The sequence below is a fragment of the Calothrix sp. PCC 6303 genome, from assembly GCF_000317435.1.
GTDB lineage: Bacteria > Cyanobacteriota > Cyanobacteriia > Cyanobacteriales > Nostocaceae > PCC-6303.
In genome coordinates this window covers 4,325,361-4,440,703 of record NC_019751.1, presented here as the reverse complement: position 1 = coordinate 4,440,703, position 115,343 = coordinate 4,325,361, and the positions used below count along the sequence as shown (strand labels likewise).

Sequence of the window (115,343 nt, the reverse complement as noted above, 5' to 3'; positions counted from 1 at the left end):
ACTAACGTAATTTTCCCACAATTATGAGCAATAATCATGAAAAAGCCGTCCTACAAGGACGGGGCTTTAGACCCAATTTTTTGGTAACTCTAAGCTGATAATTCAGAGCGGTTCACACCATTAAATTCCTACACATTTAATTGATGAGTAACGAAATTCAAACAATTTTTAATCGCATCGCCCCAGTCTACGACCAATTGAACGATAAGCTCAGTTTGGGACAGCATCGGGTTTGGAAAGAAATGACCGTGAAATGGAGCCAAGCCAAACCAGGTGACACTTGTATTGATTTATGCTGCGGTAGCGGTGATTTATCATTACGTTTAGCCAGATATGCGGGACAAACTGGAAAGGTATATGGTGTTGATTTTTCCTGCCAACTCCTAGAAGTTGCCAAACAACGTGCCCAAAGTCAATATCCACAACCAAATATTATTTGGGAAGAAGCAGATGTATTAAATTTACCCTTCCCTGACAACCAATTTGATGCAGCAACTATGGGATATGGATTACGGAATGTGACTGATATCCCCAAAGCGTTGCAAGAATTACACCGCGTCCTCAAAAGTGGGGCAAAAGCGGCAATTTTAGATTTTCATCGTCCAACTAATCCTTACCTGCGTCGCTTCCAACAGTGGTATTTAGGGAATTTAGTTGTTCCAGCGGCTACACAAATGGGTTTGAAAGACGAGTATGCTTATATCAGTCCCAGCTTAGATCGCTTTCCCAACGGTGCAGAACAAATAGCGATCGCATTACAAGTTGGTTTCGCTTCTGCCACACACTACCCGATTGCGAACGATATGATGGGAGTGCTGGTTGTCAGCAAATTTTAGACTGTACAAAAGGAAATAGGTAAAATAAAGAACTAACCTATTCCCAATTCTCAATTCTTCTATAATCCAAAATTCACTAGTGGATTGGTCTCACCTTTGGCTTTACCTATCTCCCCCCGCAGTAGGCGGAATTATCGGCTATTTCACCAACGATATAGCCATCAAAATGTTATTCCGTCCTTACCGTGCCCTGTATATTGGTAGCAGACGCATACCTTTTACTCCCGGTTTAATTCCCCGCAACCAAGAACGACTTGCCAAAAACATCTCCGACACCATCATGGGGTCGCTGTTAACTCCAGACGAACTTCAGCATTTAGCACGAAGACTCCTTCAACCTGAACGTGTTGAAGCGGCTATTCAGTGGTTGCTGAAAATGGCTTTGGAGCAAATTCAAGTCGATAAAGAACAAAAAAGTGCCAAAATTCTGGCGGAAGTTCTCCGAGATTTACTCGGGGAGTCTTTACCACGACTACTGCAAGTTTTGGCAAGACGGGAAGATTTTTTAGAATCTCAAATTAACCAAATTTTTGATCAAGTCTTGCTAGAGTTCCAACTGAGTGAGGAACAAGCCACAAGATTAGCAGATTGGTTACTCCAAGTTGTTTTACCCCCAGATTTAATTCGTTCTGCCCTAGTTGATTTTCTCACCGACAGAACAATTCAAACCGTTGATGAAAGTTTCCGCGAGAAAACCAGCGGTACTTACTGGGTGGTGGCAAATTTATTTGGCTTACGCAATACCTTAACTCGCTTACGGACATACTGCCTAGACGAAAAGGAGGCAACCAACCAAAGAATTGGCGAATTGATTCAAGATCTTAATGTACGCGATCGCATTAAAAAATTCTTACTCAATCTTTCGTTGCAAAACCTCCCCATTGCCACAGTTCGTCAACTCCGTAAAACTACCCGCGAAAGTGTTCGTCACTACATGCAAAACCGGGGAGGCGATTTACTTCAAGGTTTAAGCGATTCCCTCGATTGGGACAAAACCGCTACACTACTAATAAATCGCCTCAGTAGTTCTACTGTTGTTAGCACCTCCGTAGAAGTTATCAGTAAAGAACTAGCTCAAATTTTAGAACGATATTTTGAACGCGATTTAGAAAAAATTGTTGCTCAAGCTATTCCTATTCTATCTATCGACCAAGTTATTATTGATCGTGTTAAATCAACTTCACCTGCCGATTTAGAAGCTGCAATCGAGGGAATCGTGAAAAATGAATTACAAGCAATTGTAAATTTAGGTGGCTTTTTAGGATTCTTCGTCGGAATTGTTCAAGCTTGTTTACTATTTTTTAGTCAGTAGGAAATCAAGCACAATACATAACCCCACAGAGACTTTTCACCGAAACGTCTCTGTATTTCATTAATTTACCCTGTAACCTCCCTTTATATTTAAATTAAGAACGCAAATTTAATTAAACTTGAATTGGCTCCTTATGCTCCCCTTAGACATCTTACGATCACACTTTATTTAATCGGTATTCCTGAATTTATCTCTGTAAAAACCTTAATTCTTTTAATGCCTAAAACGAGAAAAATTCGGCAAAATCTTATTAATACTTCACCTTTTTTAAAAAAAATAAACATATCAAATATAGACAGAAAACTAATCAGTGAGATAGAAATTAGTTAACTTCATAGGCGAAAATCATAGCGTATAATAAGAAATTGAATAGATAGACATAAATATCTTTGCACTAGTAATTAATCATTATTACTAACTGTGATTATTCCTTGTCTATATATTTTTAACATTGGCAAAATAAACAGTATTTGTGGATTAGTATTTAAACATCATACAAGTTTGCTAGTTAAAAACCCCTTGACTAACAAATAATAATTACTCACACAAATTGACTGAGCCAAGTTATCAAACAAAGCAGTCGAAATCACACTGTCCTAAACAATAAAAGCGCATACATCCAAGCCATTGGAAGATATACAATGATAAAGAAAATTTTGCTCGCTGTCTCTGGATTGGGTCATGCTGAGGAGATGCTCAAGACTTTCGCAGAACTACCAGCCATCAAGCAAGCTAAAGTCACAGTTTTGCACGTTGTTCCTTCCCAAAGCAGTGCCGGAGGGATGACATCCAAGTGGGAAGAAGGTGGCAAAATATTAGCAAATGCCATCCAATACTTGAATTTAGACCCCAGCCAAGTCTCTTCAATTTTACGCCAAGGCGAACCCAAAGACGTTGTTTGTCAAGTTGCTGATGAGGTGGATGCTGACTTGATTATTATGGGTTCCCGTGGACTCAAACGCTTACAATCAATTTTAGGAAACTCTGTCAGTCAGTACGTTTTCCAACTGTCTTCACGTCCCATGTTACTGGTTAAAGACGACATCTATGTCAAAAGAATTAACCGAGTCATGGTAGCAATGGATGATTCAGCAACTGCTAAACATTGCTTAAAGTTGGCTATATTCATGTTAATGGATGTAAAAGGCGCAGAATTAGTTCTTGCTAATGTCAACACAAATTGGCAAAATAAATCAGACAAAACAGAAACTAACCAACCAGAAAACCCGATTCTCAGTTCAGCAGTCTCCGAAGCGAAGAGATACGGCATCCAAACCCGTTGCATCACAAGTGCAGGTCAATCAGGACAAGAAAGCAACATTACTAGTAGCGGACGTGCAGGGCAAGAAATCTGCCGTCTGGCAGAGGAAAACCAAGTAGATTTGCTGCTGATAGGTTCACCAGATAGACGACCTAGTGTTGCTAAAAGCTTTGTCGATTTAGATAGACTTCTGGGTGCTTCTTTATCTGATTATGTTCGTGTTAACGCTTATTGCCCTGTGTTGTTAGCACGCACAAATGAGCAAAGCTGATGCCAACATCTTCAATAAACCCTAAAACTAAGCCCCAAACCTAAACCCCAAAACTAAATAAACTAAAAACCCTGCACAATTCGTGCGGGGTTCCTTATTTCACACAAAAACTATTAAAAGTTAACCTTCTCCCCGGCTAGCAGTAATAGTGTAAAGAATTATTAAAAAAACGGCGGGAACTAGCACGAACAATATGCTCGCTATGAACCCCAATTCGTTGACTTGCATAGCAAGAAAGCCCCTTGTTGTTACTTTGTGAACATTTTTAGGATATCACTTTATCACCACATCTGCTTGAAAATCCTGAAGCAAGGTGTGCTGACATCAAACAGCGACTAACAGAGATATAAGCTAAAAGTCTTGGTTTCTCAACATAATTGCCTAAGTCTGAATAACTTGCAATACACCAGGTAAGATTACGGCAGGAGAATCACATCAGCGCGTTTACCTGCACTAATCAATAACTTGAATCACGATGAACTCTCATAGACACAAACTAGTTTCTTTATCTCCTTGGACATTCATTCCCACCCTATACTTTGCCCAAGGTGTACCCAATACCATCATCAACACAGTCTCTGTGATCCTTTACAAACGTCTTGGTATTAGTAATCAAGAAATCACATTTTGGACAAGTCTTCTCAACTTACCTTGGGTTCTCAAAATGCTTTGGGCACCTTTTGTGGATACGAATTCAACAAAGCGAACTTGGATGCTAACGATGCAGTTAGGAATGTTTGCATGTTTAGGACTAATTGCCCTGTCGTTGCAACTTCCAAATTTCTTTGTCATATCTCTGGTGATATTTGCAGTTGCAGCTTTTATTTCTGCTACCTACGATATTGCCACTGATGGCTTTTATATGCTTGCCCTTTCTAGCGAACAGCAAGCTTTTTTTGTCGGATTTCGTTCTTTGTTTTTTAGATTAGCCATGTTATTTGGTTCAGGTTTTTTAGTATTTCTTACTGGGAAACTAGAAATATACCTTAATAATATTCGCTTGGCTTGGATGGCTACTTTTGGTTTAGTATCTATTTTATTTGTTTTACTATTTATCTATCATCGCTTAGTTCTCCCAGAACCAGATTTGGATCAACCTCGGCAGAAGAACATAAATCAAGAAATATCTTTTGGAATAATAGTCAAATCATATTTTAAACAAGCTAAAATTATTGCTATCTTAGCCTTTATCTTGCTTTATCGTTTAGGCGAAGCAATGCTTGTAAAACTTGCTTCTTTATTTTTATTAGATCCAATAGAGGAAGGTGGTTTAGGACTTTCTACTGATACAGTTGGTTTAGTATATGGCACATTTGGAGTAATTTCTTTAATTTCTGGGGGGATTCTTGGTGGTTTATTAATTTCTCGCTATGGTTTAAGAAAGTGTCTCTTACCAATGGCTTTAGCGTTGAACATTCCAGATATTTTTTATGTGTATATGGCTGCTGTTAAACCATATTTGTTATTAGTTTATCCATTGGTTGCTTTAGAACAATTTGGTTACGGCTTAGGATTTACTGGTTTTACTGTATATCTTCTATACCTCTGTAAAGGAGAATATAAAACCTCTCATTATGCTATTTCTACAGGATTAATGGCTTTAGGATTGATGTTACCTGGAGCAATTAGCGGTGCAATTCAAAAATCAATTGGATATACTTCATTTTTTATCTTAGTTTGCTTTTTTACTATTCCCGGAATGATTTCTATCTTTTTCATTCCTTTGGAAGAGTAAGATAGTTGTTAATATTTTATTGATAAATATCATGGTGTAGGGTGTGTGACACTTTGAGAAATCATGCACTGTAAGTAAAGGTTTATAGTGTCACGCAGCGACGATAAATTATGGCGATATCATCAGTTATAAATCTTTTATTTCAGATATCAAATTATCAATAATATTCATGGAATATATCTTAGGAATAGATGGTGGTGGAAGCAAAACAGTATGTGTCTTGATGGATATTCAAGGAAAAATATGGGGACGTGGTGAAGCTGGTGCATCAAATTATCAAACTATTGGAGTTAGTGCTACTTTTCAGTCTATTGAAGCGGCAATTTTTAGTGCAACTGCTGAAGCATTAGGGAAAATAGAGCATCGAATAAATAATCTTAGTGATAAAATTAAAGTCACGGCAATTTGCTTAGGTTTAGCTGGTGTTGCTCGGATTCAGGATAGAGAAGTAGTAGAAAGTATTGTTGCTGATTTACAAATTAGTCTAAATTTCTGTGTCGAGTGGGAATTGGATTTACGACGAAAAATAATCATCTGTCATGATGCTTTAATTGCTTTGGTTGGTGGAATTGGAAATGATATCGGGATTGTTGTTGCTGCTGGAACTGGTTCCATAATTTTTGGAATTAATCAACAGGGAATTACTAAACGTGTTGGCGGTTGGGGTTATCTTTTGGGTGATGAAGGTAGTGCTTATAAAATTGCTGTGACTGGGTTACAAATGGCGATGCAATTTTATGATGGACGAGGAAAAGCAACTAGTTTGTTGAAGGGTTTTCAAAGCTATTTGAAGTTGCAAAATATGGAAGATTCAGTGGAAGTTGTATATCGAAGTGGATGGGGTGTGAAAGAGATTGCGGGTTTGGCGATTATTGTTGATAATGCAGCTGTAGAAGGAGATGAAATCGCTAATCAGATTATTGATGAGGCTGTAAGAGAGTTAGTTAAAGCAACTTCGGTAGTCATTGATGCATTAGGGTTTTCCCTACATTCACAAGTTAATAAGCAGGAAAGTAATGATATTTTTGAAATTGTGACAGTTGGTAGTGTTTGGCAGTCTAAATCAAGAATGAGAGAGAGATTTATTCAGTCTGTAACTACAATCTATCCAAATGCCAAAATTATTCTTCCTAGATTTGAACCTGCTTATGGTGCTGCTTTGTTGGGATTGAAGCGGTTAAATGAGTTAGGCTGAAAAGCTTGAGGAGAGTATATTTTTCATAAGATAAAATGCTCAGAATTTTCTGTTATATACTACAGTGTATCTTTGTAAGTTGAACGCAAAGTATCAATATATAACTATTTAACTATGCTCCAACAACTAACTCTTAAACTACTTGCATTCACAAGCGCGATCGCATATTTTTATTTTCCTATATTTTCCGTACAAGCTGCACCTCTTCCTCAAAAAAATGTGACTCCTGCTTCTACTTCTAATCAAATAAAGCTGAAGCTATATGGAGGTGTGAAAACAAGGACTCCCATGGTGCAATGGTATTTGGAAGAATTGGGTATTCCTTATGAATATATTTCCCTAAATATCAGTGCTGGAGAAAACCGTAAACCTGAATATTTGGCTATCAATTCGCTGGGGAAAGTACCAGCAATTGTAGATGGAAATTTGAAGTTATGGGAATCTGGAGCAATTTTATTATATTTAGCCGAAAAATATGACAAAAAATCTACTTCGTTAGAGGAATCTGCTCAAGTTATGCAGTGGGTGTTTTTTGCTAATACCACTTTATCCCCGGCTTTGTTTACCGAAGATAAACGTAAAAGGGAAATGCCTAATTTGTTAGTAGCACTCAATCAGATTTTGCAAGACAAATCGTTTTTAGTAGGAAATAAACTTAGTGCCGCAGATATTGCCGTTGTTTCGTATTTATATTATGCCAAAATTCTTGTTCCTGTAGATTACACTCAATATCCAGCGATTAATTCTTATTTGGATAAAATGACAGTAAGGGAAGCTTTTAAAAATACTGTTGGAAAACGTTAGGGATTTAGAGGCTAGTCAAAAGCATGAAAATTCGTGTTGAAAATTATCAAGACTATTTGAGAATATCTGAAGTCAATACCTTAGCATTTGCAAGGGAAAATGAAGCTAATTTGATTACAGAAGTTCGTAATTCTAACTTTTATATCCCTGAACTTTCCTTAGTAGCGGAAATTGATGATATTGTAGTTGCTCATATTATGTTCAGCTATATTGAGTTAATTGGGGAAGAAAGATTGCGGGTACTTAGTTTAGCACCTGTAGCTGTGATTCCTGAGTTTCAAAAGCAGGGTATTGGTAGTAATCTAATTAAAGCTGGTTTGGAAAAAGCTGATGCGATGGGTGAAGCTTTAGCGATTGTACTTGGTTCTCCTTCGTTTTATAATCGCTTCGGATTCATGTCGTCAGCAATTTATGATATTAAATGTCCTTTTGATGTTCCAGAGGATGTTTTTATGGTGAAGATTTTCAAAAACTTTCAAGTAAAGTATCAAGGTGAGGTTGTTTATCCTCCTGCTTTTTCGCGGGTTTAGTTGGTAAAAAGTTTTATTTTCCCTTTCACAACCGAACTGTGGTGAGGGACACCGTATCAATGTTGATTTTTGATACCAGGATATTCCGTAGTGTCACACACCATATTTTACAGAACTTACGCAAGGAATACGCAATTACGTTATTGCGACGCAAGGTAGACGCAAAGCGGCTTGTCGCAGACTCGCATAAGCCTTTTAGGCTGGCTTCGCCTACTCAAAGTCTGGTTTTCTCGTTACGATTGCGTAAGTCCTATTTTAGATTCCTAAGCTGTTAAGCGCCTAATTTGTATATCTAAAGCGGGCAGGATGCCCGCACCACAAAGGTTATAGTTTTTGAATTTATATAATTTAGCTGCGTAGCAGCTTATAAGCCATTTGTAGTGCTTCATCGACTACTGATGATTCTAAGGCTTGGTAGCTATAGTTACTGCCCCATTGACAATACTTTGACAAGCAAGACGGAAATTATCGGGTTTTTTCTTTAATAATTTGTTTTCGGCATCGGTACGTGGGGAAAGATTTTCCATCCCATCTATGACTTGTACAGCACAGTGTCCACACTGCCCATAACCGCCGCAATTCATCATTTTTCCCCAGGTTTTGTAAATGTCAATGCCGTTTTCCATGGCTTTGAGGCGAAGATTTGCCCCATCAGCGGCGATGACTTCTTTGTTTTCGTTGGCGAAGTTAATGTTTCCCATGTTTGAATGCCTCCTTTTTTATTTGAATGAGGGAAAGTTAAGCTTTTTGGTTAGCGTCTTGAAAGATTAGTTCTAATACCAAGTTGCGTCGTAGTGGTTTCAAGATGATTAGATTCCTTTCCTCTGGTCGCAATGACAGATATTATTCTTGATAGGAACTTGGTCTATTTTTGTAAATCTTTATTAAGTATAATCTTGTAAGTTGCAGAATATTAAGTTTGATTAAGAATTTAAAATAATTTTGAGAAAAAAATAAGACAGGTGAGTTACCTGTCTATTGCCTACGGTAAATGGGGATAGATAAACCTATCTAAAACCCACGGCTGCTTGCCATACAAAGGCTAGCAGCAGAAAGAATACGGGAATTACGGGAAGAACGTCTACCAAAGGATTAAAGATTTGGTAAGCTTCTGGCAATTTTGCTAACAGTAGTGCTGCTTCCATGTTTGTTTAAATCTACCTATCCAACACAGCTTTAATATTTGAAATGTATTTTAACATGCATTCAGTTTCGAGTTGAAAGTTATAAGGGAACAATTATGATTCGGGATGAGATTCTGGTTGTAACCAATGGGCAAATTCGGTGGTGAAGGTGTCGTTGAGGATGGATTGGCGAATTTTTTGGGTGAAGCGAATGAGTTCTGTGATGTTGTGGATGCTCAGTAGGGTGTACGCGAGGAGTTCTTGCGATCGCACTAGGTGTGAAATGTATGCTCTACTGAAGTTTTGGCAGGTGTAACAAGGACAGGTTTCATCTAGGGGACGGAAATCTTCGCGGAATTTGGCATTTTTGAGGTTCCAACGTTCACCTTGTACCATTGCTGTGGCATGTCTTGCCCAACGGGTGGGAATTACGCAATCAAACAAGTCTATCCCGGATGCGATCGCTTGAGCCATTTCTCGGTATGTTCCCACTCCCATGAGGTAGCGGGGTTTGTTGACAGGCAACATGGGTGTAGTGGCTTGAACTATTTTGGCTATGAGTTCAGGGGGTTCACCAACGCTGACTCCACCAATGGCGTAACCTGGTAAATCGAAACCGACTAAATTAGTGGCTGCTTGGGCGCGTAAATCTAAATATACACCGCCTTGAACGATGCCAAATAGGGCTTGATCATCCCGTTCATGGGCTTGGATACAGCGTTCTAACCAGCGATATGTTCGCCCTGTGGCGGCTTCTACTTCCTCACGGGTGGCTGGGTAGGGTGGACATTCATCAAATGCCATAATCACGTCTGCACCCAGGGTATTTTGAATTTGGATGGAACGTTCTGGGGTCAAATTAATAATTTTGCCATCGCGGGGTGAGCGGAAAGTTACACCTTCTTCGGTAATTTTTCGCATCTCACTCAAGCTAAATACTTGGAATCCTCCGGAATCGGTGAGAATCGGACCATCCCAAGCCATAAATTTGTGTAAACCTCCACCACCTGCAACAATGTCTTCACCAGGTTGGAGATGGAGGTGGTAGGTGTTGGATAAGATCATTTGCGCTCCAGTCTCTTTTAGTTGAGATGGAGTCATAGTTTTGACGTTGGCTAATGTGCCAACTGGCATAAATCGAGGAGTTTCAACAATACCATGGGGGGTGTTGAAGACTCCGGCTCTCGCTTTGCTTTGGCTGGATGTAGCAAGAACCTGGTAGGAAAATTGGGCACTCAATTTGAAAATAACCTATTAAATCAGTGAGCAGTTAACAGTAAACAGTTATCAGGGCAACTTTAAATCAGATGATAACTGATTCAAGGAAGAGGCAGTCACGATGAATTTTTTTTCACCGTCAAGTGCCAGCTGCGTAATTCCTACTGATAACTATTCACTGAATAACTGATTTAAAACATTTCTGAGGAGTCATCATCAATTTCGGCATCCCAACGAGCGGAGAGAACTTGATCCATCATCGCTTCCATAGCACTTACATTCATACTGCGATCGCGTCTTTCCTGGAGAGGGGTAGAAAGGGGAATTAACCGCAGACACCATCCTTCTTGGGTTAAATCAAAATAGGTTTCGTTCTCTGGAGATTGATTCAGTGCTAAGTAGTCGAAGCTAGTAACATTCAAGTAAAGGGCTTGATTTGCTACTAAGGTAGATCTGCGATGGCTGGAAAATACCTCCATCACATCACCTTCACCTTCACTGTATACCTCGCCATCAAGGCTGTAAACATAGCGAACACGACCCAAATCACTTAGCAATCGTCGTATATCCAATTTATTTACAACAATACCTGTGTTGATGATACATGGAGCGGGTATATTAATATCTGGTAGATGGTGGCTCATAAGTTAGATTGCAAATCAATTAAGGATGGATTACAACACAGCGATTGGATGGTTTGCTTGATGGCTTTGTTGGTACCTTGCAATTAATTATCAACTTTTTGGGGCAACGCTTTCAATCTAGATGCTAAAATATTTTCTATTTCAAAAGTGTGCTACAAACTGTTGATGAGTGAATTATAAATTCACGGCAAAAGTATGTTTTTATACTAAATATTTGCTTTTTGTGCTGCAATAAGCATAACAAAGTTTTTGTGTGAATCTCTAGTATTAATTAATCTTTTTGAAAGCTTTAATTTAGTGTGGGTATTTCAACTGAGTATTTTTTATTAGAAGTTATTTATTTGAGGGTATGTGACTATTATGGCAAGTATTCGGCAATGGTGCAAAGAACTATTGTTAAGCTTCATAGCCAGTATCCTTTTCTATACTTCTATACCTTTGCCTTGGGTGGAGGGCTTGGATTTCCGTCGAATAGCTAGGTTTGTCGTGGTTGTGGGGCTAATTATCGGTGGAATTTTGGCACTGTTAGATCTGGGAATATCTTGGCTAGGAGTCCCAGTGTTTACACGTACTGTAATAATAATATGTTTTTGGGTTGCCTTAACTGGGGGTTTACACTTAGATGGGGCGATGGATACTGCTGATGGTTTAGCTGTAGTGAACCCAGAGCGACGCTTAGAGGTGATGATGGATAGTGCAACGGGTGCATTCGGAGCAATGACTGCTGTTGCCTTACTTTTAATTAAAACAGCTGCACTCAGCGATATGACAGAATCATTACGGTGGTTGGGAATTATGTCAGCTTGTGGTTGGGGACGTTGGGGTCAAATGCTGGCGATTTTTCGTTATCCCTACCTCAAGGCTACCGGAAAAGGGGCAATTCACAAAGAAGCGATCGCATCATGGTGGAATCTATTGCCAAGCTTCATATTACTGCTGGGGATGAGTGGATTGTATGTATTTTTCCACCCTCAAAAAATTATTGTGGGTGTAGTTGTGGTTTTCAGTGGTAGCGCGATCGCGTTTCTAGTTGGTTCCTGGTTTAATCATAAATTAGGTGGACACACAGGTGATACTTATGGCGCTGTTGTGGAATGGACAGAAGCTTTGTTGTTGTGTGTCATGACAACATTTTAATGCAGGTAAAGCAGTTAAAAAATAAGTAATAGGAATCCGGTTTGAATTTTGTTGGCGTAGCCTGTGCTTTGCACTTACAAAATTAGGTATTGTAGGGTTCGTTAGAACGGAGTTCGTAACGCACCAAATCCTTATAAATGGTGCGTTACGCTGTCGCTTTTCTTGGATGCCGCAAGGCTATACACACCCTACGTATCTTTTCAAAAATCAAATAGTAATCCTAAATAAGTAATGAGTATGTTTTATAATGGGGATTTAAACCCGACAGAAAACAGCGCAAACTTAACAGGGGCTGTGCCTACGTTAAAGTTTGTCACAAAGCTGCCGTCGTTGGGCAGGGGAATTAAACCCTGAATATTTGCTAGAAATTGACTTTCTAGCAGCAATATTGTGGTGAGGTAGATGTGATGAATTTATGACATTCCTCGATTCTGACTCCTAACTCAATAGTAACTCAAAAATGATGATAGTTGCTGTATCAAGAGACTTAGCAATCTATTTACATTGACATTATCTGTTTTTCTATAGTTGTTAGTTAGCTCTGAACGATGAAACCATTGCTAAACATGGGTTATGGCTTGATGTGATATTTCCAAATAATGAATTAAATCCAGTCAATAAATAAGCAACATTCCTACAAACTTCAGTATTTTAGTTGCACATTTCCGGAAAGATATTACTCTGAGTGGAAGATAATAACTATATGAAGAATACATATTTTTCATGAATTGTTCGTTAGGACGACTAAAAAACTGGAACATTATTACTAAAATTATAAAAATCAATATGTTATTAAACTATTATTCACATATAAATCTCTATGAATTATTTGATCGAAAAGGTAAGTAATCATTTGCTAAAGCAAATATATCGTATTCCTTTAATCGAAAAAAAATCAGAAAAGGCTTATCAAGAAGTATTACAAAAATATATAAACAATACACCTTTACTTTCTCTAGAAGATACAAATTTAATTACAACAATTAAACGTGAGGGTCTTGCAATCACTTCCCTAGAAGCATTAGGGATTGATTCCACAGCAGAAATGCTGAAAACAGCCGATAATTTAAGTTCTCTGCTCAAAAATTGTTCAGATTACGAAAAAAATGAATATACGCTCCATGCAACTATCAGTCAGATGATGCAACAACCTGAAATATTGCTTTGGGGATTAGAAGAGCATATTCTCAGAATAGCAGAGAGCTATTTTGGTCTGCCTGTTGCTTACCAAGGAGCCTATATACGTCGGGATCTTGTGAATAAAATTGAAAATAAATCAAGACTGTGGCATATAGATACTGAAGATAGACAAGTTTTTAAAGTTATTATCTATTTACATGAAATGGATAATGATAGTGGACCATTTCAATATATTCCTAAGGATATAACTTCCCAATTAGCTCAGGAATTAAATTATAAATCTGGTTATATTCAAGAGCAAAGGATGCAGGAGGCTATTCCCTCTACAAATTATCAATCTTGTCTAGGGAGTCCAGGGACAGTAATTTTTGCGGCAACTAGCAGTATTTTTCATCGAGGAAAAATACCAATTTCTTCAGAAAGATTTGCAATATTTTTTGACTACACTTCTCGCTTTCCAAAATACCCTTTCAATTATCAATCTTTATTCTCTCCAGAGGATTTATTGGTGCTATCTGAAAACTTATCCGAATATCAAAAACAGTCCCTAATGTGGCGTGAACATACCTGGCATTAGGGATATATTATTCCCTTGGAATATAAATAAAGAGAGACGCGACATGTCTCGTCTCTACAGGATTTCACGTTTAGCAAACGATTCACTATTTTACTGGTTGTAATCTTGTCACCTTGAGCTTAAAGCCACCAATTCCAGTTTCCCCAAAGGAACGTACTCTGACAACGTATGTTCCTTGTTCGTTAATCCGGGTAAACAGTAGTGAATTGCTGCTACCATCAGGACCATCATCATTTTCAGCGACTGTAGCACCATCAGGTCCTAGTAAAGTAATAATGCTATCAAAACTATCTGAGGAGAGGTCAATGGCAAGGTTATCACCTTTACTCAGTTTAACCAAATAGTCTCTGGCAAATCCACCTTGACCTGTGGGAATATCTTTATCAGACAGAGAATCAGTTACTTCGTATGTATTAGGCATCGGAATCGGATTATACAGCTTGTTCACCTGAGCTAAAGTTGCTGTAGCGTTGATACCTACTGCAACGAAAGCGACAGGGATAATTGTCACGATTTTCAAACCAGCCGCAAGTGCTTTAGTGAACATTCCAGAGACTCTTCCCACGAAAATTTGCGTAATTTGGTCAATTATAGTTTTTCCCTGTCAAGGTTGCCCATGTACTTTATATATTTTTGATATTTTAGGCTACTGAGTGCCAACAAGAGGCAGGGGGAAAAGGAGCAGGGGGAAATGACCCCTGACTCCTGCGGTGGAGCGGAGCATGAGTCTGATTCCCCTTGCTCCCTGACCCTTTTCCTAATTTTTCAATTAGTACGAACTACTGCTACAGCAGCTAAACCTAATACTTGAATTTGATTTTCCTGAAGTATGATTGAGGTGGATTTGGCTGTTGCTCCTGTTGTATAGATGTCATCTATTAAAAGTACGGGAAGCTGGGGAAGTTTGCGAAAATCTCGTCCTAATTGGAAAGCAGCTTGGAGGTTTTTTTCCCGCTGTGTAGCTGAGAGGGAAAATTGGGCTTCTGTTTCTCGAATTCGCTGTAAACCATTGGGTTGGAATTTTAAACCTGTAGTTTCACAAAAGCTTTTAGCAATCAATGCAGCTTGATTAAAGCCCCGTTGTTTGAGTTTATTTGGGTGGAGGGGAATGGGGACAACGACAGGTTTGGGATGGGGTGGTGAATTTTGTAACCATGCTTCACCCAACCACCTTCCCAGGGGAATAGCAATCTCAGGATTATTATCATATTTTAAAGACGCGATCGCACTCTTTAAAGAACCGCTATATTCTCCCCAACCAAAAATCGGTAGGGGTGGTTTCCAGAGATATTTGGGTTGATGTAGTTGACATTTTTGTAGTTGTTTGCTGCAACTAGGGCAAAATTCGCTGGATGTGGGACGTTGACACAGGGGACAGGAGGATTGGAGGAATAATTTGAGGAAATTTTTGAGGATGGGAGAGTTCATGATCTAGCTTTTTAGAGCTTTTTGAGGTAAACGCGATCGCACCTAGCAGTTTCCACCCCTGTAGCGGGGATATAACCATTGCTTTCATAGAGTTTGAGAGCTTCGGTGAGGATGCTGGCAGTTTCGATCCAAATTTCTCGGTAGTTGCAGGAAGTAATTACTTCTTCCAATTGTTGTAACAAATATTTTCCCAATCCCAATCCGCGAACATGCGGTAAAAGGTACATTTTCCGGATTTCTACAGCGTTTTCACCCCGTGAAATTGGATAATATGCTGCTGTACCCACGATTTGGTTTTGCTGTTCCACCACCCAAAATTCACCCCCATTATTGAAGTAGTACTCTTCAACTTGCATCACATCTCTGTCAGCACCATCAGCTTCCCAACCCAAACCATACTCAGCTAACGTCGAACGAATCACCTCTGATGCGGGAATGCGATCTGTTTTTTCCCAAGAACGAATCAAAAAGTCTTTGTAGTAATCTTTATATTGTTTATCCATATAAATCAACTATGAATTCTCGGTTCATGATGCAAAGTTGATAATAACTCACTTTCAACTATTGCTAATTCATCAAGTCGCTGCATCACAACTTCCCGCTCAAAATAAGTATCTGCTAATACCCAATAAACACCAAAATGCCGTGCTTCTGAAGCCATTAAACCTTGGTAAAATTTAGCTAATTCTGGTTCTGGACAATGTTTAGCCAGTAACCCTAAACGCTCATGACTACGAGCTTCAATTAAACCTGTCACTAATAAAGAATCTAAAAATCTATAGGGTTCCTGGTTTCTCACTTGTGCTTTTAAACCTGCACCATAAGGGGGAGGTCCCAAATTAGCGAGGGGAATTTGACGACGTTCTAACCACTGATTTACCAATTCAAAATGTTCTAATTCTTCTTGAGCAATTTTCGTTAGTTCCCGCACCATTTTGGTGTTTGATGGATAGCGAAACATAAAATTTAAAGCAACTCCCGCAGCTTTACGTTCGCAGTGAGAATGATCTAGGAGAATTATATCTAAATTTGATATTGCTTGTTCAATCCAAGCTGAACTTGTTGGCTTTTTGAGAGCATTGATAGTTGCAACATTAGTCGAAATCATAATTAAATATATAATTAGCCTGAGTTACTATATTTCAGTCAATATCAGACAAAATTATAACTAATATTTTTAACTAATATTAAGTCTAATTTTGCAGATACTTAATCGCAGTTTATACCCACAAAGTTTTTTGCATTTCACATACCAGTTTACTTACTTAATTCTGTCCCCTACCGATAATTTCAATGAGTCTGAGGTTTATAGCTTCCAGACTGTTTAATGCTGCATTTGTAGTTCGTTGATTTTCGTTAAAATTAGCTTGCATTGTTTGATGACTATCGCGTAACTCTAAAAGTACATCATCTAAAACTGCACTTCTGGCAAGTACACGGGTAACATCATTGGTGAGTTCTCTTAATTGTTCCTGAGTGTCTCGTATTTGTTCTTGTGTTTGTAACTGACTACGAGCTAATTATGTTACTAAAATACGGATATCGTCGTTACTATTTGAGTTAGTCATTGTATTAAATTTATTTAATTACAAACATTTCACCCATCTGAGCATCAAAATAAGTACAAAGCTTAATTGCAACCTGACAGTCAATTCTATCAAAGCTATTTTTGGCATAACCTCTAATAGCATTTTCTGTAATTCCTACTTCTCTTGATAACTGGGCAATATTCAACCCCTTCATATCCATATATTGCCTAAGTTTACACTGCATAGTTTTTTTATCTATCTCTTCATTTGTCAGCATATCATACTACTTGAATAGTTGAGTATCAGAGCTTGTTATGCCATTATACTGTAATCACCTGGCATTCTGAGACATGAGTAGTAGTCAATAATTACATTTGAAATTCTGTTTAATCTAACGTATAGGGGGTTTACACGGAATTATTCTTTTGAATAACCCTACAGGGGGGTTTATACGCAGTTCTTTCAATGCGAACTAGTGTACTAGCTTTTCTGTCCAAAATACACGTCCAATTAACCCCCTAAAAACAAGGCTTGTGATAAATCTTCGACAAAACGAATAATTTAATCAGCGGTATATTGATCGTTTTTGATCTGCGGAGATCGTAAATTTGTATCGATAACTAAAAAACTTAATTTTACGGTAAGGCAAGAATGAGGATTTCAGTCGGAAAAATGGTAGTACGTATGAACGCGTTGAAAGGACTGGGGTTTATACGGAATGTTCTTTATAATCCACCTAAAAAGGGTATTTATAAGGAAAGTTTCGGTATAATACTCTGATTTGGGGAATTAAACAGAATAGTTCGGTATAAATACCTTGTGGGAGAGGATTACATGGAAACATTCGGTATAATAAATAGTTATGTGTCAAGATTTAGGTACAGGATCAATTGTATCCAAAAGGAAATATGAGGGATTATAATCTTGGCTTTATAAGTAATGAAAACATCTATAATCACGTTCAAGAAACTATAAAAAAATACAGATTTAGCATTGACTTAATTGAATTCAATAAAAATTTAATCGATCCAATAAAGTTAACATTCGATGCAAAAGTTTATCGCAAGAGCATCGAATTTGTAATAGAGAGTGAAGTTCTAAGGCAAATAGATAAATCCAACACAAATCACATCGGCTATTTTCACCAAAATATATTTCGATACCTGAGTAATGGATGGACAGTGCCAGTACAAGGATATGACATAGTCAATACCGTTCTTATGTATTACGTTGAGATGAAAAATAAACATAACACCATGAATTCATCGTCTGCTCAAAAGACTTACATGAGAATGCAAAATACCTTGCTATCAAATCCACAGGCAACATGTATGCTGGTAGAAGTAATTGCGAAAAGAAGTCAAAATATCGTCTGGAGGGTGAGCTTAGACGGTCAAGCAGTATCAAATGAAAGAATACGCCGCGTTTCGATTGATAAGTTTTATGAATTAGTCACTGGTAGTAGGGTCGCATTCAAGAAATTATGTGAAAAATTGCCTTTAATAATCCAAGATATTGTAGACAGTAGTGATGTTGAAGCAGAGTCAAACTCTGTATTTAGAGAACTAAAGGATATTGATCCTAATTTATTGAAAAGTATTTACCTGCTTTCTTTCAAGAAATATGAAGGATTTGATGATTTCAATGTTTGACGCAATAACAATTCCGACAGAATTACTCGCAGATATAGTTTCTGTCTCAAAATCTACATTATTGAAGTGGGAAAAAAGTGGGAAGCTAATTCCCATTCAAAATCCAATTACAAATAAAAAAGAATATAAAATTTCTCAACTAATTCAGTTTGAAGAAGTGAGAGATATGATTAAGAACGATTGGAATCAAGAATTAAATATAAAAGCTGTAAGAGAATTTTCATCCGTCGAACTTTTTGCAGGTGCAGGTGGGCTTGCTCTAGGTCTGGAAAAAGCTGGATTTAGTGCAGTTGCGCTGAGTGAACTTGATAAAGATGCCTGTAAGACTTTGCGAACTAATCGACCTGAATGGAATGTCATTCAAGGTGATATTAAAAATGTGGACTTTACTGACTTTACTGATATCGACCTTATTTCTGGTGGATTTCCTTGTCAGGCATTTTCTTATGCAGGCGAGAAATTAGGATTTGAAGATACTAGAGGTACATTATTTTTTGAATTTTCTAGAGCAATAAAAGCAGTTAGACCAAAAGTCTTTCTAGGTGAAAATGTACGTGGTTTACTAAATCACGATGATGGTAAAACTTTGTCCGTGATAAAGTCTATTATTTCAGATTTGGGATATACGCTTATTGAACCACAAGTTTTAAAAGCATTGTTTTACTGTGTCCCTCAAAAAAGAGAACGTTTGTTCTTTGTTGGTATTAGAAACGATTTGGTTAAGTTTGCAACATTTAAATGGCCATCAAAATATCACAGAATACTAACTTTAAAAGATGCTTTGAAATCTGGTGAATTATACGATACTGATGTGCCACAATCAGAGGGACAGACTTACCCAAAAAGAAAAAAGGAAATATTATCTTTTGTTCCTCCGGGTGGTTACTGGAGAAATTTACCTGACGATCTTCAAAGAGAATACATGCAAGGTAGTTATTTCTTGGGTGGTGGTAAAACTGGCATGGCACGTCGGCTTTCATGGGATGAGCCAAGTTTAACTCTCACCTGTTCTCCTGCTCAGAAACAAACAGAAAGATGCCATCCAGAAGAGACAAGACCCTTAACAATTAGAGAATATGCTAGGGTACAGACATTTCCAGACGAATGGCTGTTTTCAGGTTCTGTGAGTAGTCAATACAAGCAAATTGGTAATGCTGTCCCTGTAAATTTGGCTTTCGCAGTTGGTAGGAGTATGGTTGCTTTATTAAATAGTATTGATGCAGAAGTTGATCTAAGCGTTGATTCTTTAGCACCTGATGAGCTAGTTCAGCCAAAACAATTGACTTTACTAAACACATAACAAGTAGTTGGAGCGGCGATTTGAAGGTTTTTCGCTTCGTTTCGGTCGTATTTGTCGCCGCTCAACTTGATCGTTACCTAGCTTTTGTGAAAGGTTGTAGCAGAAAATTGAATGGTATCTGTTGTTCAACGATTGATGATTAATTCTTGAATTTTTGTGAAAGTAGGGCAATTTATTTTTTGCTGTTATCCTACTAACTTTTAGCAAAAATTGTATTTAATTGCTGACAAGCTTGTTCAATAGAATTTATACTACCTGCATTAATCAACCCATAATAATCAAAAACATACACTTTGTCATTTTTGATTGCTTGAAGCTGATTCCAAAATGGTTCTTTTTTAAATTCATCTAATATTGATGTTCCTGAACCACCTTGAGGTGGATTAACGACAATTAATATTTCGGGATTAGCTTCTAAAATCTTTTCCGCAGAAAGGGTAATATAACCCTTAATGGGACTCTTACCTTGAATCTCATCGGTGATATTTTTAACTGAAAACTTACTCAATAAATTACCTGCCCAACTGGAAGCATTTGGTGATAATATTGGTTGCCGACTAACTAAAACTAAAGTCGAAATATTCGGATTAGTTTGAGAATTAATCAAAGATTGATAGCGATTAATTAAGGGTGTGGGGTCAGCTTTAATTGTTTGAGCTATATTTTTAGTTAATGCACCCAGAGATTCCCAACGATCAACTTTAGTTAAGAATATGGGAATGCCTAATTCTTTAATTTTATCTGTAGTCTGATTAGAAAAACCCTCTGCACCAATAACCAAATCTGGTTTCAAAGCAACAATTTTTTCTAAATTGGGTGGAACTTGTCCTTCACTCACACGAGGGATGTCTTTAAATCTAGTATCTTTATTTAATAAGCTGCTACCTGTAATTCCCACTAACTTGGATTTATCGAGTTGATAAATAATATCGGCAGATAAAGAAGTTAGTGCAACAATTCTCTCTGCTGATTTGGTAGGTATAGGATTATTTGTACTATTAATAGTCGAACTTTGATTATCTGGAGTTTTTTCAACCTTAGAACTATTTGGAACTGCACAAGCAACTATTGTGAGACTTAAAAAAATAGTGAGGGTATAAGCTATAATTTTTTTGAACATAGAATTTTACTTACATGGTGAAATTGGACAAATCTGTAACCCAACTGGTGTTTGCATAATTGCCACGTCCACACCCAAAACATCAGCTATATTTGTCGGTGTTATGACATTTTCTGGTGTTCCTAAAGCAAAAATTATTCCTTGGGATAACAGGGCAATTCTTGAACTATACCGTGCTGCTAAATTCACGTCGTGTAAAACTGTGATGATGCTTAAGTTTTCCTCTTGATTTAATTTTCGCAGTAGTTCTAATAGTTCCAATTGATAACGAATATCTAAATAAGTAGTTGGTTCATCTAATAGTAAAATCTGTGGATTTTGTGCCAAAGCTAATGCTAAAAATGCCCTTTGTCGCTCTCCTCCTGATAGATTTTCCACGGGACGATTGCTAAAATCTTGTATATTGGTAAGTTGTAAAGCTTTATCTACCTGATTTCTATCTTCTGTATTTAATTGCCATTGCCACCAATCTTGATGGGGGGTTCTTCCTAAAGCTACTAATTGCCAAACTGTTAAACCCGATGGAATGGTTTGCTGCTGAGGTAATAATGCTAATTTTTGAGCAACTAATGATGCAGATTGATTGTGAATTTCTTTGCCATCTAAAAGTACCACACCTGCTTGTGGTAGTAGTAGACGACTCATAAGTTTTAATAGGGTAGATTTACCAGAACCATTCGCACCTACAAAACTCAACCATTCTCCCTTTTGCAGAGTAATATTAATTTCTTTGACAACTTGCTTCCCTAAATAACCACCAGCAAGATTATTAGTCTCAATTGGCATAATTGTTTTTAAAAACCTTTTTTATATTCTCAAATATCATCTATATTTTCTAAGTCATCGATTGACGTTGGTACAATAACCAAATAAATAGGGGGGAACCAAATAACGCAGTCACCGCACCAACTGGCAATTCTACTGCACCCAAACGTGACAGAAAATCAGCAAATGTCAGCACTAAAGCACCACCAACTGCACTTAAGGGTAACAATGCACGGTAATCTGTTCCTACCAACAAGCGGATACCATGGGGAACTATCAAACCGACAAAGCCAATCAAACCCGCTATACTTACCGCACTAGCTGATAATAACGCTGCAACTCCACCGATCATCATACGCGATCGCGTTATGTCTACACCCAGCCCCACTGCTAAATCATCACCCAAACTTAGCAAGTTAAGATTACGAGCAAGTAAACAACCCAGTAACAATGCAATGCCAATATACCATCCTGTGGCGTTCACTTCCACCCATCCCCTACCATTCAAACTACCTATCAACCAAGATAGTGCAGTTTGGATTCTGCCATCTTCAGTTAGTAATAATAATACCGATTGAATTGACCCAAATAAGGAACTTACTGCCACCCCACCCAAAATTAATCTTTCTACGGAAATCCCATCTGCTCGTTTTGCCAAGAGGTAAACGAATATTGTTGTTAATAAACTACCTATCCAAGCAAACAAAGGAACCCAACTCAGGAGTAATCCTAAGCTGATTACGGTAATGGCAACTAATCCTGCACCCGCAGAAATATTTAGCAGAAAGGGATCAGCTAGTCCGTTTCGTAACATTCCTTGGAGCATTGATCCTGCCATTCCTAAGGATGAACCAACCAAGATAGCAGCAATAATTCGTGGTAAGCGTAAATCCCAAACGATTGTTTGATATAGGGAGTCTCCCTGATGAGTCAGTGCTTGCCACAGTTGGTTTGCTGTCATTGGTACTGCCCCAGATACTAAGGAAAGACAGGTAACTAGAAGTAATGCCAAGCAAAGAACTATAGTTGCTGCCAATACTCGATATTTTTGGGCTGAATTAGGTGTTTCTGGGAATTTTTTTTTAAGCTTGGGGAATAAGGGCAACTTCAAACCTGCCATTCGATTGAGGTAAAATAATTGAATAATTAATGATATTTAATATCAATTATTTTTCTATTCTATCTGCTGGTAGCACTCGTGTAGTAGTTTTTCACTCTCCCCCATTAAAAAGCGATTAAGAAGCAATCGGAATAGGAGGATGTTTTATACCTCTACGAGCCTGGGTAAGAATCATCGCAATATAAGCCCAAGGGTCAACTTTCCTTAGACGACAAGTTTCAATAACACTCAAAATAGAGCAGTAAGCCAAACTACCCTCTGCTGTTCGAGTTCCATAGCTAATACGTCGGGCAATTACAGCATGTCGTAAAGCCCGTTCTGCCTCATTATTAGTAGGCGGTAATTGCGGATTATAAAAACAAGCAACTACAGCATCCCAATCATTCAAAATCTCATTTGCGAGAGCTTTTAACTTGGTATGCTCGCCAACCGTAGCCAATCGGCAGACTCGATAAAGGCGAGCGGGGTTTGAGTCAGTTTCATCCTTATCCCCGTCGCCAGTGGCAAGCTCATGTATCAGTTCCCTTAGTTCTTCTAATAGCCACTGTCCCAAATCTGCGACTTCTTTATCTACTGCCTCTGTTAAAGCGATCGCTTTGCGGATGAGATGAGCTAAACAATGCTGACGTTTAGGGTAATTAATATAAGCACCATAGCCATCAGTTACTAACCATCCTACAAATGCCTGACTTATCAACCGCAGTAATTCTTCTTTACGACGACTACCAATGTGGTAAACGGCAATTGTGCTTGTAATGGCTACCCATAACCACCGATATTGACCTTTCTCGTACCAAGGAGTTTCGTCAAGGTGGATTATTTCCGCCGATTGCAATTCTTCAATTAATTCCTCAACTACTGGGGAACAAGCTATCCCGACTTCTCTAATACAACGGTCGATTGTACCAACACAAAGGGATACTCCCACCCAATCATTCAACAACTCTCTAATTTTGGGTCGAGACATTCGATATCGTACCGCCAGAGAAGCAATAAATGTTGCTAACATTGGACCGACAAGTCCATATTCCTGCAAGCATAAATCTTTACTTCTTCCTTCTACTACCGAAACGTACCCAAATAAAGGCTTTTCTTTTGTGTGGTGTCCACAAGCGCAAGTTGCCTGATAGTAGTGATGAAGCCTACACTTTACCTCGATTCCAGAATCTAAGTTCTCTAGCTCTAATACGTAATAACCCATGTGGGGTTTAGCATCCGAGTCGATTTCTAACGGACTGTTACATGATGCACAAGTTTCTGGATGATGGGAAACTATTTCACTGGCAACTAAGGGTGTTGTCCGCCATATTCCTTTAGCTCCCTTTTGCTTTCCCGGCAATTTTTTCCCAAATCCCTTACTTTTTAGCTTCTCACTTATTGGTGAAACTTGCTTCTCTTCCTGCTTTGATTTTGTTTCAGATTCTGAGTGCTCTGTTTGTTGTTCTGACTGTACCGCTAATTTTTCTTTGCTTTTGAATTGGTCTGATGATGGCGGTAAGGAACTATTGCTTGAATTTTGTTCTAATTTTTCTAGTTGCTCGACCGCTAGTTTATGAAGATTTCCCGCAACTTCCACCAACTTCTGTTTGTCCAGAGATTGGAAGTAGTCCCGGTTCATTTGCGTAAGGTCTTCTTTACTCAGTCGCTTCATTCGCCCTTGGCGTAAATTGAACAATATTTTTTACATTACCATATCGTAGTCACCCCAAATTTTACCTACACAGCAAACTCTTGTTTTACGGGGAGAGTGAAAAACTACCTCGTGTAGTTATAGATTGCCGATTTCTTTGATCTGAAGGCGCTGAAACACCTACCGTAAAAGCAGTCTATTAAAGGCTTACTTCTTTAGCAGTTAAACTTTATCAAAAGCGGGTAACGCGATTCGAACGCGCGACATCAACCTTGGCAAGGTTGCGCTCTACCACTGAGCTATACCCGCATAACCATCAACAATAATTATGTTCTCATGTAATTTTAATTTTGTCAAGCAGCATTTCCAAATAACTTCTCTCCTCATCAAATAATACTTATGAGGCAAGTTGTGGATGCCTCATAAGTAATCTGTACAACTAATCCAAAACTAAGTTCGAGGATGGTAAATCACCGATGCTGGCACTTTTCATGGTTGAAGGCAAAGATTGAGAATTGTGGGTTTGGGGGGGATTAGAGCGGATCTGCCGCATCAAGCTACCCATTTCTAAAGCGCTCATTGCGTATTCCCAACCCAGGTTACTCTTAATCCCAGCCCTTTCTAAAGCTTGCTGCATGGTGTCTGTTGTCAAAACACCAAAAATCACGGGTACACCTGTTTGAAAACTAGCTGCTGCGATACCTTTGGCAACTTCGGATGATACCAAATCAAAGTGAGGTGTTTGTCCCCGAATTACAGCACCCAAGCAAATTATCGCATCATAGCGTTGAGAAAGTGCCAATTGACGTGCAACAACAGGAACTTCAAAGCTTCCTGGTACCCAAGCATAATCTACCTGTGAACCTTGGGGATTGACATCAATTCCGTGTCGCTTTAGGCAATCTTGACATGCTTCCAGCAGTTTAGTTGTAACTAAATCGTTGAATCTCCCAATTACCAATGCAAAGCGCAAAGGTTCGGTTTGGGTAAAAGTTCCTTCAAAAACTGCCATGGTTGCCTCTGAATCAAATATCTTGCTATATATATTTCTATAGCTAACGCGGAAACCAGATTTTTTCACCAAAGTTTATGATCTTTCTGAATTCTGGTTTGTTACTTTTCGACAAAGATCAGGTTTTCTGGTGGATATTTCATTTTCAGGCTTTGTCCCTCACATGCGATCGCGTAATGGAATCCGGTAACATGTCCTTCAGGGAGAATAATAATTTTGTCGTTTAAGGATTTCAAGTAGCTGGGGAATCCATCTAAAGAAGCACTACCATCATTTAAGGCTAAGTAAGCCAACAATCTACGGAACAACTTTGGTAAAATCACCACATCATCTGTAATTGTCTCCAAGCTTTCCAAAACAAAACCCTCGTTAGTTTTATCCAAACTCCACACACCCTTACTTGCTTTGCGGGCTTTTTCCACAGCTTTAACCATTTCTTGCCGCAGGTCTGGATACAACTTCGAGTAAAATGTTGGATATGCTAACCCTTTACTCAACATGTGGTAGTTAGCACTTTTTTTCAAAAAAGCTGGATCAAAAAAGACATCAGCACCATCTGCTTGAGTTGCGTCACCTTTAAAAATAAAAGAGACACTTCTACCATAGACATCGGCGAATTTAGCCACAATAAAACCCTGAACTTCTTCAGGTGTACTGTCGGTGACAACCTGCCTTTTGCCACGGGTAATATCTGTAAAACCCAAAAACTTCAAAAGTTCCTCAGAAGCAGCATCCGCAAACTTCAGGGGTTGGTTCTGGGTACCCAAACCACCCTTTGCTTGGAAGTGGGTTTCTAAAGCATCAATTGAATCTAAGCGTAATTGTGCCCCACCAGTAGCATTGGTGCGAATTGAAGGAGATATTTTCTGCCACAACAAGGGATTATTGGGATAAAAACGGATAGAATCTCCATCTGGAGCAGCTTTGATGACTCGGAACTTACCCTGAATAAGAGTCATGGACATAGTAGAATCCTCGGAGTTTGTTAAATCACAAACTCTAGTTTTACCTGATTTTAGCTAGAAATGCTTTGGGAAGACGGTATTTACCCACTTTTTTACGCTGAATATGGTGTATTGGTTACTCTACTAAAGCCTGGAATCCCCCCATCAACTGGGTTTCTCCAGAACGAATCGCACTTGCCCGTATCCCGGCTGAATCCCTATATTTCCCGGCATTTCAGAACTCATAACAAGAAAAAACCCGCCACTGAGAACGGGTTGAGTTCATATTAGAATCTACCAGCTAGTTTAAATTACTTACTTTTTTAGCCGCTTCCTTTAATTCTTCAAAGGTAATACTACCATCTTGGTCTGAATCATACCGTGCTATTAGTTCTTGGGAGCTACTCATACCTGTTTCTGCCGAGATAACCGCACTTAAGCCAGGACTTAAAAAAAGCTCATTAAGAGAGACTTTGCCATCTTGATCGACATCTAACTTATTAAAAAGAGTTTGAAGCTCTTGCTCGGTTGCCATAAATTTTTATCTGAATTTAGCTATTCAGTTTAATATCTCAAAATCTTGACAAAGATACATTCCCCCATAGAGAGACAATACACTATGTCTATTAGACTTGTCTGAGTTTGTACAAGGGTTTTAAAGATTGCTTATATGTCTTCACTCAAGGTAGCAATAAGGGTTTGAGATAGTTGATGATAGTTTAGAGACAAAAAATAGGATTTTCTAATTTTCAGCTTGGCTTTTTACTTTATTGTTCTATCTCTTCAGCGTGAGAGCAAAGAGTCAACAAGGTCAACAGGTTCTAGCGGAGGGTTGATTTAACTTCACTAACAACTCGTTATTGTTTAGAGATGTACTGACAGACTCAAGTTTAATTGACTTTTCAAGCGAATGCTGTCGGTCAACACTCTACAAAACTGCTCGGAACCAACACCCAAAAGAGGAAACAGACCATGAAATTTTCTAATATCATTAAGTTAGTTGGTGCTGGCGCACTGTCCTTGAGCCTTAGTGCGCTGCCTATGGTTCGTAGTGCTTCTGCTCAAGATGGAACGGGTACGACAGGTACAACACGCAACACAACTACTACAACAGACGTTAATTCTAATGACGGGTTAGACTGGGGCTGGCTGGGTCTGCTCGGTCTAGCTGGGTTAGCTGGTTTGCGTGGTAAAAAGCGCGATGATAACGCGGCACGCTACGGTGATCCTCAAACAACGCGTACTGGTAAGTAGTTCAACAAAATTAATTACACAAGATTAAGGCATAAAACCCTTATCCAAACTAGATACTTGTGTGTAAATAATTCTGCACGATTACCTACTGGCGGCTATCGTGAGTAATTACAATTACCCTTGTTTGCTGTATTGCAGTGGTTGAATCCACTTTAGGGGTAGATAGCCCCTTTTCTGTTGGAAACTTTAAACTTTTTCCGTATATTGACCTTCTTCAGAGAAAAATATAGAAAATTTCCGAATATCATCCTGTATTCAGACAATATACAGATTCTTTCAGATATCGAAATATGACAAAACCCCAAAGAAGATGATTTTGAATATTTCTTTGTGTTTTTAAGAGACGCGATATAGCCTCCTGCGGAGGAGCTACACTTTTCTTGCATACCCGCAGGATTATACGCGCCTCTAAGTAGTTGACAATTAAACTAAAATATGATTCTAAACAAATACCCGGTGTTGTAAACTAGGCATTTGCCGCCGCACCTGTTCCAGACGGGTGGGGTTGATTTCTGCGATCGCTATTCCCGGTTTTTCCCCAGCATCCGCTAAAATGGTTCCCCAAGGGTCAATAATCATTGCATGTCCATGGGTTTGCCGACGGGCATAATTGAGTCCAGTTTGTGCAGGGGCAATAATATAACAGGTATTTTCAATGGCACGGGCTTGGAGTAAAATTTGCCAGTGATCCTTACCTGTAAATGCCGTAAAAGCTGCCGGGACAAACATCACATCAGCACCGTTTTGAGATAAAGCGCGATAAAGTTCTGGAAAACGCACATCATAGCAAACCGAAAGCCCAATATTGCCCAGCTTTTCTGAACAATACACATGGGGGAGTTCATTCCCTGCCATGACTGTACTGGATTCCCGGTAAGTATTGCCATCAGGGACATTCACATCAAAAAGATGAACTTTTAGGTAACGGCTAAGTTCCTTACCGCTGGAGTCGATTAGCAAAGCGGTATTATAGACTTTACGGTCATCACTAGGAACAGGAAAGCCGCCGCCAAGGATGGTAATTTGATAGCGTTGCGCCATCGTTTTCAGAAATTTTTCGGACTCTTTAGCGATATTATCTGCTTGTGCGAGTTTTTCATTCTCATCTCCCATAAATGGAAAATTTTCTGGTAAACCCACCAACTCAGCCCCTTGACGGACGGCTAAGTCAATAAATTCTTCAGCTTGCGCCAAATTTTTTTGTAAATCTGGCACACTCGTCATTTGAACAGCGGCGGCTAAATAGGACTTCATAGATTCCAAAACAAACAGTCGAATAATGCGGATTAGATTATCAAAACTATATCTTTATCTTTGACATTTATTTGTCGCAAGTTGAGAAAAGTCGAGAAAATGGGTAGTTTAATCTTGATTGACGGTAACTCCTAACTTGCAACTTCTCGCTTTTTACACCCCTTATTCTTTACATCTGTTTCTTTGTGGACATCTCAATTTTGATTAAAACCTTTGTCGCTGTCTTCGTGCTAGCGGATGCAGTTGGCAATATTCCCATCCTGTTGGTGTTGACTAAGGGGATGGAACCCCAACAAAGGAATCGAGTTATCGATAAGGCGATTGGAGTAGCGATCGCTGTTTTGCTTCTATTCGCTTTTGGCGGTAAGTTTATTTTAAGCTATTTGGATATCAGCTTTGCATCTTTGCGAGTGGCAGGTGGTTTACTGCTGTTATTAATTGCACTACAGATGCTTAAGGGTGATTTAGATACCTATGTGACTGATTCAGAACGAGATGTGGCAATCACTCCCCTAGCCTTACCTTTACTCGCTGGTCCTGGTACACTGACAACGGTTATGTTGCTAATGTCCGATTCTCCTAGCCCCCATATGAGTGTCATCGCGGGGATAATTACCGCTATGGTTGTGACTTGGCTAATTTTGCGATTGGCTAATTATATAGATCAATGGATTGGTGTGGAAGGCGAAGTTATAATTACTCAGCTTTTTGGCTTCTTACTGGCAGCTTTGGCAGTGGAAACTGGTAGTCAGGGGATTCGGGAGTTATTTTTCTAAAATTCAGGAAGTATAAATGCTGAGAACAATACAAGTAAGTGCATCAGGGATTTTGCTGAATTTTGCTAAATAGTCCCAAGCCTCACGCGCTAAGATTAATAAGGTCAAAATCTGTAGAAAAAACTAACGTGATTAAACTCGATCAGTTCCTCAAGTTGATGGGTGTAACAGCAACCGGAGGACAAGCTAAATGGATGATTCAGGGGGGTGATGTGCAGGTGAATGGGGTGCTGGAAACCCGGCGAGGACGGCAATTGGCACCGGGAGACAAGGTAACGGTGGGAGATAAAACTTTTGAAGTGGACGAATCCATTAAATAGCGACTAATAGTTGGATTTTGGTGATAAAAGTCAAGATTTTTGAGTATTTTTTGATGAAAATTATCCCCAACCGACTTTCAGTCTTCATAAATCTTAATTTCGCAATTGTACAGGCATTGCTAAGTAAGTCATTTTCACGCCACCAAGGGGTGTAAAAATCACTGGAGTCAAATTAGAGTTTAACTGAATAAGAATTTCGGATGATGGGAGGGCTTTTAAGCCTTCCATCAAGTATTTGACATTAAAGGCAATATCTATATCTTCCCCGCTGATTTGGGCTGACATGGATTCGACAGCGCTACCAATATCTTGGGCTTCCACAGAGAGGGTAATTTCACTAGCTGCGCTGTCAATACTAAGTTTAACCAGATTATTTTTTTGATCTGCCAAAACAGCGATTCGTTCCAGGGTACCTAAAAATTGTTTTCTATCTATGGTAATTTCCCGTTGAAATTGGCGGGGAATCAGTTGACGGTAGGCAGGGTATTGTCCATCCAGAGTTCGGCTAGTGAGGCGTTGATTTTGCCATTCAAACACTACTTGACCCTGATCAAAGAATAACGCGATCGCTTCTTCAGATTCAGCGCTATGTGCCAACATTCTTTCCAATTCTCGCAATGCACGGGCAGGCACTGTCACCTCAAACTGATTCTCACCAGGTTCAGAGTTTTCATTATCAGTTTCCACCACTGCCAAACGGTGTCCATCGGTTGCCGCAAATTCCAGCATGTCGGGTAATAGCTTCATGTGTACCCCCGTCAACACCTGTTTTGTTTCATCCCCACTGGTTGCAAATAAGGTTCCCCGTAAACCTTCAATCAGTGTTGAAGCTTTCAAGCTGATACTTAGATCATTCCCCACCACAGGCAATTCGGGGAACTCTCCACCATCCATTGCCCTGACTTGGTACTTACCATTTTGAGGCGTGAGTGTCATAATTAACCCTTCTCCCCCCGATGCATTGGCTCCAGCGGTTTCATCTTCCAGGGTAATTTCGCCATCTGGTAAGCGAGAGGTAATATCATTTAAAAGTTTAGCAGGAAGCGCAATTGTACCCCCTTGCAGGACTTCAGCGCTAAAACTAGTCCGAATACCCAAGCTTAAATCAAAGGCTGTTAAACTAACTTGGTTGGTATCAGCATCAGCTTGTAACAATACATTTGCCAGTACCGGATGAGTTGGGCGTGAAGGTACTGCACGACTGGTAAGGGAAAGATTGGTACTAAGGTCGTTTTGGGTACAGACTAATTTCATGTTCGCTCAGAATGAACAGTGCAGGTTGGTTCATGTTACCAAGCCGGAGGGAGAAAAGAAAGGGAGCATCTCACTTTTTTGAATCATACCAAGCAGTAATTAAAAATAGTACACTGTCATTGCGAGGAACGAAGCAATCCCACAATCTTCAATATTAACGAGTTGATGGGATTGCCACGCTCCACTTCGTTCCACTCGCAATGACAACTTTTGGATCATTTATTTCTTGGAACACTCTCATAGTTTTCATTTAGTGCTTTATTTTGACGCTAGTCCCCAAGCTTGATAAAAAGCGGGGTAGGGTATACTTTGGGCGCACCTCCAGATAATGTTGTAGCAATTATTAAATCGCTCAAAGTCATTTTTGTAAGTTTCAGGTGATAAGTAATCTTTCAACCTTGTGACAACACTCGGCATATTTTCCTCTAGCATAATTTGACCTAAGCCAGATAATGCTAGATTTCGAGTATCATCATCCAGTTGTGGATTGCCAATTAACTCCATCAAAGTAGCGATCGCTTTTTGGTTTCCAGGGTCAATTCTACCTAAGCTTTCTGCCGTTTCCAATCGGATATTAGCCAGTTGTGGATTGCCAATTAACTTCATCAGAGTAGCGATCACTTTTTGGTTGCCAGGGTCAATTTGCCCTAAACTAGATGCCGCTTGCATTCGGGTAAAATCATCGAGTTGTGGATTGTCGATTAACTTCATCAAAACATCAATCGCTTTTTGGTTTCCAGAGCCAATTTGCCATAAGCTAAACGCCGCTAGCCGTCGGGTATAATCATTGAGTTGTGGATTGCCGATTAACTCAACCAAAGCATCAATCACTTTTTGGTTTCCAGAGCCAATTTGCCATAAGCTAGATACTGTTTGCTGTAGGGTAAAATCTTCCAATAGTGGATTGTCAATTAACTCCAACAAAACATCAGTCGCTTTTTCATTGCCAGGGTCAATTTGCAATAAGCTAAATACTGCTTGCATTAGGATGAAGTCGTCCAGTTGTGGATTGCCGATTAACTCCACCAAAACATCAATCGCTTTTTTATTGCCAGAGCCAATTTTCCCTAAGCTAGATACTGCTAGCCATCGGGTAGAATCATCCAATTGTGGATTGTCAATTAACTCAACCAAAGCATTAATTGCTTTTTGCTTGCCAGAGCCAATTTGCCCTAAACTATCTGCCGCTAACCGTCGCCTAGAATGATTTAGTTGTGGTTTACCGATTAACTCCACCAAAGCATCAATCGCTTTTTCGTTGCCAGGATCAATTTGCCCTAAGCTTGATGCCGCTTGCATTTGGGTAGAATCATCCAATTGTGGATTGTCAATTAACTCAACCAAAGCATTAATTGCTTTTTGGTTCCCAGGATCAATTTGTTTTAAGCTTTCTGCCGCTTGCCTTCGGGTACGATCATCCAGTTGTGGATTGCCGATTAACTCCACCAACGCATTAATTGCTTTTTGATTTCCAGAGCCAATTCTTCCTAAGCTATATGCCGCTTGACTTCGGGTACCATCATCCAGTCGTGGTTTGCCGATTAACTCCACTAAAGCGTCAATCGCTTTTTGATTTCCAGGATCAATTTTTCCTAAGTTATCTGCTGCTTGCCTTCGCCTAAAATTATTCAGTTGTGGATTGTCGATTAACTTCATCAAAGCATCAATTGCTTTTATGCGATTTGTCTGAGGCAATACCGTCTGTGCTTCCTCTGCGATTGTTTCGAGAAATCTTACCCAATCGTTTTGCTCAACCTTAAACTCGCCAAAGCCCCATTTAACGATTTCCGCCACAATAGGATCTGCCTGACAAGAATTTTTCCACTCATCAACCCCCGCAGCAGCCAAAAAATAAGCGCGAAACTCGTAAAATCCCTTTCTGACTCTATCAATAGCTTTGAATTCTCCGCACCCATCATCAAATTCCAGCAAAGCCTGAATAAACTCTTCCTTTTTCTGCTTTCCCACATCCTCACGTCCCAACCACAGCAGAATCACCTCTTTCCACTGCAGGTCAAAAATGCGATAAACGCCTAGCGCGGGGTTTTCAGGAACGTGATTTAGAAACTCGTGCCAATCATCAACTGCCAACGCTGCAAAATATTCCTCAAATGTGGTGTGGTAAAAAGCGTAAACTTTCTCTTTTGTTGCTGATTCCGTAGCCAGTCCAACTTCATTTAGCCATCCCAACTTTAACGCTAACCAAAATAAAGAATTTGGCTGTTTTGCATCACCTAATTCCTCACGCACAAACTTATGTCGTAGCCGAAACCGTGACGTTTCTTGATCGATTGCCCGTTTTGCCAAACGTCCCAATGCTGCGTTTAATTCCTCTTGCTGCTGTTCGGTGGTAGGGAAGCGGTTTTCTTTCCACTTGTAAACCTCTTCCACAAACTGCTGATAAAGTCCGGCTTTAGTTTCCGGTAAACCTTTATCGGAACCTTGCCAAGTGCTACACAACAGCGCTAACCGCAAAGGATTTTTAACTAAATCTTGGATGCGCTGACGTTCAGCTTTATCTAATTCCTGCCATAATCTTTCCCCTTTGTTTGCATCCTTGTGAAACCAACGCCCAATAAACTCTTGCACTTGTTGCGGATATGCAAAATTGAGTAACCGATACGTCTCAAAATTTTCTAAAGCGTTGGCATTTGCTTCCCAAACATTCACCCGACAAGTCAGCACAACCCGCGCATTTTTCACCCATCCCGTCAACTGCTGGGAAACCTCAGTTAATGGTTGGGGTGAAGACATTTCATCTGCTGCATCCAACAACAACCACACACGATTATTCTTGAATAAATCTGCGAAAGCGTTTTCCTGTTCTTCTTTTACACGCACCACTTCTAAAGCATTCTTCAGCCAATCTTGCAGCAGATAATTTTCTACACTCTTTCCTTGCAAGTCTGCCAAAGAAATCCAAATGGGTAAACCCAGATTCTTGTCTAATACCCAAAAAGCTATAGTTTGCAACTGAGTAGTTTTTCCCGCACCCGGTTCCCCAATTAAAGCGATGCGGTGTCCTTGAGTTTTACCAACACCATCACGGATAACTTGCTCTAAAAAAGCCTCATGTTCAAATCGCTGCTTCTCTTCATAACTCGGTTCGTAAAGCTGTGAACCTTGTTCTGGGGAAATATCCTCGCTGCACTTCTTCGGTTTGTTACGTTCTACCAATGCTAAAGGGACATGAATTGCCTCTAGCTCGAATTTCATCTCATCATCAGCAAACAGCAACTCATTTGTGGTGAGACGCTTGTGCTTTTCCAGCATAGCGCCGCAGATGTTTTGCCAGTCAGCACCCTGAGATTTTTCTTTCGGAGTCTTGGGAACTTTAGCAGAGTTGTTTTTTTGAGCTTCTCGGCATTTATCCCATTCCCCACCTTGCTTAAATAACCAATTCAGGTTTTCTTCTTTATCGATGCTGGGAAACTTGAGCGCGAAAAGCCAAACCTTTGAATTTGTCCTAGTTTTGGCGTTGGTTTGTCCGCGTTTATCCTCAATAATTTTCAAACTTATCAGACAGTTGAGCGCATTCCTAATTGCTTCAGGCTCTAAGCTGTCGTTATACCTCTTTGTCAGTTCTGCCAGTCCTTCTAATGTAGAATGCGTTACCCACAACTCAGTACCCGCTTGCCAATCAGCTTTGCAGTCCTTTAATTCTTCCGAATTTTCCACAAAGGAAAGTAAAGCACGCAGCAATATTTTGGCTTGTTTCCTACCAGCATCGTAGCTAAGATTCCGCCCCATGTAAGTACCGTCATCAAAGAGAAAAAAATTTTTCCAAAAAGTTCTTCGCTTTCCCAAGCGAGACATCTTTCCCAAGCAGTCTATGTAGATTATAAATGGCTTTTAATCAATGCTTGGGAAATTTACTTGTCAATTAATCCCAACCTTAACCTCGATTTGAAATTGAGGTGAGGTAAATAAATGAAAACTCAGCGCAACCAAAGCCAAAGCACTCGTCAAAAGCTTTATCGCCAAATCATTACAGTGTTGTTATTAGTACAAACAATATTAATTGGTGTAAATGCCGAAAACCGCATTCAGCAAGGAGACTCAACAATTGAGGTTTTAATCTGGATGATTAACCAGTGTATTCCAGTCCTAAAACAAGCCAGCAGTTTGCAAGAAAAACAAAAAAATAGTCTATCACCCACACATCGCCGTTCTGGGGAGCAATAATATCACAAGCCCCTCTTGATAATCATAGAGGGGCGTTGAAGCATAGCGAAAAGTGGTAACGCACCAAATCCTTAAGAGTAGTTGAGTTATGCGATCGCTTTTCTTGATCCCGCAAGGCTATACATACCCTCGTATCTTTAAGCCCAAAGCGCAGGTTACACCAACAAAAATCAAATATGAATCCTATACTACCATCTGTAATAACAACCGAGCTATTAGTTGACATACATAAATGGCATCAAAAAATACCTAAAAATCCATGAATTTAACAGCCTAGCTTCAGTCTGTAAGTATTGGAAAAATTAATTGTGGAAAATGTGGAAAACTTGTGGAAAAACCCAAGATGTTTTCTCGCACCTTGATTATTTTTTAGAAGTTTTCCACAGTTTGCGAGGAAGTTTTCCACAAAGCCGAGATTTTTATTTTCTCGGAGTATTTTCTAAATTGTATTTTGATACAGCAGATTTCAGGTAAATATACCGCATCAATAAAACCTGAAATTATGAGGAAATGTATATATAGGTAGGTAGAAGGTATATTTATAATTTGCTCAAAATGTCACTCAATGTATCAGTTAGGCTGTAATTAAAATAATCAGACAAATTCCAAGTCAATAAACTTAAATTACTTTAATAACTGATTAATTAATCAAAACATCAGAGAAAAATGCCAATGTGGCAACATAAAATTTCAAGATTTGTTATTCGTTAATTAACTGTCATTTAAAATGTGCAAACCTAGCAAATGAATATCATAAAAACTGTCACTAATGCTGCAAAATCAAAAATATTTTACTGACAATATCTAATTTGTCAGCATATTTAAATAAAACAAAAATATATCCTGAAAAGGTCAAATAAACCTAGATAAATAAACATAACAGTAATCTTTAATCATCACTGCCAAAACATGATAGGTCAGTTACTAGCAGGGCATTATAAAGTCCTTGAAGTTTTGGGAGAGGGTGGGTTTGGACAAACCTATATCGTTGAGGACATCCATCTTCCTGGTCATCCACAGTGTGTCCTCAAACATCTAAAACCCACTAGTGCAGAACCCCAAATTTTAGAAACCGCACGTAAACTCTTTCAAAGAGAAGCCGAAATTTTACAACAGTTGGGAAATTATGATCAAATTCCTCGACTACTAGCTTACTTTGAAGAAAACCAAGAGTTCTACTTAGTGCAAGAACTAATTAAAGGTCACACACTCACCCAAGAATTAACTCGTGGTCAACAATGGACTGAAGACAAAATTACTGAAGTACTGATTGAAATATTAGGCATTTTAGAAATCGTCCATAATCACGGTGTAATTCATCGTGATATTAAACCAGATAATATTATTCGTTGCGAATTAGATCAAAAATTAGTTCTGATTGATTTTGGGGCAATCAAACAATTAAGAAATCAAACTGCTATTAGCCATGGACAAAAACGTGTCACCATCACTGTTGGCACCCCTGGTTATATGCCTTCCGAACAAACAAGAAAACTTCCTCGTCCTAGTAGCGATATCTATGCTTTAGGTATGATTGGAATCCAAGCACTTACAGGGATTTACCCCCGCGAATTGCCAGATGATAGCAATACTGGGGAAATTGTTTGGAAACATCTAACACCCGTGACTCCGGGGTTAGCTGCGGTATTGACAAAAATGACCCACTATCATTTTAAAGACCGCTACCAAACTGCAACGGAAGCTTTGGCAGCACTAAAGAATTTGAGTAATTTGGAAGAAGCGCCAACAATTACACCAGTCGCTAATCCACAAATTATCCATGAATTGACCCTACAATGGCGTGAAGGGGGGGAAATCAAAGATTTTACCCTAGTTGAGAACCAAGATAGTAAAAGTCCCGCCAGAATCAGAATTGGGCGGGATCCCCAAGTTTGTAATATTGTAGTTCCGGAAGCATCAGTTTCGGCATTACATGCTGAAATTTTCTTCTATCGAGAAAAAAATCAGTTTTATCTAAGGAATTTACGCGAAAAAAATCCCCCTATTTTGGATGGGCAATTACTTTTAGCAGGGGAAATGCCTCTAGCTATTGGTAGTAGCTTACGCTTAGGTCAGCAGCAATTCAAGGTAAGCGTGATTCAATCTAAAAAATCTTCTCTTGGGTATACCCCCCCAGAAGAAATCACCGATTTATCAACTGTGCTACCTTCTGAACCCGTTAGTAAAACAGCACCACCTCAAAAAGTTATTTATTCACAACAAATTAAGCGTGCTGGGGTTTCAATAATTGCACCTTTAGCAGCTAAAAAACCAGTGATGACTGGGATTGGAATTGCTGCTGCGGTGAGTGTAGTTGGTGGTTTGGTGTGTTTGCAAACGGGTAATTCTACTGGTAAAGCTTATTCAGAACAAAATTTTATCGCTCAACAGCCACAACTATGTCGGGTGATTTCCCCTACTGGAGGTAATTTCTTAGCAAAGTTACGCCCTGAACCACAAACCGAAATAGGTGCTGTGAAACAACTCAATCAAGGTGAAAAGGTGTTGTTTCTTAAGGTTAAAGGAGATTTTGTTAAGGTGCGGTTGCTAGATGGTACCCAGGGTTGGGTATTTGGTGATCAGATTCAACGTTGTGATAGTTCTCGCAAACGGTTGTTATAGTGGTCAAGATTTAGCCAATCAAGGTAAGTAGAAGAAAAGTTACAGTATATTTTAGGTAAATAAAGTAACTTAAAGTTTGTGGAGACGTTCCAACGGAACGTTTCTGCGTATTTTATAGATATTAAATATTTTCAGTATTCAACCCGGAATTTGATGAGTAGGTACTGAAGTTTTGAGGAAGCTTTAATAATAAGTAGGAGATAAGAATTTTATGTCACTGGAACAAGTTAATGCTTTTTATGATGTCTTAAGCTCTGACCAAGTAATTTACGATGAGTATTGTAATAAATGCTGTTTACGCGGGCTATTTGGCATTTGGAATTGGGATAAGGCTAAAATTGTCGATTTTGCAGCTTCCCTGGGTTTTATATTTACTACTGATGATTTAAACATGGTGTTATTTGAGGGTGATGCAGGTGTGGTTCAACCCTCAATGAGTGTGTCAGTGAATTGAAACACTAGGTTTAGTTGGAGAGTACCTAGATGATAATTAGCATTAAATCTTCAAGATGATCGATTTGTATGTCAAAATGCAGATGAATCGAATACCTTGTAAGTCAAATGATCGGTAAAATCCTTGATGGGCGGTACCAAATAATTAGTAAATTGGGACAAGGAGGTTTTGGTACTACTTTTCTGGCAATTGATAAGAAGTTACCCAATAATGATCAATGTGTCGTCAAGTTATTTTCCCCTCAAGTTGATGATCCAGATAGTTTGCATGAAGCTCGACGCTTGTTTAATAATGAAGCTATTGTCCTGAATACATTGGGGAGTCACGATCAGATTCCTCGCTTACTCGCGCATTTTGAAGAGGATGAACAATTTTACCTAGTTGAGGAATTTGTATCCGGTGAGGAACTTACTCACGAAATTAACCCAGGTAAGAAACTTACCGAGGAAGAAGTAATTTCTCTCCTGAAAGATATCTTAAAAATTTTAGAATTTGTGCATCGGCATGGTGTTATCCATCGAGACCTCAAACCGTCAAATTTAATTAGACGCAAACACGATCGACAAATAGTGATGATTGATTTTGGATCAGTCAAGCAATTAACTTCTCAAACAATCAATATTCATCAACCATCCCCCCTTACGGTTATAGTTGGGACGCATGGTTATATGCCAAGTGAACAAACTCAGGGATTACCAAGACTTTGTAGTGATGTTTATGCTGTAGGAATAATTGCAATTCAAGCTTTGACTGGTTTGGTAGCAGTATCATTACCCCAGGATAGTTTTACTGGGGAAATTTTATGGCGTGAACAACTGCAATCGGGTCAGGTTAGTTCTAGGCTAGCAGATGTTTTGGATAAAATGGTGAAGTACGATTTTCGCCAAAGATATCAGTCGGCAACGGAAGTTTTACAAGCGCTGGAAAAAGTCACAGATGCAAGTTCTAGTCGAAAATCAAGCTTAGGAAAAATCATCATCGGTTTAGGAATAACTGCCTTAATAGGTATTGTGACTCTCGGAACCTTGTTTAAAAAAGATGACACTCTAGAACCATATAATATTGATAACTACGGTATTAGTATCCAACGCCCGAAAACATGGCAACCTGAAGAAAGACCAGATCGAATTACTGGGAATGTTGTTAGGTTTATATCCCCGTTAGTAAATAATACTGATAAGTATCAGGAAAATGTTAACTTAGTTGTCCAAGATTTATCCGAAAACCGTAGCACTTTAGAACAATTTACCCCGTTTCGCCTAGATGTAATTAAACAGTCTTCTCCAAACATCAAAATTATTCAAGAAGGTCAACAAAAATTAGCAAATATAGATGCCTATCAGGTTACTTACACCCTCCAAGAAGATAGTATGAGTCTGGAGAGGTTGCAAATTTGGACTGTCAAAGATCGAAAAGCTTATATTCTCACTTATACAGCCGAGCCTAATCAATATTCAGCATCTCTTCCCACTGTTAAGCAGATGATTAATTCGTTCCAAATAATTAAGTAAAAAATAAAAAAAATTTACAATACTTAAGTAATTTCAGATACTAATTTATGGTATTTATCTTAATATCTATGCAAATATCATATTCGTGTGTGTAAATTACCATGAAAACCAGATCATTTTTACAGATACTCACAGCCAGTATGGTTTCACTGAGTGCGATCGCTGCCGTAAATCTTCCCAGTTCCGCTCAATCCAAAACTTACTTCTGTGAAAGTGATAACGGTGTATGGACAACATTTGCGAAAAATTTCAATAACGAAAAAATACCCGTGATTACCTGGGTGAAAAAATTAGGAGATTACACACCAAAAGCACGGTGTCAAGCTGTTTCTTCGAGATTTCAAACTGCTTACGAACGAGGCATATTAAATTATCTCACTTCTGGTATTTCCAGAGGTCAGGCAGTTATCTGTGCAGCAAGTCAGTATGGTGGACCCTGTACTCAGTTACTTTTTACCCTCAAATCCCACGAAGATGCTAGCTCAGTTTTGCAACACTTGGGAGATATTGGTTACAAAGCACGGGGACCAATTTTGCAGTCGGAAGATGCTTCTTCTCAGGTGTACATAGATATGGGTGCATTGGTAAAGGGAAAATCAGGACAATAGAATAGGCATTTCCTTGAAATTATTTAGAGACGTAGCATTGCTAGGTCTCTACAGGGCTGATTTTCTTGAAATCACCGAATCTGTTGCATAGGGGTCTACTGATGAATTGCGTTGCTAAAGATACTTGTACCGGGTAAAATCAACATGAGAAAAAAACTAACATGGGTAGTTCACCACCCTAGGTATCGCACACTGGCTGTAACCGCTTGGATGGGTACATTGTTGGTTTTGCCGCTCCAAGTTGGGGAATTATTAATTTCCAGTCCCCAAGTTTTAGCCCAACCAGCAAGCGCTCAACTTTCTGAAGCACAAATCAAACAGCTAGCAGCGGCAATTACCGTTAAGGTAATCGCTGGGGAAAATGGTGGTTCAGGGATTTTAATCCGTAAAGAGGCACAAAAAGCAGGATATCTATATACTGTTGTCACTAATCAGCATGTTTTGGAACCCGGCAAAGCTGCACAAATTCAAACAGGAGATGGCAAAAAATATCCAGCTACATTGCTAAAAGGAGTTAACTTTCGCGGTAAAGATATAGCTTTACTCCAGTTTAGTACCAATGCTAACTATACTGTGTCGTCCCTAGGGAATCTATCAACAGTCACAGTTAACGAACCAATTTACTCTGCCGGATTTCCTTTTGAGAAAAAAGCTAACCAAAACCCCTTTGTCTTCAAAAGCGGGAAGGTTTTGCTAGTACCGGAACGAGCTTTCAAAGAAGGATATCAAATTGGCTACGATAACACTGTAGAAAAGGGAATGAGCGGTGGTCCAATTTTAAATCGCCGGGGACAGGTAATTGGGATTAACGGTATCCATGCTTATCCTCTGTGGGGAAATCCCTACGTATACGAAGATGGTTCCCAACCCACAGCAGCACTCAAGGATTTAATGAGCCGTTATAGTTGGGGGATACCGATTCAAACATTTGCTCAGTTGGCACCTCAATACACCTCTAAAGAGTCTTTGCCAACAGGAAAAACGCCAGTAGCCAGCAAATTACCACCAATTGCCAATGATGTGAGTAATATTGCTAAAGAAATCACAGTACTAATTGATGTCCCCAGTATGCCGCAATGTAGTGGTTCCGGGGTGATCATAAGTAAGCAGGGCAATACTTACAGCGTTTTGAGTGCCGAACATGTAATACGCGGATCTCAAAAGTGCGATCGCACTCAGCTAGAAATAGTCACTTCCGACGGCAAACGCTACCCCATCCAAGTCAACGACAGAAACGTTAGAAGCTTACCAGATAGTGATTTAGCACTCTTACAATTTAATAGTGACCAAAATTACCGCACCGCAACCTTAGCCAACTACAACATCACTGGATACGATGGATTTATCTTTGTTTCTGGATGGCAAGATACCAAAGCCAAAAATCCAGCATTACAACATAAATTTACCGCTGGAAATGTCGTATCCAAACAATTAGGATCATCTATACTAGCTAAAAACTCCCTCTCCTCCAGTTACGGCTATGGCATGATTTATACCAATCTTACAGAGCAAGGGATGAGCGGAGGACCAATTTTAGATATTCGTGGACGTGTTATTGGGATTCATGGCAGATCGGAAGTAGAATCAGTTAAAGATCAAGCTGGTAAAAATCGCTTGATTACATTAGGCTTTAGTCTGGGTGTACCCATCAGCGACTTTATCAACTGGTCAAAATCAGCAGGTATTCTATCTGCTTCAAAAGTTGAAACCACTATAGCACCAGCATTAACCCAACCAGAATCAGACGCGATTCTCCAATCTTTGCTTCAACCAGTCAAGCCTCAAAATAATGCCGATGCGATCGATTGGGTAAATTACGGCTGGGAACTTATACGCACCTCAACCAGCAAAACCAATACAAGCGAATCAATTCAATCTTTCGATAAAGCCATTCAACTGCGACCTAACTTTTACCAAGCTTGGTATTTGCGAGGTTTTGTCTACATGACTCAGAATAATTATCAAGAATCTCTCAAATCTTTCGACAAATCAGTCCAAATTGAACCGAATTTTTCCACGGCTTGGCGTTGGCGAGGTATGATCCTAGCTAATTTGAACAAGTACCAAGAAGCTTTAGCATGTTTTGAACAACTAGCAAAATTAGATCCCGGTGATAGTGGTGCCCAGACATTTCGCAGTATCATGCTAATTGGACTCCAAAGGTTTCCAGAAGCTTTGGAAATAGCTGAAAAATCTTTAAAACAATATCCTAATTCCTGGAATTATTTTGCCAGAGGTATTGCTCGTTTTGGTACCAAGGATCAAAAAGGAGCATTAGCAGACTTAAATGAAGCTATTCGCTTAAACCCAGAAGCAATCGAAGATACTGCTTATTCAGTTAGAGCTACAATTCGCTATGCCCAAGGAGATATTCAAGGAGCATTAACTGATTACAATGAAGCTATACGCCTAAATCCACAAAAAGCTGAACCCATATTAAGTCGTGCAGCAATCCACCTCCAACAAAAAGATTATAAAAGTGCCGTGGTGGATTTGAACGAAGCAATTCGTCTCAAACCGGAATATCGAGAAGCCTTTGAGTTACGCGGAACATTATATTTTTTGCAGAACAAACATCAAGAAGCAGTCAAGGATCTCACTCAAGCAATTCGTCTTAACTCTCAAAACCCTGATGTTTACTCGATTAGAGGTGGAGCTTGGTTGCAGCTAAAAGATAAAAAAGCCGCAAGTTTAGATTTTCAAAAAGCCGCAGATTTATACAAACAGCAGGGCAATAACGAAAGGTATCAACAGGTGCTGCAAGCAATTAAGAGCTTAAATTAGACCTGGTATGCCCAAATGGCTTTAGAGGTTAGTTCACAGATGTCAAGTTAAACCGCCTAGAGATTAGTGATTTTATGATATAGTTTCTTATATACTAGTGAAATATTATCGGGATGTGGCGCAGCTTGGTAGCGCACTTCGTTCGGGACGAAGGGGCCGCTGGTTCGAGTCCAGTCATCCCGATTTGTCATATTGTACATTAACTAATTATTTGTCCGCGTTAACAAATTAATGTCTTCATTATAAGAATTAGCATCACAAAAAAGGACTTACTTGTTAGTAAGTCCTATGCATCCTTGATATTTACCAGTCTTCTGTTTTTACAGAAATCTTTCTAATTTACTGAGCTTTTTTAGCTGCAACTTTTACATCTACTTTCACAGTTTTTACACCCTCGAACTTGTTTTCCTTAACGGCAGGTTCAATTTTCTTCAAAGTAGCTTCATCTGGAACAGTACCAGAAACAGTCAACACATCACCTGCTTGATTTACTTGAAGACTGCTTCCAGGAAACTGCTTCTCCAACTTGTTTTTAACAATGGTTTTAACACCACCCGCTGCATCTTTAACAGCAGTAGTAGTTTTTTCAGTTGTCTTGGTTGTGGTTGTAGTACCTTGAGTCTTTTGACCAGCTTCTTTCACTGCTGTGCTATCAGTAGTAGTTGTTGTTTCAGAAGTTTTTGTATCTGAATTACAACCAACAGCACCAACTACCAACACGCTGCTAATTAAAAATGGGATGAGCTTTTTCATTTTTATCTCCAATTGGTTCTTTGAAGCGAATAATTTGATTTGTGTGTTTTGCGGAGGAGCAAATATTAAAAAATCATTAAAAGTGAAATGGCATAAGCACCAATCTGGCTGTCAGATTTTGTTACTTTAGTTCTCTAATTATTCCACCTGGTTTAAACGATTAAACCTGGTTTTCGATAGTAGGAAATAACTTGCGTTTCTGTTCCTATGGGAGTGTTAACTATAGCATCACAGTCTAGACTCCATCAGTTTGCTTAGAGCTAAATTACCTGAATTGATCCAGCATTATTTTGATGTTATCAGATTTAAAAAAATTTAGCTGATTACCCCTTTTATCTTGAAATTTCCTTCTGCATCATTGTATTGCAGTGTTTCTCTAAGTCAATTAGTAATCAATATTAATATTAAGTATATTTTAATACTAACTTAACCGGAAATTAATCTAATTATGCGTTGAATAGCAATGTTTCCGGGGAGCATCCAGTTTTGGCAAATAGCGCATCAGCCTAGAAGCCTGGGGCTAAACAAATAAAACCTACCTAGCCTAGCGCGGAACGCGGGCTAAAAAGATTCTAGACCACGAATCTTGGCTCTATTACTGTAGCGATACCCTTCTAAACTATTTCTTCCAAAGCGTGATGCTCTGTGTTTCCGCTAATAAAAACTGCTTAACCATTAATCTTCTGTTAAGCTTTCTGTGTTTATTGCTCCTAAAGTTAGACAATAATGCTACAAATTCAATACTGGATTGATCACTATCTTATAGATGAACAACTATGCGTGTGTTTAACTCTCCCCCCACCACCGAAGTACAAACCCGTACCCGCATCTTAGATGCAGCGCAACGGTTATTTGCAGCACAAGGATTTGATGGTACCACCACCCGTGATTTAGCGCAGGCAGCTGGTGTAGCAGAGGGAACTTTATTTCGGCATTTTTCCAACAAAAAAGCGATTTTAGTGGAGGTGGCAACACAGGGATGGGTGGAGATTCTCACCGATTTGTTGACAGAATTGAGTGAGATGGGCACTTACAAAGCTGTAGCTCAAGTAATGCGGCGACGGATGTGGAATATGCGTAAAAATGCGGATATGATGCGAGTTTGTTTCATGGAAGCACAGTTTCATCCAGACTTACGCGATCGCATTCAAGTAGAAGTCATTGATAAAATGACTGATGTGGCAGAAGCATTCTTCCAAACAGCGATGGACAAAGGAGTATATCGAAAGACTAATGCCAAACTAGTAGCAAAAGTCTTTTTGGGAATGTTTGCAGTTGCAGGTTTTTCTGACAACACCATCATCCAAGCAGACGCTTCACCGCAGCAACTTCAAGAAATGGCAGAGGGATTAGCTGATATCTTTTTGAATGGTGTTTTAGTTAAGTAATCTCGTTAGGTGATTTCCAGAATAAAATTTACCAGTCAATATTTTTTCTATTGGATAAATCACCTTGCACCAACTTTGCTTGTTGAACCCACTGCTGAACAAGTTCAATCGCAGGACATAAATCACGACGCTGCATTGTTGCAACTTGCAGTCGTAATATCTGCTTGTGTAAGCGGTATGTGGGTGTAGCTGCTAACTGTACCGCTGAAGCAATACCTGCATGAAGCAGTAAACCGCAATATTCAGTACCAATACTGGGAATTCTTGCTAAATCAGATAATGCAACCCATTTATTCACATGGTGAATATGAACATGTAACTGGTTAGCCAAAATCAGCCGTGCTTGGGGGTTTTGTGCTGCTTGCAGTAACTGTTTTGTTGTCTTGATACCGCAAACTTGTAACTGTAGTTGTTCTTCTGCATTTAAACCCGGTAATTTTTCGATTTGCCAATCACGGGATAGGTTTTTAGTTGTCGATATTTGGTGATGGGGAGACATAAAAAATTGCCAAACATCTATACTACCAGTTCTCCCCGCATCGTGGTGATAGCTTGTCCAGAAATCAACACACGGGAATCATTTTCTGTATATCTGACTTTGACGATACCCCCTCGGCTGGAAGCTTGGTATGCAATAAACTGATTTTGGGGAATGCCTAGTTTGCTCAACCTAAAACGTTCGTGCCAGAATGGAGCAAGGCAGCAATGTGCAGCACCTGTAACTGGATCTTCATTAATACCCAACCCAGGTGCAAAAAAGCGGGAGACAAAATCATATTCAGAATTTTGATCACCCACACTTGTGACAATAACTTGACTCATGGGTAACTTCAAAATTTCTGAGAAATTTGGTTGAATTTTTTGGACAATTTCTGCTGATGCGACTTCTACTAAATATCCTAGGGAATTTTGATAAACACCGATACAATCTACATCTAAAGCTGCTGCGAGTTGGGGAATTTTTTCAATTTGCCATGAAGGATTAACCGGAAAATCCAGTTCAATCCAATCGTCTTTTTTTCTAGCAATTAAAATGCCACTTTTGGTATAAAATTTAGCATTATTGTCAACATCTAAATATCCTTCGCTCCACAAAACATGAGCGCTAGCGAGGGTTGCGTGACCACATAGTGGGACTTCTACGGTTGGTGTGAACCAACGAAGGTCAAAACCATCACCTTTAGCTAGCAAAAAAGCAGTTTCTGATAAATTAATTTCCTGGGCAATATTCTGCATCCAGATATCACTTTGGAGTGATGATAGTACACAAACGGCTGCTGGATTTCCACCAAAAGGTTTATTGGTAAATGCATCCACCTGAATAATACTTTGTGGCATAGAAATTTTGGGTAGTTATTCTCATATTTTATATATAAGAGGATGTTTATAAATTCGGCAAAATCTTAATTTCTCAACTCTCTAATACTAATTAACCCAAATCCTGACACATATAGATTTCTTGTAGGGATTTATATAAGGAATTTCCCAGAAAATAATTCCCCAATACATACATTGGTGGAAAAGCCTAGAAGCCTGCACCACATGAGAATTTTTTAAATTGGAAGTCTCTAATCGATAAACTCAAAAACCATTCACTAAATTAAATAACAGCTATAATCTTTGCAGTACAAGCATTATCGAAATAGAATGTACCGATCCTGTTAACTTATGTATTGTTAATGGGAACAATAACTAATAAATCCTTTTGCATTATTATGCATGTTTAATAACACAACTGTCCTCACCACATCAGAATTAAAATCTGCCATCGTTCGTGATCCTCTGATAGTTAAGCCAGATATGACTCTGATAGACGCGATCGCTCAAATGAGTGGTGTGCGTACTCTTTGTGAGACAACTCAAACAATCGATGGGCAGCTGGATAATCTTTATCTAGAGGCACGGGCAAGCTGTGTATTAATAGTAGAAGAAGGTAAATTACTAGGTATTTTCACTGAAAGAGACGTAGTGCGTCTCTCTGCCCAGCAGTATTCTTTTGAGAATTTGAAGATTCGGGAGGTGATGACACATCCAGTAATCAGTTTGCGCGAGTCTGATTTTACCGATTTATTCTTTCCTGTTAATTTGCTTCAGCAGCACCACATTCGCCACATACCGATTCTAGACCAGCAGGATCAGGTGGTAGGACTGCTTACCAATGAAAGTTTGCGGCAGTCCTCTCGTCCAGTGGATCTGTTGCGGTTGCGATTAGTTTATGAGGTGATGACAAAGGAGGTGATTTGTGGAGCACCAGATAGTTCCATGTTGGCAATCGCCCAACTTATGGCAAAACATCGGGTTAGTTCCATCATCATCGTGCAACCAGATAATAGCGAAACAGAATCTCTACAAATTCCTGTGGGAATTATCACTGAGCGCGATATTGTGCAGTTTCAGGCATTGGGGTTAAACTTAAAAACTTGTTTAGCAAAGGTGGTAATGAGTACCCCAATTTTCGCAGTGAAACCCAATGATTCACTGTGGCTGGTGCAGCAACTCATGGAACAACGCTTAATCCACAGGTTGGCAGTGACGGGAGAGCAAGGTGAACTATTAGGAATTGTGACTCAGACCAGTTTGCTAAAAGCCCTCAACCCCTTGGAAATATACAAATTAGCCGAGGTGTTGGAAAAAAAAGTAGTAAAATTAGAAGCGGAAAAAATCGCACTCCTAGAAACCCGTACTGTTGAATTGGAGCAACAAATTGAAGCCCGAACGTTCGTTATCAAGGCGAAAGCGGAACGAGAGAGATTGGTGCTAGAGATTGCCACACAAATCCGTTCATCTCTAAGTTTGCAAACTATTTTGGACACAACCGTTGCTGAGGTGCGGCAATTGTTAGGGTGCGATCGCGTTAATATTTGGCAGTTTGATGCAAATTGGCAAACCATCACCGTTGCTGAATCCACTGATTCCCCAATGTCACTGCTGGGCAAACGCGTTATTGATACCTGCTTCCAAGATGACTACGCAAAAATTTACCGCCAGGGTCGGATTTGCGTCATGCGTGATATTTACAAAGCCAAAATCTCGGACTATCACCGGGATATGTTGATCCGCCTGCAAACACGAGCCAAAATTTTAGTACCTCTGTTTTGTGGTGAGCAGCTCTGGGGTTTACTGAATGTCACCGAAAGCCAGCACCCTCGCAATTGGGAAGCAGAAGAAATCGAACTGCTGGAAGCTTTGTCGGTGCAACTGGCAATTGCCCTCCAGCAAGCCACCAACCACCAAAAATTGCAGGAGGAACTGCACGAGCGTCAACGCATTGAATTGATTTTACAAAAACTGGTGACTGGAACTGCTACCGTCACCGGAGAGGATTTTTTCCCTGCTTTAGTACGCCACATTGCTGAAGCTTTGAATGTCCGTTATGCCGTTGTCACCGAAATAGTGGATAACAAACTTCATACTTTGGGGTTTTGGGCAAATGGAGCATTGAAGCCGTCAATGAGCTATTGTGCAGTGGATAATGCTTGTGAGTATAGCTTAAGAGATGGGGAATTTTACTGCCAAAGCAAAGTTCAAGAACTCTTTCCTGAAGATTTGAATTTGGCGGCAATGGAGGCTGATAGCTATGTGGGTATTGCTTTAAAGGATGATTTGGGTAATGCGATTGGCAACCTTTGCATTTTGGATACGCAGCCACTAACAGAAGCTCAACGTATAGAAGCGATCGCTATTCTCCAGGTATTTGCAGCTAGAGCAACCGCAGAATTACAACGCCAAACAGCGAACAATGCCTTACATCGCTTGAACCAGAACTTGGAACAAAGGGTGGAAGAGCGAACTGAACAATTACAAGCCAGAGAAGCGAAAATCGCCCAGCAATTACGGCTACAGAAAACATTAGGGGTAATTATCCAAAAAATCCGCGAGTCTTTGGACATCAGCGAAATTTTGGTAACAGTGACTCACCAGGTTAAAGAATTACTACAAAGCGATCGCGTGATTGTTTTCCGGCTATTGGGTGACGGTAGAAGTCAAATTGTCCAAGAAGCTGTATCTAATGAGTTTCCCGTCCTCAAAGATCGACAGTGGGAAAATGAAGTGTGGTCTCAAGAAATCCTTGATGGCTATTGGCAAGGAAAACCCCGTATCGTCCCTGATGTGATGAATGATATCTGGACCGAGTGCCTAGTGGAATATTCCCGTGAAGGCAAAATCCAGTCCAAAATTGTCGCACCAATCCTCCAAGACTTGTACAGCGGTGAAAGAGACCTCACCGTGGAACGAGGAGGCTTGCTTCCACTTCGTGAAAAGCATCGCTGGGTTGCCCCTTACTTAACTAACAAGCTGTGGGGGGTTTTGGTTGTCCATGCTTGTGAGGAGAAACGAGTCTGGAAAGACTCGGAAGCAGAACTCCTACAACAAATTGCTAACCAGTTGGCGATCGCCATTCAACAAGCGAGTCTTTTTGAACAGTTACAACAGGAACTCGCTGAACGACAGCAAGCTGAGGCAAAGCTCACCGATAGCAATCAACAACTAGCAGTTTCTAACCAACAACTGGCTCGTGTCACCCGCCTCAAGGACGAATTCTTAGCAAACATGAGCCATGAACTCCGCACCCCCCTTAACGCTATTCTCGGTATGACCGAAGGGCTACAGGAGCAAGTCTTTGGTGTTGTCAACGAGCAACAACTCAAAGCATTGCAACTGGTTGAGCGTAGTGGTTTACATTTGCTGGAATTGATCAATGATATTTTGGATGTGGCAAAAATTGAAGCTGGACAAATCGAACTAGACTATGCCCCAACTTCGGTAGCTCATCTGTGCGAATCAAGTCTGGTGTTTATTAAACAGCAAGCATTGCAAAAACGGATTCAACTTGAAATCAAACTTCAGATCAATTTACCAGATCTGTTCGTGGATGAACGTCGTATTCGCCAAGTATTAATTAATCTGCTTAATAATGCAGTCAAGTTTACCCCAGAGAGGGGGTGCATTACCTTAGAAGTTACCCAAATCACCCTGAATATATCGGATGCTGATTCACCAGAACAATATTTTTTACGTTTTGCTGTTAGAGATACTGGCATCGGCATTTCACCAGAGAATATTAAAAATTTGTTTCAGCCCTTCGTGCAAATCGATAGCGCTTTAAATCGTCAATATACAGGTACTGGCTTGGGATTAGCATTAGTAAAGCGAATTATCGAACTCCACGGTGGTTTGGTGGGGTTAACCAGTGAATTAGGTGTGGGTAGCTGCTTTACAATCGATCTTCCTTTTGCTCCCAATCATACCTCTCCATCAGTAATTGCAGCAGGTGATCAACCAGTTGCCACTTCAGAATTAGACCCTTCAAGTCCGAATGAAGTAGTCAACCTGACTCCCCTAATTTTGTTAGCAGAAGATAACGAAGCCAATATCAGTACAGTTTCTAGCTACCTTAAAGCTAAGGGCTATCGCATCGTGTTGGCACAGAATGGTCAAGAGGCTATCGACGTGGCTAAAACTCACCACCCTGATTTAATTTTGATGGATATTCAAATGCCAGGAATGGATGGTTTGGAGGCAATGAGACAGATTCGCCTCGATCCTAATTTGGCTGAAATTCCGATTGTGGCGCTCACAGCATTGGCAATGACAGGCGACCGCGATCGCTGTTTAACAGCAGGTGCTAATGACTACTTAAGTAAACCTATAAAGCTCAAACAACTAGCTAACACTATTCAACAACTTACAAATGCAGTTAAGGATAACAAGTGAATATACCCTCTATTTTAGTGGTTGACGATCAACCCGATAACTTTGATGTTATTGAAACATTTCTCAGCGAACAAGACTATACACTACATTATGCTGCTGGTGGCGAAGAAGCGATCGCGTCACTGGATTTATTGCAGCCAGATATTATTTTATTAGATGTGATGATGCCGGGAATCGATGGGATAGAAGTCTGCCGACGCATTAAAGCCATGCCTCAATGGCAACCAGTTCCCATCATTATGGTGACAGCCTTGAACGCAAAAAAAGACTTGGCTGAATGTTTAGCCGCTGGGGCTGATGATTTTATGAGTAAACCCGTTAATGCTATCGAGCTACGAGCCAGGGTTAATTGCATGTTGCGAATTAAAAAGCAGTATGACAGCCTGCAAGCTTTATTGCAACTGCGAGAGGATATGGTGAACATGATTGTGCATGACTTGCGGAATCCGGTTACTGGTATTCTACTATCGGCTGAAGTTCTGAGATTGCCGAATATTTCAGCCGAAAGAATGCTACGGAAGGTCGAGCAAATTACAATATCTGGAAAACAGTTACAATCTAGTATAGACAGTATATTGCTCTTAGCAAAATTAGAATCGGGTACAATGGTTCTTGATTATACTGAGGTTGATTTTTGTGCCTTATGTATGTCAGCCATAACAGATTTTAAGCCAATCGCATCTCAAAAAACAGTCACTTTGGTGAGTAAATTACCCGCACCTAGTAGTCTAATTAAGTTAGATGCAACTGTTTTTCGCCGAGTATTGGATAATTTGCTTTCAAATGCCATTAAGTTTTCACCATCCAACAGTCAAATAACTTTGGAAGCAGAATATTTGGAGGCAGGACATGCAAAAGTTAAAGTTGCTGATTTAGGTCCAGGAGTCCCTGATACATTAAAACAAAGTATTTTTGAGAAGTATGAGATTGGAACAAGAATGCAAAATGTTTCTCAAACTGGTTTAGGATTAGCTTTTTGTAAAATGGCAATCGAAGCGCATCAAGGAACAATTACTGTTGAAGACAATCATCCAAGGGGTAGTATTTTTACAGTGCTTGTTTAGATTTGAGCGCTATGGAATTTGCTGTAAATTATCTAACCTGGAGATCAATGCTGGAAATCTCTCCTACAGTGAGTATCCCAGAGAGCGAAATCGAACTGAGTGCGATTCGCTCCCAAGGGGCTGGAGGTCAAAATGTCAATAAAGTTTCTACTGCTATTCATCTACGCTTTGATATCCAAGTATCATCGCTTCCTGATTTCTACAAAGAACAGCTTTTAATGTTAAATGATCGCCGCATCAACAAAGAAGGGGTGGTTGTAATTAAATCTCAGGAACACCGCACTCAAGAGCAAAATCGAGAGGAAGCTTTGCAACGGCTACAAGAGTTAATTAAAAGTGTAGCTGTGCTGAAGAAAAAACGTAAACCCACTAAACCGACTCGCAGTTCGCAACGAAAACGCCTCGATAGTAAGATTAAGCGATCGCGTATTAAGTCTAGTCGCAAACAAGTTACAGATTAAAGTCTACCAATACACAAATAGAGACGCTTTTAACAAACGTCTCTAAGGATTATGCTGTAGTTTGACTATCAATGACCAATAGCTGGTGGTTGAACCATATCACCATTGTTGAAGTCGAAACCTCTAACACCTAATCTAGCCCGGATACCATGCCAAATGTGACCGAAAAGGAACATGGTAGCTAAGGCAATATGGAAAGTTGCTAACCAACCACGGGCAGAAACTACATTATCTGCTAAAGCAATATTACCTACCGCACCATAAAATACCTCTGGATAAACAGTATCATTTACCAAAACAAAGTAGGCAGCCAAGAATCCCATGTACGCGATCGCAGCTAAACTGTAAGACAGATACGCTTCACCAGACCACACTAATATTCTGCTTGCCCAGGCAAAAGGCTGACTCTTAATGTGCCAAATTCCACCGCCAACGCACATCAAACCAACCCAAATATGACCACCAACCACATCTTCAAGATTATCAACAGCAGCCATTCCCGCAGCACCATGGGCAGGAGTTAGGTAACTAAAAATGGTAAATGGATTCAGGGTTGGGTTAGTAATTATTCTCACATCACCACCATTAAAGGCAGGGTCAAACAATCCACCCCAAAATACTGCTTTTGCTACTAATAACCATGCCCCAATACCCAAAAGAATCAGATGAATTCCCAGGATATTGGTCATTTTATCTTTATCTTCCCAGTCATAGGCGAAGGCTGAATTTTTGGCTATGACTTCAGATCCCCGCAAACTATGGAACATCCCCCCAGCACCTAAAACAGCTGAAGAAATTAAGTGAATACTGGCAATCACAAAATAGGAATATGTATCAACAACTATACCAGCAGCCCCAACTCCAATTCCCAGAGTTGCTAAGTGGGGTATTAGAATTAAACCCTGTTGATACATGGGGATATCTGGATTGTAGTGGGATAACTCAAACAAAGTCATTGCCCCAGCCCAAAAAACAATCAAGCCTGCATGGGCAACATGGGCACCCAGCAGTTTACCTGATAAGTTGACAAGACGGGCATTTCCAGCCCACCAACCAACATCGGGAATATTGACATTTTGATTGGAAACAGAAGTTACTGTCATAATTATTCTTCTTGAGAATACTATTGAGTACAAAAAGGTACAGTAGGAACGGTGAGAAAATGAACTTCTCAAAATGCCATCAGCGTTTATTTATCAGCCTTGTAGCTAATCCCTAACAGCTAACTGTTTACACTATCACTACCAAATCTTGGAAAGATTACAATCCAAATGCTTGCTTTATTTTGGGTACCCAAACCTTGATTCGTTCATCTGTCAAGTCTGATTGGTTGTCTTCATCTAAAGCAAGTCCAATGAAGTTTCCATCCACTATGGCTTTAGATTCGCTGAAGTCGTACCCTGTGGTAGACCAGTTACCAACTGTCTCACCACCACGTTCTGCAATCTTCTCTGCCAACATCCCCATAGCATCCAAGAAGTTATCTGGATAGCCAATTTGATCTCCAACTCCAAAATAAGCAATCTTTTTCCCAGTAAAATCCACCTCATCCAATTCTGGAAAAAACCCTTCCCAGTCACTTTGCAACTCGCCAATATTCCAAGTAGGTGAACCAATAATTAAATACTTGTAGTCTTCAAAGTCTTCTGCTGAAGCTTTGGAAATGTCGTGAAGATCGATGATTTCACCGCCAAAAACATCACGAATTGTTTCTGCTACTGTCTCGGTTTTTCCTGTAGTGCTGCCGTAAAAAAGTCCTATTTGTCCTGACATTGATCCTCCTGAAAATTAATTGAATGTCCTTAATAGAAGTAATTACTAATTGACTAAGTTGCTTATAAGCTTGAGTAATTCTTGCCGCTGCCTATTTTCATCGAAGTTATATCGAAATTAGGGAACACCGAAAAATAAATTATCCCAAAGCCGCAGTTAGCCTCCAGTGGCGCAATCCCTTGCGCCCTAATGATGGCATAATTTTTGAATTGGAAATCCCTCATACAGTTTATAGCCCCCACAAGTCCAGGTGAATCACCTGTTTTTTGGATTGGTAAGCGATGTATGGGAGAAATCTGGGTTAGCCTTTGTCTTTTTCTGCACTTGCACTGTTGATGTCAACAAGCAAGCCAAATTCAGGTCAAAGTACAACTCTGCCCAGAAGATAATTGCAACTTTTAGTCAATAAGTTTAGATTACAACAAAAACCCAGTAAATGATAAATATTCTTATTTATTTTTATAAATAATCAAACACAAGGAACAACCATGTCATAAATATTGCAATAGACATAAGTGGTTACGCAAAATTAAATATATATTGTCTGCGACCCTAGGTTGCCACGCACCCTAGGGAAATTTTGAAAAAGTTTTTATCCATCCCCAAGCTGGAGAGCCGTGGTAAATTGCACCATTTTTGTTAAAGTCTCTACGTATTCAGGAACAGTTTCACCCCCAACTTCACAAGCAATCCGATCTACAGCTAAAATATCATCGCCATAAAAAACTTTACCCAACTCTACAGCCTGACCTTTATCTGGTTGCCAATCTTTACTGATAAACTTTAAGTTACCGTCCACCACCCCACCATCAAATAGATGTCCAATTGTAAAATAGACATCTTGCAATACCTGGGGAACTGATGGACGATGTAATTGTCCCCGCGATTTTTGACTACGGGCTTTATAACGCGCACGCGGGAATAAGCCGTAAAGATTTTTCAAAGAAGCAGAAATTAAAGGTGTTTTCAAAACAGTTCTTTTAAAGGCACCTACACTAATACGACAATCAACTTCTTCCAGAATTAGCGGTGCAAACATCGATTTAAAACGGACAGGTGAAGGTGAAAGATTAGGATATTCTTTTAAAGGTAATTCATCTGCATCTAAAAGCTGCATTCCGGAATCAAGTAATGAATATACACCCAAACGACTGGCAATATCAGCCAGGGAAACATCAGAACAAACTCCTTCAACAACTAAAATTTCGGCATCAGGACTAGCTTTACGTAGTCCTTGCAACACAGCACCCAAAACTTGCATACTCACAGTAACAGGTGCGGCAACTGGATAACCAAGGTTGGGTTTCACAAGAATGCGCTTGCAGTTAATTGCTGTTACTGGGGGTTGGTAAATGAAGTCAGAGGTGGCAACAACTTGAACCAGAGTCTGTGCAGTTTTGCTCATTACTAAAAAAGGAAAAATTAAAAATTTGACTTACTTGTATCTGGAGGCATCCCAGTTTTGCACTTTTGTCCGCAGGCTTTTAGCCTAGGGCTACAAAAACCAAGCCTGCGGAGGCAGGATACAAAATAATTTTAGTCTCCGGTAGACGCGATCGCAGTTTCTCTTCAAGCGGTAGCGCTATGCGTCTATGTCCGTATAGCGATACCCTTCCAGGGTATTGATTCAAAAAGTGGGATGCTCCCCTTGTATCTTTACCCATTTTTTTGGTAAAGACTTATAAAATAGCGAATCAGGTAAAATTTTGATGACATGTGGGGATATGAATGTATAAATTAACAGTCTGATTTTTTATTGAGAGCAGGTTTCCAAGAATATGCCTGTAAAATATCCTCAAGCTTTGCTCCCTTTACTTCTACTGTTTCAGCTTGTGTAAATAGATAAAAATAATCAATGCTAGCAATTTCTCAAACTATCTTTTTATTTTTCTTTCCTGCTTGCTTAAGTATTTTAAAACAAGTAATTTTTGGTACAGAATTAACCCATAGGCTATTGGCTTTAGGAACCTTTTTATTCTGCATAGAGCAAGCGAGAATGGCAGTTAAAGATTTGCAAAAAATTAGAGATGCAAAAAAACAATTTACCGATCATCGTTTGGAGATTTTCTATCGGATTACTATTAGTACAATTGTAATTGAACTGCTCGGATTTTATTTATGTTCGGTTTGGTTTGGATGGGGAGCAATTGTAATTTTGATTACTCAAATTTGGTTTAATTTATTTGCAAATCTCAAAATAGACTTAGATTCAGATATTTCTCTACAAACTTGGAAAATAACAGAACGTATTGCAGTTCTATCTGCTGATATTGGCGGCTTAATCCTAGTGATTTTATGGATGCAGGGAATTGCTTCTGACTTGATTGCTTGGGGATTATTTGGGATGGTGATACTCTACGGTAGTATCAAAATTATGCGTAGATTTAAACTGAGCTATATTTCAGTTAGGAGTAGTTAGTATGAGTTTTTTCAAAAATCAAATATCAGTTCTATATAAGTAGGAGAATTATTCCCAAGAATCAAAACAATTTCAAATACGCAAGATTTTAGATTCTTAACTGTACTATAATTTTATCTAAGTACTTATTAACTAATTTCAAGGATGCATAGAAATATGTTCAGAAAAATTATATTCTGGCTAATCTGGCTTGGATTTATTAGTTATGCTTTTCTATTTGCACCACCGGATCAGCCTGAGACTTTCGATTTAATTAAAGATATGGTGTTAGGTAAATGGGAAGGTATTAATCCGCTAGTTATCTCTCTGTTTAATCTTATGGGAGTTCTCCCAATGATTTACAGTTGTCTTCTATTTATCGACGGGAGAGGGCAGAAAGCACCAGCTTGGTTATTCGCTACGGCTTCATTCGGTGTAGGTGCTTTCGCGCTGATTCCGTATTTAGCTTTACGGGAGAAAAATCCCCAGTTTATTGGTGCAAAAAATACGTTTTTAAAGTTATTAGATTCTAGGTTTACAGGTATTATCCTGACTCTTACTGCACTGGTTTTGGTTTCATTTGGCTTAACTCAAGGTAATTGGCATAATTTCGTAGAACAATGGCAAACTAATCGTTTTATCCATGTGATGAGTTTGGATTTTTGCATATTGTGTGTACTATTTCCAACACTTATCAAGGATGATATGGCACGACGAAATATGAAAAGTTCTTTGCTATTTTGGTCAATAGTGATAATTCCTTTATTTGGTTCTTTATTTTATTTATGTGTTAGAAAACCATTGATTGAAGTTGATGGAGATATTGTTAATAGCGGGGAAAAACTAAATGAATCTAGTGCAAAAGTCATTTAGTTGGGTGGGTAATAGGCAGCACCCAAATCATATATTAAGGTAGGTAGGAATGGCTTAATATATAATTTAAATGCGGAAAATTTCCTAAAAATTGTGCTAAGAGTGTTAACGTCGCACCATGCCAGTCAAAGTGCTTCCCCAGAATTGGATCTAATCTACTGAACTCAGAGATAGGGTTTCAGTTCGATTTTGATTCTATTTATATGAAACCCTTTTCTCCACTCGTTTTCAAGTTTTTTGTCCTGTACTGAAATATTGACAGACTATTACGCCGATTAACTGGAGATATGAACTACCAACTCACGGGTATAATTGTGTTGGCGATGTTCCCAAACATAGATACCTTGCCAAGTTCCCAAAACTAATTGCCCCCTATTGATGGGAATATGTTCGGAAGTATGGGTTAAAACAGTGCGGATATGTGCTGGCATATCATCGGCACCTTCGGCATGATGAATGTATTGGGCAGCTTCTGGTACCAACTTTGCCATAAAATTAGCTAAATCTTTGAGGACATCGGGATCGGCATTTTCTTGGATAATTAAACTAGCGGATGTGTGGCGTAAAAATAAAGTGCAAAGACCTGTTTCTATACCTGATTCGGCAACGATTGAGGCAATTTTTGTAGTAATATTATGCAATGATTTACCACTAGTAGAAACGCGCAGCAATTTTTGATAGTGAGTCATTTGTCCAAGAGTTTTCCCTAACTTCTAATTCCCATGTTATCAGCCTATTTACTAGTGTCCCACGGTAGCAGGGATCCTCGCCCTGGTATTGCGATGCAGCAAATCGCCAAAATGGTATCCACTAAAATTGATATTCCTCCCGAAGATGCAGAAAAGCTAGTTGCTACCGCTTATTTGGAACTGCAACCACAACCTTTACATATTCAGATTTGTGAGTTTGCTAACTCGGTTTTAAAATTAGGTAGGGAGCAGCAAGCAGCGAGCAGGGAGGATGTTATCCTACCACTAACTGGGGAAATTTCTGTTGAAGAAGCACTCGCCAATCCAAAAGTAAATTTGAAAATTTTGCCTTTGTTTCTCCTTTCGGGGGTACATGTGATGGAAGATATTCCCTTAGAGTTGGAATTGGCAGAAAAGAAATTAGGTGCAAATATCCATAAAATTGATTTGCTGCCTTATTTGGGAACTTATCCCAACTTTAGGGAATTATTTACTAACCAAGAAACACCAGGCGATGCCACAATACTGATGGCACATGGTAGCCGTCGTCCTGGGTTTAGCAAAGATATTGAAATTGTGGCTTCGAGATTGAATGCTACAGCTTGTTATTGGGCAGTACCACCAAATCTAGAGACTACGGTACAGCAATTAGTTGACACTGGGAAGCGTCAGATTAAAATTATTCCCTATTTTCTTTTTGCTGGGGGGATCACTGACGCGATCGCTAATCACGTAGAAGCGCTAAAATTACAATTCCCTGGAATCAGTTTACACCTAGCTGAACCATTGGGAGCTAGTGAAGATTTAGCCAATCTAATTTGGGATTTGTTACAGCAATGAGCGGCACAGAGGATAAACATCTAAAATATCTAGGAAAAGTATATCTTGTCGGTGCGGGACCAGGAGATCCAGGTTTGCTGACAATTAAAGGTAAGGGATTGCTGGAATGTGCTGATGTGGTAATTTATGATGCTTTGGTGAGTGAGGCAATTTTGGCAATGATTAATCCCACCGCTGAACAAATTAATGCTGGGAAACGGATGGGTAGACATTCGCTGCTACAATCGGAAACTACCCAATTGATGATCGAAAAAGCCCAAGAACACCCCATAGTTGTGCGGTTGAAAGGGGGAGATCCTTTTATTTTTGGGCGGGGAGGCGAAGAAATGCAAGAATTATTTGAAGCCGGAATTGATGTGGAAGTTATCCCCGGAATTACATCTGGAATCGCTGCACCTGCCTATGCAGGAATTCCCCTCACCCATCGGTTACATAGTTCATCTGTAACATTTGTAACTGGACATGAGTCAGCAGGCAAGTACCGTCCGGCGATAAACTGGAATGCGATCGCTCAAGGCTCGGAAACCATTGTAATCTACATGGGGATTCACAATTTACCCATAATTGTGGAAGAATTAATTAAAGCTGGATTAAATACAGAAACACCAATAGCTTTGGTACGTTGGGGTACTCGTCCAGAACAAGAAGAATTAATTGGAGAATTAGGAACAATTGTTCAACAAGTGGAAAATATTGGATTTACAGCCCCTGCGATTGTTGTCATTGGTTCGGTTGTACAGATGCATAAATCTTGGGAAAGTATCCATATTGATTCCCTATGAGCCAAAAATCATCGATATTCACAATATAGCGATCGCATCAAGATTCCGAAACCCAGTTTTTCCCAGATTCACAATAGCCACCCTTATTTAATAGCATCCGCCACTAAACAAACATCGCGCATCTCTTTAACATCATGAACTCTGATAATATCAGCACCGTTTAAAATAGCTGCACAACAAGCGGCAGCAGTACCCCAAACCCTGTCTTCGGGATTTTCCTGCCCAATAATTTTACCAATAAAGCTTTTACGTGATGCACCCACTAAAATTGGACATTTTAGTTGCTTAAATTCCGAAAGACGGCGAATTATTTCTAAACTTTGGTCTGCGGTTTTAGCAAAACCGATTCCAGGATCGATAATAATTTTACTAGAATCGATACCTGTAGCTGTGGCGATTGCAATTTGTTGTTGAAAAAAGCGGAGAATTTCGCCAATTAAATCTTGGTAATCGGTTAAACTTTGCATGGTTTCCGGATTACCACGGATATGCATGATCACAATTGGTACATTTAACCTGGCGACAGTGGGAAACATTTCCAAGTCAAAGGTACCGCCGGAGATATCATTGATGATATCCGCACCAAGTTTAACAGCAGCTTCAGCTACAGTTGCCCTGGTGGTGTCAACGGAGATAGGAATCTGAGAAATAGAACGAATTGCCTGGATTGTGGGTAACACGCGATCGCATTCTTCATCCAGGCTCACTTGTGTGGCTCCTGGTCTGGTAGACTGTCCACCAACATCTACAATATCAACACCAGCGGCAATCATGGCTTGTGCCTGTGTTAGCGCGGCTGTAGCACTATTAAACTTACCCCCATCACTAAAGCTATCTGGCGTAACATTTAGCACCCCCATAATGTAGGTTCTCTGTCCCCAGTTTAAAATATAAGGGGGCAGGGAGCAGGGGGCAGAGGGGGGAAGAATCTCTTTCACAATATTGACTCTGCCATGACTAAATATTACTCCCGATAAGCAAGTGACAATATAAACGTTTCAAGACTCCCTCATACATAGATTAAGTCTAGTTTGATTCGTCTAAGTCACGTTAATTTTGATAATTAATGATCCTAGCAAAATCAGCCGCTTCCAAACTTGCACCCCCCACCAAAGCCCCATCAATTTCGGGTTGTGCCATAATTTCATCAATATTGTTGGGTTTTACAGAACCACCATATTGAATTGGTACATTTGGATTAGTTAATTGATTGCGAATTAAACCGATTACTCGATTTGCTTCCTTAGTTTCGCAGGTGTCACCAGTCCCAATTGCCCAAATTGGTTCATAGGCAATTATCAAGTTACTTTGATCAATATCCACCAAACCGCGTTTAATTTGATTGATAATGATGATCTCAGTTTCCCCATTATCTCGTTGTTGTTTGGTTTCACCCACACACAATATAGGTGTCAAGCCATGTTTTTGAGCAGCACGAATCCGTAAATTTACGGTTTCATCAGTTTCGCCAAAATATTGTCGTCTTTCGCTGTGTCCAATAACCACAAATCTCACACCGATTTCTGTCAACATCGGTGCAGAAACCTCACCAGTATAAGCTCCATTTTCTTCCCAATGGACATTTTGCGCTCCCAATTGGACACGGCTACCATGTAAACTTTTGGATAGGATATTTAGGTCAGTAAAAGGTACGCATAGTAGAACTTCCCTTTCTGATGGCGTTTCCTCTAGAGTTGGCAAAAAATCCCTGAGAAAGTCTTGGGATTCTGCCTGGGTTTTGAACATTTTCCAGTTACCAGCAATAACAATTTTTCGCACGGCTTATCTTGTCAACGTCAATACAATACTAAATGCATCTTTTACTGTAGACCATCGTGACACCATGCGATCGCGTGAGTTTTCTATTGCTTGATTTTGCGTGAGTCTATCAACACCAGTAAGACGCGATCGCAAAAAAATTATTACGATATATATTATGGTATCTCAAATCAGAATCCTTCAACATCACCATGACTCCAACCCTACCTCCAGACTCTAACCAAAGCGCTGACAATTCCCAATTGTGGGAGGAGGAGATGGATGCAGCTATTTACAGCTTTGATGAAATTCAAACCGAACTCCACTACAAACAAGCACAAACAGCATTACGGAATTTAGTTAATAAACTAGATTTAACTCCCCAAGAACAAACTGGTTTGGAAAGCGAAATTGGGGATTTGGAAACAATGCTGGCAAAATTAGATCAGATGGTGGTGCAAATTGCCACATTTGGCATGGTGGGAAGGGGCAAATCATCGTTGTTGAATGCTTTGGTGGGGAAAAAAGTCTTTGAAACTGGTGCATTGCATGGAGTGACACAGGTAGCGCAAAGTGTCAGTTGGGTAATTAGTGAAACAGAAAAGATTTCGCGGGTGACTTTTCCAGGTTTGGGTAAATCCCAGATGGAGTTAATTGATACTCCTGGATTGGATGAAGTGGATGGAGAAACTAGGGCAGAATTAGCAGAACATATTGCCAAACAAGCTGATTTAATTCTGTTTGTGATTTCTGGGGATATGACAAAGTTGGAATTTGAAGCGCTTTCACAGTTACGGGAAGTAGGTAAACCAATTTTACTGGTGTTTAATAAAGTTGATCAATACCCAGAAGCCGATCGCATGGCAATTTATGACAAAATCAGGAATGAAAGGGTTAAAGAACTACTTTCACCCGATGAGATAGTCATGGCAGCAGCTTCACCCATTGTGCGTAGTTTAATTCAGCGGGATGATGGTACCAGAACTGTCCAGTTACGCACTGGTAAATCCCAAATTGAGGATTTAAAGCTGAAAATTTTAGATATTTTGCACCGCGAAGGTAAAGCCCTAGTGGCACTAAATACGATGATTTACGCAGATGATGTAAATCAGCAGGTAGTGCAACGAAAATTAGCAATTCGAGAAGCTGCGGCAAATAAATTAATTTGGCAAGCGACAATGACGAAAGCAGTGGCAGTTGCTTTAAATCCCGTGACAGTGGTGGATATTCTCAGCGGTGCCGTCATTGATATCGTGTTAATTCTCGGACTTTCCAAACTGTACGGCATTGCCATGACAGAAGTAGGAGCAGTAAAATTACTTCAAAAAATCGCCCTCAGTATGGGGGGAATCACAGCTAGCGAACTTGTTGCCAATCTTGGTTTAAGTTCGTTAAAAACGATACTTGGTTTAGCAGCACCTGCCACAGCTGGTATATCTTTGGGGGCTTACGTATCCGTAGCTATTACCCAGGCAGGTGTAGCAGGCTTTTCATGCTATACCATCGGGCAAGTGACTAAAACTTACTTAGCACAGGGAGCAACCTGGGGGGATGATGGACCTAAAGCCGTAATTAATAAGATTTTGGCAACCCTTGACGAGTCATCTATTATTAGTCGCATCAAAGATGAATTACAGCAAAAAGTCAGAAAAGTTAGCTGATACCAACTCCCAAACGCCAATTCGCTAAATCAGCAAAGGATCTATCCCGATACTTCCCATAGCGTTCTGGTTTACTTTTAATTTTCATCCCCAAATCTGGTAAGATTCCAAAATTTGGTGGCATGGGTTGAAAATGCTTCGGTGATGCCGAACTAATAAATTCAAATAAAGCCCCCATCATCGTTGTATTAGGAAGACTCACAACTTCCTTGCCTAAAGCTAATCTAGCGGCATTTGTCCCCGCCAACCAACCACCCGCAGCCGCAGCCGTATACCCTTCCGTCCCAATTATCTGCCCTGCCGCAAAAACATGGGGACGTTCTTTAAATTGCAAACTAGTATTCATCAATTGCGGTGCATTAATAAAAGTGTTGCGGTGCATCACACCCAATCTGACAAATTCAGCATTTTCCAATCCAGGAATCATTTGGAAAATTCGCTTTTGTTCTCCCCAACGTAAATTGGTTTGGAAACCCACCATATTCCAAAGTTGCCCTTGTTTGTCTTCTTGACGCAACTGAATCACCGCGTAGGGGCGTTCTGGCAGTCCTTTCTCGTTAATTGGGGCATTGGGAGGAATTAAACCCACAGGCTTGAGGGGACCATATCGCATGGTTTCTTCACCCCGCAGTGCCAATTCTTCGATGGGTAAACAAGCCTCAAAAAACTTCACCTTTTCCCGATCAAAATCCTTCAGTTCCACCTGTTCAGCTTGACGTAGTTCTTGCCAAAACCGCAGATATTCCTCTTTATTCATCGGACAATTGAGGTATGCAGCTTCCCCTTTGTCGTAACGTGAAGCCATAAAAGCAATATCTCGGTTGATAGATTCACCCACAATAATGGGGCTGGCAGCATCAAAAAAGCTGAGATATTCCATCCCCGTGAGACGACGTAAATCTTCCGCCAAGTCGGGACTAGTTAAAGGTCCGCTGGCAATCACAACAATCCCATCAGTAATACTACGTACCTCATCTCGCCTCAACTCCACCAAAGGATGATTAGCTAAGGTTTGGGTTAAATCATGACTAAATTGACCTCGATCCACCGCCAAAGCCCCCCCAGCAGGAACCTTGTGTTCATCAGCTTTGGAAAGTACCACCGAACCCAAACGCCGCAATTCTTCATGGAGTAATCCAGTGGCTCTGTCAGCAGCCATCGCCCCAAATGAATTACTACAAACCAACTCAGCTAATTCCTCAGTATGATGTGCCCCTCCGAAACGTTGGGGACGCATTTCATGGAGAACTACGGGGATACCAGCTTGGGCAATCTGCCAAGCAGCTTCAGTTCCCGCAAGTCCTCCACCGATAACGTGAATTGGTTGTTGTGGCATTTGATGTAGTTAGGGAAGTCAATAATGAATATGATAGTTGATTCAGAATGTGAATTTACCTGAACTAGTTATTTTAGTTTCCTGATAGTTCACTATTTCAAGCTACTCAAGCTAGGTGTACTACCGATCGCTTGTCTACCATAGAGGATAGCTCCAAAGCCAGTAACGTACATCAACAAGCTATAAACGGCGGCGGGTACAGCCATGTCGGGATTATTGAGTAAACCAGCAGTAATAGCGATCGCTAAAGTTCCATTTTGAATGCCAACTTCAATGGCAATACATATCTGTTGAGACAACGGCAGCCGGAACAACTTCCCAGCCAAAAATCCTGATAGCGTTGCCAGTAAGTTGAGCAGCAGTACACCAATTCCCACCTGTACCAAAAATGTTGGAATTTTGCTACTTTCTCGAATCAGCAACAGGATAATTATCAGCGCTAATAATCCCACAGCAAGACGGCTCATTTGCTTTTCTAGGCTGCGTGCTGTGTCAGGAAACTGATGACGAATCGCCATCCCGATTGCCGTGGGTAGCAGCGTAATCAAGAATATTTGCAACATAGTACCTCCAATCGGCAGAGCGATCGCAGCACTTTTCCCCAGGAAATACTGAAGCGCCAGATTTGTAAACAGAGGAATCGTGAACACGGTGATAATGCTACTAACTGCCGTGAGCGTCACCGATAGAGCAACATCGCCCTTTGCCAGATATGTGAGTAGATTAGAAGAAGGACCTCCAGGACAGACTGCCAAAACAATTAGCCCCACAGCAATCTCTGGTTGCATGGGAACTACCAATGTGATTAGTGTTCCAATTAGAGGCAGTAGCAATATCTGGCTGACTGTACCCACCGCAACCGCTTTGGGGTAGCGAGTGATTCGCCTAAAGTCTTCTGGCAGCAGACTTAGCCCCATACCCAGCATGATAATTGCTAGAGCCAGAGGCAGTAAAATAGTGGTGAATAGGTTGCTTTGCATAAATGGTAAAGACTGACGAAAGGATCAGATTGAACCCGTCCAGTCCAGAAACTAAACAGTTGCTAGTTTACCAAAAAATTGGGTCTAAAGCCCCGTCCTTGTAGGACGGCTTTTTCATGATTATTGCTCATAATTGTGGGAAAATTACGTTAGTACATCCAACGTAAATATGCTGGTATTTGAGGCAAAGCTTGAGGGATTTAAAGAGCAGTATCAGTTGCTAGATGAAGCAATTAGAACTGCTCGTTTTGTCCGCAATGCTTGTATCAGATACTGGATGGACAACGGCAGGTGCTACCCTGCGGGAACGCTTTCAGCGAACAAGTCGGGAGACCCGCCCAACGCACTGCCTCACAAAAGTATCGGCAGGTACGAGTTGAGTGCTTATTGTGCTGTGCTTGCTAAAGCAGCCGAGTTTCCTTGGGTGTCGAAACTTAACTCGATGGCTCGTCAAGCTAGTGCTGAAAGAGCATGGTCTGCCATTGCGAGATTTTTTGACAATTGCAAAAAGTCTAAACCAGGCAAGAAGGGATTTCCAAAGTTTAAGAAAGAACAAACTCACGGGAGTGTTGAATATAAAACCACTGGATGGTGTTTGTCCGATGATCGCAAGTTCATCACTTTCACTGATGGTTTTAAAGCAGGAACTTTTAAACTCTGGGGAACCCGTGACCTGCACTTTTACCAACTCAAACAGTTTAAAAGAGTGCGGGTTGTGCGTCGTGCCGATGGGTATTATGCCCAATTTTGCATTGATCACCAACGGGTTGAAAGGCGAGAACCAACGGGTAAAACTATTGGTATTGATGTGGGGTTGAACCATTTCTATACAGATAGCAATGGGGAAACAGTCACCAATCCTAGACACCTGCGTAAATCCGAGAAGTCTTTGAAACGGTTGCAGCGCCGGATGTCCAAGACTAAAAAAGGGTCTCAAAACAGAATTAAGTTTAGAAATAAACTTGCGCGTAAGCATCTCAAAGTAAGTCGCCAACGTAAAGACTTTGCTGTAAAAACAGCAAGGTGCGTAGTGAGGTCTAACGACCTCGTGGCGTATGAAGATTTGATGGTGCGAAATATGGTCAAGAATCATCGCTTGGCTAAGTCGATTAGTGATGCGTCGTGGTCGCTGTTTCGTCAATGGGTTGAGTATTTTGGCAAGGTCTTTGGGGTGGTGACAGTTGCTGTGTCGTCTCACTACACCAGTCAAAATTGCTCGAATTGTGGGCAAATTGTCAAGAAGACTCTTAGCACTAGAACTCATATTTGTCCTCATTGTGGGCATACCCAAGACCGAGATTGGAACGCAGCACGCAATATACTGGAAAAAGCATTAAGTACGGCGGGTCACGTCGGAACTAAAGCCTCTGGAGAGACTGATCAATACTTGGGTGGGGAAACTCCTCCAAGCAAATCAACTCGTGGAAAGAGGAAACCCAAGAAGTGATTCTTGGAATCCCCGTGCATTTATGCCGGGGAGGATGTCAAATCTTCGTATATTGCAGCAATATCACAACGAAAATCAACACTGCTAAATTCAACTATTTCCCCTACTCCAAATCGATAAAGTTCCCATCTTCCCTTTTCATTTCTCCGAAAACATTCCACATTCATCCGATCTTGGGAAACTAAGACGTATTCCTGTAAAGATGGTAAGTAAGTATAATCTTGAAACTTTTTACCCCGGTCAAAGCCTTCTGTAGTATCCGAAAGTACTTCGATGATTAGACAAGGATGAGATTTAAAATAATCGGAAGCTTGATCGCGGGTATCACAAGTCACCATAACATCGGGATAAAAGTAGCGGTTAAGCTCTTCAACCTGTGCTTTCATATCTGCCATGTAGACACGGCAACCACTTCCCCGATGGTGATTTCGCAATAACATGTATAAGTTACCTGTGATGGTGACATGGGCATCACTTGCCCCTGCCATTGCATAAACTTCCCCATCTATATACTCATGCTTGATTTGGCTAATTTTCTCCCCTTCTAAGTATTCTTGGGGTGATAAGTGGTTTTGATGATGATTTGTAATCATGAGCTTTGTGATTTTGATCTTTCCATACTTCATGTTAGCGATTCACATCTAAATACAGGTCGCTATGTTTATGACTCACATTCCGCACCCCAACTGTCACACCGCAATTAAATAGAATTAACTTGTCAATTTGGGAATAATAACTAGCGTAAAGATATTACTTAAATTCCACTGGTTTTGAGGTGCTAGATAATAGCGAAGATTCGCTTCCACCTGGATTTCTGAAGCTTGACACACAACACAAGTAAATAATACAAAAAGTCAATTATTCTGTTATGAGTTTAAGAAAGACAACTATATTTCCTGCTTCTGCGGGGTTGCAGCTATGCCGATTTCGGTGGGGATATTTGCTGGCGATCGCCCTCCTCCCTGGTTGTACCCCATCCCCTAAAAAGTCTTCCCCAACTTCTGCTGTGTCTTCCCCAGAAACTGTTCTCCGTATTAGCGTGCAACCGACTCAAGATCGAGCCGAGCAAGAACGGATGATTGCACCTTTGGATGCTCACCTAGAAAAGGTACTAGGACAACAGGTCGATTTTATCATTGCCAAAGACTACCAAGATAGCGTAAATATGTTGGTGGATCGACGAACCAATGCTCTCTATGGTGGAGTTGTCTCCTATTTTGAAGCCTTGGAACGGGGGGCAAAAGTCATACCCCTGGTGGCACCCATCGATGCAGGTACTGTTCGACCCTGGTATCGTTCCTGCTTGGTTGTGGCGGCAAATAGTTCGATCAAAACCTTAAAAGACTTGAAGGGTAAGCGGGTAGCTTTTGTCAACCCCTCCTCCACATCGGGTTATCTCATGCCTGTAGCGGCGCTCAAACAAGAGGGAATTGACCCAGATCGGAATTTCGCCAAGGTAGTGTTTGGGGGAACCCATGCGGAAACTGAGGCGTTATTGGCAGCAAATCGGGTCGATGCCATTGCGACTAATTTGGCTACCTATAATCAATGGCAAAAAGAAAGTAAGGCTGAAAATGCTCGGATGATTTGGCAGTCAGACCCGGTACCCCATGCTCCCATACTGGTTTCTAGTGACATACCACCGGAGTTGTTGGAGAAACTTAAGGAAGCTTTTTTAACTACACCTACGGGAATTAAAGATCTGATGGGTGCTAAAAGTGCTGGATATACCTTGGTGGAAGCGGAGGATTACGAATCCATTGGGGAATTACGCCGTCAAATCAACTTATCAGGGGAGAGCAGCCAATGAAAATATCGACAAAGTTTGTGAGTCTTTCGGTGACATTGGTGGGAGCGATCGCGCTAATTTCTGGTGGTAGTACCCTCTGGCGTAACCATATCCAAGAAACCACCCATGAAAGGTATACCCAAGCCCAGCGACGGATTCAAGCGGCAACCCTGGTGCAAAATCGCCTGTATGCGGAAATTATCGAACTCAAGGATCATATTTTGTTCCGCAATATAGACGAGGAAAAGGAGGATGAATTCGATGTGGGGATTGAAGAGGCACTTGATGAGTTGGAATCAGTGGTATCGACACCGGAGATTAAATATATCCGCGCTCGACAGGAAATTTTTGAGGAATTAGAAGAAAATGTGATTGAGGGGATTAACCAGGGATTAATCAAAACAGAAGTTGATATTAAGGCTGATTTTCGAGCTATCAACGGCTTTATGCGAGATATTGACTTTTTTTTGGGTAAATTAAGCAAGCAGGCTCAACAACAAGCCGACGAAGCAGAAAAAGAATTAGAGCGGGTAGAAGCGATCGCTACTAATGTTTCCTACTCCACCATTGTCCTCTTGATGTTGATGGTGTTAGGTCTATTTTGGGTAGTTTTGCGCCCCACAATTCAATCCCTCAAACAACTTCAGGAAGGAGCAAACGAGATTGGCATGGGTAATTTATCTCATCGGATGGAAATCCATACCCAGGATGAAATTGAGCAGCTATCCCAGGCGTTTAACCGGATGGCAGAAAGTTTGGGAATTTCCCAAGTTAGTTTACAACAAAAGTTAGAGGAAATAGAAGTTGCCCGCGCCGCCGCCGAAACCGCTAACCGTGCCAAAAGCCAATTTCTTGCCAACATGAACCACGAATTGCGGACTCCCCTCAACGGTATCCTGGGTTACGTGCAAATCCTCCAGCGCGACACCACTACAAATGAGAAACAAATCAAGGGTTTCCGGGTGATTCATCAGTGTGCTTCCCATCTCCTCACCTTGATTAACGACATTCTCGATTTATCGAAGTTGGAAGCGCAAAAAATGGAACTCTATCCCCAGGATTTCCATTTTGCTAATTTCCTTGCTTCGACTGCCGATATTTGCCGGATTAAAGCAGAGCAAAAGGGCGTAGAATTTAAGTTTCAACCGGGAGCGAATTTACCGACGGCGATTCATGCTGATGATAAACGGTTGCGGCAGGTGTTACTAAATTTACTGAGTAATTCCGTGAAATTTACGGACTTTGGCAAAGTCTCCTTCCGAATCGAAGTTGTGGATGATACATCCACCGATTGCGAACGCATTCGCCGCATTCGTTTCCAGGTTAAAGATACGGGTATTGGGATTGTACCGGAAAAACTCGCCTCGATTTTCTTACCCTTCGAGCAAGCAGGGAAACGGGAACGGAACATAGAAGGTACGGGATTAGGACTTGCCATTAGCCAGCAAATTATTGAGAAAATGGGTAGTAGCATTCAAGTTGAAAGCACTTTCGGTCAAGGTAGTTGCTTTTGGTTTGAGCTAGATTTACCCCTTGTTTCCGAATGGTTCACCGGAGACGCGATCGCAAATCAAACTATCATTGGTTACGAAGGGGAACGGCGCAAAATTCTCGTGGTGGATGACCGGGAGGAAAATCGCCTAGTTGCCGTGAATATGCTGGAACCCTTGGGTTTTGAACTTGCAGAAGCAGAAAACGGACAGAAAGCGCTGGATATTGCCCTAGAAATGAGTCCCGACCTAATTATTACTGATGTTCACATGGCGGTCATGGATGGCTTGGAAATGACCCGTCGGTTGCGTCAAATATCCAACTTTACCAAAACCCCTATTATCGCTTCCCCTGCAACTCTATCAAAGGTGGATATGCAGGATAGTTTGGATGCCGGGTGTAGCAGTTTTTTCCCCAAACCTCTGGATTTGAATGGATTATTGGCGGAAATACAGCGCCTTTTAAAATTACAATGGATTTCGGAAACTAAGCCAAATACTCTAGTTTTAGAGAATAATCACCACATAGATGGGGAAGAACTAGTATTTCCACCCCCAGCAGAACTTGCTGCCCTTTATACAGCTGTTCAGGGTGGTTTTATGAGTGAGGTACAGCAGGAAGCCAACCGCCTCAAACAATTAGCTCCCAAGTACATCCCTCTAGCCAACCAAATTTTGGAACTGACTCAACAATTTGATGATGAAGCTATTCTCCGGTTACTAGAACCTTGGGTATAATTCACTACTCTCAAATCCCCTTACCCCAGGAATAAAATTATAATATTAGGAGTTTATTCATGTCCGTTGATGTGCCCGCTCAGGAAAACACAATTTTAGTCGTAGACGACACCCCCACCAATTTACAAGTGCTATTCGACTTACTGAGCGAACATGGTTATCGAGTTGCGATCGCTAAAAATGGGGAAAGTGCCCTCCAACGTCTGCAAACTTCCCAACCCAGCCTGATTTTACTGGATGTGATGATGCCAGGAATTGATGGGTTTGAAACCTGTAAACGGATCAAAGCTAATCCAGCGACTTGCGATATACCAGTATTTTTTATGACTGCCCTTTCCGACTCCGTAGATAAAGTTAAGGGATTAAGTTTAGGTGCTGTGGATTACATTACTAAACCGATTCAACACGAGGAAGTACTGGCACGTATCCGGGTACATTTGCAACTGCGAAAAGCCAACCGCATCATGGAACAACGCACAGAAGAATTGAAACAAGCACTGGAAAACCTCCAGCAAGCCCAGTTACATTTAATACAGGGTGAAAAAATGTCCGCCCTCGGTCAGTTGGTGGCTGGAATTGCCCACGAAATCAATAATCCCGTCAATTTCATCCACGGGAATCTCACCTATGTCAAAGAGTATACTCAAGATTTGCTGGAATTTGTCCAACTCTACCAGAAGCATTATCCCAACCCAGTAGACGAAATCCAGAAACGGGCAAAAGCCTTGGATTTGGAATTTTTGCAAGCAGACTTGATCAAGATGTTAAATTCTATGGAAATAGGGAGCGATCGCATTCGTGATTTGGTGCTTTCCCTGCGTAATTTCTCCCGTCTCGATGAAGCTGAATGCAAGGCGGTTGATATTCATGTAGGCATTGAGAACACATTACTAATTTTACAACATCGCCTCAAAGCAAAATCCAAATGCCCCACAATTGAGATCATTAAAGACTACGGTAAATTACCAGAAATTGAATGCTATCCCAGTCAACTTAATCAAGTATTCATGAATATTTTGAGTAATGCCATCGATGCTTTAGAAGAATCTGCCATAACCTCTCCTACTATTACCATCCGTACTGCTGCGATCGATACTAACTGGGTGACAATTTGCATTGCCGATAATGGTGGGGGGATTCCAGAATCTATCCGCTCTAAACTGTTCGACCCTTTCTTTACCACCAAACCCATTGGTAAAGGAACTGGATTAGGTTTGTCGATTAGTTATCAAATTATTACAGAAAAACACCGTGGTAAGATTGAATGTCATTCTGGTGCAACTTTGGGAAGTGAGTTTGTAGTGGAACTTCCAGTACAATATTCCTCTTGACATACTCCCCGGCGTAAACGCACGGGGATTCTAGTTTCAAATAGCAACTGTAGGACTAGCCTGTCTGACATCACCTAAGCTAACAGTCGATGCCCAGACTACTTGAATATTTTTAGCAGGGTTTTCGTCTCTTCCATTTTTTTGGTGTATGGAGTTCGTGAATGCTAATTATATTCCTTTTTCGCAACAGCGAATAGCAGCTAGTGAAATTGCGGCAACTTGTACAGATGACTCAATTAGTCTTAATTCATCTTCGCGGAGGATAGTTGGTTGTTTCCACTGAAGTGATAGAATCGCTAGGGTTTTTTCTTGATAGATGATGGGTATTGCTAAGTGTGCTTTGATCCCGTGAGTGGAATAGTGGGAGATATTGGCTAAATTTTCATTTAGACTAATATTATTCACAACTTGAATTTTTCCGGATGCGATCGCTTGATCAATCAAAGGGTCTTCTGATAAGCAATTTGCCATCGAACCATTATTGCTATATATTCCCTGGAGAGAATCTAACTTGTTCTGCTGTATCATTTGTAGAATACAACCATCCGCAGCAAAATTTTCACCAAATATTTTCGCAATTGGGTTCAAAGCCGCTTCGGTAGATGATGGCATTTGCATTAACTGAAGTAATGTTGCCAAAAATCCCATTTGAGCGTTTGAACGATTCAGTTCCTCTGTACGTTGCTTCAGCAAATCGTAGGTTTCAGCAGCACGTTGAACAACAGCTTTGAGTTCGGTGGGATCCCAGGGTTTGGTAATATACTTATAAACTTGTCCGGCGTTAATTGCTTCTACTAAATCCTCAATATCGGTGAAACCTGTGAGGATGATGCGGATAGTATCAGGAAATTGGGGTACCGTCTTACTCAAAAACTCTGTTCCCTTCATTTCCGGCATCCGTTGATCGGAAATAATAACAGCTACTTCACCCTCAGTTGCTAATACTTCTAACGCACTAATTCCACTATCTGCTTTGAGAACATTAAAGTCACGACGGAAAGTTCTGTATAAAAGATCTAGATTATCTGGTTCGTCATCAACAACTAAAAGCTTTTGTTTTTTCGGCTTTTCTCTGATGATTGATGATTGATGTATTTTATCAATTCCTAAAATCGGATTATCCATAAGATAATTCCTATATTTTGTTAGTATAGTGTCATATTCATTACCAATGTTACTTGATAAAAAATAGCTTTCAACTGTGGAATACCCTGAAATATCTCGAATATATATAATTATTCATTTTTAGATGCTGATTCTTAGATACTAATTCAACCTAATAGTTACTATATATAAAAGTTAGTCAGCATAATTACGGATGATAGAAAAAAATATTAATTGAGAAATTAAGTAGCCATCATGAACTGACGTACATCAGAACGAATGAAAAATTCATTAATCCCCCTTGCTCCCTGCACCCCGCTTTTTAAGTCAGGTGGGCGGGAAAATTTACAACTATGTAACAAAATGTAAATAGCTCAAAACCCTTGCGATTGCTTCGTCGCAATGACAAAGTATAGTTCTGTTTATTTATGCCCACCTACTTACTAGTGAAGTACCCCAACCTGCTTCGCCGAGGTTGGGGCTTCCAACATCATTGAATCAGTGACGGTCTTATTCGTCTACGGAGTTTCCCGTCTCAACCGCTCTTGCCACGTTAGGGACTAGCGTCAAAATAAAGTACCAGATGAAAACTCTGAATCCATCATAAAACGGTAAAGTCTGATTGCTATATCGGTATATTATTTAATTGCAAGTCCCTTAGGAACTTCCGAGGAAGTCGAGAACTAAATCTCGTGATGGTCTTACAAAGCGTCCACAGGCAGCCGCCCGTCTACCACAGGCAGTTTGATTTCTTTTCCGTACACCTCTGTATGGCTTATTTTTACCGCAGAACGTAATCATGCGAACCAGTGACCGAGATCTTTTCCCTTTTCTCTCGCTCTTAGTCTAGGCAAGCGTATTACCGCTACTGTAGCCGTTTGTTATATGAGTCGAGTGGGTGGGTCAACAACCACTATAATGGTAGCATATCTATACTTTATTTGCTACCATGACACAGATTAGCTTGAGGTTATCTGAACGGGAAAAAGAACATTTGCAGAAGTATTGCGAATTGACTCAAAGAAATCAGACAGAAGTGTTGCGCGACCTCATAAGAAGATTATCAGTCAAAGGGGCATTGAACCCCCTTGACTGACCTGCTATCCATCCCCAGGCTGTAGAGCCGTGGGGAATTCCGCAAAATCAGTTAAAATAGTATTATCTGCTGCTGACTGTGAACCTCACTGAAATCCGAATTTATGACTGACTTACCGCCAATTTCACCCCATCCTGAAACCCTTGCTCAAGAAACCGTTGATGAATTGTTCCAAAAACTCAGGCAGAAGCAGGGAAACTGGGTGGAATGGGGAAATGCGATCGCGCTATTACAAAAGTCGGGTTACAATCCCCAGGTGATATTTGAAGCAACTGGATTTGAACCTGTGCAGCAAAATCAAGTGGTGGTGGGTTCTCAGGTATTTAGCTCCATCGAAAAAGGTAATGCTTCCGAAGCTATGCGATCGCATTTCTCCATGCGAGGCAGTGATGTGTTGTATGAGTTACGTTTACTCACCCATGAAGAACGCGCAGCAGCAGCAGAATTGGCATTTAATCAGAAAATTGACTGCGATGAAGCTAAAGAAATAGCTCGTGCAATCAAGGATTTTTCCCGGTTTGGGACTCCCCCAGACGGTTTTACCTATGATCCCGGTGATGCTGTTGCTTACCAATCTTGGAAACTGGCAAAACAGAACACTGATTTACAAGTGCGATCGCGTTTGATTGCCAAGGGGCTAAAATTTGCCACCACCCCCGCAGCAAGGAAAAAAATTGAAGAATTATTGGTTGACTTTAGCGTCGATCCTAAACGTCCTGCTCCCACACTGCCTTTTTACCGTTTGGAATCAGAAGACGAACTTCCCCGAATTGTCCCTGTGGTAGGAGAATTACCCCTCACCGCAAAAGATCTACAAGGGGTTCCCATCGTGGAAGAGGTGGGAGCATTCCGGATGGTAAAATTTGCTGGAGAACAAGCTTGGGTACCCCTTCCTGGATGGCAAGTTATCTTAGCAGCTGAGGATCCAGTGGCTTTAATGTGCGAGAGCGATCGCTTTCCCACCAGACCTACTACTTCCCCTGAACCCGTCCTCGTCATCGTCGATCGCTCAGACCGGGAATGGGATGAAAGAGCATATTTTGTCGTCGAAAGCAATGGTGATTTAGAATTTCAATGGTTTGATACAACACCATCAATCCCCTTATTGGGGAAAATCATCGTGATTTTGCGTCCAAAACGGGTTTTGGATGTGGACTTCAACAAGGATTCTTGGCAACTGGACGAATAACAGATCCCGCCGTCACCCTAGTAGTCTGTCAATTTTATTTTGACGGTTATGTATACATCCACAATCCCGTAGAGACGTAGCACTGCTACGTCTCTACAACCGTCATTTTTATTTTGACAGACCACTAGAAGCTAAATACCCGTAAACCGAAAGACTAATGATGAATTTCCAAATTCAGCACATAGCATCCGAGTTGTAGTTTTCCTGCCCATAACTCGTATTCAACCCGCAAATTTTCCGGTAATAATTTACCACTTAAATTTAAATTCTTAGTATAATTGCGTAAGCAAATCTTCTCTTGATTTGAAGATGATCCCGCAGGTAGCCAGTAGCGACTCACCCCGTATACACCCTGTTCCCATAAATGACGGTAACTCAGTTGAGAATTACCCTGCATAGTCATTGCCACTCTATAGGGTGATATTTCTAACCATAGTAGTCTAGGACTAGAAGCAGGAGGAATATCTACTTTTTGATCTTCTTTCTCAGATGGTGCAGTTAGTAGGAGATGAAAGCGATCGCGGTCTTTTTCGTACAGTGTAGCAGCGGTTTCCATCACAGACCATAGAGGTAGATCTGTAGAAATTAGCGACAAACACACGGATTTGTGGTGGTGAGTAAGCATGGGAGCAAAAGCCGTAAGCTATGAAAAATCAAATAAATATCGATAGGTGCATGGGAAAGCGGTACGATACTAGCGAGGAAGTATATTGTAGTGATTCACACTCAACTTTTGGTACCACGCCAGTTTATCCTATATGTCGCCTGCTATTATCAGTGTAGAAACAAAAGAAGATATTTCGCAAAATTTAATCATCAAGCCTCCCGCTTCCCGATTATCTTTACATGGGAATATTCGCATACCTGGAGATAAGTCAATATCTCACCGTGCTTTGATGTTGGGTGCTTTGTCTGAAGGTGAAACCAAAATTCAAGGTTTACTTTTGGGTGAAGATCCCCGCAGTACTGCCAGTTGTTTTCAAGCGATGGGTGCAGAAATCTCACCCCTAAATACTGAATTAGTTACAGTTAGAGGTATTGGTTTAGGAAACTTAACAGAACCTGTTGATATTCTCAATGCTGGTAACTCTGGAACCACGTTGCGATTAATGTTAGGTATTCTCGCATCTCATCCAAGCCGCTTCTTTACAGTAACGGGTGATGGCTCACTGCGATCGCGTCCCATGTCCAGGGTAGTAAAACCGTTGTTAGAAATGGGTGCCGAAATTTGGGGACGTAAAGGTAATTCCCTGGCACCTCTGGCAATCCAAGGTAAATCACTCAAACCGATTCACTACCATTCTCCCATTGCCTCGGCACAGGTGAAATCCTGTATTTTACTGGCAGGTTTGATGACAGAAGGGAAAACCACCGTTACAGAACCTGCCCTATCTCGTGATCATAGTGAACGAATGTTACGGGCATTTGGCGCAGAATTGTCAGTTGATCCCAGTACCAAAAGTGTCACCGTCACAGGTGGTGCAAAGCTACAGGGACAAACCGTAATTGTCCCAGGTGATATCAGTTCCGCAGCATTCTGGTTGGTGGCTGGGGCAATTGTTCCCGGTTCTGAGTTGGTAGTGGAAAATGTCGGTGTTAATCCTACACGTACAGGTATATTAGAAGCCTTAGCAATGATGGGTGCAGACATTCAGCAGGAAAATCAACGGGAAGTCGCCGGGGAACCCGTCGCCGACTTACGGGTACGTTATGCAGGTACAGGAAGCGTTACAGCCCTCAAAGGTTGCACAATTTCTGGGGATATCATCCCCCGTCTAATTGATGAGATTCCCATCTTGGCAGTAGCTGCCGTCTTTGCCCAGGGAACAACAATCATCAAAGATGCCGAAGAACTGCGCGTCAAAGAAAGCGATCGCATTACAGTAATGGCGCAACAATTAGGTAAAATGGGCGCAAAAATCACCGAATTACCTGATGGGATGGAAATTACCGGAGGTACACCCCTAACAGGTGCAGATGTGGATAGCTTTACCGATCATCGGATTGCGATGAGTTTAGCGATCGCAGCTTTAAATGCAACGGGAACCACCAATATTCAACGTGCAGAAGCCGCCAGTATATCCTACCCAGATTTTATCACTACCTTGGAAACAGTTTGTAAGTAGTCCAAGTCGGGAATTTAGAGCATTGGACATCTCGGTTAGGGCATACTATTTGTGTAAAAGGGAACAGGGAACAGGGAAAATATAAATGTCCTGATAAAAATGGCTACAGTTATATATAGCCAAATAGTTTTAATGCGGGCATCTTGCCCGCATCTTACAGAATTTTTCCATCAAAAGCACAGACAAACCCTGCCTTCTTATCGTTGGTAAGGATAATAATATTGGGGTGCGGTGACAGGTTGTTGATAACCGGGTTGATATCCGTTGTTGGGCATTGTTGCACCTCCCACACTATTGGGATAGGGTGTAATGCTGGAGGGATAATTAGGTAAAGAATTAATTCTAGGGGATTGATAACTATACCCAGGTATGTTGCTGCCAGTAGGTAATGGTGGATTGATGTTAGAAGGCTGAATGGTTGGGGGAATATTGTTAATTGGGGGAATTCTGCCTGGGTTGTTTGGGACTGTATTAGGTTGAGTCAACTGTTGAAATGTCAGACGAGAAATGGAACTAATTAGGGTTTCAGCGCGGTTATCATTATTGGGACGCTCTACCATCACCCCTGCAATATACCGTTTTCCTGTTGCTGACTCAATTAAACCGACATCTGCAACCATTGAGGCAATATCACCTGTTTTGTGGGCAATAGTTGCACCTTGATCTATACCTGATGGTAGAAGGGTATCTTTCACTGTACGGCGCATAATATCGAGAATGCGATCGCGTGATTGATTAGTAACTATATTTCCTTTGGTAATCATAGCGATTAAACCAGCTAAATCTTTAGGGCTTGTGGTATTTGTCCCCTTCAAATCCGGTAATAAATTGCGGAGGGAAGTACTTGCTAACCCCCAACCACGAAACCGTTGATTTAGGTTTTCAATACCGCCAAGTCTTTCAATTAACATATTTGTGGCAGTATTATCACTGATGGTAATCATCTTCGTGGCAAGATCCAATATGGTGTATTTAGTACCAATGGGTGCCTGCTGAATGTCTCCAGATCCACCTGCAAGAAGTTCTTGCTTTGTGGCAATACTATCTTCTAAACGAATTTTCCCAGCGTCTACTTCTTGAAATAAGGCAATCAGAATTGGTAACTTGATGGTGCTAGCTGAAGAGAAGGTTCTAGCCCCATTTATATCAACAAAACTATTGGTATCTAAATCAACTAAAAATACACCCGTTGTAAAATTTGGAGTTGTTGTGGTAAGGTTTGTAATCGCCGACTTTAAAGCTAGATTTTCTTGCGATAAAACCAGTGTAGAAGCAGCATTTGAGGTGTTTTGAGTTGCTTGTTGTGATTGCCCGATTACGGGTGATTCTGATGTACTCACATGACTAGCAGGATCTAAAACCGATAGGGCTGTGCCGACGATAGCACCAATTCCCACACCCACAATTAATAATCGCAAACCATAAAGAATATTTCTTGCCATCGGTTTGAGACGGGTTTTGCGACCACCACCATTTTTTCTCGGTAATGGTTGTTTCCGAACTCGAACCGATTTAACTTTAACAGCATTGGGGTTATAGGGAGGAATCTGACCGTTATTTGTGTTCCCAGGCTTCACCACACGAGTACGCTGAACTGGTACAGCAGTGGTGGTGATGACTGAATTATTACTTGGGTGTTGGCGTTGTGATTGTTTGGTAGTTGTGGCTTTACTAGTCTTTACCCTGACTTTTTTAACCGGACGAGGACGTTGGCGACGATTAACAGGTTGACGACGCGAGGATGTTGTTAATTTATAGCTTGAATCTGACACCACTACTCCTTAAATTATCCGCTCATTTTCTGGAACACTATTCACAAACCCCTAACTACCCGATCTCATTGGGTTTTTAGCCTTTTTAACTACGTAGTTACTTAAGCTCCCCTTAGAGTATATATACTGAACTATTACAGCTATTCAATGCCGTATTTATTTAAAGAATACGTGAAAATATTGAATTTGATGTGAGCTTAAGCTGTTTTCTGGGAACACTGAGGGTAGATACACCACTTAGTATTGTGCCATTTAACCTCCGCCTGTCGGTATTTTTTAGTATTTTTTTGTTTAGTGTAAGCGATATTATTGATTTTGGCAGGATAGTTGCCAACTTAAATTATCCAAAAACCAGATTATTTAGAGATTTTCATTGCTACTACTTTTTTCCACTGCCCATTTTATCTGTCGGATCATTCCCCGTAACATGGCTATTTCTTGAGTTTGCAGTTGACTACGGTTATAAATTTGGCGAATTTTTTCCATGCGGCTGTTCGCTGTATGGGGATGAAGGAAGCCAATATTTAACAGTAGGGACTGTAATTGCTGATAGTAAGATTCGACAACATCCAAAGGGGCAAGTTCCCGAGAAGAAATACCGGAAAGACTATCTAAGTCATCATTAGGTGACAAATCGGCAAATTGTGATAGTTCATAACAGCACAAAGCTACAGATGTTGCCAAGTTTAGAGAGGTATAAGCAGGATTAGTGGGGATACGGACAAAACGCTGGGCATAATTGAGTTCTTGATTTGTTAATCCTCTGTCCTCCCGTCCAAAAATCAAAGCTGCTGGTTGTCCCACAGTTTCTAATAACCAGGGTAAAGCAGTGCGAGGGGTTTCTAAAGGTGCATTCCAATCATGGTGAACTCCGGTGGTAGCGATCGCATGTTTACATCCCTTGAGTGCCTGCGGTAAAGTCTCCACTACCAAAGCCGATTCTAGGATATCTTGGGCATGTACCGCCATCATTTTTGCCCCTTGTCCCAAATAGTCACACTGTGGGTTTACCAAAATTAATTGACTAAACCCGAAATTTTTCATCACCCTGGCAGTAGAACCAATATTCAAGGCTCCAGCAGATTCAACTAAGATAATTTTTACTTCCGTCAACGACATTTAACAATATTTCACATAATATTTCACAGTTACTTTACCAATTTACCTAGAGATATTCCCCATTGATTTACCTCATTTTCCTATCACCAGACAAAGTAAAGATATATGTCAATATTATGTAAGTTCCACAGCAAATTAGATTGACAAATATCACAAAGCTGCAAAGTAACTATAATGGGAGTAACCTGCTCAAAAATAATAATGCTTGACTTACATACATTAGCTGAGTTTTCACGGTCAAACTGCGTTGGCATCTGTACCTTTTTAGTACCAGCAAACCTACTATCAACCCTAGTTCCTGTAACCTTTACAGTCCTACGTCGTCCATCAGTGCAAATCTGGCAAGCTGCAATTGCGGCTAGCATCTTCCCCATCATCATGTTGCTACACGTCTATTCCTGGTTTTCTGTTGGTGTAGTCATGGCACCAACATTCATCCTATTATCCCTAGCAATTAGTTGTCTAATCACCAACCTAGGTGCAGCAGCATTCCACCGTAAACTAGGATTTAGAGAATGGAAAATTGGAAATCAGGAATAAAAACCTCCAAATCTCCTCATTTCCGCCCTCTTTCTCCCCTCCAAAACCCTTCCAGGACATCGCAAAATCCCTCAAAAAAAATCTGCGGCACTTTGCGTCTTCACTCTGCGAAACTCTGCGTTAAAAAAAAATTAACCCTCAAACCGACTTCGCAACTGACTCACAACCCGATCTAACCCAACAGAATGTGCCGCTTTAAATAATAAGCGATCGCCTGACTGTACAAAACCCTGTAACCGCGTTACCAGTTCACCGTGGGAAGTAAAACATTCACAAGCAACACCCTCCGCAGCCTGAACAATAGCTTTGGCATCTTCCCCATCCACCAAAACTAGTAGCGCGTCTAATTTCAACTGCCGTACCATGTCCCCAACTACACTATGTAGCTGATGCGATCGCTCTCCCAATTCCTTCATCGCACCGAGAACAGCAATGCGTCTTTTCCCCGGTGTTTCGGCTAATAGATTCAAAGCTGCAAGCATAGCTTCTGGTGCAGCATTATAAGTCTCATCCAAGATTACCACATCATCAGGCAAAATAATCTTAGCAGAACGTCCCCCCGGCATATCCACAACCACACCTTCTTGAAGGCTTTGCCAATCAATACCTAAAGTCTTTGCCACTGCCAAAGCAGCCAGAAAATTTATGGCGATATGTCTACCTGGCAAAGGCAAACGAAATTGCATCCCATCAACTTCCACAGTTTCAATATCAATTAAATTTCCGCAAATATCTCCACCATTCAAACCATAACTAATTACCTCACCCTGCCAAACTTGGGCAGATGTTGACATCAATAGTTCGTTGTCATGGTTCAAAATTGCCACCCCATCACGAGGCATTTCTGCCAACAACTCGCATTTAGCCTCTGCTATGGCTAACTCCGAACCCAATAATTCAATATGTGCTGTCCCCACATTCGTAATTACCCCTATTTGGGGATGGACAACTTCCGTTAATTCAGCAATTTGTCCCCTACCTCGCATTGCCATTTCAATCACAGCATAATGATGTTCTGTACCCAGTTCCAGCAAAGTTTTTGGGACACCAATCTCATTGTTAAAATTAGCATAGGTCTTATGAACCCGTCCCTGTGTTCCCAAAACAGCAGCAATGATTTCCTTAGTGGTGGTTTTACCCACAGATCCAGTAATACCAACCACTGGAATTGTAAAGCGATCGCGCCACCAGCGAGCAAGTTTTTGATATGCTTTTAAACTATCTTTAACCTGTAACACTGGAAATTGGGGATTTTGATAATCGAAATCCACAATTGCAGTTAGCGCACCCTTAGCGATTGCCATCCCTACAAAGTCATGTCCATCAAACTTTTCACCCCGTAATGCCAAAAAAACTTCTCCTGGTTTGACTATGCGAGTATCTGTTTGAACTCCAACACATAAATGGGTAAGTGCTGCATCTGATATATTTACCGATGTAGCATCAAGGACTTCAATTAGTTGATTGATGGTGACAGAACAGGACATATTTACTGGATTTCTCGATTGCAAAGATTTGTTTGTTATATTCCACTTTCTGCACCCAAAGCAAGCAAAAAAATAATTAAACTTGAGAATGCATCGCTCCGTGGTATTGGATCTTAAAATCTAATTGGTTTCTCATCTCAGCAATTAGATACTTGGAAAGAGAGTTTAGCAAATGTTTTAATGCATTCAATTAGCCTTTCCTAGTAATCTTTATCCTATGGAAAACACATTATTTGATAAAACCTTCCGTGACGACGATGGTAAAATCGTTATAGCTCAACCGCCAAATTTACCACTTATTGTCTGGTTCACAACTAGTTTACTGAAGTTAGTTGTCACAACAGGCGAAATTAATACAGTATTAGATATTCTAGCAAACGGTTCTTTATTTACTTGGGCTTGGTTGGAATTATTTCAAGGTGTAAATTATTTTCGCCGAGCGGTAGGTCTTGGGGTGTTTATTGGTATTATCGTCTCAAGAATTCAATGATATGAAATTACTATTGCTGTTGTTATGCCCTATTAATCTATTATTGTTTGACTTTTCTGGAGCGGTACAACAACAATACATAGCAAACAATATACCAAACGTTGGAAGACTAAAAAACCAAAAGCCTTTATCTGGGAAAAAAATTCTGATTAATCCAGGACATGGGGGTAAAGAAACTGGTGCCGTAGGTGCAACTGGATATTTTGCTGCACAAGCAAACCTGAAAGTATCGAAACTATTAGCTGCTGAGTTGCAGAAGCATGGTGCGGTAGTGGTGATGACAAGGGATGATGATAGATACTTATCCTTAAGCGATCGCCAAGCAATTATAAACCGTGAAAAACCCACTATTGCCCTAACTATACATTACACTTTTGCTGAGGACGGTCAGAATGCAGAACAAACTCAGGGAATCAGAACTTTTTGGTATCATCCCCAATCAGAGAGTTTAGCCCTTTTTATCCACAATTACTTGATTCGTCAACTCAGACGCTCATCTGCTGGTGTATTTTGGAACAACTTAGCACTGACACGTCCGAAAATTGCACCATCAGTGGTACTGGAATTGGGTTTTTTTAGCAATCCGCAAGAATTTGAGTGGATAACAAACCCTCAAGAACAAAAAAAATTAGCCATTACTTTAGCTTCGGGCATTGTAGAGTGGTTTGAGACGGTTCAAAATAATTAATATCAATCAGTTAGCGATACTCTGATAAGTAGGTGGGTCAAATTAAATGTAGGATGGGTTAGCGTAGCGTAACCCATGCGGTTCAAAGGTTGAGTGTTTATTTCAGGAATTACGGGTTTATAAAAAATTACCCTTCCTACTTAACTTCATATTTGCCACAGTATTTATGACGACGAAAATTTACGATTGGATTGTGATTGGTGGGGGGTTTGCAGGTGCAGCACTAGCTTATGAACTTGTAAAAAAAGACCTTCGGGTATTGTTATTGGAACAAAATGCTGTAGCTGATAATGCAACCCGTTACAGTTATGGTGGTTTGGCTTTTTGGTCTGGTGCGACTCCTTTGACGCGACAATTATGCGATGAAGGGTTACAGCGCTATCAAGTTTTAGCAGATGAATTAGCAACAGATATTGAATTCAGACAATTAGATTTATTACTTACAATTGGACTTGAAAGTGATGTGGAAACAGTTGCTAAATCCTACTCCCAGATGGCAATACCACCAAGGCAATTGACGGTAAAAGAAGCATCTGAGTTGGAACCATTATTAAATTCCGATGCCATCTCTGGTGCGCTAACAGTCAAACATGGACATATTCATCCAGAAAAAACAGCACAAGCCTATATTGATGCTTTTCTCCGTGATGGGGGAGAATTAAAAATTACTCAAGTCTTAGAATTATTTTCGGCTTTCACGGTTGATAAACAAGCATTATGTAGAGTCAAAACAGCTACAGATAACTACGAAGGTGAAAATATTGCTGTTTGTGCTGGGGGAATTAGTCGTCAATTATTAAAAACATCTGGAATTGAGACTCAGATATATTTTACCCATGCCGAAATCATTGAAATCCAACCAGTGGATTTTAAAATGAATACCTTAGTAATGCCAGCCAGTTTACAACGCTTCCAACTGGAATTTGAGGCAACTAGAGACGATAAACTGTGGCAAGAACCCAGTGATGAAGAGCAAGCGGCAATTTTAGATGTGGGTGCAGTCCAATTTCGAGATGGGAGTTTGCGTTTAGGGCAAATTAGTCGGATCATCACAAATCCCAATGCAAAAATCGATAGTAAAATTAGCGAAGAGTGGATGCGATGCTCTATTAGAGCTGATACGCGAACGACTTACGTCGCGCAAGCTTCGCATATCCATAACATCCTACCAAAACTCGCTCATTTGCCTGGAACCTGGCACCATTGTTTAGTGGCTTTTAGCAAAGATAATCTTCCCGTTATTGGCAAGATTCCAGATTTTCCTCAAATTCATTTGTTTTCGGGTTTCAGCAATCCCCTAGTTTTTATTCCCCCCTTAGCACAGCACTTCGCTAACTGGGTATCAGGTACAGAAGATGAAATTATTAACCAGTTATCTCCAAGTAGGTTTAGGTAGTTGGGCAGAATTAAATTTATTGCTTAGGAAGGTTTGTAAAAGCTGTTGCAGCGGTTTTCACCTATTTGAAATACATCAACCGTAAGGGTTTAGCAATGCTAAACCCTTACATTACATGATGAATTGCAGTAGGAAGTGACACGCTTTATCTATATCCAAATCTTCATCCTTACATCAGACGGAAATTAGTAGATTGATTCAGATTAGCAGCAGTAACATCCTTAACAAAAGCAACATCCAGACCTTTATGCTTGATCAAAGCACCACCAGCTACATCTGTAAAACTTAACATTGAGTTATATCTTACACCACCAGCACAACCGAATATATCTTCACCGACTGTAAAATCTTCAATTGTTTCTTTACCTTGTCCTCTAACCAGAACAAAAGTATCATTCCCAGCATCACCTTTCAGGATATCATCACCAGCACCACCCCAAATGATGTCATCATCATCACCACCCCAAATAGAATCATTTCCAGTTTCACCGTAAAGCTTATCTTTTCCAGCATTTCCGTAGATTGTGTCATCCCCAATACCACCATAAATCGCGTCATCCATGCTGAAAGTAACGCCGTAGGCAGGTATGTTTTGCAAATCACCATAGAGCGTATCATTCCCTGCTCCACCAATAATCCGGTCATTACCCAAACCTCCGTAAATGGTATCATTACCATCTCCAGCATTAATTCGGTCATTACCATCAGTTCCCGTTAAGTTATCAGCCCCAGAAGTGACAGTGACTGGATTTACAGTATTGCTATAAACCGTAATTTTAAAGGTTTGCGCTGCTGAAGTATCAACGCCGCCATTTGCAGTACCTCCATCATCGCGGACTTTAGCTCTAAATTCGGCTGTGCCAACTGTACTGCCTGGTGTGTAGATTAAATCACCATTTAAATTAATTGTCGGTGTACCTTGAACAACGCCTGAATTATTTACGACATCAACTATGTACTCGGCGACTTTTTGCCCTGATTCATTATTTACATCTACATTAAAGCCACTTGCCCAACCTGCAATCATTTGTTGTATTGAACCTGATTTGATACTTTGGTCGCCACCGATCGAAAATGTTGGAGCATCGTTAACAGCTGTAATATTGGTAGTGATGGAATTGACTGAAGATGTGATCGCACTACTGCCTCCATTCGTACTAGTGTTAATATTTATCCGGCTTCCAGCATCTGTAAATATATTATAAGTGTTATCAATTGCTCGTACTTTCAAATCAGGAACAGTACCGTAGTAATTTCCAACTGCTAAGAAGCGAACTTTAGTAGTTGCAGATAATGTTAGAGCTTGAGTTGTGTCATTATCACCCACTGTACCAACATCAAACCAGTTAGTAGCATCAGTTGTATATTGCCATTTTCCTTGTGTGGCAGCATTTGACTGGTTCTCTACTACAGCAACACCGCCGAGACTTGCACCTGCATCTATGTCAGAGAACTTACCAGAAAACAGATTAGCAATTGTTTCCCCATCAGGATTTTGTGTATCTTCAGCTATCTCTAAAAGTGTTGCGTCCCCTGTAAATATAGGAGCATCGTTGACAGCACTAATATTAATTGTAGCTATCTGACTACCATCCCCATATGCTGTTGTACCTCCATTGCTTGATATATTGACTCCAGTAGTTCCATTTGCGTTACCATCTGTTCCATCCCAAGCATGGTAAGTTATGTTGGCATTACCATTAGAGTTAGCGTTAGGTACAAAGCGAATTTTTGTATTTGTTTGGAGTTCAACTTTTGACAAACTTACGTTTGCTTGTGCAGAACTAGTATTGTCACCTAAGAACACAAAGTTAGTTCTTTCGTACGGATCGTAGGGTAGAGATGTTCCAAGTGGTCCAGCAGTTGTATGGTTAAATGCAGTGTAGTTGCGTAATGAACCTGAAAAAAGAAAAGTAGTAGTAGTATCTATATTGTCGGTCGCAAATAACTCATATACATCGTCTTTGATTTTCAAGTCATAGCGTCTTTCGCTTTGTGTATTAAAGTCAACTATTCTCTCACTTGTGCTGTGGGTAAAAAGTGGATTAGCTGTTTGCGCCCAAATTTCATTTTCCCAAAAGCCAAGTTCGATCGCCTTGGTATTATCGCTAGTAACTACAATCACAGCAAAACCAGCGCGATCGATAATGCCATCACCGTTGTCATCACTACTGTGACTTTCGCTATTGATTTTGACGTTAAAACTTAGAGTAAAACCTTGGCTTCTGTCCAAAACAGGAAACGCAGGGTTAAGAGAAATTGGTAAACCAGCATTATAATTACTGTAACCTGCTGCTCCTCCTTGGGTACTGATTAAGTTAGTCGTACCGTTGCTGAAACTTTGGGAACCACCAGCAAGAACGGTTCCTAATAGCGGTATTGTTACCTCAGGAGAAATCCCAAACTGTAACCAACCCTGGTTGTCGGGTGTATTACCTAATGTACTGTTATACATTGGTGTTAAACCAGATAACAAAGTCGCTGAAGTTTTTGAAACTGCACCAAAGTTAGTCCAAGTATTACCACCGTTCAAGGAGTATTGCCAAGTACCGTCACCTGATAAATCTCCAATTGCTATACCTTGATTGTTATTACTGCTATCAGTAATCTGGTTTTTAATTAGGTCGGCAATAAGAAAGCCACTATTACTAGCATCAAGAATATCTTCATTAATAGCTGGAAGAACTAAGTTGGGAGATGTAACAATTGTTGGTGCAACATTTCCACGTAATGCATTTATCCAAGCTGTATTTGCTCCGCCATTGGCTAAACCGGGATTACCACCCGCAGCATTAAAATCTGCTGACCAATTTGCTGCATCTGTTGCACCTGAAGCACTATTCCCAAGAAAAGCAGTAGCTGTATTAACTGCTGGAGTTTTAGAACGAGAACCAGTTGTTGTTACAGGAAATTTATAAATTTCATTTCCATTTGCGCTTGCATCTAACAATCTAGGTACGTCTGTAGTATCACCATTGTTAAAAGCCCCTCCTGTACCACTCCATCCAGATGTACGAGTAACTGCAAATGGTCCAGTGGTGTTGAGAGATGAAATTCTGAGTGTATAATCTCCATTTGCAGGGTCATAACTCAAATCTGGTGTGATAGTGCTATCTGGATCACCACCGTTGTATATAACTACTAGTGTTCCAGCTTTTAATGAACTAAAACCAGCACCAGATAACTTAATATCAAGCGTACTATTTCCATCAACAAGTCGGTGATTTTGTAAATCTAAATTATCCTTAATAACTAAAATCTCTACCCATTCTTTTCCACCACCATATCCTTGAGAAAATTCATTGATGATTACATCTCCAGAGGTTGCTAAAACTGAGCTATAACTTTCTACAGATACACTTGAAAACGCCAAAGAAGACTCAATATTCCCCGTCTTCATCTCCAAAATCCAATCACCACCCAATGCAGCATTCCCCGTCAAATCATTCGATGCAGCCACATCTGCACCTGTCAACTGACTCAACTGCTGAACAAACTCAACACCTGCTTCCTCTGTTGCCACATCGCAACCATACAGCAAAATATCCGCTTCTTCCGTCAGCGCTGTTTTCCACTGCTGCAATTGGTTTTGATATTGACTTAAATTATCTGAATTTAAAAAATTTGACCCCAGTTGTAAACTTCCAGCACTACCGTGAGAAACAATATGTAATGAATCATATTGTTTCCCCAATAAGCTCTCGGTAATTTGGGCTATTCCATCTTTTGTAGGGTCAAGAATAACAACTTCTGTATCTGCTTGAATATTTGCTATCAGATTTTGATAGTCGGGCACTTTAGTATCAATAAATATAATACTTGCTTTGTTAACTAATCTTAATGATGTCGATTTACTCGACGACATTTGTTCTTCATTAGAGAGAATTAGACTATTATAGAAATCATTAGATTGTTCTGGCATAGTTATTTAAAGTTATTTAGATTAATGAATTCAAGACTTGAATATGTAAATTATTAGAGTAAAATCACTTACTATTATTGCCTTGTAGACTAATCTCAACCTCAGTAGTTACACCACGTTTAACTTAATGTTTTTGCGGGATTGATTGTTTTGACAAATTGGTGATGGCACAGCTCCCCGACTTCTTTAAGAAGTCGGGGAAAAATCCGTGATATCACTGAAATCAAAGATTGGTACGAGAAGTTAAGTTATAACCGTTCCTAGTCTCTACGTATTCATGATATGCACGGATATACGCACAAAATTTGTCACTTTCTGCTGGGGTCTGCCTTTATACTTATAAGTAGTATTACTCTTGCTGAAGGTGCTAATGCCGACGAACCAATTATGGCTGCTAGTGTCCCTAATAGTTGCGATATTTTTAGTAAGCTATCTGATGGGGAATTAGGAGTTAACGGTACTAATACAATACTTAGTAGTAACAAGGCATACGGGGGATCTCCCGGATTGGTGATTGTAGACTGTGCCGGTTTTGTTGATATTTCTATTTCTGCACCCGCGCAGGAAGAGCCTGGCACAAGTAAAACTAAATTTCCTACTGCTGGTTTATCTGCGACAGCTACAGACGCAACATCAACTTTTAATATTCAGAGTGGGACTGCAAAAAAACCTTTGCCAGAGGACTATGACGGACAAATTGAAGTCAATATGACAGCGGATAATCAAGGTAGTACTATTCTTCCGGGAGAATATAATTTTACGGTTACTTTAACCGTTACTTCTCAATAAAATTGAGTTTATCATATTTTTATTCAATACTATCCACTATTTTTTACACATTCAAAATACATATATTTAAGCTGTGACGAAATTAAAATCATGAGAAGATTCCTATTAATTTCCCTGGCAATGATGATGACTCAGATAGCTGGTTTGCAAAAATTAATTGCAGATGAGACTAATAAGTTATGTACTTTCAGTGAAGGTTCTGGTGGACAGCTTGTTACTGAAAAAAAGATAACGCCGAGTAAGTTGGTAACTTCAGAGAGTGCTGGTGGTGCGGCGATTCAGATGGATATCACTTGTAGTCAACCTGCAAAATTGGTTGTTTCTGCACCTATCCAAGTGGGAGGTCCTGAGTTTAAACCTGTGTCTGCATTCACAAGTGTGACAACTGCTAGTGGTAATTCTACTAAATCTAATGAGGCTCCTTTAGATTTGCCTGCGGGAACTACTCCTGTATCGGTTCATCTGTATGTAGATAAGGGTAGCCGTTTAAAGGTGGGGAATTATCAGTATACTTTTAAGTTTACTTTTACACCTTAGAAATGCAAATTCATCCTATTTTCTGTTTTCCCTTGACTCCGGGAAACGATTTGTTAGTCTAGATATTTATTGTATATATTACAAAGTGATGATTATGAAAGATAATATTTCTCTAATTGCAGCGGTTGCTGGTGGTTTTATGCTATCTGTGGCTTTATCTAGTATTTTGCAAGGTACACCTGTGGCTGCATCTTCAGGGAAAGCTAATGTAAATCAGATGAGTGTGACTTATATCAGTCTTAAGGAATCAAAAGTCCGCGAATCGAGATAGTTAATGGATGATGGAAGTGGGTATTCAGATCCCCGACTTCATTTAAGAAGTCGGGGATCTATAATCTCTTAAACACCAGGAGAAATTATTCTCACCCACTCAACTATGAATAAAGAAGTTATTGGCATTGATTTAGGGGGAACAGCGATTAAGTTGGGCAGATTTACAGACGATGGTAAATGCCTACAATCATTAATAGTTAAGACTCCCCAGCCTGCAATGCCAGAGACAGTGTTAGTAGAGATTGTGAATGCGATCGGACAATTAGATCCAAGCCACAATTGCGTTAGTATTGGTGTGGGAATGCCGGGACCTGCTGATCCTGATGGACGTATCGCCCTAGTTTCAATTAATCTCCCAGGCTGGCGTGATGTGCCGTTGGCGGCTTGGTTGGAGGAAAAAACCGGAAAACCTACGATTCTTGCTAATGATGCCAACTGTGCGGGTTTGGGTGAGGCTTGGCTAGGTGCTGGCAGACGATTTCAAAATTTTATTATGCTGACTTTAGGTACTGGAGTTGGTGGGGCAATCTTTATTAATGGTAAATTATTTATTGGTCATCATGGTGCAGCCGGGGAATTAGGTTTAATTACCCTCCATGCTGATGGTCCTGTATGTAATAGTGGAAACCAAGGTTCTTTAGAACAATTTACATCAATCCGGGCAATTCGTCGCCTCACAGGCAAAGAACCCTCAGAACTCGCTGCTTTGGCAGAAATGGGAGATATTCAAGCTTTGGAGTTTTGGGCAGAATACGGACGTAATTTAGGTATTGGATTATCTAGCTTGGTGTATGTACTCACCCCAGAGGCGATTTTATTGGGTGGTGGAATTAGTGCTAGTTCCAAGTTTTTTTTACCTACAGTCACAACCGAAATTGAAAAGCGGGTTTTTATCACTTCTCGCATCGGTTTAGAAATATTACCAGCAGAATTGGGCAACGCAGCCGGAATGTTAGGTGCTGCAAAGTTAGCTTTGACGAAAATTAGTTAGAAATTCCTCAACCTACTGGACTAAAATCTGTACCCCGTGGTTTTTTCAATATAATCTACAACTTTTTGATAGGAGTCCGGATTACTTGCAGGGTTAATAATAATCGGTATAGTGCTGTCTGGCAACCAAAAGGTGATTCTACCGTTAGGTTCACAGCAAAATGAACTTATACGATTAAGGTTAATGACGTATTCATTCCTTTCGTATAATATTTTAACCCAGTAGGTATTTTCGTCCAAGTTGCTTACTTTGTCGATATAATCCAATATTTTTTTATAGTCTTTCTCGTTATTTTGTGGATGAATCACGATTGGAATTCCACTATCTGGCAACCAAAATGTTACTCTATTATTTGGCTCACGGCAAAAGGCTATGACACACTCAAAGTTGAGTGTGAATTCTTTTCTTTCATAAACTATTTTTTCCCAATGCGCCACAAAATTCCCTCACTTTCCCTGTATTTATATTGTGTTTTTAGTTACAATATATCATTTTTTTTGTGAGCCAGCTTGACTTCGTAGGTTATATATGCTCATACCAGCCGGATGTTACAAACTATGAGCCACACTATTGTAATGGTTTCAGTTTGCGATCATCTCAAATCCAAAATGGTATGAGTCAATGAAATACTGGCTGGTGGGCAGGTTGCTTGTGAACTTGGGAATTTAGCAGTTTTTATGAGACTTTCATCGGAGTTGCCATACTAATGGTTGGGTGAGATGCTTGTCCACAGCTATGTGCAATCGCAGTTTCAATCAAACCCTTGAATAATGGATGGGGTGCATCGGGACGGGATTGAAATTCTGGGTGGAATTGGCAAGCGAGGAAAAATGGATGTTTGGGAAACTCAACAATTTCCACTAAGCGTCCATCGGGTGATGTGCCACTAATTACATAACCTGAATCTGCTATCAAGCTACGATAAGCGTTATTAAACTCATACCGATGACGGTGACGTTCGTAAATTACCTCTTCCCGATATAGTTTATGGGCTAGGGTATTAGGTACAACTCGGCAGGGATAAAGCCCCAAGCGCATTGTTCCCCCCAAATCCACTACATCTTGCTGTTCTGGTAAAAGGTTAATTACGGGGTTTTCGGTATCTGGGAAAAATTCAGCACTATTAGCATCGCTTAATCCCGCAATATTTCTTGCCCATTCAATCACGGAACATTGCATTCCCAAGCATAAACCTAGGAAGGGTATTTGCCGTTCCCGCGCATATTGAATTGCGGCAATTTTACCATCAATGCCGCGAGTACCAAAACCACCAGGTACTACCACACCATCGACACCTTGTAAATGGGCTTCAATATCTTCGCTTTCTAGTTTTTCAGAATTAATCCAGCGAATTCTTAAATCTCCATAAGTTGCGATCGCAGCATGACGCAAAGACTCAACTACCGATAAATAAGCATCACCCAAACTAACATATTTACCCACAATTGCAATTTCAATTTGATACTTGGGAGCATAAAGTTTCTCCACCAGTGTTTGCCATTGGGTTAAATCGGGTTTGCGCTGTTCCATTTGCAGTAAATCTAATGCCTGTTCTGCCAAACCTTCCCGTTCCACAGTTAGGGGTACTTCGTAGATACTATTAGCATCTTGAGATGTAATGACGCATTTTACAGGGACATCACAAAATTCTGATAGTTTTTCTTTGATCCCTTTAGGAATCGGACGATCCGAACGACAGACTAAAATATCAGGCTGAATCCCAATAGAGCGCAACTCCTTCACTGAATGTTGAGTAGGCTTGGTTTTCATTTCCCCAGCCGAAGCAATCCAAGGTACCAATGTTACATGCATGTATAATACATTTTGCCGTCCCACTTCTTTCCGAAACTGGCGAATTGCCTCCAAAAATGGGAGGGATTCAATATCGCCAACGGTACCACCAATTTCTGTAATTACAACATCAGGATTAGTATCTAAAGCAACTCGTTTAATTCTGTCTTTAATCTCATTGGTGATGTGGGGAATCACCTGAACAGTCCCACCATTGTAGTCTCCGCGACGCTCACGATTAATCACCGCTTGGTAAATAGAACCCGTGGTGACACTGTTGAGTCGTGACATTGAGGTATCAGTGAAGCGTTCATAATGACCCAAATCTAAGTCAGTTTCCGCACCATCTTGAGTGACAAAAACTTCCCCGTGTTGAAATGGACTCATGGTTCCGGGATCAACATTAATATAAGGATCCAGCTTCAGAATCGACACCGAGTAATCGCGGGATTTAAGCAACCGTCCCAGACTAGCTGCTACAATTCCTTTACCGATACTCGAAACAACACCGCCAGTAACAAATACAAACTTAGTCATACAATCTATTAAGTTCTAGCAACTTCTGAGAATTACACCCCGTCATTGTGCCACAGTAAATATTGTCCATTAAAATTCCATTTAGGTTGTGGCGTGAGACAAGTTTTTGGATTCGTACTATTTGGCTCAATAGTTTTTCCCTCTATCGTTTTGGCTCAAGAAACATCACTCAAAGTTGTTTATCCTCCTCAAAACCACCAAACAAGTGCCGATAGAATTTTTTTCATCGGTACAGCACCATCAACCGGACAAGTTCTGATCAATGGTAAACTGATCACCCGCAGTAAAAATGGTCATTTTGCACCAAGTTTGCCATTAAACGTGGGAGAAAACATCTTTAGCGTACGTTATCAAAACCAAGAATTAGCGATTAAAGTCACTAAAAAACCTTCACAACCAGAAATACCCCAACAACTGGGCTTTGCCGAGGATTCGCTGTTTCCTGCTGTGGATATTGCACGAATACCAGGGGAAACAATTTGTTTTCGTGCAACTGCCCTTGCCAATATTAAGGTGACTGTTAAACTCGCTAGTCAAACAATTGCCCTTTTACCCCAACCCCCACAAGCACTGCTTCCTGATAATAAAGCCGCGCTTACGGGAACAAATCAAGCGATTAATCCACAATCAAATCAGATCAACTACGAAGGTTGTACCACACTTGAAGCAGATGCTTCCAATATCCTCACCTTGCTTTATGGCAATAATGTCATTTCCGGTGCTGTTGTTCCTAATTCCACTCAAGAAATAGATCTGGGTAAACCAGAATTTCAATTCACGTTTAATGGCAAAACTACCACTCAAGTAGGTTCCGGCAAAATCAGCATCATCTCGCCCACACAGCTACAAGTAGCTGAGGTGACAGCTGAATCAGGTGTTGCTCGTACTGGTGCTAGTACAGACTACTCCCGACTTACCCCATTGCCAAAAGGAACAAGGGCAGCAATTACAGCTAGGGATGGTGACTGGTTACGTTTAGATTACGGTGCTTGGATTAACAGCAAAGAGACCCGTATTATACCAGGTGCTGTGCCTCCACGCACGGTTATTCGCAGTATTGGATACCGTCAACTCCCCAATGCTACCGAAATTATTTTTCCACTTCAAACTCCTGTTCCAGTTAGTGTACAGCAAGGTAATAAAAGTTTTAGTTTGACACTATATAATACAACAGCACAAACTGATACTTTCCGTACTGATGATAGTCCAATAATTTCTCGTCTGGATTGGCAGCAAATTAATCCCCAACAGGCGCAATATACCTTTAACCTCAAAAAAAGCCAACAGTGGGGTTACAAGTTACGCTACGAGGGTACAAGCTTGGTTTTGACTTTACGTCATGCTCCAGAGGGTGTAACTCAACAGCGCAGATCTTTAAAAGGTATCAAAATTCTCCTCGATCCGGGACATGGTGGAAAGGAATCTGGTGCTGCTGGTGCTGATGGAACTTTGGAAAAAGATGTTAACCTGACTATTTCTAAATTGGTGCGGGATAATTTGCTGAAGCGGGGGGCAACCGTGGTGATGACGCGGGAAGATGATCGAGATGTTTCCTTAGTTGAGCGGCAAGTAATTATTGCCAAAGAAGAACCAGCGATCGCGCTTTCGATCCATCACAACGCATTACCAGATAACGGGGATGCTGAGAACACAAAAGGTTTTGGTTCTTTTTGGTACAATACCGAGGCCCATAGCATGGCTGTATTCTTACATAACTATATAGTTAAAAAAAAGCTACGTCCATCCTATGGGGTGTTTTGGAATAACCTGGCATTAACTCGTCCAGCAAGTTCTCCATCAGTACTGTTGGAATTGGGATTTATGATTAATCCCAATGAATTTGAGCAAATAGTGGATCCCAAAGATCAACGGAAAATGGCAGAAGCGATCGCTAATGGCATCTATGAGTGGTTTCAACAATCAAATCAGTAGATTTCCCATTTCCGTAACCCACAAAATATCCATCTAAAGTTGCAATAATTACATAATTTTGGTCAATTCTGTTACATCCCGTTAAATCTATGGTTAAATATTAATCGTGCGTCTATACCCGGTTAGCATTAAAAATGACAACTGCTGAAAATACTTAATTAATTGCTAGTCCTAATAGCAATAGATAAATAATCAAGCAAAGTATGAGTGAATCGCATTTTCATAAAAGCTAACCGTTTTAACACCCCCCTTAAGCTTGAAATTCAGACTTGTTTATTCTGAATCAAAAAATTGTGCATCACTCTCCTAGATTATTGGTTAAATCAGCCTGAACCAAAGTTTTAACCAATAATCAGCGAAAACTTTACTGAATTGAGAGGACTTAAACTGTGACGCAAGAATTATCAACCACTCCAAATCAATCTGTTTTGCCTATTGATCACCCACTAGGTAATACGGCTAATTCATACGCAGTCAGCCAATCTTCTGATCCAGTTGCTGCTGCCGCATCAGGAACAAACCCAGTCCTCACTGTAGGTGGAACCACTAACTTCGCCCTTGGTTCCGGTCCTAAAGTCATTGCTCCTAGCCTAACCGTTACTGGTGATACCACGACTGTAATCGATGGAGCCAGAGTTATTATCAATGCTGGCTTCGATCAAGCAGGTGATAAGCTTCTGGTTGGTGATTCTACCGCTACAAGTGGTACTTTAGCTAGTGGTATTCAGTACAATTATGACACCACATCTGGAGTATTAACTTTTACAGGTAATGGTACCACCGCCAACTATGAAGCAGCATTAAGAAGCGTCAAATTTGACTCCAGCAGCACCAGCACCACTGCACGTAGTGTAGATTTTTCTCTAGGTACTAGATTTTATCTAAGTAGTAACGGGCACTTCTACGGATTTATCCCAGTTACTATACCCAATCAACCGGACAAAGGTATCTCTTGGCTTAATGCGAAAGCTGAGGCTGAATCAGATGGCAGCAAGTTCTACAACTTAACAGGTTACTTAGCAACCATCACCGACCAAGCTGAACAAGATTTTATCAACGATAAAATTAGAGCCAATGGTTGGATTGGAGGCAGTGACCAGGAAACAGAAGGTGTCTGGAAATGGGAAACAGGACCAGAGAAGGGCACAATCTTCTGGAATGGACAAGGTGCAACATTTGGCAACCCAAAAGGTACTCCAGTCAGCGGTACCTATTCTAATTGGAGTCCTGGTACTGGAGGTGGTAATGATGAACCGAATGATCGACAAGCTAACGAAGATTATGCCCACATCATTGGTAACGATGGTGCTGGAACCATAGGCAAGTGGAATGACTTAGCAAATGATTTCGACTACTCATCAGCAAAGCCTTTTCAGGTTCAAGGTTACATCATAGAATACGGTGACAAGACAACCGATGCCAATTACCCCAAAATAGTCGGAACAGTCGGTATCAACATTGGTGCTATTGCCAATCCTGACTTTAACAAAGATAAACAACCCGAAATAGTTTGGCGTAACTTCGGAACACCACAGCAATCTGGAGATTCTGGTAGAAATGCTGTGTGGGTCTTAGATTATGACAAAAACGCCACTGGTGCCACAAACCCCTTCAAATTGAACGAAAAAACTAAATTCCTCAGAGACACAATTAGTGATTTGGGCTGGGAAATCGAAGGTACTCAAGACTTTAATAAAGATGACATCACTGACCTATTTTGGCATAACTCCAACACGGATCAGACTGCAATATGGATCATGAAAAATGATACAAGTCCTGGCGGTAGTGGCATTGAAATAGATAAAGGCTATTTCTTCTATACCGTGCCTAATAAAAATTGGGAAGTTGAAGCTGTTAAAGACTTTGATAGTGATGGTAATCAGAATGTCTTATGGCGTAACTATACCACTGGTGAAAATGCAATCTGGTCAATTGCATACGACGCGAATAACACTAGTAACCCATTTAGTCTCGATAGTTCCAAAACAAAATTTATCAAATCTGCTGAAAACACTTGGACAATGGAAGGGTGGGAAGATTTTAACAAAGATGGTATTAGTGATATTCTTTGGCACAATGAGAAGACTGGTGAAAACGCAATTTGGGCATTAAATGCAAATGCTAGTGGAGACGATCCATACTTTGCTTCGGCATATGATCTCACCAATACCGGGAAAGGTTCTGGTTGGAGAGTAGAAGGGGCGATTGACTTTAATAATGATGGAGTGAGCGATATTGTCTGGCATAACAAAGATGGTAGTAACGCTATTTGGTTAATGAAGAATGGTGCTGATTATGATCAAGCGTATTTGATTCTCAGTACTGACTTGAAGTGGGAAATTGAGGGTGTAGCCGACTTTACTCAAGATAATATTCCAGATCTTTTGTGGCGTAACTATGCTACTGGTGAAAATGCTATTTGGCGGATGAAACTTGAAGGTGGAAAAGCCCTATTAGACCAAGGATTCTTTATAACTGAGGCTAAAGATCTGTATTGGGAAGTCCAATCTCCCACACCCAATAACCAAGATTCGGTTGCAGCAACGTAGAAAATAATACTTCTGACCCCTATTTTGTAAAGGCAGAGGTCAGGGTAAGTAGTGAGTAGGCAGTAGGCAGTGGGGGAAAGCCTCTTATTACTGTACTTTTCAGGGTTAAATAATGGTCTGGTTATACCGATTCAAAAAATGTTTGCGACAGATTACCTGACCCGCATCAGAATCAATAACCCCACCCTATAGACGCGTAGCGGCTTCTCTTGGAGTACCCTCCCCTCTTGCCTACGGTGTACATACACATAACTTCCGTTAGCCCTTACCCTGGAACAGTAAGGCTTTGTGCGTTTAGCCCCAGGCTTCAGTCTGGGGGCTTTTAAGCAAGGAATTGGAATTTTTTATGACTTGTGTGTAAACTGTAGCCTTTCCAAGAGAGATTTAGAGAGACATTATCAAGAAACTTGTAGATTCAACACTTTTGGTAAAAATCCGGATTTTTATCATCTCTTCACAGTTTCTTTAAACAAAATTTGCTTTTCCTACATATAAGCTTTACGGAAACTACTTAAAATCACATAATATTAAAGGTACGTTGAAGCCTTTCAAGCTGTGAATGCTAAACTTCCACCACATAAGTGTTGGTTGGTATTGCACCCGGTAAGAAGCCTACAATCTCTAATTGCGATCGCATGTACAGACCAAGGAAGATTCTCCGCTTAATTACAACTAACACTAAAGCCTTCTCAGTTAATTAGTTTGTAGATTTAGCTTTCAAATGTCAAGCTAGTTGATGAGGTTAACTTCATCCAAACTAACTACATATCCAGTTCTGATGTTCCGTGTCCCTATTGAAAACAAGTAACTTAGCTAGTTATTAGGAGAAGGCGTTTTTGGATAAAATAACTTGTTTGACATAGTGTAAATGAGGCAAATTAACTTACTTAATGTAACTATCCACAATATAACCATGGCTGAACTTTTAGAAAGTATCAGGGGTGGTGGAGTAGTATTGACACCGAATGTGGATCACATCATGAAACTGCAAAATAATGTAGAGTTTTATGGTGTGTACCAAGAGGCAGACTATAGGGTTTGTGATAGCAAAATTTTGATGTACGTATCTAATTTTTTAGGTACTCCAATCCAGGAAAAAATATCTGGCTCAGATTTGTTTCCGGCATTCTACAACCATTTTCAGAATGATCAGAATATTAAAATATTTTTACTAGGTGCCGATCAACAAACAGTTAAAACAGCCCAGCAAAAAATTAATCACAAAGTTGGTCGAGATATTGTCGTTGCAGCTCATTCACCATCATTTGGCTTTGAGCAAGATGAGGTGGAGTGCCAAAAAATTGTTGAACTAATTAATGCCTCTAAAGCAACAGTTTTGGCGGTGGGAGTTGGCGCACCAAAACAAGAACTGTGGATCGCCAAATATAAATCTCAGCTAGTCCATGTGAAGATATTTTTGGCAATTGGGGCAACAATTAATTTTGAAGCTGGTGATGTTCAACGTTCTCCACGTTGGATGAGCGAAATCGGTTTGGAGTGGTTGTTTAGATTAGCATCTGAACCCAGGAGGCTATGGAAACGTTACATATTGAGTGTAGCTCCATTCTTTTGGCTAGTTTTACAGCAAAAACTTAGTCTGTATGAAAACCCTTGGTCTACTATTAAACCAACCAATGAAACCAAAATATTGCCAAAATTCAATAGAATCAATTTAGAGTAATTAAGTTGATAGACAATAGGAAGTTAGGAAAAATAATCATAGCTTTGGCGGAATAAGTTTTGTTGATAAATCAAGAAAAACCTGATATGAAACCTCAACACTATACTGAAGAAATAGACCTGAAGAATTATTGGTTAGTTTTGAAGCGACGTTGGCTGATAGCTGCGGGAATATTTTTGACTTCTGTGGCAATGTCAGGTTTTGTCATATCATTGCAAAAGGCAACCTATGAGGCATCAGGGAAACTACTTTTTCAGACAAACCGGACTTCATCTCTAACAGGAGTAGGTGAGAAAATAGGTAGCTTGGAAAGTTTTAGAAACGAAGCAAATCCCCTTTCTACCCAAGCAGCAATTTTAGAATCACGTCCCATTGTCCAAGAGGTAATTCAGGCTTTGGATCTGAAGGATAATAAAGGTCGTTCCTTGGTGCCAGAAGCATTCAAAATTAAGGTGGAAGCTGTACCTGGGACAGATATATTGAATGTTTCCTTCACATGGGATAACCCAGAAATAGCCTCAGCAGTGGTTAATAAGCTGATGGATGTTTATGTTGCTAATAACTTAGCAAACAGTCGTTCGGAAGCTGTATCTGCTGGTAAATTTATTGAGTTGCAAATACCCCAGGCAAAAATAGAGCTAGATAAAACATCTGAAGCATTAAGAAACTTCAAAGCTCGGAATCAAATTATTAGCTTGAAAGAAGAATCTGATTCCACAGTCAAAATTATTGAAGAATTGAGTAATAAACTGAACGAAGCACGGGGGCAACTTGCAGATGTCGCTTCACAGCAAGCAGAAGTTCGTCTCAGCGCGAACATTCCACGCGATCGCACTGTAACCCAAACGGTGAATGTAAGTTCATTAAGTGTGAATCCAGGAGTCCAGGGAACCCTCGCAGAATTGCAAAAGGTTGAAAATAACCTGGCAGTTGCCCGCGCTCGTTACACCGAAAATAGCCCAATTGTCATGGACTTGAGGGAACAGCAAGCAACACTCAAACAGCTACTGCAAGAAAGAGTTGCCGATTCTTCCGGCAGTTCACAACAAATAACCCCTGGAAATCTCCAAATTGGTGATATTAAGCAGGATTTAGCTAATCAGTACGTCAGCTTACAATCTCAGCGAGCGGGTTTAGAAGAGAAAGTTCAAACCCTCTCATCATTGCATGAAGCCTACAAACGTCGAGCAAATATTTTCCCCAATCTAGAAAAGCAACAGGGTGAATTAGAACGCAGTCTGACAATTGCTCAAAAGACATATGAGGAATTGCTGACAAGGCAACAAGCAATTCGATTAGCAGAAAACCAAGCGATGGGAAATGCCAGAGTAATTCAGAATGCCATCGCTCCCAATTCACCAATATCTTCAAAACTCACTTTACTTTTGGCAGTTGGTGGTGTCTTCGTCGGAGTATTCCTAGGGATTGCTGCTGCCTTCTTGGTGGATTCCATCGATAAGTCCATCAAAACCATCAAAGAAGCGCAAACATTATTTGGTTACACCCCATTGGGCTTGATTCCCAAATTCGATGCCAATAGTACCTCATTAATTGAAGAAATGTCAGGTGATGGAGTTTCACCGCGAATCATCGTTGCCACTTCCCCCCGCACAGTGATTCATGAAGCCTATCAAATGCTGCGGGCAAACTTGAAATTTATTAGCCACAAACAAGTACGCACAATTGTGGTCACAAGTTCAGTTGCTGGGGAAGGAAAATCAGAAGTTTCCGCTAATTTAGCAGCAGCGATCGCTCAAACTGGCAAACGGGTATTATTGGTGGATGCAGATATGCGTCAACCATCTCAACATCACCTCTGGGGACTGATGAATGTCAAGGGTTTGAGCAACCTGTTGGTGGATAGAGTCAAATTAAACAGAGTTGTGCAAAAAGTTAGCACTAACTTATCCCTGTTAACAGCCGGAGTCATACCTCCTAATCCCGTGGCTTTGATAGATTCCGAAAGTATGATGAACTTGATTCAAACCATGGCAGGTGAGTATGAATACATCATCTTTGATACTCCTCCTTTAGCGGGAACCGCAGATGCGGCAGTCTTAGGTAAGATGGCTGATGGCGTGTTAATGGTGGTTCGTCCCGGTATCGCTAATTCCGATAGTGCGATCGCAGCCAAGTCACTCCTAGCTCGTTCCGAAGCAAATATCTTGGGTTTAGTCGCCAATGGTGTCAGTGTGAAAAACGAACCAGGTAGTTATTTCTACTACGACTATGCCCGCACAGAAATGAGTTCAGAGCGAGCAAAGACTGTATCGTTAAGTTGAGAACTTGAAGATGAATTGTCTCCCTGCTCCCCCTCTCCCTGCTCCTCTGCTTCCGGAAGGCTTAACCCTGTGGCAGCAAATCCAGGAAGACTGGATTGCTCATGGACGCGACTGGACAAAGCCCGGTTTTAGAGCCGTTGCCATTCATCGCTTTGGAGTTTGGCGAATGCAGGTTCAACCCAAACTCCTCCGTGCGCCTTTGAGCATTCTTTACCGAATGTTATATCGTAAAGTTCGTAACACTTACGGGATTGAATTACCGTACACTGTTGAACTGGGAAGACGTGTCATCATTGAACATCAAGGAGCAATCGTTATTCATGGTTATTGCCGTATTGGTAACGATTGTATCCTTCGCCAAGGCGTAACCTTGGGGAATCGCTATCTCGAACGTCCTTTAGAAGCCCCGCAACTTGGTGAACGGGTCAACGTTGGGGCTGGTGCCAAAATATTTGGCAATGTCCAGATTGGAGATGATGCCAATATCGGTGCAAATGCGGTGGTTCTAAGTGACGTTCCAAACATGGCTACAGCTGTAGGAATCCCGGCAAAAATACTGGATAAAGTTAAACAAAGTTATGGGAATTCTTGAGTTAGTTAATTTCAGCGCTAATTTAGCACTGGTTACCATTAGTTTATTAGTACTTCTGTTGTGTGTTTTTTTACTAGTTGAATGCGTTGCAGCACTCTTACCTTTGACAGTTGGGAGAACTCGTCAACGCAATCTTGATCCGAAGGTGGCAATCCTGATTCCCGCACACAACGAAGAACTCACAATTCAATCTACTATCCAGCAGATTCTATCCACAACTAAACAACTATGTAGCTTGATAGTAATTGCTGATAACTGTACAGATGCCACAGCTACTGTAGCTAGATTAGCTGGTGCAACTGTGATTGAAAGACAGAATCAACAGCTTCTTGGTAAAGGTTATGCCATGGATTTTGGCTTGAATTTTTTGGCATCTAATCCACCTGATGTGGTGATTTTTATTGATGCTGATTGTCAAGTTGAAACTGGGACAATTGAAAAATTAACCAAAAAGGCATTGAGGACTAATCATCCTATCCAAGCTACCTATTTAATGGAAACACCCAGCAATCCTACACCGAAAGATGCCATTTCTGCCTTTGCTTTCAAGGTGAAAAATTTAGTGCGATCGCGTGGGATGTCAAAGCTAGGTTTACCATGTCTATTATCAGGGACAGGCATGGCATTTCCTTGGTCTGTGATTCGGGCAGTTGACTTGGCAAGTGGTGATATCGTCGAAGATATGAAGCTGGGTTTAAATCTGAATATTGCTGGGTATACACCTTTATACTGTCCCGAAGCCAGGGTAATTGGCAACCTTCCCCAAAATGCTCAAGCAGCAACTAGTCAGCGTACCCGTTGGGAACATGGACATTTACACACGATATCCAATTACGTCCCGATGCTCGTTGGTGCTGCAATTCGTCAAGGCAGATTAGATTTACTGGGAGTTGCCTTAGATATATGTATTCCTCCACTTTCCCTATTGGTGGTAATTTGGATTGGATTATTGGTTAGTTCACTGCTACTTGGAATAGTTGGTAGTTTTTGGATACCTGCAATGATTGCCACTGCTGCGGGAGTTGCTCTGATATTGGCGATTTTCACGGCTTGGTGGAAATTTAGCCGTGATGATTTACCGCTGAGTCAATTGTTGAGTATTCCTATTTATATTCTTTGGAAAATACCTCTGTATCTGAAGTTTTTTGTGCAGCCTCAAAAAGCTTGGGTTCGGACTGAGAGGGATTAGGAAGGAAGCAGGGAGCAGGGGGGCAAGGGAGTTGATCTGGACTTCCCAAATGGCTAATAGCTAGTAGCTAATAGCCGATTTTATTATGCCCAACTCATGTATGGTAGGTGAGAAGCTGTTGCTTGAATTTGCTCTTTTTGAGCTACTAATTGTCCGCAAGCATCCCAAGTTCCGGAAATAAACATGTTTCTCGCTCCTTCACCGATGGAAACAGGTGCTGTAAAGTCGCCACATTGCACTTCCATTGATTCTAAGTTGATTGTGGTGGATGTTTGGGGGTTATTTGTAACGATTTCTTGCAAATGCTTGACATCGGCGGTGGTGGCGGTGAGGCAGGGGATGCCGATGGCGACGCAGTTACCAAAGAAGATTTCGGCGAAGCTTTCACCTATTAATGCCTTGATTCCCCATTTAGCGATCGCTTGTGGTGCGTGTTCGCGGGAGGAACCACATCCAAAGTTACGATTGACTATTAAGATTTTGGCTTCTTGGTATTGGGGTTGATCGAATGGGTGTTGTCCTCCAATGCGATCGTCGGCGAAGGCATGTTGCCCTAAGCCGTCGAAGGTGATGCTGCGGAGATAGCGAGCGGGGATAATGCGATCGGTGTCTATGTCGTTGCCGATGAGGGGGATGCTGTTACCGGATATTAATTGGATTTTGGTCATGGTTTGAGTAATAAGAGTTTTAACGCATTAGACGCTTGCGGCTTCCCGTAGGGTAGAGCGCGGAGGTAAGCGCAGGGTTACGCGGAGAGGAAGAGAGAAGAGAGGCAGAGGGGGAGAGTGGGAGAGTGAGAAAGAAAGAGTATTTATTCCCCTTGTCTCCCTGCCCCCTGCCTTTTCTTAGTTCAGCATTTGGCGTACATCGCAGAGTTTGCCGGATATGGCTGCTGCTGCTACCATGGCTGGACTCATGAGGAGGGTGCGCCCGCTGGAGGAGCCTTGTCGCCCTTTGAAGTTGCGGTTGGAGGAGGAGGCGCTGATTTGTCTGCCTTGGAGTTTGTCGGGGTTCATGGCGAGGCACATGGAACATCCGGCTTCGCGCCATTCAAACCCGGCGGTGATGAAGATTTGGTGGAGTCCTTCGGCTTCGGCTTGTTGTTTGACTCGTTCGGAGCCGGGGACAACGAAGGCTTTGATTCCTGGGGCGACATGTCTACCTTGGGCGACTTTGGCGGCTTCACGTAAATCGCTGATGCGTCCGTTGGTGCAGCTACCGATGAAACAAACGTCTATTTTGGTGCCTTCAATGGCTTGACCTGGTGCCAAATCCATGTATTGGTATGCTTCTTCGGCGATGAAGCGCTCGTCTTCTGGCATTTGGTCGGGGGTTGGTACCTGTTGATCGATGCCGATGCCTTGTCCGGGGGTGATTCCCCAGGTGACTGTGGGGGGAATGTCGGCGGCTTTGAAGACTATGACATCATCGTATTCGGCGTTGGGTTCGCTTTTGAGGGATTCCCACCAAGCTACGGCTTTTTCCCATTGTTCGGCTTTGGGGGCAAAGTCACGCCCTTGGAGGTAGTCGTAGGTTACTTGATCGGGGTTGACATAACCACATCTGGCTCCCCCTTCGATTGCCATGTTACAAATGGTCATCCGCTCTTCCATGTTCATTTGTTCGAGGGTGGTACCTGCAAATTCGTAAGCAAATCCCACACCTCCTTTGACTCCTAGGGTGCGAATGACATGTAATACGACATCTTTGGCGTAGACTCCGGGGTTGAGGGTGCCGTTGACTTCGATTTTGCGGACTTTTAATTTGGAGAGTGCGAGGGTTTGGGAAGCAAGGACATCACGAACCTGACTGGTGCCGATGCCAAATGCGATCGCGCCAAATGCTCCATGGGTGGAAGTGTGACTATCTCCACAAGCTATGGTCATTCCTGGTTGGGTGAGTCCCTGTTCTGGAGCGATGACATGGACGATTCCCTGATTCCCAGAACCAATTTTGTGGAAGGTAATATTATTTTCTTGGGTGTTGGTTTCCAAGGCTTGCATCATCTCTTCCGCCATGGTATCAGCAAAGGGACGCGCCTGGTTTTCGGTGGGGACTATATGGTCTACTGTGGCGACTGTACGCTGGGGGAACAATACTTGAAGTTGGCGATCGCGTAACATGGCGAAGGCTTGAGGACTGGTGACTTCATGGATGAGGTGCAGTCCAATAAATAGTTGTGTTTGTCCTGATGGGAGTACCCCAACGGTATGCAAGTTCCAAACTTTATCGAACAGCGTGCCTTTACTCATACCTGGTATCCCTGTGTTGAAGAATCAGATCTTAAATAGTAGCAAAAAGTGAGGGCGTTTTTACTGAAGTTCCAGTATTTCAGTTATGTCAAGCAATTCGTTGCCTTAATTTATCTATTCATTTTGTATATCCGAAAAATTAAAAACTGGCTTTTTATTTTCGCCCTATGATTAGTCAAATGTATTTTATGTATATTTTTTATGTGTTAAACATATACCTATTTTTGATTTTTTCTGGCATCTTTATTTATTCACCTAAAAATCTGACGAAGGTGATAGTTAACCACTTTTATCTGGTGTCCCATTAATCGTTGATATTAAAAAATATTGGGTATATTAGGTTAAACGAATTTATCTCAATCATAATTTATGAATGATTTTTTCCATAAGATTCATGTCAAACTGCTGTATTACTTAATTGATAACTGGGAAGATCTATCTGCAAATCCCAGATGGTTTATCATGCGTAAATTTGCTCGATTTCATTTTATCCGAGCATGGAAAAATGCTTATTTGAAGGAAGCTGATGAATCTATACTATCTCCTAATTCAAACAGTATTTTCACGGATATAGATATTCCTCAAGTTGTGGAGTTACTGGAAGAATATGGGCTATTTCAGGGATTAAAATTACCTCAGACAATTGTCAAGGAAATTTTGGATTTTTCTTTGAGCACGAATTGTTATGCTGGGAGAAAGCCAAGCATGGGTTTTCATGTTTGGGAGAGAGAAAAAGCTCAACTTTACTATCAAACTAAAATTCTCTCGGCAAAATATTTTAATACAGCATCTCAGTGTCCTGCTATCAAAATGCTGGAACAAGATCCGACATTACTTAAGATTGCTGCTAGGTACTTAAAAACCACACCTCTACATATTGGCAACTCTTTATTTTGGAGTTTTCCTACGGATTCTGATATTTACGAACAATCGAAATCAGCACAGGTGTTTCATTGTGATTTAGATGATTATAAGTTTCTCAAATTCTTCTTTTACTTAACAGATGTGGATTTAGGTTGTGGTCCCCATGTTTACATTCTCAAAAGCCATAAAAAAAAGAATTTTTCCTCTCAAATTCTTCGAGGGAGAGCAACAGAGAAAGATTTAATAGATTACTATGGAATTGAAAATGTTGTGCATATTTGCGGATCTGCTGGTTGGGGATTTGCGGAGGATTCATTTGGTAATCATAAAGGTAGTCCTCCGATTACAAAACCTCGCTTAATTTTACAAGTGGAGTTTGCTACCTATGACTATGGAATGCAACAGGATATTATCGATCCAATTCACCTTAAATCTATTTCTTTTTCTCCTGTAGTTAGTCTGAAATCCTATTCTGCTAAAACTAAGTAATTAAGTCTTCATAGGAGATATGACAACGACAGGGTAGCATCTCCATTCCTAATGTGTATCACGCAACAAACTACCACTCAAATTTAATTAAATATACTGTACTTAACTAATTTCTCGCTATAATTAAACACTCATTAGGGGCTTTATTCAGCATATCTATAAAAGCCGGTGTATAACTTCCATCTGCATTGACAACTCGACGCAAGGTATATTCAGCAATGCGAATACTGCCACCAAACCAAAGATTTTTACGCTTCCAAGTATCCCCATTATTCGCATCACCTATTTGATCCATAGTTAAATCAAAAATCCATTTAGGAATTTGCAAACCAAAGAAAAAAGGGATGATTTGAGCATGTTTCAAAGTTGCATCTTCAAATTGCATTTTATATCCAAACTGGCTGATTTTGGCACCAAGTAGTAAAAACCATCCCGGAATTGAGTTGTGAAATGTCCACTGTACTGAGCCATATACAGGTATAAACAAACTCAGATTTTGAGAATCCCATTCCACGTTATACATCGTGATACAAGTATCTGGAAGTGGATTTCCATCCATGAAAAATACACCTTTGAGAATATCTGGTAAACCAGTTTCTTGAACTGATGTCATCCAGGTGGCAATATCATTAAGATTTTTCTTTTCTATAGTTCCAATCATTGGGTTTTAGATTCTAAATTTTGCCTTTGTAGAGACGCGATATATCGCGTCTCTCTTAATATTGTTGATATATTGTTGAAACATCCAGGATTTTATGTGTTCTTTGTGTAATCTAAAATTTCCTATATATCACGTCTATTTTTGATTACAGCTTACTGGAAAACCCTTGAAGAACTAAATCATTTGGAGTCACAGAAGTCACTTTCTCAAAATCCCATTTCACTGCGGTAGTTGAATTCCATTGATACTTTTTGAATAAATATAAACAGAATATTTGAATTAAAGCAATTGATAAATCTTTTCCTGGACAAGTACGTTCATGTCCTTTTCCATTCCAAGATAAAAGATCAGAAAAATCTCGATTTGTGTCAAAATTGTCTGGGTTGTCATATCTACGAGGATCTCTATTAGCTGTGAAAATGGAACCAAGTAACCGGGTTCCTTTTTGAAAGGGACATTTGCTAGCAGTAATTTCTATTTCACCTGATTCTCTGGCTAATTGACTAACAAATCTGACTGGTGGGTAAAGACGAGCCGTTTCTAAGATAGTATTACGAATTAGTATTAATTGTTCAATATTATCTTCCTTTAATGCTTCGCTTCCATCCCAAACAGTATTAATTTCTGCAACGACATCATTTCTCAAGGCATTATCTTGACACAAAACACCAATTACCGAACCTAACAGCGCACTTGTTCCAGCAGTTCCAGCAATATGAATCATATCAAATAGAGTGTTAGCAATCTGGTGCGGGTTTAATTGATATCGGGAACCTGTTTCTAAATAATCTGCCCATTTTGGTGATTGTTGATAGCGTTTGATTAAATTTTTTCGGTGTTTTATGCTTGGTGCAGTTTTACTTGCAATTACTTTTTCACTGATAAAATTGGGTAGGGATGCAAGTGGTAAACCTTTAATAAAGTTTCGAGAACCATTAATTTCTTCATCTGATAAGGAAATACCAAATACAACTCTATGCAAAATTTGCAACATTATTGCTGGTAAATCGTTTCCAATATGTAGTTGTTTTTGTTTGGCAGCATCCGCTAGATATTGATGCACTAATTCCCCTAAAATATCGGCTTGTTCGGATGGATTAGGTAAAGCTTGAGAAAATAAAGCTCTAGCACCTTGATGTTGGTTTCCATTCATTCCTAAACTTAGGGGATTATTTAGTAGGTAGCTAGGAGCTAAAATTCTAATAATACCTAAATCGTTGCCCCTTAATTGGGGTTCTGTATGTATTAATTCCTTGACTTGGGTATGGGAAGAATGCATAATTGCTTGGTCTACTGCAAGGTATGTATCCCCAATGTTATCCTTACGAATATAGAGAAAATCTCGCCAATGTCTGAGGATTACAATTCCATCTGCATAATAAAATCCCAAGCGTAATAACTTGCCAATTGGACTATTATTTCCTACTTTTGCGAGGATCTTCGCTAGCCATATTTGGCGTTGATGTCCCTTGATAACTTGTTGTTTGAGTGCCATAAAATTTGGGGTTTGGGTGAGATTTTCAGGTGATTATGTTGGATGAAGCTGAATTTAATGATTTTTAAAAATAAACTAAAATATTTTTGTGTTGTAAACTATCACTAAATATTGCTAAATATCAATAGGACTTACACAATCTGTCGTAAGATCAAGGCTTTGAGATTGCTATTCTAGAAGAAACTGCTGACGGAAATGCCTGCTTAGTGCGTAAGTCCTAATTAAATAGAAAGAGAGACGCGACATGTCTCGTGTCTACATGGCATGGCTTAATGTTTTGTCTGGATCTCCTGTAATTTAAAATATGTACAATTAATTAGATAATTGTTATTGGATATTGCTTCGTCTAAATCAATAGATGTTTTTCGATTAATTGAAAGTTCAAATATTGATACTTTGAGGAATACGGGAAGGAAGTAAATAGGTATATGATGGACGGTTCACGTTACGTTGATGAATTATTTCTTCAATTTCTTGGAGACGATTACGGAATTTTTGTAATGAATTTTGAACTTTGGGGTCGGTAAAATGTTTTTGAGGATAATCACCGAGTTTGTTGTAGTAGGTAGAACCTAATAGATACAGTAAATTTAATTGCTTTTGTGCCTGTTCTAACGGTGGAAGCAAACTCAGATAATCTTGTTCGGTAACTTCTGGTTTTAATAAGGTTGATGCTGGTGCGTAACCTGCTAGGGGTATAATTCCGGCATAGCTCATGATGTCTTTTTGAGGGAAGTTGACTACCGCATGTTGAGCGCTAGCTGTAAAAATGATTAATGCGATCGCATTCACCAAATATTCCCTAGTTTGTATACCTCCATTTGCTTCCCCAAAATCCTGTATCCGTCCACCATCAAATGCTTGTACTTCTGTTGCCCATTTCTGGAGATAGGTATCTTTTTGAATCTCTTCGTCTGCTATGTAATAACTACTTAAATAGCTCGAAACCCATTCATGTATCGCATTCCAAATTAATAAACCATCATCTCTGTAAGGATAAACAGGCAAAGTATTAGTATCATCTACACCACGTATTTGTAGTTGTTTCGGTAACATGGCACTATTAAATTTGTAGCTTTGAAGTCCTCGTACTGCAAAGACACGGGAATTATCAATGCTGGAAGATAATAACCTGTCAACTCCTCCTCCTGCTGAAATTAACGCCCGTTGTGCTTCTTCGTTAATAGCTAGAGTCCCAGCAAAATGGGGACGCAATAATAGACTCAACGGATGATTTACTGGTAATTGACGATGGGTAGCAATGACAAAAGAACCCACAAATAAATGGGTTCTTCCTAAATGACTCACAGCTTCATGAAAGTTAGCATCGGCAATATGAACAACAGTTTTGGCAAACATCCAAGCATATTGAGGCGATTTTGGAGTTATAATAGGGTTCTCGCTGGGGTTCTGTCCGCATTGAATTGCGATCGCATTTAGCATCCGATTAGATTCTGTACCCCTAGGAACTGCAAACAGCGCTATCGGTGCGTACAGATATTTCTGAATATTCGGATATGCACCATTAACTGCACCATCTAAAATTTCATAGTCTGCTAAATATAGCCTTCCTTCTGTTCCTGCTGCTGCGAGGGAATCATCCTCACCCATTACCCCTTGATAATGTTCTTCTGTAACGGGAAAATTTGCTTTTAGATTTGTGACTCGGTTAATCATCAAGGGGTTGTAACCTGCCACTTGCATGTAGGCAAATACATCATCCTGCCCAAAACCATTGACTATGGCAGGCAATTCCATTTTTGGTAGCAATATTCGATAATCATTTAGATTTTTTACATGTCCTTTTGGTTGTCTTTCATACATCATTTCGATAATTCGATCTAAAGAATCTTTAAAAATAGAAAGTCCACTTTCTTTAAGTGATGAAAAAAACAAATCATCAATTTCTCGAAAATCTCTAGATATTCCTTTCAGTAGAATTTGGGGAACAATTTGTAGTAATCTACCAATGACATTGATTTGAATGGGAATTGCACCCTTCATCAAGGCTTCTAGGATAAAATATCTAACGTCATCCCTGACTGATTGAGAACCACGATTGCCACGATTGGTGATGATGGTATTCACGAATACGATTCGCAAATTCTGTGCTAATAAATAAAGCCAATCTTTAGAGAACTCTTCCCCTTGTGGCAAGGTATCTAACATTGCTAGTGGGGGAATATGGGTGTAATTATATTGATATTTTTTCCTGGCAGCTTCTAAACCATTAGAGTTGGAAAACCCGATTGAATTATCTTTTGATGATGCAGGCATAAATCCTCCTGATATTTCTTTAATACTTCAAGGGGAATTTCATGACTTTGGGAAATAAATTGAAATTTTTTAGCTTTCTCTTGAAGCTACGTAATGACAACCGGGTATTTTTTTTACTTGGATTACTCTAAGTTAGGAGGCTAAATTAAAGATGCAGCCGTACATGTCAGCAAAAAAACATATTTTTTATGGATTTCAGCGCTGGTAAGTACATTGCATCAAAATCTAAGATTATATAGAAATTAAAACAAAACCATAAATTTGATCCTTTCTTGAAAAAGGTATCCTGTGGAGATTGAAGCTAGTTAAATTTCTGTTTGCCTAAATAGGCATAAAGTTATAATCAGCTAAACCGAGATAATTAATACCTTCACAGGAAATATCAAAACGACAGGGTAGTATCTCCACTCCTAATGCGATCGCATCACGCAACAAACTACCGTATACTGGGTCTGTAATATCTCCAGGGGCAAATTCTGTACAGTCTCCCCGATTAATAAAGTACAACATTACCGCCCGACTGTGGGGCAATAATCCCATCAATTCCCGCAAATGTTTTTGTCCCCTCGTGGTTTCGGTATCTGGAAATAAAGCCAATTTCCCGTTGACGAAAGTGGTGTTTTTCACTTCTAAATATATAGGCTTTTCGATTCCAGTTCCAGTTAAGAGAAAATCGATGCGGCTTTTATTTTCCAACCCATAGGGAACTTCACCTTTAATTTGACTATATTCACCTAATTGGGGAAATAAATACTGTTGTAAAGCTATTTTGATAATTCGATTTGGTAACATGGTATTTACACCAACCCAGGTTGGTGAGTTATCATGCACTTGAATCAGTTCTAAGGTGTAAGCTAACTTCCGCTTTGGATTATCACTGCGAGAAAGCATTACAGCACTACCAGGTGTCGAAACCCCAGTCATCGGACCTGTGTTTGGACAATGTGCAGTTACTATTTTACCAGAAGCAAGTTCCACATCTACAAAAAACCGCTTATAACGTTTTACGAAAATCCCAGGGTAAAGTGTGGGGTAGTAATAAAGCATGAAATCAGATTTTGATGAAATTTTAGGATATTAGCAAGTCAAATAGTAGAAAACTTAAATTAAATTACTACCCAGGCAAAATATTATGAATCAAGAATTTTTTCAACGGGGATTAGAAAAAGCTAAACAAAAAGATTATGTTGGGGCAATTCAAGACTTTAGTCAAGAGTTACAAAATAATCCCTATTTTTCCCAAGCTTATCTAAAACGCGGTTTGGCTTATTATGATTCTGGTGAAGTTCATCGTGCTGTTTCCGATTATACTGAGGCTCTTAAGCTTGATCCTCAACTAATAGAAGCTTACTACTGTCGGGCATTAGCTAGGTTAATATTAAAAAATTTACCAGGAACCTTAGATGATGTTGAACAGGCGATTCGCCTAAATTCCAACTATGCCGCAGCTTACAACTTACAAGGGATTGTACAGCGGAAACAGGGAAATATCAATCAAGCGATCGCTAGTTTCAAAAAAGCCGCACAATTATATCTCCAACAGCAAGATGCTGAAAATAGCCGTCGTTGTTTAGAAAGTCTCAAGCAACTTCAACCTAAGCCCCAAATCATACCAGCCCCATCTCCCCAAAATCAACCATTAACTATCACTTCTGAAGCTGACTACTTTAAACAACTGATCGAAAAAGCCGAAAATGGTAATATCCGTGAAGCCCTTGATAGTTTAAGCTGGGCTTTACAGGTTGATTCTGAAGATGGTAAAGCATACTGTTGCCGTGGAATTATTCGCTATAAACAAGAAAACTACCGCGAGGCAATTGCTGATTTTAATCAAGCAATTAAATTTAACTTTCAAGATGCCATAGTTTACCGTAATCGTGGCAAAACTCGATTACAAATTGGAGACAATCAAGGGGCAATTTCCGACTTTAACCAAGCATTGAATATTGAACCAGAAGAAACAGAAAATGGGATGACGTATATTGCCCGTGGAAATGCATATCGTAGTGTTGGCAATCATTTAGAAGCAATTACAGATTATAATAAAGCCCTAGAAATTAATCCTAGTCATGCACATGCTTATATTCATCGAGGGTTAGCTTATACCCATATTGAAGAGATGAAACTTGCCATCAACGATTATCAAAAAGCAGCAAGTATATTTTGCGAACAAGAAGACTGGCAAAATTATCAAAAAGTATTAGATACCTTAAAAAATATTACTGTTCCTAGTTCAGAAGGAAAGGAATCCCGTTCTAAAATACTTCAGCAACGTCTATTAAGATTAGTTGGTGGTTATTGGGGAATGGCTGAAAGATTAATTCAAGAAGCGCAATATAACTATCCAGGAATGTCGGATGATTGGTATTTGGAAAAAGTAATTTATGATATTGAACAAGAACGAGGAAATTAAGTAAGTAGGTAAGAATAAAAGAATAAACACAACTTCTTGGAAACTATTTATGGCAAAGCTACCCCAAATGTTTCCGCTTACCCCTACTCACTATTTACTACTTACTACTCACTCCTCACAACGAAAATTTTCAATATCCACCTACTTATTAGCTTTGCCAGCGTAGATATGTGACATAAGTAACAGCCATAATTTGTAAGGGAATTAAGGTAAATTCTCCTCGCCAAAAACTACTAATATCTAAGTTG

100 protein-coding genes, 2 tRNA genes and 1 pseudogene (1 of these 103 only partly in view) are annotated in these 115,343 nt (G+C 40.3%); 53 read left to right on the top strand and 50 right to left on the bottom strand.

Going from position 1 to position 115,343, the window contains the following annotated elements; translation table 11 throughout:
- Positions 1-143: 143 nt before the first annotated feature.
- The 3 genes from ubiE to CAL6303_RS18175 all read left to right on the top strand — a co-directional run bounded on the left by ubiE (position 144) and on the right by CAL6303_RS18175 (position 3,680).
- Positions 144-836: a bifunctional demethylmenaquinone methyltransferase/2-methoxy-6-polyprenyl-1,4-benzoquinol methylase UbiE gene (ubiE, locus tag CAL6303_RS18185; RefSeq protein ID WP_015199287.1), complete on the top strand. Its 693-nt coding sequence runs from the start codon at positions 144-146 to the stop codon at positions 834-836.
- Positions 837-915: 79 nt separating this feature from the next.
- The gene (locus CAL6303_RS18180) at positions 916-2,148 is read left to right on the top strand and encodes a DUF445 domain-containing protein (RefSeq protein ID WP_015199286.1); all 1,233 of its coding nucleotides are present in this window, start codon (positions 916-918) and stop codon (positions 2,146-2,148) included.
- A 641-nt stretch (positions 2,149-2,789) separates the two neighbouring features.
- Positions 2,790-3,680 (top strand): universal stress protein, encoded by an 891-nt coding sequence (locus CAL6303_RS18175; RefSeq protein WP_015199285.1) that lies wholly within the window; start codon positions 2,790-2,792, stop codon positions 3,678-3,680.
- 120 nt (positions 3,681-3,800) lie between these two features.
- On the opposite strand, the gene psbM is transcribed toward CAL6303_RS18175, so the two are convergent.
- Complete coding sequence (psbM, locus tag CAL6303_RS29405; protein WP_015199284.1) at positions 3,801-3,908, bottom strand: photosystem II reaction center protein PsbM; 108 nt, start codon at positions 3,906-3,908, stop codon at positions 3,801-3,803.
- A 247-nt stretch (positions 3,909-4,155) separates the two neighbouring features.
- Between psbM and CAL6303_RS18170 the strand changes: the two genes are divergently transcribed.
- The 4 genes from CAL6303_RS18170 (at position 4,156) to CAL6303_RS18155 (ending at position 7,944) form a co-directional block, all read left to right on the top strand.
- Positions 4,156-5,415 (top strand): MFS transporter, encoded by a 1,260-nt coding sequence (locus CAL6303_RS18170; RefSeq protein ID WP_015199283.1) that lies wholly within the window; start codon positions 4,156-4,158, stop codon positions 5,413-5,415.
- 169 nt (positions 5,416-5,584) lie between these two features.
- A complete protein-coding gene (locus CAL6303_RS18165) occupies positions 5,585-6,610 on the top strand; it encodes an N-acetylglucosamine kinase (RefSeq protein WP_015199282.1) in 1,026 nt (341 codons plus the stop codon).
- Between the two features lie 114 nt (positions 6,611-6,724).
- On the top strand, positions 6,725-7,414 hold the full coding sequence (locus CAL6303_RS18160; RefSeq protein ID WP_015199281.1) for a glutathione S-transferase family protein: 690 nt from the start codon (positions 6,725-6,727) through the stop codon (positions 7,412-7,414).
- Between the two features lie 23 nt (positions 7,415-7,437).
- Positions 7,438-7,944, top strand: a complete 507-nt coding sequence (locus CAL6303_RS18155) for a GNAT family N-acetyltransferase (protein ID WP_015199280.1) — start codon at positions 7,438-7,440, stop codon at positions 7,942-7,944.
- A gap of 404 nt (positions 7,945-8,348) precedes the next feature.
- Here CAL6303_RS18155 and CAL6303_RS18150 read toward each other — a convergent pair whose 3' ends face one another.
- From CAL6303_RS18150 to CAL6303_RS18140, 4 genes are all read right to left on the bottom strand, one after another.
- Entirely contained in the window at positions 8,349-8,645 is a 297-nt protein-coding gene (locus CAL6303_RS18150; RefSeq protein ID WP_015199279.1) for a 2Fe-2S iron-sulfur cluster-binding protein, read from the bottom strand.
- A gap of 306 nt (positions 8,646-8,951) precedes the next feature.
- The gene (locus tag CAL6303_RS28850) at positions 8,952-9,089 is read right to left on the bottom strand and encodes a photosystem II reaction center protein K (RefSeq protein WP_015199278.1); all 138 of its coding nucleotides are present in this window, start codon (positions 9,087-9,089) and stop codon (positions 8,952-8,954) included.
- A 93-nt stretch (positions 9,090-9,182) separates the two neighbouring features.
- The gene (gene tgt, locus CAL6303_RS18145) at positions 9,183-10,307 is read right to left on the bottom strand and encodes a tRNA guanosine(34) transglycosylase Tgt (RefSeq protein ID WP_015199277.1); all 1,125 of its coding nucleotides are present in this window, start codon (positions 10,305-10,307) and stop codon (positions 9,183-9,185) included.
- A gap of 170 nt (positions 10,308-10,477) precedes the next feature.
- Entirely contained in the window at positions 10,478-10,930 is a 453-nt protein-coding gene (locus CAL6303_RS18140; RefSeq protein WP_015199276.1) for a hypothetical protein, read from the bottom strand.
- A 360-nt stretch (positions 10,931-11,290) separates the two neighbouring features.
- On the opposite strand from CAL6303_RS18140, the gene cobS reads away from it, so the two are divergent.
- Both cobS and CAL6303_RS18130 read left to right on the top strand, forming a co-directional pair.
- Positions 11,291-12,067 carry an adenosylcobinamide-GDP ribazoletransferase gene (gene cobS / locus CAL6303_RS18135; RefSeq protein WP_015199275.1) on the top strand — a complete coding sequence of 259 codons (777 nt, stop codon included), beginning with the start codon at positions 11,291-11,293 and terminating at the stop codon, positions 12,065-12,067.
- An 820-nt stretch (positions 12,068-12,887) separates the two neighbouring features.
- Positions 12,888-13,784 carry a hypothetical protein gene (locus CAL6303_RS18130; RefSeq protein WP_015199274.1) on the top strand — a complete coding sequence of 299 codons (897 nt, stop codon included), beginning with the start codon at positions 12,888-12,890 and terminating at the stop codon, positions 13,782-13,784.
- An 85-nt stretch (positions 13,785-13,869) separates the two neighbouring features.
- Here CAL6303_RS18130 and CAL6303_RS18125 read toward each other — a convergent pair whose 3' ends face one another.
- The 5 genes from CAL6303_RS18125 to CAL6303_RS18105 form a co-directional block, all read right to left on the bottom strand.
- Entirely contained in the window at positions 13,870-14,331 is a 462-nt protein-coding gene (locus tag CAL6303_RS18125; protein ID WP_015199273.1) for a PPC domain-containing protein, read from the bottom strand.
- 218 nt (positions 14,332-14,549) lie between these two features.
- Entirely contained in the window at positions 14,550-15,212 is a 663-nt protein-coding gene (locus CAL6303_RS18120) for a ComF family protein (protein ID WP_015199272.1), read from the bottom strand.
- 11 nt (positions 15,213-15,223) lie between these two features.
- On the bottom strand, positions 15,224-15,715 hold the full coding sequence (locus tag CAL6303_RS18115; protein ID WP_015199271.1) for a GNAT family N-acetyltransferase: 492 nt from the start codon (positions 15,713-15,715) through the stop codon (positions 15,224-15,226).
- A gap of 5 nt (positions 15,716-15,720) precedes the next feature.
- On the bottom strand, positions 15,721-16,320 hold the full coding sequence (locus tag CAL6303_RS18110) for a tRNA-(ms[2]io[6]A)-hydroxylase (RefSeq protein WP_015199270.1): 600 nt from the start codon (positions 16,318-16,320) through the stop codon (positions 15,721-15,723).
- A gap of 470 nt (positions 16,321-16,790) precedes the next feature.
- Complete coding sequence (locus CAL6303_RS18105) at positions 16,791-17,018, bottom strand: helix-turn-helix domain-containing protein (RefSeq protein ID WP_015199269.1); 228 nt, start codon at positions 17,016-17,018, stop codon at positions 16,791-16,793.
- 631 nt (positions 17,019-17,649) lie between these two features.
- Between CAL6303_RS18105 and CAL6303_RS18100 the strand changes: the two genes are divergently transcribed.
- The gene (locus CAL6303_RS18100; RefSeq protein WP_041739745.1) at positions 17,650-18,393 is read left to right on the top strand and encodes an Eco47II family restriction endonuclease; all 744 of its coding nucleotides are present in this window, start codon (positions 17,650-17,652) and stop codon (positions 18,391-18,393) included.
- Complete coding sequence (gene dcm / locus CAL6303_RS18095) at positions 18,386-19,693, top strand: DNA (cytosine-5-)-methyltransferase (RefSeq protein ID WP_238993713.1); 1,308 nt, start codon at positions 18,386-18,388, stop codon at positions 19,691-19,693. Before CAL6303_RS18100 ends, dcm begins: the two co-directional genes overlap by 8 nt.
- Positions 19,694-19,886: 193 nt before the next feature.
- Here the strand turns inward: dcm and CAL6303_RS18090 are convergent, their stop codons facing one another.
- The 8 genes from CAL6303_RS18090 to CAL6303_RS18055 all read right to left on the bottom strand — a co-directional run bounded on the left by CAL6303_RS18090 (position 19,887) and on the right by CAL6303_RS18055 (position 26,819).
- Complete coding sequence (locus CAL6303_RS18090) at positions 19,887-20,813, bottom strand: ABC transporter substrate-binding protein (RefSeq protein ID WP_015199266.1); 927 nt, start codon at positions 20,811-20,813, stop codon at positions 19,887-19,889.
- Positions 20,814-20,819: 6 nt separating this feature from the next.
- A complete protein-coding gene (locus tag CAL6303_RS18085; RefSeq protein ID WP_015199265.1) occupies positions 20,820-21,599 on the bottom strand; it encodes an ABC transporter ATP-binding protein in 780 nt (259 codons plus the stop codon).
- Positions 21,600-21,648: 49 nt separating this feature from the next.
- On the bottom strand, positions 21,649-22,698 hold the full coding sequence (locus CAL6303_RS18080; protein ID WP_015199264.1) for a FecCD family ABC transporter permease: 1,050 nt from the start codon (positions 22,696-22,698) through the stop codon (positions 21,649-21,651).
- A gap of 115 nt (positions 22,699-22,813) precedes the next feature.
- Positions 22,814-24,373: an IS66 family transposase gene (gene tnpC / locus CAL6303_RS18075; protein WP_238993712.1), complete on the bottom strand. Its 1,560-nt coding sequence runs from the start codon at positions 24,371-24,373 to the stop codon at positions 22,814-22,816.
- A gap of 192 nt (positions 24,374-24,565) precedes the next feature.
- Positions 24,566-24,637: transfer RNA gene (locus CAL6303_RS18070), tRNA-Gly, on the bottom strand.
- Between the two features lie 130 nt (positions 24,638-24,767).
- Positions 24,768-25,340, bottom strand: coding sequence for a 6,7-dimethyl-8-ribityllumazine synthase (gene ribH / locus CAL6303_RS18065; RefSeq protein WP_015199262.1), 573 nt, complete (start codon positions 25,338-25,340; stop codon positions 24,768-24,770).
- Between the two features lie 101 nt (positions 25,341-25,441).
- Positions 25,442-26,305 carry a thermonuclease family protein gene (locus tag CAL6303_RS18060; RefSeq protein WP_015199261.1) on the bottom strand — a complete coding sequence of 288 codons (864 nt, stop codon included), beginning with the start codon at positions 26,303-26,305 and terminating at the stop codon, positions 25,442-25,444.
- A 280-nt stretch (positions 26,306-26,585) separates the two neighbouring features.
- Positions 26,586-26,819, bottom strand: coding sequence for an EF-hand domain-containing protein (locus CAL6303_RS18055; RefSeq protein ID WP_015199260.1), 234 nt, complete (start codon positions 26,817-26,819; stop codon positions 26,586-26,588).
- A gap of 437 nt (positions 26,820-27,256) precedes the next feature.
- On the opposite strand from CAL6303_RS18055, the gene CAL6303_RS18050 reads away from it, so the two are divergent.
- Entirely contained in the window at positions 27,257-27,538 is a 282-nt protein-coding gene (locus CAL6303_RS18050; protein ID WP_015199259.1) for a WGxxGxxG family protein, read from the top strand.
- A gap of 441 nt (positions 27,539-27,979) precedes the next feature.
- Here the strand turns inward: CAL6303_RS18050 and CAL6303_RS18045 are convergent, their stop codons facing one another.
- Positions 27,980-28,792, bottom strand: a complete 813-nt coding sequence (locus CAL6303_RS18045) for a carbon-nitrogen hydrolase family protein (protein WP_015199258.1) — start codon at positions 28,790-28,792, stop codon at positions 27,980-27,982.
- A gap of 185 nt (positions 28,793-28,977) precedes the next feature.
- On the opposite strand from CAL6303_RS18045, the gene CAL6303_RS18040 reads away from it, so the two are divergent.
- Both CAL6303_RS18040 and CAL6303_RS18035 read left to right on the top strand, forming a co-directional pair.
- Positions 28,978-29,568: a MarC family protein gene (locus tag CAL6303_RS18040; protein ID WP_015199257.1), complete on the top strand. Its 591-nt coding sequence runs from the start codon at positions 28,978-28,980 to the stop codon at positions 29,566-29,568.
- 128 nt (positions 29,569-29,696) lie between these two features.
- On the top strand, positions 29,697-29,888 hold the full coding sequence (locus CAL6303_RS18035) for an RNA-binding S4 domain-containing protein (protein ID WP_015199256.1): 192 nt from the start codon (positions 29,697-29,699) through the stop codon (positions 29,886-29,888).
- Positions 29,889-29,981: 93 nt separating this feature from the next.
- On the opposite strand, the gene dnaN is transcribed toward CAL6303_RS18035, so the two are convergent.
- Complete coding sequence (dnaN, locus tag CAL6303_RS18030) at positions 29,982-31,142, bottom strand: DNA polymerase III subunit beta (protein ID WP_015199255.1); 1,161 nt, start codon at positions 31,140-31,142, stop codon at positions 29,982-29,984.
- A 258-nt stretch (positions 31,143-31,400) separates the two neighbouring features.
- Entirely contained in the window at positions 31,401-34,958 is a 3,558-nt protein-coding gene (locus CAL6303_RS18025; protein WP_015199254.1) for a HEAT repeat domain-containing protein, read from the bottom strand.
- A gap of 114 nt (positions 34,959-35,072) precedes the next feature.
- On the opposite strand from CAL6303_RS18025, the gene CAL6303_RS18020 reads away from it, so the two are divergent.
- The 7 genes from CAL6303_RS18020 to CAL6303_RS17990 all read left to right on the top strand — a co-directional run bounded on the left by CAL6303_RS18020 (position 35,073) and on the right by CAL6303_RS17990 (position 43,489).
- Positions 35,073-35,327 (top strand): hypothetical protein, encoded by a 255-nt coding sequence (locus CAL6303_RS18020; protein WP_015199253.1) that lies wholly within the window; start codon positions 35,073-35,075, stop codon positions 35,325-35,327.
- 909 nt (positions 35,328-36,236) lie between these two features.
- Entirely contained in the window at positions 36,237-37,949 is a 1,713-nt protein-coding gene (locus tag CAL6303_RS18015) for a protein kinase domain-containing protein (RefSeq protein WP_015199252.1), read from the top strand.
- A 211-nt stretch (positions 37,950-38,160) separates the two neighbouring features.
- Positions 38,161-38,403, top strand: a complete 243-nt coding sequence (locus tag CAL6303_RS18010) for a Nif11-like leader peptide family natural product precursor (RefSeq protein ID WP_015199251.1) — start codon at positions 38,161-38,163, stop codon at positions 38,401-38,403.
- Positions 38,404-38,510: 107 nt separating this feature from the next.
- Positions 38,511-39,914, top strand: coding sequence for a serine/threonine-protein kinase (locus tag CAL6303_RS18005; RefSeq protein ID WP_015199250.1), 1,404 nt, complete (start codon positions 38,511-38,513; stop codon positions 39,912-39,914).
- Between the two features lie 101 nt (positions 39,915-40,015).
- Complete coding sequence (locus CAL6303_RS18000; protein WP_015199249.1) at positions 40,016-40,522, top strand: COP23 domain-containing protein; 507 nt, start codon at positions 40,016-40,018, stop codon at positions 40,520-40,522.
- Between the two features lie 144 nt (positions 40,523-40,666).
- Positions 40,667-43,306 (top strand): serine protease, encoded by a 2,640-nt coding sequence (locus CAL6303_RS17995; protein WP_015199248.1) that lies wholly within the window; start codon positions 40,667-40,669, stop codon positions 43,304-43,306.
- Between the two features lie 109 nt (positions 43,307-43,415).
- A tRNA-Pro gene (locus CAL6303_RS17990) sits at positions 43,416-43,489 on the top strand.
- A 156-nt stretch (positions 43,490-43,645) separates the two neighbouring features.
- Here the strand turns inward: CAL6303_RS17990 and CAL6303_RS17985 are convergent.
- Positions 43,646-44,059, bottom strand: coding sequence for a transport-associated protein (locus tag CAL6303_RS17985; protein WP_015199247.1), 414 nt, complete (start codon positions 44,057-44,059; stop codon positions 43,646-43,648).
- Between the two features lie 776 nt (positions 44,060-44,835).
- On the opposite strand from CAL6303_RS17985, the gene CAL6303_RS17980 reads away from it, so the two are divergent.
- Positions 44,836-45,447: a TetR/AcrR family transcriptional regulator gene (locus CAL6303_RS17980; RefSeq protein ID WP_015199246.1), complete on the top strand. Its 612-nt coding sequence runs from the start codon at positions 44,836-44,838 to the stop codon at positions 45,445-45,447.
- A 28-nt stretch (positions 45,448-45,475) separates the two neighbouring features.
- Here CAL6303_RS17980 and CAL6303_RS17975 read toward each other — a convergent pair whose 3' ends face one another.
- Together CAL6303_RS17975 and CAL6303_RS17970 are read right to left on the bottom strand one after the other, a co-directional pair.
- Positions 45,476-45,946 (bottom strand): DUF4332 domain-containing protein, encoded by a 471-nt coding sequence (locus CAL6303_RS17975; protein ID WP_015199245.1) that lies wholly within the window; start codon positions 45,944-45,946, stop codon positions 45,476-45,478.
- Positions 45,947-45,963: 17 nt separating this feature from the next.
- Positions 45,964-46,785 carry a PhzF family phenazine biosynthesis protein gene (locus CAL6303_RS17970; RefSeq protein ID WP_015199244.1) on the bottom strand — a complete coding sequence of 274 codons (822 nt, stop codon included), beginning with the start codon at positions 46,783-46,785 and terminating at the stop codon, positions 45,964-45,966.
- 381 nt (positions 46,786-47,166) lie between these two features.
- Here CAL6303_RS17970 and CAL6303_RS17965 point away from each other — a divergent pair, with 381 nt between their 5' ends.
- The 3 genes from CAL6303_RS17965 to arfB are packed head-to-tail and all read left to right on the top strand — an operon-like array spanning position 47,167 to position 52,687.
- Positions 47,167-51,162: a GAF domain-containing protein gene (locus tag CAL6303_RS17965; RefSeq protein WP_015199243.1), complete on the top strand. Its 3,996-nt coding sequence runs from the start codon at positions 47,167-47,169 to the stop codon at positions 51,160-51,162.
- A complete protein-coding gene (locus CAL6303_RS17960) occupies positions 51,159-52,226 on the top strand; it encodes a hybrid sensor histidine kinase/response regulator (protein ID WP_015199242.1) in 1,068 nt (355 codons plus the stop codon). The genes CAL6303_RS17965 and CAL6303_RS17960 overlap by 4 nt, the downstream gene beginning before the upstream one ends.
- A 47-nt stretch (positions 52,227-52,273) precedes the next feature.
- Positions 52,274-52,687 carry an alternative ribosome rescue aminoacyl-tRNA hydrolase ArfB gene (gene arfB / locus CAL6303_RS17955; protein WP_015199241.1) on the top strand — a complete coding sequence of 138 codons (414 nt, stop codon included), beginning with the start codon at positions 52,274-52,276 and terminating at the stop codon, positions 52,685-52,687.
- Positions 52,688-52,764: 77 nt separating this feature from the next.
- Here the strand turns inward: arfB and CAL6303_RS17950 are convergent.
- The 4 genes and pseudogenes from CAL6303_RS17950 to CAL6303_RS30005 all read right to left on the bottom strand — a co-directional run.
- Positions 52,765-53,790, bottom strand: a pseudogene (locus tag CAL6303_RS17950) (chlorophyll a/b binding light-harvesting protein); the annotation flags it as partial.
- A 157-nt stretch (positions 53,791-53,947) separates the two neighbouring features.
- Positions 53,948-54,460, bottom strand: coding sequence for a flavodoxin FldA (fldA, locus tag CAL6303_RS17945; RefSeq protein WP_015199239.1), 513 nt, complete (start codon positions 54,458-54,460; stop codon positions 53,948-53,950).
- A 592-nt stretch (positions 54,461-55,052) separates the two neighbouring features.
- Entirely contained in the window at positions 55,053-55,865 is an 813-nt protein-coding gene (locus tag CAL6303_RS17940; protein WP_015199238.1) for a DUF362 domain-containing protein, read from the bottom strand.
- 79 nt (positions 55,866-55,944) lie between these two features.
- Complete coding sequence (locus CAL6303_RS30005) at positions 55,945-56,124, bottom strand: hypothetical protein (RefSeq protein ID WP_015199237.1); 180 nt, start codon at positions 56,122-56,124, stop codon at positions 55,945-55,947.
- Between the two features lie 191 nt (positions 56,125-56,315).
- Here CAL6303_RS30005 and CAL6303_RS17935 point away from each other — a divergent pair, with 191 nt between their 5' ends.
- Positions 56,316-56,879: a hypothetical protein gene (locus tag CAL6303_RS17935; protein ID WP_015199236.1), complete on the top strand. Its 564-nt coding sequence runs from the start codon at positions 56,316-56,318 to the stop codon at positions 56,877-56,879.
- A gap of 156 nt (positions 56,880-57,035) precedes the next feature.
- Entirely contained in the window at positions 57,036-57,731 is a 696-nt protein-coding gene (locus CAL6303_RS17930; RefSeq protein ID WP_015199235.1) for a hypothetical protein, read from the top strand.
- A 275-nt stretch (positions 57,732-58,006) separates the two neighbouring features.
- Here the strand turns inward: CAL6303_RS17930 and CAL6303_RS17925 are convergent, their stop codons facing one another.
- Positions 58,007-58,420, bottom strand: a complete 414-nt coding sequence (locus tag CAL6303_RS17925; protein ID WP_015199234.1) for a secondary thiamine-phosphate synthase enzyme YjbQ — start codon at positions 58,418-58,420, stop codon at positions 58,007-58,009.
- Positions 58,421-58,453: 33 nt separating this feature from the next.
- On the opposite strand from CAL6303_RS17925, the gene CAL6303_RS17920 reads away from it, so the two are divergent.
- Positions 58,454-59,260: a sirohydrochlorin chelatase gene (locus CAL6303_RS17920; RefSeq protein WP_015199233.1), complete on the top strand. Its 807-nt coding sequence runs from the start codon at positions 58,454-58,456 to the stop codon at positions 59,258-59,260.
- A complete protein-coding gene (gene cobA / locus CAL6303_RS17915) occupies positions 59,257-60,042 on the top strand; it encodes a uroporphyrinogen-III C-methyltransferase (protein ID WP_015199232.1) in 786 nt (261 codons plus the stop codon). The genes CAL6303_RS17920 and cobA overlap by 4 nt, the downstream gene beginning before the upstream one ends.
- Before the next feature lie 83 nt (positions 60,043-60,125).
- Here cobA and folP read toward each other — a convergent pair whose 3' ends face one another.
- The 3 genes from folP to CAL6303_RS31500 all read right to left on the bottom strand — a co-directional run bounded on the left by folP (position 60,126) and on the right by CAL6303_RS31500 (position 61,956).
- Positions 60,126-60,902, bottom strand: a complete 777-nt coding sequence (folP, locus tag CAL6303_RS17910; protein WP_083866375.1) for a dihydropteroate synthase — start codon at positions 60,900-60,902, stop codon at positions 60,126-60,128.
- Between the two features lie 190 nt (positions 60,903-61,092).
- Positions 61,093-61,821, bottom strand: a complete 729-nt coding sequence (gene tpiA / locus CAL6303_RS17905) for a triose-phosphate isomerase (RefSeq protein ID WP_083866327.1) — start codon at positions 61,819-61,821, stop codon at positions 61,093-61,095.
- A 3-nt stretch (positions 61,822-61,824) separates the two neighbouring features.
- The gene (locus tag CAL6303_RS31500) at positions 61,825-61,956 is read right to left on the bottom strand and encodes a hypothetical protein (RefSeq protein ID WP_255348426.1); all 132 of its coding nucleotides are present in this window, start codon (positions 61,954-61,956) and stop codon (positions 61,825-61,827) included.
- A gap of 56 nt (positions 61,957-62,012) precedes the next feature.
- On the opposite strand from CAL6303_RS31500, the gene CAL6303_RS17900 reads away from it, so the two are divergent.
- The gene (locus CAL6303_RS17900; RefSeq protein ID WP_015199229.1) at positions 62,013-63,461 is read left to right on the top strand and encodes a GTP-binding protein; all 1,449 of its coding nucleotides are present in this window, start codon (positions 62,013-62,015) and stop codon (positions 63,459-63,461) included.
- Here the strand turns inward: CAL6303_RS17900 and trmFO are convergent.
- Entirely contained in the window at positions 63,454-64,797 is a 1,344-nt protein-coding gene (trmFO, locus tag CAL6303_RS17895; protein ID WP_015199228.1) for an FADH(2)-oxidizing methylenetetrahydrofolate--tRNA-(uracil(54)-C(5))-methyltransferase TrmFO, read from the bottom strand. The two genes, CAL6303_RS17900 and trmFO, sit on opposite strands and share 8 nt — an antisense overlap.
- Before the next feature lie 92 nt (positions 64,798-64,889).
- Positions 64,890-65,777, bottom strand: coding sequence for a bile acid:sodium symporter family protein (locus tag CAL6303_RS17890; RefSeq protein WP_015199227.1), 888 nt, complete (start codon positions 65,775-65,777; stop codon positions 64,890-64,892).
- 169 nt (positions 65,778-65,946) lie between these two features.
- On the opposite strand from CAL6303_RS17890, the gene CAL6303_RS17885 reads away from it, so the two are divergent.
- The gene (locus CAL6303_RS17885; protein WP_015199226.1) at positions 65,947-67,224 is read left to right on the top strand and encodes an RNA-guided endonuclease InsQ/TnpB family protein; all 1,278 of its coding nucleotides are present in this window, start codon (positions 65,947-65,949) and stop codon (positions 67,222-67,224) included.
- Between the two features lie 20 nt (positions 67,225-67,244).
- Here the strand turns inward: CAL6303_RS17885 and CAL6303_RS17880 are convergent, their stop codons facing one another.
- Positions 67,245-67,817, bottom strand: coding sequence for a Uma2 family endonuclease (locus CAL6303_RS17880; RefSeq protein ID WP_041740747.1), 573 nt, complete (start codon positions 67,815-67,817; stop codon positions 67,245-67,247).
- 275 nt (positions 67,818-68,092) lie between these two features.
- Here CAL6303_RS17880 and CAL6303_RS17875 point away from each other — a divergent pair, with 275 nt between their 5' ends.
- From CAL6303_RS17875 to CAL6303_RS17865, 3 genes are read left to right on the top strand one after another with little or no spacing between them, the layout of a single operon-like run.
- Complete coding sequence (locus CAL6303_RS17875; RefSeq protein ID WP_015199224.1) at positions 68,093-69,034, top strand: phosphate/phosphite/phosphonate ABC transporter substrate-binding protein; 942 nt, start codon at positions 68,093-68,095, stop codon at positions 69,032-69,034.
- Positions 69,031-71,241, top strand: a complete 2,211-nt coding sequence (locus CAL6303_RS17870; RefSeq protein ID WP_015199223.1) for an ATP-binding protein — start codon at positions 69,031-69,033, stop codon at positions 71,239-71,241. Before CAL6303_RS17875 ends, CAL6303_RS17870 begins: the two co-directional genes overlap by 4 nt.
- A gap of 59 nt (positions 71,242-71,300) precedes the next feature.
- A complete protein-coding gene (locus CAL6303_RS17865; protein ID WP_015199222.1) occupies positions 71,301-72,572 on the top strand; it encodes a sensor histidine kinase in 1,272 nt (423 codons plus the stop codon).
- Between the two features lie 168 nt (positions 72,573-72,740).
- Here the strand turns inward: CAL6303_RS17865 and CAL6303_RS17860 are convergent, their stop codons facing one another.
- On the bottom strand, positions 72,741-73,697 hold the full coding sequence (locus CAL6303_RS17860) for a response regulator (protein WP_015199221.1): 957 nt from the start codon (positions 73,695-73,697) through the stop codon (positions 72,741-72,743).
- Positions 73,698-74,625: 928 nt separating this feature from the next.
- On the opposite strand from CAL6303_RS17860, the gene CAL6303_RS31240 reads away from it, so the two are divergent.
- Together CAL6303_RS31240 and CAL6303_RS17855 are read left to right on the top strand one after the other, a co-directional pair.
- Positions 74,626-74,772, top strand: a complete 147-nt coding sequence (locus CAL6303_RS31240) for a ribbon-helix-helix protein, CopG family (protein ID WP_015196501.1) — start codon at positions 74,626-74,628, stop codon at positions 74,770-74,772.
- 103 nt (positions 74,773-74,875) lie between these two features.
- Positions 74,876-75,961, top strand: a complete 1,086-nt coding sequence (locus tag CAL6303_RS17855; protein ID WP_015199220.1) for a RuBisCO accumulation factor 1 — start codon at positions 74,876-74,878, stop codon at positions 75,959-75,961.
- A 154-nt stretch (positions 75,962-76,115) separates the two neighbouring features.
- On the opposite strand, the gene CAL6303_RS17850 is transcribed toward CAL6303_RS17855, so the two are convergent.
- The gene (locus tag CAL6303_RS17850; RefSeq protein WP_015199219.1) at positions 76,116-76,586 is read right to left on the bottom strand and encodes a hypothetical protein; all 471 of its coding nucleotides are present in this window, start codon (positions 76,584-76,586) and stop codon (positions 76,116-76,118) included.
- A gap of 133 nt (positions 76,587-76,719) precedes the next feature.
- Between CAL6303_RS17850 and aroA the strand changes: the two genes are divergently transcribed.
- Complete coding sequence (gene aroA, locus CAL6303_RS17845; protein WP_015199218.1) at positions 76,720-78,087, top strand: 3-phosphoshikimate 1-carboxyvinyltransferase; 1,368 nt, start codon at positions 76,720-76,722, stop codon at positions 78,085-78,087.
- A 197-nt stretch (positions 78,088-78,284) separates the two neighbouring features.
- Here aroA and CAL6303_RS17840 read toward each other — a convergent pair whose 3' ends face one another.
- Positions 78,285-79,859 carry a serine hydrolase gene (locus CAL6303_RS17840; protein WP_015199217.1) on the bottom strand — a complete coding sequence of 525 codons (1,575 nt, stop codon included), beginning with the start codon at positions 79,857-79,859 and terminating at the stop codon, positions 78,285-78,287.
- Between the two features lie 360 nt (positions 79,860-80,219).
- On the bottom strand, positions 80,220-80,978 hold the full coding sequence (locus tag CAL6303_RS17835) for an RNA methyltransferase (protein WP_015199216.1): 759 nt from the start codon (positions 80,976-80,978) through the stop codon (positions 80,220-80,222).
- Positions 80,979-81,179: 201 nt separating this feature from the next.
- On the opposite strand from CAL6303_RS17835, the gene CAL6303_RS17830 reads away from it, so the two are divergent.
- Positions 81,180-81,518 carry a hypothetical protein gene (locus CAL6303_RS17830; protein WP_041739742.1) on the top strand — a complete coding sequence of 113 codons (339 nt, stop codon included), beginning with the start codon at positions 81,180-81,182 and terminating at the stop codon, positions 81,516-81,518.
- A 131-nt stretch (positions 81,519-81,649) separates the two neighbouring features.
- On the opposite strand, the gene CAL6303_RS17825 is transcribed toward CAL6303_RS17830, so the two are convergent.
- Positions 81,650-83,005 carry a UDP-N-acetylmuramoyl-tripeptide--D-alanyl-D-alanine ligase gene (locus CAL6303_RS17825; RefSeq protein ID WP_015199214.1) on the bottom strand — a complete coding sequence of 452 codons (1,356 nt, stop codon included), beginning with the start codon at positions 83,003-83,005 and terminating at the stop codon, positions 81,650-81,652.
- Positions 83,006-83,222: 217 nt separating this feature from the next.
- Between CAL6303_RS17825 and CAL6303_RS17820 the strand changes: the two genes are divergently transcribed.
- The 3 genes from CAL6303_RS17820 to CAL6303_RS17810 all read left to right on the top strand — a co-directional run bounded on the left by CAL6303_RS17820 (position 83,223) and on the right by CAL6303_RS17810 (position 85,579).
- Positions 83,223-83,495 carry a hypothetical protein gene (locus CAL6303_RS17820; RefSeq protein ID WP_015199213.1) on the top strand — a complete coding sequence of 91 codons (273 nt, stop codon included), beginning with the start codon at positions 83,223-83,225 and terminating at the stop codon, positions 83,493-83,495.
- Position 83,496: 1 nt separating this feature from the next.
- The gene (locus tag CAL6303_RS17815; protein ID WP_051036695.1) at positions 83,497-84,183 is read left to right on the top strand and encodes an N-acetylmuramoyl-L-alanine amidase family protein; all 687 of its coding nucleotides are present in this window, start codon (positions 83,497-83,499) and stop codon (positions 84,181-84,183) included.
- A gap of 166 nt (positions 84,184-84,349) precedes the next feature.
- The gene (locus CAL6303_RS17810) at positions 84,350-85,579 is read left to right on the top strand and encodes an NAD(P)/FAD-dependent oxidoreductase (protein WP_015199211.1); all 1,230 of its coding nucleotides are present in this window, start codon (positions 84,350-84,352) and stop codon (positions 85,577-85,579) included.
- Positions 85,580-85,748: 169 nt separating this feature from the next.
- Here CAL6303_RS17810 and CAL6303_RS28605 read toward each other — a convergent pair whose 3' ends face one another.
- A complete protein-coding gene (locus CAL6303_RS28605) occupies positions 85,749-89,501 on the bottom strand; it encodes a DUF4347 domain-containing protein (protein ID WP_015199210.1) in 3,753 nt (1,250 codons plus the stop codon).
- 282 nt (positions 89,502-89,783) lie between these two features.
- On the opposite strand from CAL6303_RS28605, the gene CAL6303_RS17800 reads away from it, so the two are divergent.
- The 4 genes from CAL6303_RS17800 to CAL6303_RS17785 all read left to right on the top strand — a co-directional run bounded on the left by CAL6303_RS17800 (position 89,784) and on the right by CAL6303_RS17785 (position 92,091).
- Complete coding sequence (locus CAL6303_RS17800) at positions 89,784-90,290, top strand: hypothetical protein (RefSeq protein ID WP_015199209.1); 507 nt, start codon at positions 89,784-89,786, stop codon at positions 90,288-90,290.
- A 90-nt stretch (positions 90,291-90,380) separates the two neighbouring features.
- Positions 90,381-90,827, top strand: coding sequence for a hypothetical protein (locus CAL6303_RS17795; protein WP_015199208.1), 447 nt, complete (start codon positions 90,381-90,383; stop codon positions 90,825-90,827).
- Between the two features lie 94 nt (positions 90,828-90,921).
- A complete protein-coding gene (locus CAL6303_RS30815; protein ID WP_203225929.1) occupies positions 90,922-91,098 on the top strand; it encodes a hypothetical protein in 177 nt (58 codons plus the stop codon).
- 105 nt (positions 91,099-91,203) lie between these two features.
- Positions 91,204-92,091 carry an ROK family protein gene (locus CAL6303_RS17785; RefSeq protein WP_015199206.1) on the top strand — a complete coding sequence of 296 codons (888 nt, stop codon included), beginning with the start codon at positions 91,204-91,206 and terminating at the stop codon, positions 92,089-92,091.
- A 20-nt stretch (positions 92,092-92,111) separates the two neighbouring features.
- Here the strand turns inward: CAL6303_RS17785 and CAL6303_RS17780 are convergent, their stop codons facing one another.
- Both CAL6303_RS17780 and CAL6303_RS17775 read right to left on the bottom strand, forming a co-directional pair.
- The gene (locus CAL6303_RS17780) at positions 92,112-92,528 is read right to left on the bottom strand and encodes a hypothetical protein (protein WP_015199205.1); all 417 of its coding nucleotides are present in this window, start codon (positions 92,526-92,528) and stop codon (positions 92,112-92,114) included.
- Between the two features lie 238 nt (positions 92,529-92,766).
- Entirely contained in the window at positions 92,767-94,419 is a 1,653-nt protein-coding gene (locus CAL6303_RS17775; protein ID WP_015199204.1) for a CTP synthase, read from the bottom strand.
- A gap of 93 nt (positions 94,420-94,512) precedes the next feature.
- Here CAL6303_RS17775 and CAL6303_RS17770 point away from each other — a divergent pair, with 93 nt between their 5' ends.
- The 6 genes from CAL6303_RS17770 (at position 94,513) to CAL6303_RS17745 (ending at position 104,644) form a co-directional block, all read left to right on the top strand.
- On the top strand, positions 94,513-96,351 hold the full coding sequence (locus CAL6303_RS17770; RefSeq protein WP_015199203.1) for an N-acetylmuramoyl-L-alanine amidase: 1,839 nt from the start codon (positions 94,513-94,515) through the stop codon (positions 96,349-96,351).
- A gap of 389 nt (positions 96,352-96,740) precedes the next feature.
- Entirely contained in the window at positions 96,741-98,900 is a 2,160-nt protein-coding gene (locus tag CAL6303_RS17765) for a lectin-like protein (protein WP_015199202.1), read from the top strand.
- An 868-nt stretch (positions 98,901-99,768) separates the two neighbouring features.
- Entirely contained in the window at positions 99,769-100,581 is an 813-nt protein-coding gene (locus CAL6303_RS17760) for a WecB/TagA/CpsF family glycosyltransferase (protein ID WP_015199201.1), read from the top strand.
- An 86-nt stretch (positions 100,582-100,667) separates the two neighbouring features.
- Positions 100,668-102,863 (top strand): GumC family protein, encoded by a 2,196-nt coding sequence (locus tag CAL6303_RS17755; RefSeq protein ID WP_041739735.1) that lies wholly within the window; start codon positions 100,668-100,670, stop codon positions 102,861-102,863.
- A gap of 10 nt (positions 102,864-102,873) precedes the next feature.
- A complete protein-coding gene (locus CAL6303_RS17750; protein WP_015199199.1) occupies positions 102,874-103,455 on the top strand; it encodes a serine O-acetyltransferase in 582 nt (193 codons plus the stop codon).
- Positions 103,442-104,644, top strand: coding sequence for a glycosyltransferase family 2 protein (locus CAL6303_RS17745; RefSeq protein WP_015199198.1), 1,203 nt, complete (start codon positions 103,442-103,444; stop codon positions 104,642-104,644). Before CAL6303_RS17750 ends, CAL6303_RS17745 begins: the two co-directional genes overlap by 14 nt.
- An 83-nt stretch (positions 104,645-104,727) precedes the next feature.
- On the opposite strand, the gene leuD is transcribed toward CAL6303_RS17745, so the two are convergent.
- Both leuD and leuC read right to left on the bottom strand, forming a co-directional pair.
- Positions 104,728-105,312, bottom strand: a complete 585-nt coding sequence (gene leuD, locus CAL6303_RS17740; RefSeq protein WP_015199197.1) for a 3-isopropylmalate dehydratase small subunit — start codon at positions 105,310-105,312, stop codon at positions 104,728-104,730.
- Between the two features lie 177 nt (positions 105,313-105,489).
- Entirely contained in the window at positions 105,490-106,896 is a 1,407-nt protein-coding gene (gene leuC / locus CAL6303_RS17735) for a 3-isopropylmalate dehydratase large subunit (RefSeq protein ID WP_015199196.1), read from the bottom strand.
- A gap of 369 nt (positions 106,897-107,265) precedes the next feature.
- Here leuC and CAL6303_RS17730 point away from each other — a divergent pair, with 369 nt between their 5' ends.
- A complete protein-coding gene (locus CAL6303_RS17730) occupies positions 107,266-108,249 on the top strand; it encodes a hypothetical protein (protein ID WP_015199195.1) in 984 nt (327 codons plus the stop codon).
- Between the two features lie 106 nt (positions 108,250-108,355).
- Here the strand turns inward: CAL6303_RS17730 and CAL6303_RS17725 are convergent, their stop codons facing one another.
- The 4 genes from CAL6303_RS17725 to sfsA form a co-directional block, all read right to left on the bottom strand.
- Positions 108,356-108,910, bottom strand: a complete 555-nt coding sequence (locus CAL6303_RS17725) for a hypothetical protein (protein ID WP_015199194.1) — start codon at positions 108,908-108,910, stop codon at positions 108,356-108,358.
- A gap of 145 nt (positions 108,911-109,055) precedes the next feature.
- The gene (locus CAL6303_RS17720; protein ID WP_015199193.1) at positions 109,056-110,405 is read right to left on the bottom strand and encodes a cytochrome P450; all 1,350 of its coding nucleotides are present in this window, start codon (positions 110,403-110,405) and stop codon (positions 109,056-109,058) included.
- A gap of 381 nt (positions 110,406-110,786) precedes the next feature.
- A complete protein-coding gene (locus CAL6303_RS17715) occupies positions 110,787-112,682 on the bottom strand; it encodes a lipoxygenase family protein (protein ID WP_015199192.1) in 1,896 nt (631 codons plus the stop codon).
- Positions 112,683-113,003: 321 nt separating this feature from the next.
- Positions 113,004-113,729 (bottom strand): DNA/RNA nuclease SfsA, encoded by a 726-nt coding sequence (gene sfsA / locus CAL6303_RS17710; protein ID WP_015199191.1) that lies wholly within the window; start codon positions 113,727-113,729, stop codon positions 113,004-113,006.
- A gap of 85 nt (positions 113,730-113,814) precedes the next feature.
- On the opposite strand from sfsA, the gene CAL6303_RS17705 reads away from it, so the two are divergent.
- Entirely contained in the window at positions 113,815-115,095 is a 1,281-nt protein-coding gene (locus tag CAL6303_RS17705) for a tetratricopeptide repeat protein (protein WP_015199190.1), read from the top strand.
- 148 nt (positions 115,096-115,243) lie between these two features.
- Here the strand turns inward: CAL6303_RS17705 and CAL6303_RS30415 are convergent, their stop codons facing one another.
- On the bottom strand, positions 115,244-115,343 hold the 3' portion of the coding sequence (locus CAL6303_RS30415; protein ID WP_158333165.1) for a hypothetical protein. 77 nt of this gene lie beyond the right edge of the window; 100 of the gene's 177 nt are visible here — the last part of the coding sequence; its start codon lies beyond the right edge, outside the window; it ends in the stop codon at positions 115,244-115,246.

Coding starts and splice junctions, on each gene's coding strand:
- ubiE (WP_015199287.1), top strand. CDS start 144: ATGAGTAACGAAATTCAAACAATTTTTAATCGCATCGCCCCAGTCTAC.
- CAL6303_RS18175 (WP_015199285.1), top strand. CDS start 2,790: ATGATAAAGAAAATTTTGCTCGCTGTCTCTGGATTGGGTCATGCTGAG.
- psbM (WP_015199284.1), bottom strand. CDS start 3,908: ATGCAAGTCAACGAATTGGGGTTCATAGCGAGCATATTGTTCGTGCTA.
- CAL6303_RS18170 (WP_015199283.1), top strand. CDS start 4,156: ATGAACTCTCATAGACACAAACTAGTTTCTTTATCTCCTTGGACATTC.
- CAL6303_RS18165 (WP_015199282.1), top strand. CDS start 5,585: ATGGAATATATCTTAGGAATAGATGGTGGTGGAAGCAAAACAGTATGT.
- CAL6303_RS18160 (WP_015199281.1), top strand. CDS start 6,725: ATGCTCCAACAACTAACTCTTAAACTACTTGCATTCACAAGCGCGATC.
- CAL6303_RS18155 (WP_015199280.1), top strand. CDS start 7,438: ATGAAAATTCGTGTTGAAAATTATCAAGACTATTTGAGAATATCTGAA.
- CAL6303_RS18150 (WP_015199279.1), bottom strand. CDS start 8,645: ATGGGAAACATTAACTTCGCCAACGAAAACAAAGAAGTCATCGCCGCT.
- CAL6303_RS28850 (WP_015199278.1), bottom strand. CDS start 9,089: ATGGAAGCAGCACTACTGTTAGCAAAATTGCCAGAAGCTTACCAAATC.
- CAL6303_RS18140 (WP_015199276.1), bottom strand. CDS start 10,930: ATGAGCCACCATCTACCAGATATTAATATACCCGCTCCATGTATCATC.
- cobS (WP_015199275.1), top strand. CDS start 11,291: ATGGCAAGTATTCGGCAATGGTGCAAAGAACTATTGTTAAGCTTCATA.
- CAL6303_RS18130 (WP_015199274.1), top strand. CDS start 12,888: ATGAATTATTTGATCGAAAAGGTAAGTAATCATTTGCTAAAGCAAATA.
- CAL6303_RS18125 (WP_015199273.1), bottom strand. CDS start 14,331: ATGTTCACTAAAGCACTTGCGGCTGGTTTGAAAATCGTGACAATTATC.
- CAL6303_RS18120 (WP_015199272.1), bottom strand. CDS start 15,212: ATGAACTCTCCCATCCTCAAAAATTTCCTCAAATTATTCCTCCAATCC.
- CAL6303_RS18115 (WP_015199271.1), bottom strand. CDS start 15,715: ATGGATAAACAATATAAAGATTACTACAAAGACTTTTTGATTCGTTCT.
- CAL6303_RS18110 (WP_015199270.1), bottom strand. CDS start 16,320: ATGATTTCGACTAATGTTGCAACTATCAATGCTCTCAAAAAGCCAACA.
- CAL6303_RS18105 (WP_015199269.1), bottom strand. CDS start 17,018: ATGCTGACAAATGAAGAGATAGATAAAAAAACTATGCAGTGTAAACTT.
- CAL6303_RS18100 (WP_041739745.1), top strand. CDS start 17,650: ATGAGGGATTATAATCTTGGCTTTATAAGTAATGAAAACATCTATAAT.
- dcm (WP_238993713.1), top strand. CDS start 18,386: ATGTTTGACGCAATAACAATTCCGACAGAATTACTCGCAGATATAGTT.
- CAL6303_RS18090 (WP_015199266.1), bottom strand. CDS start 20,813: ATGTTCAAAAAAATTATAGCTTATACCCTCACTATTTTTTTAAGTCTC.
- CAL6303_RS18085 (WP_015199265.1), bottom strand. CDS start 21,599: ATGCCAATTGAGACTAATAATCTTGCTGGTGGTTATTTAGGGAAGCAA.
- CAL6303_RS18080 (WP_015199264.1), bottom strand. CDS start 22,698: ATGGCAGGTTTGAAGTTGCCCTTATTCCCCAAGCTTAAAAAAAAATTC.
- ribH (WP_015199262.1), bottom strand. CDS start 25,340: ATGGCAGTTTTTGAAGGAACTTTTACCCAAACCGAACCTTTGCGCTTT.
- CAL6303_RS18060 (WP_015199261.1), bottom strand. CDS start 26,305: ATGTCCATGACTCTTATTCAGGGTAAGTTCCGAGTCATCAAAGCTGCT.
- CAL6303_RS18055 (WP_015199260.1), bottom strand. CDS start 26,819: ATGGCAACCGAGCAAGAGCTTCAAACTCTTTTTAATAAGTTAGATGTC.
- CAL6303_RS18050 (WP_015199259.1), top strand. CDS start 27,257: ATGAAATTTTCTAATATCATTAAGTTAGTTGGTGCTGGCGCACTGTCC.
- CAL6303_RS18045 (WP_015199258.1), bottom strand. CDS start 28,792: ATGAAGTCCTATTTAGCCGCCGCTGTTCAAATGACGAGTGTGCCAGAT.
- dnaN (WP_015199255.1), bottom strand. CDS start 31,142: ATGAAATTAGTCTGTACCCAAAACGACCTTAGTACCAATCTTTCCCTT.
- CAL6303_RS18025 (WP_015199254.1), bottom strand. CDS start 34,958: ATGTCTCGCTTGGGAAAGCGAAGAACTTTTTGGAAAAATTTTTTTCTC.
- CAL6303_RS18020 (WP_015199253.1), top strand. CDS start 35,073: ATGAAAACTCAGCGCAACCAAAGCCAAAGCACTCGTCAAAAGCTTTAT.
- CAL6303_RS18015 (WP_015199252.1), top strand. CDS start 36,237: ATGATAGGTCAGTTACTAGCAGGGCATTATAAAGTCCTTGAAGTTTTG.
- CAL6303_RS18010 (WP_015199251.1), top strand. CDS start 38,161: ATGTCACTGGAACAAGTTAATGCTTTTTATGATGTCTTAAGCTCTGAC.
- CAL6303_RS18005 (WP_015199250.1), top strand. CDS start 38,511: ATGATCGGTAAAATCCTTGATGGGCGGTACCAAATAATTAGTAAATTG.
- CAL6303_RS18000 (WP_015199249.1), top strand. CDS start 40,016: ATGAAAACCAGATCATTTTTACAGATACTCACAGCCAGTATGGTTTCA.
- CAL6303_RS17995 (WP_015199248.1), top strand. CDS start 40,667: ATGAGAAAAAAACTAACATGGGTAGTTCACCACCCTAGGTATCGCACA.
- CAL6303_RS17985 (WP_015199247.1), bottom strand. CDS start 44,059: ATGAAAAAGCTCATCCCATTTTTAATTAGCAGCGTGTTGGTAGTTGGT.
- CAL6303_RS17980 (WP_015199246.1), top strand. CDS start 44,836: ATGCGTGTGTTTAACTCTCCCCCCACCACCGAAGTACAAACCCGTACC.
- CAL6303_RS17975 (WP_015199245.1), bottom strand. CDS start 45,946: ATGTCTCCCCATCACCAAATATCGACAACTAAAAACCTATCCCGTGAT.
- CAL6303_RS17970 (WP_015199244.1), bottom strand. CDS start 46,785: ATGCCACAAAGTATTATTCAGGTGGATGCATTTACCAATAAACCTTTT.
- CAL6303_RS17965 (WP_015199243.1), top strand. CDS start 47,167: ATGTTTAATAACACAACTGTCCTCACCACATCAGAATTAAAATCTGCC.
- arfB (WP_015199241.1), top strand. CDS start 52,274: ATGCTGGAAATCTCTCCTACAGTGAGTATCCCAGAGAGCGAAATCGAA.
- fldA (WP_015199239.1), bottom strand. CDS start 54,460: ATGTCAGGACAAATAGGACTTTTTTACGGCAGCACTACAGGAAAAACC.
- CAL6303_RS17940 (WP_015199238.1), bottom strand. CDS start 55,865: ATGAGCAAAACTGCACAGACTCTGGTTCAAGTTGTTGCCACCTCTGAC.
- CAL6303_RS30005 (WP_015199237.1), bottom strand. CDS start 56,124: ATGGGTAAAGATACAAGGGGAGCATCCCACTTTTTGAATCAATACCCT.
- CAL6303_RS17935 (WP_015199236.1), top strand. CDS start 56,316: ATGCTAGCAATTTCTCAAACTATCTTTTTATTTTTCTTTCCTGCTTGC.
- CAL6303_RS17930 (WP_015199235.1), top strand. CDS start 57,036: ATGTTCAGAAAAATTATATTCTGGCTAATCTGGCTTGGATTTATTAGT.
- CAL6303_RS17925 (WP_015199234.1), bottom strand. CDS start 58,420: ATGACTCACTATCAAAAATTGCTGCGCGTTTCTACTAGTGGTAAATCA.
- CAL6303_RS17920 (WP_015199233.1), top strand. CDS start 58,454: ATGTTATCAGCCTATTTACTAGTGTCCCACGGTAGCAGGGATCCTCGC.
- cobA (WP_015199232.1), top strand. CDS start 59,257: ATGAGCGGCACAGAGGATAAACATCTAAAATATCTAGGAAAAGTATAT.
- folP (WP_083866375.1), bottom strand. CDS start 60,902: ATGGGGGTGCTAAATGTTACGCCAGATAGCTTTAGTGATGGGGGTAAG.
- CAL6303_RS17900 (WP_015199229.1), top strand. CDS start 62,013: ATGACTCCAACCCTACCTCCAGACTCTAACCAAAGCGCTGACAATTCC.
- trmFO (WP_015199228.1), bottom strand. CDS start 64,797: ATGCCACAACAACCAATTCACGTTATCGGTGGAGGACTTGCGGGAACT.
- CAL6303_RS17890 (WP_015199227.1), bottom strand. CDS start 65,777: ATGCAAAGCAACCTATTCACCACTATTTTACTGCCTCTGGCTCTAGCA.
- CAL6303_RS17885 (WP_015199226.1), top strand. CDS start 65,947: ATGCTGGTATTTGAGGCAAAGCTTGAGGGATTTAAAGAGCAGTATCAG.
- CAL6303_RS17880 (WP_041740747.1), bottom strand. CDS start 67,817: ATGATTACAAATCATCATCAAAACCACTTATCACCCCAAGAATACTTA.
- CAL6303_RS17875 (WP_015199224.1), top strand. CDS start 68,093: ATGAGTTTAAGAAAGACAACTATATTTCCTGCTTCTGCGGGGTTGCAG.
- CAL6303_RS17870 (WP_015199223.1), top strand. CDS start 69,031: ATGAAAATATCGACAAAGTTTGTGAGTCTTTCGGTGACATTGGTGGGA.
- CAL6303_RS17865 (WP_015199222.1), top strand. CDS start 71,301: ATGTCCGTTGATGTGCCCGCTCAGGAAAACACAATTTTAGTCGTAGAC.
- CAL6303_RS17860 (WP_015199221.1), bottom strand. CDS start 73,697: ATGGATAATCCGATTTTAGGAATTGATAAAATACATCAATCATCAATC.
- CAL6303_RS31240 (WP_015196501.1), top strand. CDS start 74,626: ATGACACAGATTAGCTTGAGGTTATCTGAACGGGAAAAAGAACATTTG.
- CAL6303_RS17855 (WP_015199220.1), top strand. CDS start 74,876: ATGACTGACTTACCGCCAATTTCACCCCATCCTGAAACCCTTGCTCAA.
- CAL6303_RS17850 (WP_015199219.1), bottom strand. CDS start 76,586: ATGCTTACTCACCACCACAAATCCGTGTGTTTGTCGCTAATTTCTACA.
- aroA (WP_015199218.1), top strand. CDS start 76,720: ATGTCGCCTGCTATTATCAGTGTAGAAACAAAAGAAGATATTTCGCAA.
- CAL6303_RS17835 (WP_015199216.1), bottom strand. CDS start 80,978: ATGTCGTTGACGGAAGTAAAAATTATCTTAGTTGAATCTGCTGGAGCC.
- CAL6303_RS17830 (WP_041739742.1), top strand. CDS start 81,180: ATGCTTGACTTACATACATTAGCTGAGTTTTCACGGTCAAACTGCGTT.
- CAL6303_RS17825 (WP_015199214.1), bottom strand. CDS start 83,005: ATGTCCTGTTCTGTCACCATCAATCAACTAATTGAAGTCCTTGATGCT.
- CAL6303_RS17820 (WP_015199213.1), top strand. CDS start 83,223: ATGGAAAACACATTATTTGATAAAACCTTCCGTGACGACGATGGTAAA.
- CAL6303_RS17815 (WP_051036695.1), top strand. CDS start 83,497: ATGAAATTACTATTGCTGTTGTTATGCCCTATTAATCTATTATTGTTT.
- CAL6303_RS17810 (WP_015199211.1), top strand. CDS start 84,350: ATGACGACGAAAATTTACGATTGGATTGTGATTGGTGGGGGGTTTGCA.
- CAL6303_RS28605 (WP_015199210.1), bottom strand. CDS start 89,501: ATGCCAGAACAATCTAATGATTTCTATAATAGTCTAATTCTCTCTAAT.
- CAL6303_RS17800 (WP_015199209.1), top strand. CDS start 89,784: ATGCACGGATATACGCACAAAATTTGTCACTTTCTGCTGGGGTCTGCC.
- CAL6303_RS17795 (WP_015199208.1), top strand. CDS start 90,381: ATGAGAAGATTCCTATTAATTTCCCTGGCAATGATGATGACTCAGATA.
- CAL6303_RS30815 (WP_203225929.1), top strand. CDS start 90,922: ATGAAAGATAATATTTCTCTAATTGCAGCGGTTGCTGGTGGTTTTATG.
- CAL6303_RS17785 (WP_015199206.1), top strand. CDS start 91,204: ATGAATAAAGAAGTTATTGGCATTGATTTAGGGGGAACAGCGATTAAG.
- CAL6303_RS17775 (WP_015199204.1), bottom strand. CDS start 94,419: ATGACTAAGTTTGTATTTGTTACTGGCGGTGTTGTTTCGAGTATCGGT.
- CAL6303_RS17760 (WP_015199201.1), top strand. CDS start 99,769: ATGAGGCAAATTAACTTACTTAATGTAACTATCCACAATATAACCATG.
- CAL6303_RS17755 (WP_041739735.1), top strand. CDS start 100,668: ATGAAACCTCAACACTATACTGAAGAAATAGACCTGAAGAATTATTGG.
- CAL6303_RS17750 (WP_015199199.1), top strand. CDS start 102,874: ATGAATTGTCTCCCTGCTCCCCCTCTCCCTGCTCCTCTGCTTCCGGAA.
- CAL6303_RS17745 (WP_015199198.1), top strand. CDS start 103,442: ATGGGAATTCTTGAGTTAGTTAATTTCAGCGCTAATTTAGCACTGGTT.
- leuD (WP_015199197.1), bottom strand. CDS start 105,312: ATGACCAAAATCCAATTAATATCCGGTAACAGCATCCCCCTCATCGGC.
- leuC (WP_015199196.1), bottom strand. CDS start 106,896: ATGAGTAAAGGCACGCTGTTCGATAAAGTTTGGAACTTGCATACCGTT.
- CAL6303_RS17730 (WP_015199195.1), top strand. CDS start 107,266: ATGAATGATTTTTTCCATAAGATTCATGTCAAACTGCTGTATTACTTA.
- CAL6303_RS17725 (WP_015199194.1), bottom strand. CDS start 108,910: ATGATTGGAACTATAGAAAAGAAAAATCTTAATGATATTGCCACCTGG.
- CAL6303_RS17720 (WP_015199193.1), bottom strand. CDS start 110,405: ATGGCACTCAAACAACAAGTTATCAAGGGACATCAACGCCAAATATGG.
- CAL6303_RS17715 (WP_015199192.1), bottom strand. CDS start 112,682: ATGCCTGCATCATCAAAAGATAATTCAATCGGGTTTTCCAACTCTAAT.
- sfsA (WP_015199191.1), bottom strand. CDS start 113,729: ATGCTTTATTACTACCCCACACTTTACCCTGGGATTTTCGTAAAACGT.
- CAL6303_RS17705 (WP_015199190.1), top strand. CDS start 113,815: ATGAATCAAGAATTTTTTCAACGGGGATTAGAAAAAGCTAAACAAAAA.